This is a genomic window from Streptomyces sp. enrichment culture, from assembly GCF_964272895.1.
In the GTDB taxonomy this organism is placed as follows: Bacteria; Actinomycetota; Actinomycetes; order Streptomycetales; family Streptomycetaceae; genus Streptomyces.
Window position 1 is genome coordinate 3,967,800 of sequence record NZ_OZ186832.1, and the last position, 112,300, is coordinate 4,080,099.

Here is a 112,300-nt window from a genome sequence, read left to right on the forward strand (position 1 = left end):
GCTCGCCGCCGAGACCGGTGCGCCGGTCGTCGCCGCCGATCTGCGGGACGGGCCGGACGCCGCCCGCTGGCCGGTGTTCGCGCCGCTCGTGGCGGCCACCGGGGTGCGCGCCCTCTACGCGATGCCGCTCGGCTGCGAGCCGTGCTGCGTCGGCACCCTCGACCTGTACCGCGACACCCCGGGCGCGCTCGGCGCCCGTGATCTGCGCGCCGCCCGGCTGCTGGCCGAGGTCGTGACGGTCGCCCTGACCACCCTGCGGCCCGGCGAGGAGGACGAGGACCTCGCCGACCCCCGCTCCAGCTGGCTCGGCGAGCGGGCGGCCGGACAGGACAGCGTGTACCAGGCCGTCGGCATGATCATGGCCCGGCTGCGCATCGCCGCGGACGAGGCGCTGGCCCGGCTGCGGGCGTACGCCTTCGCGCGGGGCCGCAGTGTGCCGGAGGCGGCGCGGGACATCGTCGCCCGGCGGGTGCGGTTCGAGCCGGACCTGGCGCTGTGACCGGGCCGGGCCGCGCTCACACCTGCACGCGGCCCTGCCGGCGCACCTCCGCCAGACGGCGGGCGCCGAGGTCCACCGCCGCGTCCACGGCCTCGGGCGGTACGTCGCCCAGACCGCCGGTGGTGACGGTGAACGCGTCGTCCCCGACCCGGACGGCGGCGGCCAGCAGGGTGAGCACGACGGGTTCGTCGGGGTCACGGGTCGTCACCGTCACCAGCAGCCCCTGACGGGCGTCCCCCGCCTCCGGCAGTGCCAGGTCGTCGACCGTCACGTCCAGGGGGCCGGCGTGCGCGGACGCCGCCGTGAACCGGCCGCACCGGCCCGGCAGGGACGCCAGCCACGCCAGCGCCCGGTCCACCTCCGCGGGGGGCCGCGCGACGACCTGGTGGCGCAGCTGCGCCTGGTCCCAGATGTCGTCCAGGCCGACGACCGCGCGGGCCGGGGCGCCGAGCAGCCGGTCGGTGTACAGCGCGTCCAGCAGCCGCGCACACTCCGGCCGCGCCGTCGTCGCCTTCAGCAGACCGTCCCGCCAGGTCGCCGCGCCCTGTGTCGCCGCCCACGGCTCACCGAGGTCCGCCTCGCCGATCAGCGCCGCCTGCGCCTGGGCGTCGGTCAGCGCGGGCGCGGCGACGGGCGACGGGGGCGCGCTGGGCCGCGCGGACGGGGAGGGCCGGGCGGCGGCGGAGGCGTGGCCCGCGGACGGGGCCGGGGCGGGGGCCTTCTCCAGCACCAGCGCGGAGCACCCGCTCAGCCCCAGCAGCGCGCCCGCGCACACGCCGGAGACGAACAGGACGCGAGCGGATGCGCGGCGCGGACGGGGCGCGCCGGAAGCTGCGGGGCGGCGGGTCATCGGGGGTGCCTCCGAGGGGACTTCGGCGTACGTACGTAGCTCCACGGCACCACCGGGGCACGCCCGCCACCAGCTCTGCGGTCCGTCCGGGTGAGGGGGTGTCAGGGCGCGGCGAGACGGCCCACGTGCCGGGATGTCCGGGCGGCCGGGGTGCCCGGCTCGCTGGTTGCCCGCGGCGCGGGGTCGGGACGGCTCGCCGGGGCCCACGGCGGGTGTGCCTGCGGCCGGCACCCGCCGGAGGCATCGGCGCGCGGCTGACCGAAATCCGCGTAATGTCGCTGCCGTGGGAGCCCGGAGCGCCGCGCCCGCGGGGCGCCGGTGGCACGGGCCCGGCGAGAGGAGTCCGTCGTGAGCGGTCAGCCCATCCCGGTGATCATCGACTGCGACACCGGTGTCGACGACGCCCTGGCGCTGCTGTTCGCCGTGCGGCACCCCGGCCTCGATCTGCGGGCCGTCACCTGTGTCGCCGGGAACACCGACGTCGACGGCGTCGTACGCAACACCCTGACCGTGCTGGAGCTGGCCGGCGCGCCCGAGATCCCCGTCGCACGGGGTGCCGAGCGCCCGCTGCTGGAGGCGCCCCGCGCGGCCCGGCACGTGCACGGGGAGGACGGGATGGGCGACCTGCGGCTGCCCGCGCCCACCCGCACCCCGGTGGACGTGGACGCGGTGACGCTGCTGCGCCGCGAGATCCTCGCCTCCCCGCGCCCGGTCACCCTCGTCCCGACCGCGCCCCTGACGAACATCGCGCTGCTGCTGCGCACCCACCCCGAGGTCACCCGCAACATCGAGCGGATCGTGTTCATGGGCGGGGCGGTGGCCTGCGGAAACGCCACGCCCGTCGCCGAGTTCAACGTCTGGCACGACCCGGAGGCGGCCGCGATGCTGCTCACCGCCGACGTGCCGATCACCATGTACGGCCTCGACGTCTTCCAGCGGGTCCTGGTGCCGGGCCCGGACGTCCGCCGGCTGCGCGCGAGCGCCGAGGCGGGCGCCCGGCTCGCCGGCGACCTGCTCTCCCACCGCCCCGCCACCCCCGACGAGGACGGCGACGACCCCGCGGGCGGCATCGGCGACGCCGGCGCGGTCTGCGCGGTCGCCGACCCCGCCGGGCTCACCGTCCGCCACCTGCCCGTCGAGGTCTCGCTCGCCCCCGGCCCCACCCGCGGCCAGACCATCGTCGACCGCCGCCCCCGCCCCGGCGAGGCCGAGATCCACGGCGGCGGCCGGGAGCGGTCCCTGATCGACGTCGCCCTGGACGTCGACGTGGACCGCTACGTCAAGCTGTACGTCTCGACGGTCGAGGGCTGAGCCGCCCGGCCCGGCCGGCCCAGGAACCGAGCGGCCGGGGTGCCGGGTTCAACCGCAGCGGCCGTTTGATCGTCTTCCCTCCCGGCAACGCCGTTGCCGCCGGGGTCGCCAGGTGGGTCTCCCGGTTCCGTCCAGGGATACGGGGGCCTGGCAGTCGTGCGCACAACACCCTTCAGCGGCCGAGGCGCGAGAGGACCGGGAGGCCGTTTCGGTGGCCTGGGGGTGGGGCGGCCGGTCGCCGCGGCGCTCGCGTTCGCCACGGTCGCGGGGGCCGTGGTGGTCGGCTGGTCCAGCCTGGAGACGGTGGTCGGCTGCGGGGGCGGCAGCGAGCCCTGGCCGTCCCAGACGGCGCGGAACTGGGTGACGTACGCCGACCATGTGGTGGTGGCGACCCCGGTCCGCGAGGAGGAGTCGGACCGCCAGGAGTTCACCACGGGCGCGGTGCGCTACCAGACCGACCGCCTCGTGACCCTGCGCACCGACGGCGTCCTGTGGAGCGCGGACCGCCCGGCCGGCGCGATCGGCCGGGAGTTCACCCTGACCGCCCCCGGCTGGAACATCCACCGCGCCTCCGGCGACCGCACCGAGCGCACCACCGGCGACGCGCCCCGTCTGGAGACCGGCCACACCTACCTCCTCGGGGTGCGCCGCCACGACGGCGCGTGGGCCGTCCTCGGCGAGGGCGCCGCCGTGCCCTTCGACGACCGGGTCGCCGGCCGCGGCGAATGGTGCGGGCGGGTCCTCGGCGAGCAGGACGTGGCCCGCGGTGAACGCTTCTCCCGGCGCGACGACCAGAGCCTGGAGGAAGCCCTCCTCGGCCAGGGCGAGTCGGCGGTCAGCCGGGAACTGGCCCGCGCGGAGGGCCGCTGAGCCCGCGGGCGCCCGGTCAGCTCACCAGCGCCATCTCGCGGTCGGTGGTGTTCAGGCGGCGGCCGCCGTCCTGCGTGCACAGGACGATGTCCTCGATGCGGACGCCGAAGCGGCCCGGAAGGTAGATGCCGGGTTCGACGGAGAAGCACATGCCGGGGACGAGGGGCTGCTCCTCGCCCTCGACCATGTAGGGCGGCTCGTGGGTGGTGACGCCGATGCCGTGGCCGGTGCGGTGGATGAAGTGGTCGCCGTAGCCGGCCTTCTCGATGACCGCGCGGGCCACCCGGTCGATCACCTGGCAGGCCACGCCCGGCCGTACCGCCTCGTACGCGGCCTGCTGCGCCTCGCGGACGATGTCGTGGACGCGCGTCTCCTCGCGGGTGGGCTCGCCGACGTGGACGGTGCGGGTGGTGTCCGAGCCGTAGCCGTCCTTGAGGCCGCCGAAGTCGAGGACGATCATGTCGCCGTCCTCGATGACCCTCTCGCCCGCCTCGTGGTGCGGGTTCGCGCCGTTCGGGCCGGAGCCGACGACGGTGAAGTCGACCTGGCTGTGGCCCTGTTCCAGCAGGAGCCGGGTCAGGTCGGCCGCCACGTCCGTCTCGCGGCGCCCGGCGAAACGCACCGACAGGATCTGCTCGTACGTCGCGTCCGCGGCCGCCGCCGCCACCGTGAGGCGGGCCACCTCGTGCTCGTCCTTGACCGCGCGCAGCATCGGCAGCGCCGTGGTCAGCGCCCGGTACGAGGTCAGCGGCAGCGCCTCCTGCAGGCCCAGCAGATGCAGCGCCCACGCCGAGTCGGAGACGCCGTAGCGGCCGTGCGGGCGCAGCAGTCCGGCGGCGGCCGCGTACGGGTCCTGGCCGTCGCGCCAGTCGGTCGTGCGCAGCGCCCCGGCACCCGGCGCGGCCTCGGCGTCCGGCCGTTCCAGCGCGGGCACCAGCAGGCGCGGCTCGGAGTCGGGGGTGACGACCAGCAGGGTGAGCCGCTCGGTGAACGCGGTCGGCTGGTAGCCGCACAGCCACACCATGTCGGGGCCCGGCGTGACGAGCAGCCCGCTGAGCCCGACGGCGGCCGCCTCCCGGGCCGCACGGGCCATGCGCTCGGCGTAGTCCCGCTCGGTGAAGGGCACGGGTGTGTCGGTCATGGGCTCAGCGTCCTACGGCACCGGGCGGGCGGCATCTCGGGACACCGACGGCACCTCCCGGTGCCGCGCCCCCCGGTACCGCGCCGCCTAGTACCGCACCGCCCGGCCCACCTCGGCGCCGATCTCGCCGCCGAGGTCGCGGTTGCTGCGGGCGGTGCCCTTCCCGGACCCTCCGGCGGGCACGTCGGGCACGGTGACCACGACCGCGTCCAGGCGGTTGCCGCCCTTGTCGGTGAAGTCGACCTGGACGGCGAAGGTCTTCGCCGAGTCGCTGTCGTTGCGGACGGTCACCTCGACGGTGGCCCGGCCGTCACCGCCGGCGGACGGGGTGCCCAGCTTCACGGCGTCCTTGGCGTCCACGCCGCCCTTGATCTCGTCGAACCTGCGTCCGGCCTCCGCGGTCGCCGACGACCACGCCTCCGTGGCCCTCCCGGCGGCCGACGCGGCCTTGCGGACCGCGTCCGACGGGCTGTCGCCGTCCGAGCAGCCGGTCAGGACCGTCACGAGGAGCAGTGCCGGCACGGCGAGCGCCGCCCGGCGGAGGGGAGAACCCGACATGTCGCCTCCACAGATGCGCGAGTCCCCTCCAGTGAAGGCCCCCGCACCCCTGACCGCATGCGGGAGACACCCGGACGGCGCCCGCCCGCGGGTGCCCCGCCCCTCATGCCGGACTCCCGACGCCCGTCACCGCGCGGCGACAGGCCCTACCACCGTTCACCCGCGCGCGGGGTCCTTGGCGCCATTCACGCTCGGCAGTCGCCTGCCTACGCTGTGATGGTCGGATGGAACGCTACGGGGGTCGCATGGGATTCGGCTTCGGACAGCGGCGGGGTGGACAGCTTCCCGTGGAACTCACCAGCTTCGTCGGCCGCGGCGAGGAACTCGCCCTGATCGACGCGGCGCTGGCCCGGTCCCGGCTGGTGACGCTGGTGGGCCCCGGAGGGGTCGGCAAGAGCCGCACCGCGCTCCGGGCGGCCGCCGCCCGCGCCGGGCGGTACGCGGACGGGGTACGGCTGGTGGAGCTGTCCGCGCTGCACGACCCGGAGCTGATCCCGGCCACCCTCGCCGGGGTGCTGGAGCTGCCGGAGCAGTCGGGGATGAGCCCGCTGGACGCGGTCGTGGAGCATCTGCGCAGCCGCCGGGTGCTGCTGGTGCTGGACACCTGCGAGCATCTCGTGGACGCGTGCGCGATGCTCTCGGACATACTGCTGCGCGAGGCGGCCGGGCTGAGCGTGCTGGCCACCAGCAGACAGCCGCTGGACGTGCCCGGCGAGCACTGTGTGCCGATCGCCCCGCTGGCCCGGCAGGACGCGGTCGACCTGTTCGTGCAGCGGGCCGCCGCGGTCACCGGCGGGCTCGCCCCGACCGGCGCCGACCGCGAACGCACCCTCGCGCTCGTCGACCGCCTCGACGGCATCCCGCTCGCCCTGGAACTGGCCGCCGTACGGCTGCGCGCGGTGCCGCTGGCCGAGCTGGTCGCCCGGCTGGACCGCCGCTTCGAGGTGCTCACCGGCGGCCGCCGCACCTCCCTGACCCGCCACCAGACCCTGCGCACCGCCATCGACTGGTCCCACGACCTGTGCACGCCCCTGGAACGGCGGCTGTGGGCGCGGCTGTCGGTGTTCGCCGGGTCCTTCACCCTGGCCGCCGCCGAGCGGGTCTGCGCGGGCGGCGAGCTGGCCGGGCCGCGGGTGGTGGAGGCGCTGATCGGGCTGGTGGACAAGTCGGTCGTGCAGCGCATCGGCGAGGACGGCGACCGCTACCGCCTGCTGGACACCATCCGCGAGTACGGCGCCGGGCACCTGGCCCGCACCCCGCGGGAGGAGACCGCCGTACGGCAGCGGCACTTCGCCTACTACGAGGAGTTCGTCGGCCGCTGCTGGGACGAGCTGCTGACCCCGGCGCAGGTCAGCCTGCACCGCGCGGTCCGGCAGGAGATCCCGGACCTGCGGGCCGCCCTGGACTACGGCCTCGGCGACGGCGACCGTGCGCCGCAGGCGCTGTGGACGGCCGCCCGCCTCGCCCCGTACTGGCGGGCGGCGGGCACCCTGTCCGAGGGCCGCTACTGGATCGACAAGGGCCTCGCGCACACCGCCGAGGACGCGCCCGAGCGGGCCTGGGGGCTGCTGATGACCGGGATCGCCGCGGTGTGGACGGCGGACCTGGCGACCGCCCTGGAGTTCTTCCCGCGGGCCCACGAGGCGGCGCGGCGCTGCGGCGAGGGGCGCGTGGAGCTGTTCGCCGAGGCATACCTGGGGGCGATGACCGCGATCGGCGGTCGGGTGGAGGAGGGCCTGGCGGCGCTGGAGGACGCCCGGCTGCGGATCATGGCCAGCGGCGATCTGCTCGGCATAGGGGTCGTGCACTACGAGGGCGCCCTGTTGCGGGCCGTGTTCGGGGACACCGCGGGGGCGCTGGAGCTGTGCCGCACCGGACTTCAGCTCCTCGACGGCACGGGCGACCGGCAGCTGTACGCCTCCACGCTGACCGTGCAGGGCGTCATCCTGTGGCTGGCCGGGGAGCACGAGGCGAGTGAGGGCCCGCTGCGGCGCGGACTGGAGGCCGCGAGCGAGGTCGGGGAGGTGCTGGTGGCGGCGCTGGCCTGTCTGGGCCTGGCCTGGCAGGCGGCCCGGCGGGAGCGCTGGGCGCGGGCGGCGCGGCTGCTGGGGTACGCCGACAGCGCGCGGCGGCTGTCCGGCGACCCGGTGGCGATGCTGCCGCGGCTGCTGGAGGAGCAGGAGGCGGTGCTGAAGACGGTGCGCGCGGCGCTGGGCCCGGAGGAGTTCGAGCGCCGGCGGCGGGCCGGGGAGCGGATGTCCGGCCTGGAGGTGCTGGAGGCGGTCCGCGCCGACACCGACGACCCGGACGAGCCCGAGGAGGACCACCCCGCCCCGGTGGCCCGGCCCCCGGCCCCCCGCACCTCCCTCGACGCCCTCACCCGGCGCGAACGCGAGGTCGCCGCACTGGTCGCCCAGGGGCTGTCCAACCGGGAGATCGCCGAACGCCTGGTCATCTCCAAGCGCACGGTGGACGCCCACGTCGAGCACATCCTCGCCAAGCTCGGCATCACCTCGCGCACGGAGATCCCGGCGATGCACACCTAGGTACACCGACGTACTCCGTCCGGGGGGTGCCGGCGGCGGAGTAGGTGTACGGATCTTCCGCGATCACGGATGCGGCTGCCGCGGGCGGCGGGACACCCTGGATGCACCGCCCCGGGGGACGGGAGTGCCGGAGCCGGCAGTTGTATTTCCCCCACGGCTGTCATGGCAAGGCGTCCGGCCGGACACCTCCCCCGCGGCGGTACACGGACGGGGCTGCCCCTGGTCGGCGGGGCAGCCCCGACGCGCGCGAGGGCAACCTCCGGGCGCCTTCGAGAGTCCTGGGAGCATGTCCCAGATACTCAACGGCCGTGGGGTGACGGCCCGGTACGACGCGGAAGCCCTCCGTATCGAGGGCGGTGGCCGCCAAACGCGCATTCCGTTCGCCGCGGTCCAGGAGGTGCGCACCCCCGAGGCCCGTGTCCTGGAGATCGTGCTCACCGACGGTGCCGCGCACCGCGTCGAGGGCGGCAACCCGAGCGCCACCGCCGCCTTCGCCACCGCCCTGACCGGCGTACTGCCGCCGTCGCGGGACCCGGCGGGCAGTGCGCTGGTGACCACCGCGGAGACGGGCGAACTGTCGGTGTGGTGGCTGTTCGGTCCCCTGATCGCGCTGACGCTCGGGTACATCGGGTACGCCTGGTGGGTCGGTGCGCGGCACGGGGTGTGGGTCCTGGGGGCGATCGCGGCGCCGCTGCCGCTCCTGGTGGGCCTGGTCCTCTTCTTCGGCGGCGTCGAGGAGACCTGCCGGCGGATCACGCTCGCGCGGCGGGGCATCACCGTGGAGGCGTACGCGAGCACCCGGCGACTGATGAACGTCTCCTACCGGTACACCGACGCCGACGGCGGGGAGCACTTCTACAGCTGCGCGCGCACCGTCCAGCGCACCCATGTCGTCTACGACCCCCGCAACCCCGCCTCCGCCGCGCATGTGCAGTGGCTGCCGTTCCTGCTGGTGAAGCTGGCCTTCGTGCTCACCGTCGGGGCGCTGCTGCTGGCCTGCGGCGCCTTCCTGGCCCTCGGCTGGCTGTGGTGAGCCGCCGCGGCACTGGACTTGGAGAGCACTCCAGCACCTAGCGTGCGCCGCATGAGCATGCGCTACCGCCCGCTGGGGCGTACCGGGATCGAGGTCAGCAGCTACTGCCTGGGCACGATGATGTTCGGGGCGGTCGGGAACGGGGACCACGACGACTGCGTCCGGATCGTGCACGCCGCGCTGGACGCGGGGATCAACTTCGTGGACACCGCCGACATGTACTCGCAAGGGGAGTCGGAGACGATCGTCGGCAAGGCGCTGCGGGGGCGGCGCGACGACGTCGTGCTCGCGACCAAGGTGCACTTCCCGATGGGGGAGGGCCGCAACCGGGGCGGCAACTCGCGGCGGTGGATCATCCGGGCCGTCGAGGACAGCCTGCGGCGGCTCGGCACCGACTGGATCGACCTCTACCAGGTGCACCGGCCGGACCCGACGACCGACATCGAGGAGACCCTGGGCGTGCTGGGGGACCTGCAACGGCAGGGCAAGATACGGACGTTCGGCTGCTCCTCCTTCCCCGCCGAGGAGATCGCCGAGTCCCACCATGTCGCCGAGCGGCGCGCGCTGCCGCGGATGCGCACCGAGCAGCCGCCGTACTCGCTGCTGGCGCGCGGTGTGGAGCGCTCGGTGCTGCCGACCTGCTCCCGCTACGGGATGGGCGTGCTGACCTGGGGGCCGCTGGCCTCCGGGTTCCTCACCGGAAAGTACCGCGAGGGCCGGGCGATCGACCTGTCTTCGGGACGGCCCGCGATCACGCCGTGGCGGTTCGACCCGGAACTCCCGGAGAACGCGGCCAAGTTGGCGGCCGTCGAACGGCTCGTGCAGGTCGCCGACGACCTCGGGTGCACGCTGCCGCAACTCGCGGTGGCCTTCCCGCTGGTGCACCCGGCGGTGACCTCGGTGATCCTCGGGCCGCGCACGACGGAGCAGTTCGAGGGGCTGCTCAAGGGCGCGGAACTCACCCTGGACGACGCCGTACTGGACCGCATCGACGAGATCGTGCCGCCGGGTACGGACATGTACCGCACCGACAGCGCCTGGGTGCCGCCGTCCCTGACGGACCCGGCGCTGCGGCGCCGGCCGGTGGGGGAGCGGACCGCCGCGGCGTGACGCACCCGGTGTGCGCCCGTGCTCCGGGGGTGCGCCGGGGCGAGGGGTCCGGCCGGTGTCGGCCCGTGTCGGTCGGGGCATGGTGACCCGTGCGCGAGACCCGTCCGGCGTTCGCCGGGCGGAGGGGCGGGAGGCGCCCTCGAAGGGCGTGCCCGGAGCGAAGGGGGAGCGGATGACGCCCTTGCCACCGGACGCGGTGCGACCGGAGCCGCCGTCGGGGACGCGGTCGTCCGGGGGGACGCGGTCGTCGTCGGGGACGCGGTCGTCTTCGGGGGCGGTGCCGTCGCCGGCGGGCGTGCCGTCGGCCGAGGTGCGGCCGTCGTCACCCGAGACACGGCCGTCGTCGCCCGAGACACGGCCGTCGTCGCCCGAGGTGCCCTCCCCTTCCCCCGCTGCCTCCCCCGTCTCCTCCGCTCTTCCCGCGGCACGGCCCCAGCCCGTGCTGGCGGCGCCCTGCTCCGCCGCCGTGTTCCTCGTCCTCGGGGTGCAGCCGGGCGGCGAGACACGCGCCCGTGAGCTGCTGGGCGAACTGGAGGGGCTGGTGCGCGGGATCGGGTTCGGGTGGCCCGAGGGGCGGCTGTCCTGCGTGGCGGGCATCGGCGCGCAGGCGTGGGGGCGGCTGTTCCCCGGCCCTCGGCCGGCCCGGCTGCGGCCCTTCCAGGAGCTGGCCGGCCCCCGGCACCGGGCCGTCGCCACACCGGGCGACCTGCTGTTCCACGTCCGCGCCGACCGCCCCGACCTGTGCTTCGCGCTGACCGCCGAGATCGTCGGGCGGCTCGGCGACACGGCCGAGGTGAGGGACGAGGTGCAGGCGTTCGCGTACTTCGACTCCCGCAATCTGCTCGGCTTCGTCGACGGCACCGAGAACCCCGTGGGGCAGCTCGCGGCCGACACCGCGCTCGTCGGCGAGGAGGATCCCCTTTTCCGCGGCGGCAGTTACGCCGTCGTCCAGAAGTATCTGCACGAGGTCGACGCCTGGCAGAAGCTGTCCGTCGAGGAGCAGGAGCGCACGGTCGGCCGCACCAAGCTGACCAACCTGGAGATCCACGCCCCCGGCTCCCACGTCGACGTCAACACCGTCACCGGTGCCGACGGCGGCGAACGCCGCATCCTGCGCGGCGCGATGCCGTTCGGGCGGCCGGGCCACGGGGAGTTCGGGACGTACTTCATCGCCTACGCCCGTGATCCGGGCGTCACGGAGACGATGCTGCGCCGGATGTTCCTGGGCACCGAGGAGACCGGCCCGGATCCGCTGCTGGACTTCTCCCGGCCGGTCACCGGCACCGCGTTCTTCGTGCCGTCGGCGGACTTCCTGGAGGATCCGCCGGCGTGAGCCCCGTCAGCCGGCCTCCAGCCGCGGCAGCACCGTCACCCGGTGCAGATTGCAGCCGCACGCCCCCGAGCACGCGCCGTCCGCCTGCTGGGCCTTGAGGGCCATGCTCACCAGGCTCAGCAGCAGGTCGACGTCGGTGTCGCAGTCGAGGTGGACGGTCACCCAGCCGGAGCCGGGCACCAGCCGGATGGCGGAGGACGCCCCGAGGTCGGCGGACCAGCGCCGCAGGGCGGAGTCGGTCAGATGCAGGTCGACGTCGTGGCCGGAGTGGAAGTGGACGATCTCGCCGTGCGGGGAGCGAAGCGCCTGGCCCGTGCCGCAGCCGGCCGGGCCCGCCGTGAGGTCGGGCCAGTCGGTGAGGCGTTCCCGGGCGCGCTGGGCCGGAGTCATGGGTTCATGGTCGCCGGATCATCACGCGGACACCAGAGGTTGAGCGTTCCGTAACCTGGCCGTGAGGTCCGGTGCGCGGGCGCGGCTCAGTCCGCGAGCAGCACCAGGGCGAGCGTGATCAGCGCCGGCACCGTCTGCACGAACAGGATGCGGCGGCTCGCGGTCGCCGCCCCGTACACGCCCGCCACCGCCACGCAGATCAGGAAGAACACCGACGCCTGGAAGCCCACCGGGTCGGAGGCGATGGCGCCCCACACCAGGCCGGCGGCCAGGAACCCGTTGTAGAGGCCCTGGTTGGCGGCCAGCGCCCGCGTGGACTCGGCGAACTCGGGCGTCGTGCCGAAGGCGGCCCGCGTGCGCGGGGCGGTCCACAGGAACATCTCCAGCACCAGGATGTAGGCGTGGAGCGCGGCCATGGCCAGGACCGCGAGGGTGGCGACGATGTGCATGCGCCCAGCATGACACCCGGCGCCCTGACACGGCGTCAGAACATTTGGCGCGTTCCCGACTCAACGCCTTGCGCGTCTTCCCCCTCTTCCCCGGTGGCAACCGGGAACGAAAGGACGCGACAGGTGCGCAACAGACAAGCCGGACGAGTGATCCTCGCCCTCACCGCGGCGGGAGCGGTGCTGGCGCCGCCCGCCCTGGCCCAGGCCGCCGAGCCCCCGCGGATCGACCTGCGGGCCGACGTCGACCGCGACGGGACCGTCGATCTGACCGGCACCGCGGACGAGGCCGGTGAGGACACCTGGTCCGTGCGGCGCGGGGCGGTCTTCCTGCCCAACATCGACGACGACGGCCGGCGCTGCCGTGCCCTGCTCGGCCCCGGCGTCTCCGACACCACGCTGGCCCGCTGCAACGACGCCGCCGACACCCGGGTCAACGGCACGGCCGACGCCGGGGACCTGGCGCGGGTGCGCTCGGTGCCGGCCGCGGACCTGCCCGACGACGCGGTCGGCACGGTGAAGGTGACGACCGGTGCCGCGCAGGTGCGGGTGCACCTCAAGCGCGACGGCGCCTGGACGCCGGTCACCTCCCAGACCCGGCTGACGGCCGCCGAGCTGCGCGCGGGCGTGGAGTTCGGCGTCGAGGGCAGGGACGTGATCCGCGACAGCCGCGTCTGGGACGGGCGCGCGGTGATCCGGCTGACGGTGACCTCCGCCGCCGGTACCGCGAGCGACGACGTGACCCTGCGCGCCGCCCCGCTGCTGACCCACCACAACCTCCAGAACACCCAGCGCGTCCTGGTCACCGAGGTCAAGGGCACCGACCCCTGGGCCCGCCGCCAGCAGGGCTTCGTCAAGAGCCTGGAGCAGCGCGCCAAGGACGCCGGCATCACCGCGCCGGTGGTCAAGTTCACGGGGTACGGCGACATCTGGGCGCAGGACTTCGTGGAGCCCGCGTATGTGAGCATGACCCGGCCCGACGGCCGGCAGCAGGCGATACGGGTCATGCTGCGCTCGGCGCAGGACCGCCCCGCGGGCCGTGAGCTGTACGCCAAGCTGCGCGGCCCCGGCACCGGCGTGGTCCAGGCCAAGGGCCGGGACATGCAGGGCTGGGAGACGCTGAACTCCTACGGCAACCTGGAGACCGTCCCGCCGTACACCCACAACGGCCGCAGCTACCCCGCGGGCCGGATCATCATGGGCGAGCGCAAGGACGGCAGCGGCATCCGGCCGTCCGGCGAGATCCGTACGATGCTCAGGTCCCAGGGGCTGCAGAACCCGCTGCTCCTGGACACCTCCTGGCTGCACGTGGGCCATGTCGACGAGTTCGTGCAGTTCCTGCCCGCCGACACCCCGCGCGGCTGGCGGATCGGCGTCGCCGACCCCAAGGCGGGGCTCGACCTGCTGCGCAAGGCCAAGCAGGACGGCCACGGCGCCGCCAAGATGTTCTCGGTGAAGGGCTTCGACGGCATGCTGCCGCCGCAGGAGACCATCGCGCAGGCCCTCGCCGACCGGAAGCTGCTGGCCGACAACGACCTGGCCGCCGCCCGCATCCGGGCCAACCTCGACATCCTCAAGCGCGAGACCGGCATCACCGACGCCGAGATCGTGCGCGTGCCCGCCCTGTACACGCGCGGCATCACCGGTGACTCGGCCACCGGCACCCGCATGCCGCTGCTGCGGCGCATCGGCGGCACCGTCGACGCGGCCGAACGCCACGGCCAGCAGAGCCTGATCGCCCGTGGCGGAGCGGCCGCCGCCCCGACCATCGCGACCAGCGCCTACGTCCCCGGCGCGGTCAACGGCATCCTGCTCTCCCGCGACCGCTACCTCGCCCCGCGCCAGTGGGGTCCGGTCGTCGGCGGCAAGGACATCTTCACCGCGGCCGTGAGCAAGGCGTACAACGACGCCGGGATGAAGGTCTCCTACATCGACGACTGGTACACGTACCACCTCGGCATGGGTGAGGTGCACTGCGGCACCAACACCCTGCGGGACACCTCGGCCCCCTGGTGGGGCGGCCGGGCCTGACCGGCCGGCAGGGTCGATCGGCCGGGCAGGGTCGATCGGCCCTGCCCGCCCGCTCGGCCGACGGCTTTGCCGTCTCTTTACAACCGGCCGGTGCCGCGGTTCGTCTCTCCGCTCGATCCGTCACCGACGAAAGAGAGACGAGCCGTGCGACGAACCCTGCTGGGAGCCCTGGCCCTTGCCTGTGCCGCCGTGTGCGCGGGCGGCGGGACCGCGGTCGCGGACGGCGGCCGGCCGTCCCCGAGCGCCTCGCCGAGCCTGCCGCCGGCCACTCCCGTGCCCAGCGCGGAGCCGTCGGCCGAGCCGAGCCTGCCGCCCACCGCCACGCCGAGCGAGGCCCCGTCCGCCGTGCCCTCGCCCGTGCCGACCGAGGCGCCCGGCGGGCAGGTGTCCGTCGTGCCGAGCGGCGCGCCCGACACCGGTGAGGCGCAGGCGGGCGAGGCGTCGACGGCCGGGTGGACCGGGGCGGCCGGGGCGGCGGCCCTGCTGGCCGCGGGCGGCGCGGCGACGTTCGTCGTACGGCGCCGGAGGGCGACCGGCGCATGACCGCGCTGTCCGGGCGGGCGCTCGGGGTGGCGTGCGCGGCGGTGCTGCTCGCCGGGTGCGGGGGCGGGGGCGCGGACCGGGGCAGCGGCCCGGACGCGTCCCGCGACCCCGTCGCCCGGACCGGGTCGTCGCCGCTCGCGCGTTCCGCCCCGGTGCGGCTGCGGATCCCGGCGGCCGGGGTGGACACGCCGGTCATGGAGCTGGGCCTGGAGCCGGACGGCGAGGTGGAGGTGCCGCCGCTGACGGCCGACGACCGGGCGGGCTGGTACCGGCACTCGCCGACGCCGGGGCAGATCGGGCCCTCCGTCCTCCTCGGCCATGTCACCGTCGGCCGGCACGGCGACGGCGTCTTCCGCCACCTCGGGCGGCTGGAGCGGGGTGACCGGATCGAGGTCACGCTCCGGAGCGGCGCCACGGCGGCCTTCGAGGTCGGCGAGGTGCGCTCGGTCCCCAAGGCCGACTTCCCCGCCGACGACGTCTACGGTGACGTCGGCCGGCCGGAGCTGCGGCTGATCACCTGCGGCGGCCCGCGCACGGGCGACGAGTACCGGGACAACGTCATCGTGTTCGCCGGACCGGCGCCGACGGCCGGCTGACCCCCCACCATCCAGGAGAACGTTGAAACGGTCCCGCGACGAGGCGGCCTCCGAGCTGTTCGCCGCCCTGTACCCACGCCTCGCCGGCTGGTGCCGGCGGCTCGTCGACGACGACGAGACCGCCCACGAGATCGCCTCCGAGGCGTTCACCCGGTTGTGGGCGCGCTGGACGAAGGTGGACGAGCCGCGCGGCTTCCTCTACGTCACCGCGGCCAACCTCGTCCGGGACCACTGGCGCAAGCTGGAGCGGGAGCGCAACGCCGTGCGCCGGGCCACGACGGAGGCGGCGGTACGGGGGCCCGCCGAAGCGGCCGATCCCTCGGTGCGGCTGCTGGTGCAGTCGCTGCCGGACCGGCTGCGCATCCCGATCCTGCTCCACTACTACGCTGACATGCCGGTCCGGGAGGTGTCCGTGCTGACCGGACGCAAGGAGGGAACCGTCAAGGCCGACCTGCACGCGGCCCGCGAACTGCTCCGCGTCCATCTGAGGAGAAGCCATGACGCCGCGCTCTGAGCGAGACGGGACGGAGGAGGAGTCCGACCTCCGCCGCGGTGACGCGTACGGCCCCGATGACCACGACCCCCTCACGGTCCTCCTCGCCCCGCCCGCCGCCCACCTCCCCGCGCCCCCCGGCCGCTACCAGGCCGTCCGCCGGGCGGCCTCGCGCCGCCGTCTGCTGCGCACCGCGGCCGGTGCAGCGCTGACCTGCGCCGCGCTGGCCCTCGCCGCGCTGCCGCTGTATCTCGCGGGCCCGGACGGCCCCGCGCGCCCGGCACCCCCGCTGGCCCCGCCGCCGCCCGTGAGCGGCACGCCGACGCCGACGCCGGCGCCGAGCCCGTCCGCCCGTACGCCGGACGCGACCCCGAGCCCCGCGACCCCGGACACCTCTCTCCCGCCGAGCCCGGAGCCGTCCTGGTCCCCCACGGCCACGCCGAGCGAGGCTCCCGCGCCCACGAGGACGGTGCCCTCCGCTCCGGTCACCTGGAGACCCCCGGCGACGCCGACCCCGACCCCGACCTCGACCCCGACCTCGACCCCGACAACGGCGGCGACGGCGGCGGGCGTCGGCGCCTCACCCGCCACCCCCGGCTGACGGCCCCTCAGCCCTCGACGCCCGTCGCCGTGTGCGCCGCCCCCACCGGCTTGGACTCCGGGGAGCCGCGCTGGCGCAGGAACACCGAGAGGATGGCCATGGAGGCGACGGCGAGCAGTTCGGACTGCCAGTTCTGCAGGGTGCGGTTCCAGAAGTCGGCGGTGCCGAGGTACTGGCCCCAGGAGACCGGTGCCTGGAGCCCGCGCAGCTGCTCCTCGTTGTAGGCGGCCGCGCCGGCGACGGACTGGGCCAGCCAGGACCAGGTGAAGAGGAAGGCCATGACCAGGCCGAGGGAGCGCGCGTACACCCGCTGCCGCCAGCCGGTGTCGGCGGCCCAGCGGGGCGAGGAGCCGACGGCGTGCGCGCCGACCATCTGGTCCTTGTCGCTCTCCGGGCCGGCCTTGTGCAGCTCCTTGGACTCGGGGGAGCCGCGCTGGAGCAGCCAGACGGTGGCGAAGACGTAGAGGAAGAACTGCAGATACTCCGACTGCCAGTTCTCGGTGACGTCGACCGCGAAGTCGGAGCTGGTCAGATAGGCCGGCAGGCTCAGCGGGTGCATGCCGTCGGCGACGAGCCGGTTGTTGAAGTCGGCGTGCCCGGCGACGGCCTGTCCCACGAGCGTGAGCAGGAAGCCGGTGCCGAAGGCGAGGGTGAGGCCGTTGTGCTTCAGGAAGCGGACCGGGCGGTTCATCGGTGCATCAGCCCCAGCGCCGTGAAGTAGGCGAGCCCGCCGCAGACCATCACCAGCAGCAGCGTGAACAGGGTGCGCACGCCCGTCTCACCCGCCCTTGACCTGGCAGTCGTACGGCTCACCGGGACGCGGTTCGCAGCCCGCCGCGGTGACCTTCCAGCCCTGCGGGAAGGACGCCAGGAACAGGGTGTCGCCGTCCAGCACCACCCGCGCCTGCTGCCCGTAGACCTGCACCGAGCGCACCCGGCCCGCGGGGGACAGCTTCTCGTCGAGCAGGGCCTCGGGGCAGGGCGCCATGGCCGACTGCTCCAGCTCCTGCCGGGTTCCGGGGGCGAGCCCCGCACACGCCCGCGCCCCGTCCGCCTGCCGCACGCTCTCGCCGAACCGCACGGCGGCCCGTGACACGGCCGCCTCCCGTTCCCCGAGCGTGGCGCAGCCGGCCAGACAGCCCGCCGACGCCAGCAGCGCGACCCCTCTCCAGCGTGGCAACAGGACCTCCACTCGTCCGCCGGTACAGGAAGGCCCATGCTGACGCGGCGCGGCCGCCCGGAGGGGCAGCCGCGCCGAAGGAGGAGGTCCGTTACTTCGTCAGGTGAGCCTCGAGGTCGTCCAGGACCTCGCCGGCGGCCGTCACACCGAGGCCCAGGTACCAGGTCTCGTCCGGGACGTCGAAGGCGTGGCCGTTCTTGACCGCGTTCAGGTTCTTCCACAGCGGGTTGGACTGGGCCTTGGACTTGTCCGTGGCCTTGGGGTCGCCGTAGACGCCGGTGAAGATGTAGTCGGCGTCGGCCTGGTCGATGTTCTCGGCGCTGATCTCGGCGGCGAGGTCCTCGATGTCCTGGTTCTTCGGGCGCGGGACGCCGACGTCCTTGAGGATCGTGCCGATGAAAGAGGCGTTGGCGTACAGGCGGATGACGCCGTCGGGCAGGTAGCGGACCATCGAGACGGTCGGCTTCTTCGCACCGAGCTTGGCGCCGAGGGCCTTCGCCTTCTTCTCGTAGGCCGCGAGGTTCGCCCTGGCCTCGGCGGTCTTGTCCAGGGCGGCCGCGTTGAGGAGGTAGTTCTCCTTCCAGGTGAAGCCCGGACGCAGGGAGAACACCGTCGGCGCGATCTGGGAGAGCTCGTCGTACTTGTCGGCGGCGCGCAGCTGGCTGCCCAGGATCAGATCGGGCTTGAGCGCGGCGATGGCCTCCAGGTTGAGGTTGTTGATGGTGCCGACGTTCTTCGGGGAGCCGGCGTCCTTCTTCAGGTAGGACGGCAGCTCGGGGGAGCCCTCGGTGGGGGCGAGGCCGACCGGCTTGACGCCGAGGGAGACGACGTTGTCCAGCTCGCCGACGTCGAGCACGACCACGCGCTTGGGCTGGGCCTTCAGCTCGGTCTCGCCCATGGCGTGCTCGATGGTCCGGGGCCACTCGCCGGGCTTCGCGTCGGTGCCCATCGCGGCCGTCTGCTCGGCCGCCTCGGCGAAGTCCTCGCCGCCCTGCGCGACCGACTTCTTCCCGCCCGCGCCGGCGGACGGCTTCCCGGCGGTCGTCTCCTCGCTGCTGCCGGAGCCGCCGCACGCGGTCAGCGACAGCGCGGCGGTGAGCGCGAGGGCGACGGCGGCTGCGCCGCGGCGGCTTGCGGACATGGGAGGACTCCCGTTCGTACGTGGAACTTAGGCGAGCCTTACTTTATGGGATTCCTCTGGACGTGCCGCATCCGGAGCGTGTGGTTCCGATCACGCCGGATTCACGTTTCGTCGACGGCCTGTTCGGGCACCGCGACCGCTCGGGACCCCCTGTCCTCGCCCGGCGCGGAGGTGGTGCGCGGCGGACCCGGCACCACCAGCGGGTCCCCGGTCACCGGGTCCGGCACCACCACCGACGCCAGCCCGAACACCTCCCGCACCAGCTCGGCGGTCACCACCTCGGCGGGGGTGCCCTGCGCCACGATCCGGCCCGCCCGCATCGCCACGATGTGGTCGGCGTACCGGGCGGCCTGGTTGAGGTCGTGCAGCACGGCGACCACGGTCCGTCCGCGCTCCAGGTTCAACTGCCGTACCAGGTCCAGGACTTCCACCTGGTGGGCGATGTCCAGATAGGTCGTCGGCTCGTCGAGCAGCAGGATGTCGGTGTCCTGGGCGAGCGCCATCGCGATCCACACCCGCTGGCGCTGACCGCCCGACAGCTCGTCGACCGGCCGGGCGGCGAGCTCGGCGACCCCGGTGCGCTCCATCGCCTCCGCGACGGTCCGCTCGTCCGTCTCCGACCACTGCTGCCACCACTTCTGGTGCGGCTGGCGGCCGCGCGCGACCAGGTCCGCGACCGTGATGCCCTCCGGCGGCACCGGCGTCTGCGGCAGCAGGCCGATCACCTGGGCGATCCGCCGGGTCGGCAAGTCCGCCAGCTCGGTGCCGTCCAGCAGCACCGCCCCGCGCCGCGGCTTCAGCAGCCGGCCCAGCGCCCGCAGCAGCGTCGACTTGCCGCAGGCGTTGGGCCCGACGACGACAGTGACCTTCCCGTGCGGGATCTCCAGGTCCAGGTCCTCGACGACCGTGCGGTCCTCGTAGGCGAGGGTGAGCCCTCGGGCGGTCAGACGGTTGCCGGTCACGCGGTCCCTCCGGAACGGCTGCTACGGGTGCTGACGATCAGCCACATCAAGTACGGGGCGCCCACGAGGGCGGTGAACACACCGACCGGCAGCTCCACCGGCGACAGCAGCCGCCGGGCCAGCAGATCGGCGACGACCACGATCAGCGCGCCCGTCAGCGCCGAGGACAGCAGCGGGATGTGCGGGGTGCGGGTGAGCCGGCGGGCGATCTGCGGGGCGAGCAGGGCGACGAAGTCGACGGGCCCCGCGGCGCCGGTCGCCACCGACGCGAGGACCACGCCGAGCACCCCCATGCCCAGCCGGTCCCGGTCCAGACGGCTGCCCAGAGCGACGGCGGTGTCGTCGTCGAAGGCCGCCGCCCGCTGCGCCCGCGCCGCCCACAGCACGCACGGCACACACACCAGCAGCACGGTCGCCAGCGGCGCCGCCTGGTCCCAGCCGCGCCCGTTGAGCGAGCCGGTGAGCCACACCTTGGCCTGCTGGGCCACCAGATACTCGCCCTTGGTCACGAACAGCCGGGTCAGCGAGCCGAGCGCCACCGAGATGCCGATGCCGACCAGCACGAACCGGGCGGCGCTCAGCCCGCGCCGCCAGGCCAGCGCGTACACCAGGGCCGCCGCCGCGAGACCGCCGGCGACGGACACGTAGGGCATGAGGGTGTACGAGGTGACGCCGAACGTCATCGCGGCGACCGTCGCCGCGCCCGCCCCGTGGGTCACGCCGATCACGTCGGGGCTGGCCAGCGGATTGCGGGCGACGGTCTGGATCAGCGCCCCGGAGACGCCGAAGGCGGCACCGACCAGCAGCCCGGTCACCAGCCGCGGCAACCGCAGGGTGCCGACGACGAGTTCGTCGGGGCTGGGCAGGCCGAGGAGCACCCGCACGACCTCGCCGGGCGCGACGAAGGACTCGCCGACGCAGAGGGAGGCGACCACGGCGGTCGCGAGCAGCAGGGCGAGGGCGGTGCCCACGAGCAGGCTGCGGCGGTGCAGCAGGAAGCTGGCGCGTCCGGCGCGCAGCAGCGCGTGCCCGACGGGGGTGACGGGAGCGGGGGAGCGCCCCGCGGGAGCGGTGGGCGCGGTCATGCCGTCACCGCCTTGCGCCGCACCAGCACGACCAGGAACGGCACTCCGGCGAGCGCGGTCATCACCGCGACCGGCACCTCGGAGGGCATCACGATCACCCGGCCGAGGACGTCCGCGAGCAGCAGCATCACCGGGCCCAGCAGCGCGGCCATCGGCAGCAGCCTGCGGTGCTCGGGGCCGACCAGGGCGCGCGCGATGTGCGGAACGGCCAGGCCCACGAAGGCGATCGGGCCGGCCGCGGCCACCGCGGCACCGGTGAGCACGGTCGCGCCGAGCGCGCCGGTGGCCCGCAGCAGCGCCACGTTGCGGCCGAGGCCACGGGCGATGTCGTCGCCGAGGGCGAGCGCGTCCAGGCCCCGCGCCATCGCCAGCACCAGCACCAGACCGGCCAGCAGGAACGGCCACACCTGCCCGGCGATCGTCGCGTCCCGCCCGCTGATCGAGCCGACGTCCCAGAACCGGAACTCGTCCAGCGCCCGGGCGTCGGTGGTGAGGATCGCCGAGACCAGCGAGGCGAGGAACGCGTTCATCGCCGCGCCCGCGAGCGCCAGCTTCACCGGCGTCGCGCCGCCGCGTCCGCCGCCGGCCACGGCGTAGATGCACACCGCGGCGAGGGCGGCGCCGGCGAACGCGTACCAGACGTACCCGTTCAGCGAGTGCACCCCGAAGAAGGCGATCGCGCAGACCACGCCGAGGGAGGCGCCCTGGCTGATGCCGAGGATGCCGGGCTCGGCGATGGGGTTGCGGGTGATGCCCTGAAGGACCGTTCCGGCGAGGGCGAGCGCGACCCCGACGAGGACGCCGATGACGGTACGGGGCACGCGCAGCGCCCGGACCACCTGGGCGTCGGGGCTGTCGCCGCCGTGCACCAGCGCGTCCCACACCACCGACGGTGCGATGGGCCGGCTGCCGACCGCGAGGCTCAGCAGCACGGCCGCCAGCAGCAGCACAAGGGCGGCGGCGGTCCAGCCGACGCGTCGTCTGACGGCTCCTGACATGCGCCCTTCCCCTGTGAGTCAGCTAAGGCTTGCCTAGCCTACGGGGTGGGGGAAGGGCGGATTCCGCGGTGGGGGCGGACGCCGGACGCACCGCCGTCCGCCGGGCCGGGCCGCTGAAACCGGGCTGAAACCGCGCTGAACCCGCCCGGCCGCACCCTTCTCGGCATGACGACGACACACCACGAACCGGCGATCGCGGCCACAGGGCTGCGCAAGGCATACGGGGACAGGACGGTCCTCGACGGCATCGACCTCCAGGTGCCGGCCGGCACGGTCTTCTCCCTCCTCGGTCCCAACGGCGCCGGCAAGACCACCGCCGTGTCCCTCCTCACCACGCTGATCTCCGCCGACGCGGGACAGGCGAGGGTCGCCGGACACGACCTCGTGACCGAGGCCCAGGCGGTACGGGCCGCCATCGGGGTCACCGGACAGTTCTCCGCGGTCGACGGCCTGATCACCGGCGAGGAGAACATGCTGCTGATGGCCGACCTCCAGCACCTGTCCCGGCGCGAGGGCCGCCGGGTCACCGCCGAACTGCTGGAGCGCTTCGACCTCACCGAGGCCGCGAAGAAGCCCGCCTCCACCTACTCCGGCGGCATGAAGCGCCGCCTCGACATCGCCATGACCCTGGTCGGCGCCCCGCGGATCATCTTCCTCGACGAACCGACCACCGGCCTGGACCCGCGCTCCCGGCACACCATGTGGCAGATCATCCGCGAGCTGGTCTCCGACGGCGTCACCGTCTTCCTCACCACCCAGTACCTGGAGGAGGCCGACCAGCTCGCCGACCGCATCGCCGTCCTCGACGGCGGCAGGCTGGTCGCCGAGGGCAGCGCCGAGGAGCTCAAGCGGCTCGTCCCCGGCGGCCATGTGCGGCTGCGCTTCGCCGACCCGGTGGCCTACGAGAACGCCGCGACCGCCCTGCGCGAGACCACCCGCGACGACGAGGCCCTCACGCTCCAGATCCCCAGCGACGGCACCCAGCGCGAACTGCGCGCCATCCTCGACTGGCTGGACAGCGCCGGTGTGGAGGCCGACGAGCTGTCGGTGCACACCCCCGACCTCGACGACGTGTTCTTCGCCCTGACCGCCGACCCCGCCCGCACCCCCCGTACCGCCCAGAAGGAGACCGTCCGATGAGCGCCGCCACCTTTGCCGTCCGCGACACGACGACCATGCTGCGGCGCAACCTCCTGCACGCCCGCCGCTACCCCTCCCTCACCCTCAACCTGCTGCTCACGCCGATCATGCTGCTGCTGCTGTTCGTGTACGTCTTCGGCGACACGATGAGCGCGGGCATGGGCGGCGGGGACCGCTCCGACTACATCGCCTACGTCGTCCCCGGCCTGCTCCTGATGACGATCGGCTCCACGGTCGTCGGCACCGCGGTCTCCGTCTCCAACGACATGACCGAGGGCATCATGGCCCGCTTCCGCACGATGGCGATCCATCGCGGCTCCGTGATCACCGGTCATGTCATCGGCAGCGTGCTCCAGTCGGTGCTCAGCGTGGTCCTGGTCGGCGCCGTCGGCGTGGCCATCGGGTTCCGCTCCACCGACGCCGGCGTCCTTGAGTGGCTGGCCGCCCTCGGGCTCCTCGTCCTCTTCGCCACCGCGCTCACCTGGATCGCCGTCGGCATGGGCCTGGTCAGCCCGAACGCCGAGGCCGCCAGCAACAACGCCACCCCGCTGATCCTGCTGCCGCTGCTGTCCAGCGCGTTCGTGCCGCTGGAGGCGATGCCGGGCTGGTTCCGGCCGGTCGCCGAGTACCAGCCCTTCACCCCGGCCATCGAGACCCTGCGCGGTCTGCTGCTCGGCAGTGAGATCGGCACGCAGAACGCCGTCCTGGCCGTCGTCTGGTGCCTGGGCCTGACCGTCCTCGGCTACCGCTGGTCCCGGGCCACGTTCAACCGCGAGCCGCGCCGGTGAGCTCCCGCAGGGCCTCGGCCCGCAACTCCTCCCGCCCCAGGGCGGCGTACCGCGACCTCGCGTCCGAGTACGCCGCCCCGTCGGCGTGTTCGGCGGCCGCGCGCGAGGAGGCCGAGGACAGGGAGGGGAACTCCCGGATCACCGGCATGTGTTCGGTCAGCGCCACCAGGCGTACGCCCGCCGCCGCATCGCCGCAGGCCAGAACGTCGAGGCCGACGGCCAGCAGGACGGTCCCGTAGACGGGGAGTTCGACGGGGTTGCCGTCCACCGCGGGCGCGGAGGTGCCGTCCGCCGCAGCCGTCACGGAGCCGCCCTCCGTGGAGCCGTCTTTCAGGGAGCCGTCCGCCTTCAGCATCCCCAGCAGCCGCCCCCGCAGCCGCGCCGCGACCTCCTTCACCGGCTCCGGCCGCCCGCAGCGGGCATGGGCCGCCAGCGCGGCCGACTCCACCCGCAGCGTCCAGCTGTCCATGAACGGGTCACCGGCGTAACTCTCCCGGACCTGCCGCAACTGCTCCACCGCCTGCCGCCACAGCCCGAGCCCGAGCTCACTGAGCCCGCGGGCCAGCGCGATCTCCGCCCGCACCGGCAGATCCGGCGTGAACACATCGCCCCACTCCTCGTCGCGGTGCGGCACCGCCAGCTCCAGCCAGTGCTCCGCCTCGTCGACCTCCCCGCGCTGCAGACAGGCCAGCACCAGCCCCCAGCGCACCCCCACCATGTCCGACCACTCGGCGAGACCGCCGAGGTCACCGAGCTCGGCCAGCGCCGCCCGCAGCTGCTCGTACGCCTCCTCGCCGCGCTCCGACTGCAAGCACAGTTCGCTGATCCGCCCGCGGCCGACCAGCGTCATGGCCGGGTTCCCGACCGGGAGCAGCGCCCGGAGCATCCGGCGGGCGCACTCCAGCGCCCGCTCCTTCTCGTGCCGGGCCTCCCACACATAGCTGGCGACGCCCGACGCGACACCCGCCAGCACCGGCGCGTCCGCCTCGCACAGCTCCCGCAGCCGGTCGTAGTGCGGCGGATGCATCTCCGGTACGGCCGCCAGGACCGCGGCCAGCGCCCGCAGCACGGTGTCCGGCGGGGCGGGCGGCAGCCGCCGCAGGATGACGAGATGGCGCACCGCGTGCGGGCCGTGCCCCATGAACAGGCCGGCCGTGCACACCGTGGCCGCGCTGCGGACGGTCTCCACGTCCTGCGGTCCGGGCCGGAAGCGGGACAGCGGCCCTGCGGTGTCGGCGGCCAGCGAGGCCAGGCGGGTGTACTGGGAGTCGGTGGCCCACAGGGAGGCCAGTACGGCGGTGACGGCGGCGACGGCCGGTCCGTCCTCGCGGGCCAGCGCGTGCCGCAGCGCCAGCACCAGGTTGTCCCGCTCGGCGCGGATGCGCAGCCAGGAGGGCAGCGGGTCGCCGCCGAACAGCACATCGTGGTGGGCCCGCCCGAGGTCCCGCGCCCAGGCGACGAACCGCCCGGTCACCGCCTCGTCCTCACCGGCCTCGGCACGCCGGGCCGCGCTGAACTCCCGCAGCGTCTCCAGCATGTGGAAGCGCACCCCGGACGGGCTGTCGCCCACCTTGATCAGCGACTGCTCGGCCAGCTGCTCAAGGAGCAGCAGCGCGTCCCCGTCCTCGCCGAGCACATACGCGGCGGCGTCCTCGGTGAACCCGCCGGGGAACACCGACAGCGCCCGCAGCGCCGCCCGGCCGTCGGGCTCCAGCAGGTTCCAGCTCCACTCGACGACCGCCCGCAGCGTGCGGTGCCGTTCGGGGGCGTCCCGGGCGCCGCCGCGCAGCAGGGCGAAACGGTCCCGCAGCCGGCGGTTGATGTCCGCCACGGACAGCACCCGCACCCGCGCGGCGGCGAGTTCGACGGCCAGCGGCAGCCCGTCCAGGTGGCGGCAGATCTCCGCCACCGTCGCCGGGTCCAGCTCCACCCCCGGCCGGGCGGCGCGCGCCCGCTGCTCGAAGAGCTCGGCCGCGGTCGCCGGGGACAGCTCCGGCACCGTGTACACGGACTCCGAGCTCAGCCCCAGCGGGGCCCGGCTGGTGGCCAGCACCCGCAACTCCTTGGAGCGCGCCACCAGTTCCCGCACCAGGTCGGCCGCGCCGCGCACGACGTGCTCGCAGTTGTCCAGCACGAGCAGCGCGGGGCCCGGCCCGAGGGCGCCGGCGATGGCACCCGCCACCTGCCGTCCCTCCCCGGCGCCGACGGCCGCGGCCACCTCACCGGCCACGTCCTCGTCGGTGGTGACACCGGCCAGCGGCACGAAGTGCACCACCGGCTGCCCGGCCGCCCGGCTCACCGCGTGCGACAGCCGGGTCTTGCCGAGCCCACCGGGACCGACCAGGGTCACCACCCGCGCCTCGCGCAGCAGCCCGGTCACGGCGGCGATGTCCGCCTCCCGGCCCAGCAGCGGATTGGGCTCGTGCGGCACACCGTGCCGGACCGGCGCGGTCTCGGGGGCCAGCAACTCCTGCTGGACGGCGCGCAAGGGGCGCCCCGGATCGGCGCCCAGGTCGTCCCGCAGCGCGCGCCGGTAGTCCTCGTACCGGCTCAGTGCCGCCGCCCGCCCGGCCGTCACGGCCTCGCAGCGCAGCAGCTCCGCCAGCAGCTCCTCGTCCCGCGGCAGCTCCCGGACCAGCTCGGCGAGCACGGGTGCGGCCTCCTCCCGCCGCCCGGTGCGGGCCAGCGCGAGCGCCCGCCCCCTGGCCAGCGACCGGAAGGCCGGCAGCCGCGCGAGGCGCAGCGCCACCACGGGATCGTGCAGATCCTCACCGGCCGCCGCGCCCACACTCCCGTCCCACAGCGCCAGCCCCTCCTCGGCCCGCGCCAGGGCGCCCGCGTGATCCCCGTCCCGTGCCAGCCGCGCGCAGTCGGCCTCGTGCAGCAGCAGCGCGGAGCTGTCGACCCGCGTCTCCTCCAGCCCCAGCCGGTAGCCGCTCGGCGTGCTGACGATCACCTCGGCACCGAGCTGCGACCTGAGCCGCGACACCAGCACCTGCACGGCCTTCCCCGGCCGCTCCGGCAACTCGTCGTCGGTCCACAGGCCCTCCACCAGCCGCCCGGTGCTGCACCCGCCGCGCAGGTCCTGCGCCAGCAGCGCCAGCAGACCGCGCAGCCGCGGCGCGCTGACCTCCCGTCCGCGGAAGGCGACTCGGCTCAGCAACGTCAACTCGGTGGTCACACGGGCAGCCTAGTCAGCGCCGCCCGCCGCGAAGGCAGGGATGTCCGAGGGGAGTTGTGTCAGCCGACGCAGAGGACGAGCAGGCAGAGCCGCGCCGGATCGGACGGGTCGGACGGGTTCGAGGGGTCGGACGGTTCGGCGGAACCGGACGTGTCGGCCGGGGCCGACGGGGAGGCCGGCGCGGGCGCCGGGCTCGTGGGCTCGGCGGTCGCCGGGGGCGGGACCGCGGGCGCGGCCGGCTGCTCGGTGACGGTCGTGCCCGTCCGCTGCCGCGGGACGGTGGCGTCGGCGGGCGCGGTGTCGGACCGGTGCTGCGCGTCCGCCGCCCCGGTCGGCCGGGGTGCGTCGGGGGTGGCCGGGGCGAGGGTGACCGGGAGGGCGGTCGGGGTCGCCCGCGGCACCCGCTCGGTCGCCCTGCGAGGCGCCGGGGCCTCGGGCGCGCGGTGGGTGGCGGGCGGACTGGCGACCGGCTCGGGGTGCTCGTCGGCCCGGAGCTCCACCTCGCCCATGGGCCGGTTGTCGGGTGCCGCGGCCGCCTGGGTGCGACCGGACGGCTGGCGGTCCGTCGAGGCGAGCGCCAGGCCGCCGCCGACCAGGGCGAACGCGGTCGCCACGGTCGCCCGGCGCTTGTGCTTCTTCCAGCGCGCCAGCTGCCGCCGCCGGGCCGCACGCCCCGGCCGCACCTCGGGGGCCTGCGTCACGTCGGCGACGGGAGCCACGGGCGCGGGGGTGTCCTGCGCCGCCGCGGGCGAGGAGGCGCGGGTCACGGACGCGGCCGCGGCGGGCGGCGCTATGTCCGGCGCGTAGGCGCCGCACCCGGGGCACACCAGGGCGCCGTTGAGGTGCCGCCTGCAGGTGGTGCAGTAGTCCATGTCGCGCTCTCCGGTCGCACAGTGATCGGACGGCCAGTCACGCTAACGAGCCTTTCGTCCGTCTGTGTGCAGGCTGTGTGACGCTCCTGCGAGGATCCGGGCGTGCCCTCTCCACACGGCGCGAGCGCGGGGCCCGGCGGCCGCCGGGCCACCGCCTACCGCGAGATTCTCGGCCGCATCCGGCCGTCGTACACCGTCCGGTAGTCCGGTACGACGGTCCGCGTGCCCGGTGCGACCGAGGCGACCTCGGCGAGGAAGGCGTCCAGGCGCATCTCCGGGTCGGGGACCGGGGGGTCGGTCAGGGGCCGTTCGAAGTGGTCCCAGTGGACGGGGACGACCACGCCGGGGCGGCCGAGGGCGCCCAGCAGGCGGGGGACGTAGCGGTGGGTGGCGGTGCTGGAGGGGACGGCGACCATGGCGAGGTCGGGCCGCAGACCTCGTACCGCGCGCTCGTCGAAGTCGCTGGCGCCCATCAGGAACGCGGACGGGCCGCCGTCGCCGGCGGTGACCTGGAAGGCGAGGGTGTCGCCCTCGGGAAGGTCGCCGATGGTGCGCGGGACGGTCGCCGGCGGGGCGTGCAGGGTGCCGGGGGCGAAGTAGGCGCACTTCTTGTTGCGGCTGTGCAGGCTCGGGACGACCTCGACGACGATCCCGTCGCCGAAGTCCAGCACCTCGCCGCCCTTGACGACCGAGATCCGGCCCGCGTCGACACCGAGGGCGGTCAGCAGGTGGTACGTCGTCTCGGTGCCGACGACGCGGGCGCCGGTGCTCCGGGCGATGTACGGGACGTCGGCGAGGTGGTCCCAGTGGGAGTGGCTGACCAGGACGAGGTCGGGGCGGCCGATGTGCGCGTCCACGACCGCCGGGTCGGTGCGCAGCGGGGTGCGCGGGTCGAAGGTGCCGTCGTACAGGCCGGTGCGGAAGCGGGTGAGGTAGGGGTCGAACAGGACCGTGCGGCCGCCGGTGTCGATGCGCCAGCCGGTCGTGCCGAGCCAGCGGAACGCGGCGGCGCCCGCGTCGGGGCGGCCGGGCCGGCGGGGTGCGGCGGACGCGTCCGCGGCGGCCGCGACCAGGGGCGTGGCCGCCCCGAGGGCGGCTCCGCGCAGCACCGTACGACGGCCGAAGGCGTGTGTCTCCTGGGTCATGGCGTCAGCAGACCAGGGCGCCGAGTCCCCTGTCCAAGACCGGAATCGCTCCCTCGTGATACCCGATCGGCTATGCGGCGCGGTCACTCGCCCCGCAGACGGCCGACCGCCAGTGCCGCCGTCCGGCCGATCGCCGCGTCCACCGTGGCGAGCGAGGCGGTGAGGTCGCGGGTGCGGGCGAACACGGCGACGGCGTAGCAGCGGCCGTCGGGGTAGCGGGCGACACCGGCCTCCATGTGCAGGCCCGGCAGGGTGCCCGTCTTGGCGGCGACCGTGACACCGGCCGGGAACCCGGACGCCAGCCGGTGCCGGAACACCTGGCGGCCCATCAGATCCCGTACGAAGGCGCAGGCTTCCGGCGCCCCGGCGGTGTCGCTCCAGATGAGCCGCAGCAGCCGGGTGATCTCGCGGGGCGTGCTGGCCGTGGTGTGGCGGGGGTCCAGCACCGCGAGCCGCCGCTTGCGCTCGTCCGGCAGTCTCGGCCAGCGCTCGGCGAACTCCCGCTCGTCGCGCGCCCCGACCTCCCCGAGCAGCGCCTCCAGCAGATCCCGCGGCCCGCCCACGATCCGCGTCCGCTCCAGCCCGAGCTCCTTCGCGAGCAGCCGTACCGTGTCCAGGCCGACGCGGGACAGCAGCAGATCGGCGGCCGTGTTGTCGCTGACGGACATCGCGAAGTGGGCGAGGTCGCGCAGCGACAGCTCCACGTCGTCGAGGCAGCCCGCGGTGCCCCACCCTCCGAGCCGGTCCGGTGCCCGCACCAGCACCCGCTCGCGCGGGTCGAGCTGACCGGCCACCACCTGCCGGGCGAACTCCAGCACCAGCAGCACCTTGAAGATCGAGGCGATCACCACGGGCTCGTCCGCCCCGACACCCACCTCGCCCTCCCCGGTCACCGGGACGGCGTGCAGCTGCCCCGCACAGCCCGCCCCGGCGAAGACCTCCCGGATCTGCCCCTCGATCACTTGCCGTCCCCCTCGCCGTCTCCGTCACGTAAGGTCGATGACCGTGGATCTCCTACGCCACCTGCGACTTTTCGTCACCGTAGCCGACGAGCTGCACTTCAGCCGGGCCGCCGAGCGGCTCGGGATGGCCCAGCCGCCGCTCAGCCAGGCGATCCGGCGGCTGGAGAAGGAGCTCGGCACCGAGCTGTTCGACCGCTCGCAGCGCGGCGTGCGGCTGAGCGCCGCCGGGGCCGTGCTGCTGGAGGAGGCCCACGATCTGCTCGCCCGCGAGGAGCGGTTGCGCACAGTGGCCCGGCGCGCCGCCGACGGCGGCCTCGGCACGCTGCGCGCCGGAGTGCCGCCCGACACCACGGCCGCCGTGCTGTCCGCACTGCTCACCGCCTGCGCCGAGCACGCCCCCGGGCTCACCGTCGACCTCCACGAGGTCAGCACCGAGGAGCAGTTGCGGCTGCTGGCCGGCGGAGGGCTGGACGCCGGACTCGTCCAGCACCCCGTCGACGCCACCGACCTGCGGCTCGGGCCGGAGGTCCCGCTGGACCTCGGCGTCGTGCTCCCCCGCACCTCGCCGCTGGCCCGCCTGCCCGAGGTGCGGCTCGGCGAGCTCTCCGGCCACGACCTGGTGCTCTTCCCGCGCGCCCACGCCCCCGGCTGGTACGACACGGTCCTCGACGTGTGCCGCGCCGAGGGCTTCGTCCCCGGCCGGGTGCGGCACGCCGCCAACCCCGAGTTCCTGCTCGCCCTGGTGACCGCGGGCCACGGCGTGGCCTTCGACCAGGGGCCGGCGGCCCGCAAGGAGCCCCGCGTCGCCTGGCGCCCGCTCGTCCGGCGCCCCCTCACCCTGCGCATCAGCGGCGCCTGGCCCGCCGGCCGCGCCGCCCATCCGGCCGCCCCGCGCTTCGCCGAACTCGCCGCCGACGTCCTCGCCCGCCACCACACCGCGAGCCGGCACCGCGTGGGCACCCGCCCGGACGACGACTCCCCGCGGCCGTGGTCGGTGGTGTTCGGCTAGCCGGTCCGCCACCGCGTGACGGTCCGGCAGCAGCACCGTGCGTGCGCCGGGCCCCGCCCGTCCCCCCCGGACCTGCGGCCATATCCCGGCAAGAGGGCCACGAGACGCAGCCGGTCTCGGACACGCCCGACAGCCCGCTGACGGACCGGCTGCCTGCCCAACGCCACCACCGTCGGCGCCCGGCGGATCCGCGCCGGCCCACCCGAGGGCTGCGGGCCGCCGACAGGACGGGGCCCGGCAACTGGCCCGGGCCGCCGACATCGCCGTCATCCGGCCACCCGCACCGCCCGGCTCGTCATCCCCGTCCTCGCCGACCGCCCGATCGTCGTCCTGGCCGACCGCCGGATGGTTGTCCTCGCCGACCGCTCGGCTCGTGGTCGTCTTCACCGGCCGCGGGATCGCCGTCCTCACCGACCGCGGGATGGTTGTCCTCGCCGACCGCTCGGCTCGTGGTCGTCTTCACTGGCCGCGGGATCGTCGTCCTCGCCGACCGCCCGATCGTCGTCCTGGCCGACCGCCGGATGGTTGTCCTCGCCGACCGCTCGGCTCGTGGTCGTCTTCACCGGCCGCCGGATGGTTGTCCTCACCGACCGCCCCGCTCGTCGTCCCCGTCCTCACCGACCGCCCCGCCCGTGGCGCGGCCCCCGGCAACCCGCTCGTCGCCCGTACGGCGGCACGGACCGTCGTCGCCCGCGGGTGACGCGGACAGGCACCCGAGGGCCCGGTGCCCGCCGCGACGCGGCTCGTCGGTGCCCGCCGCGGGGGCCGGGGCCCGTCGTCCGGATCCGTTCTGCCGCCGGTCCGTCGGACGGCGGGAACGCGAGGAGAGGGCCTAGGATCCGGACATGGCCCTGATCATGAGCGACGTGGACCGGTTCGAGGCGTCCAGGCCCCGTCTGGAGGCCATCGCCTACCGCATGCTCGGTTCGGCGACCGAGGCCGAGGACGTCGTGCAGGAAACGTTCCTGCGCTGGCAGGCGGCCGACACCGGCCGGATCGAGGTCCCCGAGGCATGGCTGACCAAGGTGCTCACCAACCTGTGCCTCAACCAGCTCACCTCGGCCCGCGCCCGCCGCGAGACCTACGTCGGCGAGTGGCTGCCCGAGCCGCTGCTGACCGGGGACCCGATGCTCGGCCCGGAGGACACCGCGGAGCAGCGCGAGTCGGTCTCGTACGCCGTGCTGACCCTGCTGGAACGGCTCTCCCCGGGCGAGCGGGCGGTGTACGTGCTGCGGGAGGCGTTCGCGTACCCGCACCGGGAGATCGCCGAGATCCTCGACATCAGCGAGTCCGCCAGCCAGCAGATCTTCCACCGGGCCAAGAAGCACGTCGCGGACGGCAAGGCGCGCGCCGAGGTCGACGAGGCCGCCGCCCGCCGGATCGTGGACGAGTTCCTCGCGGCCGCCACCAGCGGGCGCACGGAGCCGCTGGTGCGGCTGCTCACGCAGGACGTGGTGGCGATCGGCGACGGCGGCGGCAAGGTCCCGGCGCGGGTGTACTCCAGCGCGCTCGGCGTCGCCCGGTTCGTGCGGGGGCTGTTCACGTCCAACAAGGCCAAGCGCAAGTACATCGGCGGCTCGCCCGGGATCTACCTCTCGACCGCCAACGGCGAGCCCGCCGTGGTGGGGGTGCTGGACGGCCGGGTCATCGCCGTCATGTGCCTGGAGATCACCGACGAGGGCATCGTCGCGCTGCGCAGTCAGGTCAATCCGGACAAGCTGGAGCGCATGAACCGGCAGTGGAAGGCCGGCGATCGCGGCGAGCCCCTGTTCTACGCGTTCTGAGGCGCCGCCGCACCGGTCCGGGGTGTTGTGACCTGGGTCACATCACCCTCCTGTCAGGAACCGGCGGGCTGCCCGGTTCAAGGGGCGGAACCACCGAAAGACAGGAGCACGGACATGCAGCACCGCATCGTCGTCCTCGGAGCCGGATACGCCGGAGCCCTCACCGCCGGGCGCCTCGCCAAGCGACTGCACCGTGACGACGTCTCCGTGACCGTCGTCAACGCCGAGCCGGATTTCGTCGAGCGCGTGCGGATGCACGAGCTGGCGAGCGGCCGGGACCTCACGCCCCGCCCCCTCCACGGGGTGTTCGCGGGCACCGGCGTCCGGCTGAGGGTCGCCCGCGTCACCGGCGTCGACGTCGACCGCAAGGCCGTCGCGGTCACCGGTGCGGACGGTGCCGAGGAACTGACGTACGACACCCTCGTCTACGCCCTCGGCAGCGGCTGGGACGACCGGGGTGTGCCCGGTGCCGCCGAGCACGCCCACCAGGTCGCGAGCCGCGCCGGGGCGCTGCGGCTGCGCGAGCGCCTCGCCGCCCTGGCCGCCGGGCAGACGGTGGTCGTGGTGGGCGGCGGCCTCACCGGCGTGGAGAGCGCGACCGAGATCGCCGAGGCGCGCCCCGACCTCGATGTCGCCCTCGTCGTCGAGGGCACCCTGGGCGCCTGGCTGTCCGCCAAGGGCCGTACCCACCTGCGCCGGGTGTGCGACGGGCTGGGCATCACCGTGCACGAGCACACCACCGTCGCCGCCGTCGGGGCCGATCACGTCACCACCGCCGACGACCGGCGGATCGCCGCCGCGGTCACCGTGTGGACCGCCGGGTTCGCCGTCCACCCGCTCGCCCGCGACACCGCCCTGAAGGTCGGCGACACCGGCCGCATCGTGGTCGACGGCACCATGCGCTCGGTGTCGCACCCGGACGTGTACGCCGTCGGCGACGCGGCCGAGGCGGCGGGCCCCGGTGACCGGCCGCTGCGGATGTCCTGCGCCACGGGTGTGCCCATGGCCTGGCAGGCCGCGGACGCCATCGTCGCCCGGCTCACCGGCGGCAAGCCGCCCGAGAAGCGCCTGCGTTACGTCCAGCAGTGCATCTCGCTCGGCCGCGGGGACGGCCTGATCCAGTTCGTCACCGCCGACGACCGCTCGGTCGACTCGGCGCTGACCGGCCGCCTCGCCGCCCGCTACAAGGAGCTGATCTGCCGAAGCGCGGCCTGGAGCGTCGCCCACCCGACGATGCCGCTGCCCGTCCGTCGCCGCCGCCGCGTCCTGCGCCGGCCCACCGACACGCCCCACCCGGCCGCCCCGGTCCCGGCGGATGCCTGAGCCGCCCCGCGGCGGACGTCCTTCCCCCCTGAGCCGCCCCCCGCGGCGGACGTCCTTCCCCCTGAGCCGCCCCCCGCGGCGGACGTCCTTCCCCCTGGACGACCGCCGCGCGGGGCTCGCCCGTCGGCCCGTGTCCAGCGCTCGGACCAACTGGTGCGCCCTCGCGGCGATATGGAACGATCAGCCCGTGCCGACGTCAGCCGACACCGGCCGACGCGGGTCCTCGCCGACCCGCCGAGGCCCGGGATCGTGACCCTGCTCGCCCGCGAGACCCTGTGCGCCACGCACCGGGTCGAGGAGACCGAGCGCAGCAGACGCACCTCTCCGGCCACCTCAAGGTTCTGCGCGAGGCAGGTGGCGTGGAGACGGTGCCGTGCGGTCGCTTCACCCGCCACCGGCTGAAGCCCGAGGTCGACGAGTCGCTGACCGGCCGGTTCGCCTCCCTCGCCCAGTTGGCGCGGCTGACCGCCGAGGCGGACCTCAGACGTTCCTGTCCCTGACATCTGAGGAATCCGAGAAGTGACCACGCTTGCGCAGACGGCGGTGGCACCCGCCGCGGCCACCCCGTCCCGCCCGTCCCTCGCCCGCCGCGCCACCGCCGAGTTCGTCGGTACGGCCGCCCTGGTCGCCGTCGTCGTCGGTACGGGCATCCAGGTCACCGGCCTGACCGGCGACCCGGCACTGCACCTGCTCGCCGGCTCCCTCGCCACCGTCTTCGGGCTCGGTGTGCTGATCCTGCTGCTCGGCCCGGTCTCCGGCGCGCACCTCAACCCGGCCGTCACGCTGGCCGAGTGGTGGAGCGCCCGCCGTGCGCCGGGCTCCGCGACGGCCCTGCGGGACGCGGCGGCGTACGTCCTCGCGCAGACCGCGGGCGCGATCGCGGGCACGGTCCTGGCGGACGCGATGTTCGGCGAGCCGCTGGTGCGGTGGTCCGCGCAGGACCGCTCGGACGGCCGGCTGCTGCTCGGCGAGGCGGTCGCCACGGCCGGTCTGATCCTGCTGGTCCTCGGGCTGGCCCGCACGGACCGGCTGCGCTTCGCGCCGGTCGCCGTCGCCTCGTACGTCGGCGCCGCGTACTGGTTCACGTCCTCCACGGGCTTCGCCAACCCCGCGGTGACCGTCGGCCGCGCCTTCACCGGCACCGGTCCGGGCATCGCCCCCGCCTCGGTGCCGGGCTTCGTCGCCGTGCAGCTCGTCGGCACGGCCGCCGGACTGGCGCTGGCGGCCCTGCTGTTCGCCCCGGAGCGGAAGCGGGCCGCCTGACGCGCGGGGGCGCTGTCAGCCCGCGCTGGGCGCGACGGCCAGGAGCCTGCCCATCGCCGCGAGCACCGACGGCTCCACGCGGTAGTACACCCAGGTCCCGCGGCGCTCGGAGGTCAGCAGCCCGGCCTCCTTGAGCTTCTTCAGGTGGTGGGAGACGGTCGGCTGGGAGACGCCGACGTCGGAGATGTCGCACACGCACGCCTCCCCGCCCTCGTGCGAGGCGACCGCGGTGAACAGCCGCAGCCGCACCGGGTCGCCGAGCGCCTTGAACATCCGCGCGGCCGTCTCGGCCTCCTCCGCGGTGAACGGGCGCTCGGTGACCGGCGGGCAGCAGGGCGCCACGGCGGCCGGTTCGGGGTCGATCAGCGGCAGCACGTTCGTGTTCGACATACGTCTATGTTGACACGCGTCGAAGTAGCGGGGAGGGCCGCCGGGTCGGATCCATGAATTCGATGAACGTCTATGTTGACGGCTGTCGAATCAGGTGGCAGGGTGAGCCCCACAAGCCATCGACAAACGTCGAAGCAAAGGGGATCCCCGTGAGCGCGCCCGCACCTGACCAGCTGCCCGTCGTCGTCATCGGCGCCGGTCCCGTCGGCCTCGCCGCCGCCGCCCACCTCCTCGAGCGCGGTCTCGATCCGCTGGTCCTGGAGGCCGGCCCCACCGCGGGCACCGCCGTCCGGGACTGGGCGCACGTCCGGCTGTTCTCCCCGTGGGCCGAGGTCACCGACGCCGCCGCCGAGAAGCTCCTCGCCCCCACCGGCTGGGTCCGCCCCGACGGCGCGAGCTGCCCCACCGGCGGCGACTGGGCCGAGCACTACCTCCAGCCGCTCGCCGACGCCCTCGGCGACAAGGTCCGCTACGGCGCCACGGTGACCGGCGTCGCCCGCGCCGGCCGTGACCGCATCGTCGACGCCGACCGGGCGGAGCAACCCTTCACGGTGCACGTCCGCCGGGCCGACGGCGGCGAGGAGCGCCTGCTCGCCCGCGCGGTCGTCGACGCCTCCGGCACCTGGTCCACGCCCGGCCCCCTGGGCGCCGACGGCCTCCCGGCCCTCGGCGAGCAGGCCGCCGCCGCCCATGTCTCCTACCGCGTCCCCGACCTCCACGACCCCGCCGTCCGCGCCCGCCACGCGGGCCGCCGCACCGCCGTCGTCGGCTCGGGAGCCTCCGCCTTCACCGCGCTCGCCCTGCTGGCCGACCTCGCCCGCGAGGAGCCCGGCACCCACGCGGTGTGGATCCTGCGCCGCGGCCTCACCGGATCGACGTACGGCGGCGGCGAGGCCGACCGGCTGCCCGCCCGCGGCGCCCTGGGACTGCGGGCCAGGGCGGCGGTGGAGGACGGCCACGCCGACGCGGTCACCGGCTTCCGTACCCGCGCCGTGGAGCGGGACGGCGACCGTCTGGTCCTGGTCGCCGAGGACGGGCGCCGGCTCGACCCGGTGGACGAGGTCGTCGTCCTCACCGGGCTGCGCCCCGACCTGTCCTTCCTCTCCGAGGTCCGCCTCGGCCTCGACGAACGCCTCCAGGCCCCGGCCGCGCTCGCCCCGCTCATCGACCCGAACGTCCACTCCTGCGGCACCGTCCAGCCGCACGGCGTGAGCGAGCTCGCCCACCCCGAGCAGGACCTCTACCTCGTCGGCATGAAGTCCTACGGCCGCGCCCCCACCTTCCTCGCCCTCACCGGCTACGAGCAGGTCCGCTCGGTCGCCGCCGTGCTCGCCGGCGACCGGGAGGCCGCCGAACGCGTCGAACTGACCCTCCCGGAGACGGGGGTGTGCGGCGGCGCGGGCTGGTACGACGAGCCCGAGGCGGCCCCGTCGGACGGCGGCTGCTGCTCGGCCCCGGCCGTCGTGCGGATCGGCACCGGCGCCCCGGCGGGGGCCGACGGCTGCTGAAGCGTGCGCGGGGCGGCGGCTGGTGAAGGGCACGCGGGGCGGCGGTCGCCGAAGGGCGCGCGGGCCGGTGCTCAGGCGCGGGCGTTCACTCCCGGAACCCGGCCTGGGATGCTGTCGTCTTGCCCCGTGACCAACACCTAGCAAAGCGGCCCGGACATTGAGACGAACAGCACCGCGGGTCCTCCCGCGGACCGACAGCAGCAGTGCCCCCTCCGCGTGGCGTACGCCACGGGCGGGACTGTGGGCCGCGGCCGCCGCCGTGGCCCTGGGCTTCCTGGTGGCGCTGGAACTCACCGCACGTCACCTCGGCATTCCGGGCCCGCTGACCACCCAGGCCAAGGAGTGGGTGCTGCCGCCCAAGTCGGGGCCGCTGCTGTACGCCGGCCTGGCGCTGATGACGGTGGTGCTCACCTGGCGGCAGCGCCTCGTCGCACTGGCCGCCGCGATCGGCGTCGACCTCGCCCTCGGGGCGGTCCGCTGGGCGGCCGGCGTCGAGTCGTCCGGCGGCCATCCCTTCGGCAGCGGCGCCCTGTGGGTGCTGCTCGGCTGCGCGGTCGTGGCCCTCACCCGCCGCACCGGGGCCGAGCGCGTCCTGCTGCTGAAGGGCGTCGGCCTCGGCATGCTGCTGGTGGCCGGCCGCAAGACCGGTGACACCTGGCTGCTGATCACCTCGGAGACCCGTCCGCTGGTGCTCGACCAGTACATAGCCACCGCCGACCAGGCCCTGGGCAACCCGTCCTGGCTGGTCGGCCGGATCGTCGAGGCCACCGGCTCGGTCGGCTTCAACACCCTCGACGTGGTCTACGGACAGCTCGCCGTCGCCGCGGTCCTCGTCGCGCTGTACCAGCTGCGCAACGTGGCGGCCGAACGCCGCTTCCCCCGCCACCACCTGGTGCGCAGCTTCCTGGTGATCGGCCTCCTCGGCCCCGGCATCTACATGGTCTACCCGGTCGTCGGCCCGCTCTTCGCCTACGGCACCGGCACCGAGCACTGGGCGTCGGTCAGCCTGTGGGCCCCGCAGACGGCCCCCAGCGTGCAGTGGGCGGTCGCCGACCTGTGGCCGGGGACGATGCCCGCGCTCACCACCCCGCAGCTCATGCCGTTCGACGGGATCACCCCCCGCAACTGCATGCCCAGCCTGCACACGGCCTGGGCCACCGCGATCTTCATCCACACCCGCCAGGCCCCCCGCCTCCTGCGGCACGCCGGCACCTTCTGGCTGGTCGCGACCCTCTGCGCGACCCTGGGCTTCGGCTACCACTACGGTGTGGACCTCGTCGCCGGCGTCGTCTTCGTGCTCACCATCGAGGCCGCCCTGCGCTGCCACGACCGCGGCTGGGACCGCGCCGGTGTCCGGCTGGTCGCCCACGGCACCGCCGTCTTCGCCGCACTGCTGCTGTCGTACCGCTATCTGCCCTACGAGATGGCCGAGCACCGCTGGATCGCCGGACCGCTGCTCCTGCTGGCGATGGCCTCGGTGATCCACGGCTATGTCCGCACGGCCGGGCTCCCGGCCCCGGAGCCCGCCCCCGCACGGCGGCCGGAGCCCCAGCCCGAGCCGACCTGAGCCGCCGCCGTCAGGACTCCAGATAGCGCAGCACGGCCAGGATGCGCCGGTTGTACCCGGCGGCATGGGCCAGGTCCAGCTTGTCGAACACCGAGTTGAGGTGCTTCTCCACCGAGCTCAGCGACAGGTGCAGCCGCTCGGCGATGGCCGTGTTGGTGCACCCCTCCGCCAGCACCTCCAGCACCGCGCGCTCGCGCGGGGTCAGCCGGGCCAGCGGGTCGCCGTGCGTGGTCCGCACCAGCAACTGCCGTACGACCTCCGGGTCGATCACCGCCCCGCCCGCGTGGATCCGCTCCAGCGCGTCCAGGAACTCCTCCACCTGCGCCACCCGGTCCTTGAGCAGATAGCCGACCCGCTCGGCGCTGAAGGCCAGCAACTGGGCGGCGTAGTGGCGTTCGATGTGCTGCGAGAGCACCAGCACCCCGACCTCCGGCCGGCGCTCCCGGATCTCCACCGCGGCCCGCAGCCCCTCGTCGGTGTGGGTCGGCGGCATCCGGATGTCGACGACGACGATGTCCGGCCGGTGCTCCTCCACGGCGTCGAGCAGCGTCTGCGCGTCCCCCAGCGCCGCCACGACCTCATGGCCCTCGTCGGCGAGCAGCCGCACCAGGCCCTCTCTCAGCAGGGTCGAGTCCTCGGCGAGGATCAGGCGCATGGCAGCTCCGCGGTCACGATGGTGGGTCCCCCGAGGGGGCTGTCGATGTGCAGCACGCCGTCGAGCGCGGCCACCCGCCCGCGCAGCCCGGCCAGCCCGCCGCCCGCCGGGTCCGCACCGCCCGTGCCGTCGTCCTCGACCCGTACGACGAGACGCCCGCCGCCGAGCCGCACGGACACCTCGAGGGCGGTGGCCGAGGAGTGCTTGGCGGCGTTGGTGACGGCCTCGGACACCACGAAGTAGGCGGCCGTCTCGACGGCCTCGGGCAGCGGCGCGCCGACCTCGTAGCGGATGCGCAGCGGAATCCCGCACCGCTCCGCCACGCCGTTCAGCGCCTCCTCCAGACCCAGGCTGTCCAGCGCCGACGGATAGACCCGCCAGGCCACCTCCCGCAGCTCGGTCAGGACGCCGCGGGACTCCTCGTGCGCCTGGAGCAGCAGCGCGTCCGCCCGCTCGGGGTCCCGGCTGCGGCGGGCCCGGCCCAGCAGCATCGCCAGCGCGACCAGGCGCTGCTGCACCCCGTCGTGCAGATCCCGCTCGATGCGCCGGCGCTCGGCGTCCACCGCCCGCACCACCGCCGCCCGGCTCGCGGCGAGTTCGTCGATCCGCCGCCGCAGCAGCTCCTGCTCGGACGGCCCGAAGCACTCCCGCGCGGTCCGGGCGTCGAGCGCGGCCAGCGAGTACAGCCCCTGGACGTCGAGGAACAGCAGGACGCCGCCCAGCACCACCTGGGTCGCCAGCTCCTGCCCGCCGATGCTCCCGCGCACCACCCCCGCGACGAGCAGCCCGGCCAGCACGGCGCCGAGACCGAGCAGCGCGATCACGACCGTGCTCAGCAGCCCGGTGCAGCACCGCACGGCGAGATAGCGCAGGACCTTGCGGTCGGGCGCCTGGTAGCGCTCGGGGAAGCGGTCGCCGAAGAACGCCGAGCGGCGGGCCCGTTCGACGGCGGCGAGGCGGCGGGCGCCGGCCGTCAGGACGCGCAGGGCGTCCGGTCGGGTGCGGGGCCACAGGAGGAAGGGGCCGAGGGGGCCGCCGGCCGACAGGAACCACAGGGCGCCGAGGAGGGCGGTGAGACAGCCGAGCAGAACGCCGAGGGCGCGGCGGGGCCACGGGGGCGGGGCGGTTCGCCCCAGCCGGGCGCCGAGGGCTTCCGCGGGACCGGGGGAGCGGCCGCCGGTGGGGTCCTCGTGCACGGGGTCCGAGCGTAGTGGGGGCGTGCGGAGCGGGACAAGATCGCCGGGGGTGGGGGTGGGAGTGGGAGTGGGGGCGGGGACGGAGATCTGAGGCGGGACGGGGCCGTGAGTCGGGGCGGGGTCGTGAGTCGGGGCGGGGGCCTGACGCGGGACCGGGGCCTCGTAGGACCGCATCACACGCGGCGGTGCCGGGCGGCGGCGGCCTTGCCGCGCCCCCGCAGCCGGACCACGAGCCAGCCGGCGAAGGCGACGGCCACGACCACCAGCACCGCCTTGCTCAGCAGGCCGACGTACACCTCCACGGCGTCCCACCGGTCGCCCAGCCAGTAACCGGCCATCACCAGAGCGCTGTTCCAGACGAGGCTGCCGAGCGTGGTGAGCACGATGAACAGCGGCATCGGCATCCGCTCGAGCCCGGCGGGCACCGAGACCAGACTCCGGAAGACCGGCACCATCCGGCCGAGGAGGACGGCCTTGGTGCCGTGCCGGGCGAACCACGCCTCCGTACGCTCCAGATCCGAGACCTTCACCAGCGGCAGCCGCGCCCACAGCGCGTACATCCGCTCCCGACCGAAGCTCCCGCCGATCCAGTAGAGGACGACCGCCCCGGCCACCGACCCGAGCGTCGTCCAGAACAGCGCCGAGACGAGACTCAACGCGCCCTGCGCGGCGGCGAATCCGGTCAGCGGCAGGACGACCTCGCTGGGCAGCGGAGGGAAGAGGTTCTCCAGCGCGATGGCCAGCCCGGCCCCGGGCCCGCCCAGCGCGTCCACGAGGTCCGCGGCCCACCCCGCGACACCCCCCGCGGGCTCCTGGGGCAGCGCGAGCGTCATGTCCTGCATGCGGGTCTCCAAGGGTGAGGGGCCGATGGCGGGGGCCGTCCGTCCCGCCTGCCCTCCACCCTAGGAACCGCAGTTCAGCCCAGGTACGAGGCTTCCCGCCCGGCCGTGTACGGCTCCCCGCGTCCCCACCCTGTGGAAAACCTCGGGGTGGCTGTCGGTGCCTGCCGCTAACGTGCGGCGGGCAATCCCCTGACGAGATCACGTACTTGGAGCGAGCCCCCATGCGGATACCGGAGTACGCGGCCCTGGCCCGCGCCACGACCCTCCTCAACCCGGAGCCCGGCACCCCCGGCCCGCGGGACAGCTCGCTGGGCGGCGACCTCCTGTGGCCCGCGGACGAGCCATGGCCGTACTGCGCCCAGGAGGGCCACTGGACCTTCGGCCTCGACGGGACCACCTTCACGGAGGTCAGACCGGGCGAGGTCCCGATGGTGCCCGTCCTCCAGCTGTTCGCCCGTGACGTACCGGGTCTGGACTTCCCGGAGGGCAAGGACGTGCTCCAACTGCTGTGGTGCGCCCTGGTCCACGACGAGGACCCCGGCCCCGTGGTGCCCCGCCTCCACTGGCGCAACGAGGCGGAGACGCTGGCCGGCGGCGTCCTGCGGGAGATCCCGAGGCCGAAGGAGGGGGAGTACGACGAGGACAACGTCCCGGTGCCGTCCACCCTGAGCCCGACGCCCGCACAGGACCACCCGAGGTCGTGGCTGCACCTCCCCGAGGACCTGCGCGAGACCTGGGAGCCCCGCCTGCGCTCGGCCTCGGGCGGCAGCCTCGTCCCCCCGGACGCCCACCACGTCGCCACGAAGGCCGGCGGCTGGCCCGCCTGGACCCAGCCCGCCGACTGGCCGTACTGCGAGGGCGGCCACCTCATGGAACACCTGCTGACCGTCACCGGCGACATCCAGCTGGGCGACTGCGGCGGGGTGTACGTCTTCGAGTGCCGGGCCTGCCCCGGCCGCCCGTGGGACTGGCGCTACGACTGCCACTGACGTCGGCCGGGGGGGGGGGGGCCGTGGGGGCTGCTGAGGGGGGAAGGGGCTTCAGCGGACGGGAAGCGGCGAGGGACGACGCGGCCTCAGGACGGGAGGCGGCGAGGGATGACGCGGCCTCAGCGGACGGGGAAGCCGAACGAGTACCCCTGCTCCTTCAGCCAGGGAAGGATCCGGCGCAGGGCTTCGACGGTCTGGGAGCGGTCGCCACCGGCGTCGTGGAAGAGGAGCGTCGGCCCGTTCGGCAGCTCCCGCTGGACGGTGGCGACGATGGCGTCCGCGCCCGGCTGCTCGAAGTCCTTGGTGTCCACGTTCCAGCCCAGCGGCCGCATGCCCCGGGAGGCGGCGACCTCGCGGCTGTAGGGGGTGAAGGCGCCGCCCGGCGCCCGGTAGTACATCGGCCGTACGCCGCCCGACGCCTTAGTGATCATGCGCTCGGCGGCGAGGATCTCCTGCTTCTGGAAGGCCCGTGACTTGCGGTCCATGCCGGTGTCGTGCGCGACGGAGTGGTCGCACAGCCGGTGCCCCGCCGCGACGACGTCCTTCACCAGGTCCGGGTGCGCCTGCGCCTGCGTCCCCACCATGCAGAAGGTGGCCTTCACGCCGTTCTCCCGCAGCACGTCGAGCATCTGGGGCGTCCACACCGGGTCCGGCCCGTCGTCGATGGTGATGTTGACACCGCGCGGCCCCTTGTCCGAGGCGTGCACGATGCTCTTGTCGACCGGCGTGACACGAGTCTTCGGCGCGGCGGGCGCCCCGGCCCCGCGCGACGCACCCGCGTCGGAACCGGCCTGCGCGGTCCACACCGACGCCCCGGCCACCATCACCGTCACTCCGAGCGCCGCACCCAGCAGCTTCCCGTACCAGCCCCGCCCACCACCGTGCCGTGCCATGCCGCCCCACCTCGTCTAGTTCCCCGCCGGTCACCGGTCGCCGTGCGACCACCTGACAGGACGAGGAACGGCACACGGAGGCTCCCTCCGTTACCAAGCACGGACAATTCCGGGGAAGCACAGCGACACCGCACCGCCCGCAGCCCACGGCCGCACGAGACGGACCACGCACAGCACCCCCCGCCCGAGACGAAATCGCCCCCGACGAGCGGTCCGGGAGGCCCGCGCCGCATAGGCTCTGCCGTATGTCGAACCCTGATGAGCTGCTCGTCGCCATCTCCGCCGCGGTGGAGTCCGAGCGAAGCAATCAGATGGCGCTGACCGTGGTCGTCAGCGGCGCCGTCATCACCGGCCGGCTCGCCCCCGAGGCCGTATGGCGTGAACGGGTGGCCGAAGTCCTCAAGGACTCGGACCACCTCGGCCCCTTCGCAGACGTCTTCGCCGGCCCACGAGAGAGCCGCCCGGACCGCGCCGACCCCCCCTCCCGCGGCGAGACCCCCACCCACCTCCACTTCCACCTAGCCCGCATCCTCCAGGGCACCCTCGGCCTCCCCGAGACGGGCGGCATGTACCGCGTGGCGATCAAGGACGTCAGCGCCTGGACGGTAGGCGACCTCAGCTACATCGACCACTGACCCCCGGCCCACCGATCCCACCCGCCCCTGGCCCGCACGGCCGCCGCACCCCATCCCGCGGCCGCCGTGCAGGCCGGCGCCCCAGCACGGCGAAGACGCCCTCTGCGCCTGGGTTTCCGGCGGGACCGCCCCAGCCCGTGCCCCTCTGGTACTAAAGTTCCGATGTGCATTGAGTGTGCAGCACGTCACATGGCGTCAGGCGGCAGATGGCGAGGGGGGCCACTCACGCATGACGTGCGCTACCGGGGTGGGGGTTATGTACGAGTTAATCAAGGGCGCCAACGTGGGTCTGGCGGCCCTCAGCGAGAGCGTCGACTCCGTGATCGTGAGTCTGGACTGGACCAGCTCGACGGGTGAGGGCGACGCGGATGTCTCCGTCCTGCTGCTGAACGCCGACGGCAAGGTGCGCAGCGACGCCGACTTCTACTTCTACAACAATCCGGTCGCCTCGGACGGCAGCGTGCAGCTCCTGGGCAAGACGCCCACGGGGAGCGGCAGCAAGGACCGCATCAGCTTCGACCTGACCGCCATCCCGGACGCCATCGATCGGATCGTGGTCGCTGCGAGCAGGTACGACGGAGCCCGCTTCGGAGAACTCGACGATCTCCAACTGACGCTGGCCGACGGCTCCGGCGAGAACCTGCTGCGGTTCGCGATCGAGGATGCCGGCCCGGTCAGCGCGTTCATCTTCGGCGAGCTCTACCGCCGGGGCGGAGAGTGGAAGATACGGGCCGTCGGACAGGGTTACGACGCCGGCTTGGCGGGCCTGGCGACGGACTTCGGCGTGGACATCGATGACGATGCGACTGCCGAGGAGCAGCAGGACGGCGCCACAGGGCAGGAACAGGCAGAGGCGCCGGCCCCCGCTCCCGCCGCCGACCCGGAACCGCAATCAACCCTGGAGGCCATCCCGGCCCCTCGGCGGTCCGGCGAAGGCGGCGAACCGAGGAAGACGCCCGCGCGGCCCCGCACCGCCAAGAAGAAAGTCACCCTGCCCAGGGCGGTCAAGAAGTCCTTGGCGGAGAACGAGTCCTGGAAGGAGGCCAGGCTCTTTCCGGTCTCAGCGCTCAAGAGCGACCGGGACCGTGAGATGCGGGCCACCTCGGTGCTGTTGTCGGTCATGTCGCAGATCCCGGAGTTCGGCCGGAGACTCACCGCCGCGTTCGGGGCACCCGCGGGCCGCATGGAGACGTTCACCGAGGTCTCGCTGCCGCACGGCGACAGCCCGCGCCGCCCCGACGGGGTGATCCGCGTCGAGCGCGCCGGCAAACTGTGGACGGCACTGGTCGAGACCAAGACCAACGGGAACCCGCTCAAGGCCGAACAGGTGCAGGCGTACATGGACATCGCCGCCCGCCGCGGCTACGAGGCTGTCATCACCCTGTCGAACGACGTGGCGCTGGAAGGCAGCCCGCTGGTCGACGTCAGGATCGACGGCCGACGCAAGCACAAGGTGGCTCTCCGGCACCTGTCCTGGGCCGAAGTGGCCCACCAGGCCCAGATGTTGATCCGGCATGAGGGCGTGGGCAACGCGGCACACGCCTGGCTGCTCCAGGAGCTGCTGCATTACCTCCAGCACGAGAACTCCGGCTGCCACGGCTTCCAGAACATGGGCGCTGCCTGGGTCCCCGTACGCAAGGGAATCGACGACGAGACCCTGTGCCAGGGAGACCCACGGGCTCTTGAGGTGGTGGAGAGCTGGGAGCGGCTCATCCGTCAGGTCTGTCTCAGTCTCGGCGGCGAACTCGGGCAGAGGGTGCTGCCCGTCCAGCGCTCGAAGCGTGGGACCGATCCCGGCGCCCGTCGAACCCGCCTGGCCGACCAGCTCTGTCTCGAGGGGCGACTGCAGGCCGAGCTGCGCATCGACGGCACGCCCGGCGTTCTCGGCATCACGGCGGACCTCCGGACCGGCAAGCTCCGCACCTCCATCGAGATTCCGGTGCCCGACGAGGGCTACCCCCTGACGCGGGTGAAACGGCTCGTCCGACGCCTCGGGGAAGCTCCCGCCGACCTTCACATCGAGACCCTGGTCGAGGGCGAGACAGGAGGGCCACGCGGCACACTGGAACGGCTGCGCCCCGAGCCGGCGGACCTGCTGCCGAAGAACGGCACGCAGATCACCGGTTTCCGGCTGTCCCTCTTCAAGGGCATGGGCAGCACCCGCGGCAACGCCGAGTCCGGCTTCATCCGCAGTGTCGACGACGCCGTGCACCGGTTCTACGCCACGGTGGTGGCCCACCTGGACCGTCCGGCACCTCGAAGGGCCCAGTCCGCAGAACGACCTGTCACGGCTTGAGCCGACGGCGAGCGCCGGCACGAAAAGCGGCCCGCCCACCGAGACGCTGCACGGCCGACGGCCGCAGGCTCCTGGTGCGGGCCGCTGCTCGCCCGCGGTTCAGGGAAGGCGGCCGAGCGGCGCATCGCCACCGTCGCCCAGGTCGATGCGCTTGCCGAAGCCGTCGGGATGCGGTGGCGGCTCATGATCTACCTCGGCGCCTATGGTCCGCTGCGGCCGGAAGAGCTGGCCGGCCTTCGTCGCCGAGACGTCGACCTCGACACCCTCCGGATCCGCGTTCGCCTCGCCGAGCCCGAGCGGATGAACGGGCGACGGGTCCGGGGCGACACCAAGTCGGAGGCGGGAACCCGGACTGTGATCCTTCCCGCGTTTCTCCGCCGGGAGTTCCGCTGGCACTGGAGTCGTACGCCGAGCCGGGGCCGGACGGGCTGGAAGGCCAGAGCGGCGGCAGTTAAGAAGGTGTCCGACGAGCCTTCTGGCACGGATCTGGCACGCGGCAACTGAACAACCGGCACAGCAAAAAGGCCCGGGTCGATGACCTGGGCCTTCTTCATGGAGCGGGTGACGAAAATCGAACTCGCGCTCTCAGCTTGGGAAGCTGCGATCTTTTGATGCTGCCTCGGGCGCTGACCTGGGGAGGAACGCCGGATGGCGCCTCGTCGACTCCGGCGGCTTTCACCGTGATTCCCCGCTGTTCCCCGCTCGATCTGGTGCGGTTGTGGTGCGAGTCTTGGTCCGTCTGCGCCTCGTCGGGCTAGCGGGCGTAGGCGTACAGCAGGACGATGACCACCGCGACGCCCAGCCAGACCGGCATGCCGGTCTTGGTGAATCGGCCGCGGCTGTCCCTGGGCTGCGGCCTTCGACGCTTGGCCATACCTCCCCCTACGGTCGTGACGCTCCTCTATGGCTCAGAGTGCGGTTGGACGGAGCATGTAGGTAGAGCGCGAATTGGACACGGAGCATGGCAAGGTCCCGCGCGCACTGGTGCTTGCTGCACTGCGCTGGCGGATGCGGTCATGCGTGGGACAACTTGCCGGGTCCGCCACGCAGCCCAACCTGAGATGTCTTCTTGCCCCGGGTCTTGTCGGGGATCTTGGTGAGCTGGGTTTTTGCTGGTCAGGGGCGGTGGGCTCGTGCGCCTGGTGGTCATCCTTGGCCGCTGTCGAGCGACCTCGGACGGCCCAGGGACGGCCCAGCTTCACCCGGTGCAGGAGCTCGCTCGACTGACGGCCGGCGCCCTCGGTGGCCCGGTCTGAACCTCAGCCGACGACAGTCAGCCACGACGGCGGGTGCGCCGACCGCCCACGCACGCGTGTGCCTCGCTACACCCCCACACGCCTCAGCCACGCTGCCATTGGCGTCGACCACAGCAAGCCACGACGGCCGGCCCGTGACCACGATGCCGAAGCCCTCACAGCTTGGGAAGTTCGGGTTCGCGAGGGCCAGTCGCTGGGTGCCCTGCGCCCGAAGGTGCGTTGGTGCGTAGCTGGCTGCCGATTTGGTGTCCAGTGGTCCCCGTAGTTCCCCGCGCGATCTGGCATGTATCTGGCACCCCGTCACCTTCGGCAGCTAGCCAACGGGGGTCCTTGGCCGCGGTCGTGGTGGTTGCTGTATCTCGCTACCTGCCAGTTGACGGTTGCCCCATCATCGTCTGAGCAGAGAGGATAGTCTGGCTCCTGCATCGCCAGAAAAGTAAATGTAAAGGATAGCCTGTGGGGATTCTTGAGGAAGTAGAGACTAGCCGTCAAAATATCCGATCTGACGGATACACTATGTCGATCGGAGAGGTGGTGAATCTCTACCGAGACAAGGAAATCCAAATCAGGCCAGAGTATCAGCGCCTGTTCCGCTGGCCTATCGAGAAGCAATCGCGACTGATCGAGTCCATTCTGCTTGACATCCCGCTTCCCACCATTTTCGTCGCCCAGCGCGAGGATGGTGTTTGGGAAGTTGTTGATGGTCTGCAGCGACTTTCCACGATCCTGTCATTTATGGGAGAATTGCGCGATGAGGCAACAGGCGCGATCCTTCCGCCGAGCAAACTCACCCGGACCAAGTATTTGCCTTCACTGGAGGGGATGAGCTACTCAGGAGAGGAACCTAGGTTCTCTCCCGAGCTTAAGATCCATTTCAAGCGGGCTCGCCTGGATTTCCGGATTCTGCTGCGCGAATCCGACGAACGAGTAAAGTACGAATTGTTCGACAGGTTGAATAGTGGCGGCGTTCCGACTTCACCGCAGGAAGTTCGAACTGCTCAGCTACTGATGACTAACGCCGAATTCTATGTTTGGCTAGATCGACTCCGTACCGAGGGGCCGTTTGCCGATTGTGTACCTTTGACGGATAGGCAGATTTCTGAGCAGTATGATCTAGAGCTTGCGACGCGCTTCTTCGTCCTAAAGAATGCAACATCATCCGAGCTGAACAGATTTTCCGACATGGATACATTCCTGTCAGATCAAATTTTGGACATGGCTACATCCGGCGACTTCGACACGGCGCAGCAACAAGTGATCTTCGAGGGCGTGTTCGGCGTTCTTTCGTCACTGGGGCCGGACGTCTTCCGGCGGTACGACGTTCGTCGAGAGAAGCCGTCTGGCGCTTTCAGCGTATCGGCCTTCGAGGCTATTACCCTCGGAGTGGCGGGTCACCTCGATGACTGGAAGAATCTTCGAGTCGACGAACAGGCGGATCGCCTGAGGAGTAAAGTATCTGAACTCTGGAAGGACGATGAGTTCAGAAAATACTCGGGGGCAGGAGTTCGCGCCACTTCTCGCGTACCAATGATGCCACTCGTAGGTAATCGCATTTTCAGTGTGGATTAGCGATGGCCTCGATTCGGACGATCGAGAACCTTGAGTCCGTTCTGACGGAAGACTTGAAATGGCGCACACATGAGATGCAACTCTGGGAGCAAGTTGCCTCCTCGTGTCGATCGCATCAACTACCAGGGGTCCTCCGCGGCGGCGTAGCGCTTGTTTATGCGCATTGGGAAGGATACGTAAAAGAGGGTGCTCGTGCGTATCTCGAGTACGTGAGCAGGAAAGGCCTAAAGGTTGGCCAATTGAGGTCTGAAATAGCCGCGGTTGCCCTTAGGTCAAAACTAGGTCGCGGCGAGGCTTCAAAGAGTTCCTTGGCGCATACTGAGATTGTCGAGCTTCTCAGGAGCGCCGATGCCCTACCCGCTAATATTCCGTACAACTCGGCAACGATTAGAACGAGGTCGAACCTATATTTCGACGTCTTTGCCGACATTATGCATTCCATTGGCTGCGACGCGAGTCGACATGAGATCTACAGATCCATTATCGACAAACGATTGCTGCGCCATCGCAATGATATTGCTCACGGAAGGGAGGAATATGTCTCGCTCGCGGATTGGGTGGATATCAGAGACCGCGTGTTGGTCATCCTGAAAGATGTGCGCACTCAGATTTCTAATGCGGCGGCCAATGAAGGATACAAGCGGAAGTGAGGACGCTTGAGGTCGGCACCGAGCGGCTTTGGAGTGACGCTGCTTTTGCGCGAGTGATCGTAGGCCTGTAGACAGCCTCAGCCACGACGTACCCCTTCTACGGTAAGCGGCTGATTGCTCTGCGCGGCACGGGGGCCGGCCGGGCTGGAGCGGGGCGGAGACAGGAGCGCAGGCCCGGACGGGGGCCGGGCCGCGCGGCGAGCGGAGCGAGCCGCCTTGAATCCGTGAAGAAGGTTGTAACTCAGTCTTCGGACGGGATGCGCCACAAGGGAGCTGCGTACTGCTCCGGACGGCTGCTGATGAGCAGCTGGCGTAGGGCGTCCCTGTGAGAGCCGTTGAGGTTCAGGGCCTCGGTGAGGTGGCGGAACGTCGTGTAAGTGACTCCGCGGATTCGGGCCTCGCTCTGGAACTGGTCGAGCCGAGACAGCACGTCGTCGGGATCCAGCTTCGTCGGTAGCCGCTCAGTGAGCCATGCTGCCTTGTTGCGTTCGTAGTCGATTTCCGAGAAGCCGCAGATCTCGCGGCTGTGTGCCTCGGCCTCGTCCAGGGTGGCGGTCGTCATGATGGCGCGGGCCAGGCTGTTGCGACTGACCGCGTCGTCCAGGTCGACTTCGTGGACCGTGGGTCCCTCGTCGGTGAGGGGGACGGGGAGGCCGGCGTCGCGCACCTCGCAGATGCCGCGGGCTCCTCGGGCTGTTGCGGCGAGCATGGCGGTGGCCTCTGAGGGATGCCACTCCAGAATGCTGCCGATCGCTTCCACGTCCTCGGCGGTGAAGGTGTGGACGAGGGTGCCGAGCAGGGGGCGCAGGTCGTCGGGGGAGATCTCGCCGTCCAGCCCGGGACCTGCCACCAGAAGTCGGATCGGAGCGTTGACCTGGCAGCAGGCGGCGAGGGTGAGGGCGTCGGCGAGCGGACTCTTGAGGGTCGGTTCGTCGCCCTGGGCGAGGATGTCGCCGCCGACGTCGAGCAGATCGATCGATGCCGGCGCCAGGTGGGACACCAGCTCTTCGAGCTGGCGGGTGATGCCTTCGGCGCCGTGGTGCGGGTCGAGCAGGGCCAGTGTGTGCGGGAGCTCTGCCGTGAGGCGGGGGAGGGTGGAGCCTGCTGGGGCGATCGGCTGGGCTTCGGCTGGCACTGACCGGACGGACTGAGTGAGGGGTTCGAGTCCCGTGAAGCTGTCGGTTCCTCGTGGTCCCGGGAGCGGGTCGATCAGGAGGTTCGCGACCAAGAAGGACGCCGAGATCTGGCTGTCCCAGGTCGAGGCGGACCTCAGCCGCGGGGACTGGCGCGCTCCCGACGCCGGGCCGTCAACTTCGGCGTCTATGCCGAGAAGTGGGTCGAGGAGCGGGAGTTGGCCCTTCGGACCGAGGACCTGTACCGGCACCTGCTGCGCCTGCACATCCTCCCGGCGTTCGGCGGGCTCGACCTGGACGAGATCACGGCTCCGCACGTGCGTGAGTGGCGCGCCGAACGGCTCCGCACCACCCAGGCCAAGACCACCGTCGCCAAGGCGTACCGCCTCCTCAAAGGCATCCTTGAGACGGCCGTCGACGACGACCTGATCACGCGCAACCCGTGTCGGATCAAAGGGGCGGGCAAGGAGTCGGCGGCGGAACGGCGCATCGCCACCGTCGCCCAGGTCGACGCGCTCGCCGACGCGATCGGCATCCGCTGGCGGCTCATGGTCTATCTCGGGGCCTACGGTCCGATGCGGCCGGAGGAACTGGCCGGCCTGCGTCGTCGGACGTCGACGTCGACAACCTCGTGATCCGCGTACGGGTCGCCGAGCCGGAGCGGACCAACGGCAAGCGGGCGCCCGGGCCGACCAAGTCCGATGCGGGTGCTCGCGTGGTCGTCCTCCCGGCCTTCCTCCGGAAGGAGGTGAGGCGCCACCTCGACTGGTTCGCCGAGAAGGGCCCGGACGGGCTGGTCTTCGTGGGGGAGAAGGGCGCGGCCTTCCGACGCACGACGTTCGGGCGGAAGTGGCGGCGGGCTCGTGAGATCGCCGGTCTCCCGGACGGCTTCCGCTTCTACGACCTCCGCCACACCGGGCACACCCTGTCGACCCGCTCGGGCACCACCCTCCGGGACACGATGGTGCGCGCCGGCCAGTCCTCCGAGAAGGCGGCGCTGATCTACCAGCACTCCGACGAGGAGCGGCAACGGGAGGTCGCCGCCGGGCTGGACGACCTCGTACGTGCCGAACGTGCGAAGCACCACACCGACGACCGTGCGCACCACAAGGAGGAGCCGTCGGCGAGCTAATGGTGCGGTTGTGGTGCGGCACCCGCTCACCGGTCTGGACAACAAAGAACCCCCAGGTCGATGACCTGGGGGTTTCAAGTGGAGCGGGTGACGAGAATCGAACTCGCGCTCTCAGCTTGGGAAGCTGATGTTCTACCATTAAACTACACCCGCGTAAGACGCCGGTAGGACCGGTGTCGTGATGCTCGCCCACTGTACCTCATTGCAGACCCCCGGTGTTGAGGCCGAGGGGTCTGAGTGTGTTTCAGGGGGGTGATGCGGCTGCGGTGGGCGGGAGTTGGGGCGTACGGTGGGGGCCGCGGTGAGGGTCGGAGTGCCGCCTGGAGGGTCGTCCCTTTCATCCCGTAATGTGGCTTTCGCCGTCACGGGATTCCAGTCAGGTGTGGCGGCGGCTCTTGGGGAAGGGACTTAAGGGACTTGATGGAACGTACCGTCGTCCGCTGTGCCGATGGGCACGTGTTCAGCACCGCTTCGTTCCCGATGCAGCAGGCCGAGAGGCTCGGCCCCGGTCGGCTCGTCCGGTGTCCTCGGTGTGCGCGGCTGCGCAGCGTCGTGCCGGTGGCTCTGCAGAAGCGGTAGCCGTGGCTCTTCAGAGGCGGTAGCCGGGAGCCGGCGGCCGTAGGCCGAGCCGTGGCGCGGAAGCCGTGGCCGTAGCGGTCACCCTCCGTGATCGGCCGTGGTCATGCGTGAGCGGAACCTCAGCGCGCGGAGTCGTCACGATTGTGGCGGGTCCGCGCGCCTTGCGTATCCTCGGGGCGTGCTTCTCTCTGACAAGGACATCCGGGCCGAGATCGACGCCGGACGGGTGCGTATCGATCCCTACGACGACGACATGGTGCAGCCGTCGAGCATCGACGTGCGCCTCGACCGCTTCTTCCGGGTGTTCGAGAATCACCGCTACCCCCACATCGACCCCGCCATCGAGCAGGCGGACCTGACCCGGCTGGTGGAGCCGGAGGGGGACGAGCCGTTCATCCTGCACCCGGGCGAGTTCGTGCTGGCGAGCACGTACGAGGTCATCACCCTGCCCGACGACATCGCCTCCCGGCTGGAGGGCAAGTCCTCGCTCGGGCGCCTCGGGCTGGTCACCCACTCCACCGCCGGCTTCATCGACCCCGGCTTCAGCGGGCACGTGACGCTGGAGCTGTCCAACCTCGCCACGCTCCCGATCAAGCTGTGGCCCGGTATGAAGATCGGCCAGCTGTGCATGTTCCGGCTCAGCTCGCCGGCCGAGTTCCCGTACGGCAGTGAGCGGTACGGGTCCCGTTACCAGGGGCAGCGCGGTCCCACCGCGTCCCGGTCCTTCATCAATTTCCATCGGACGCAGGTGTGAGCGAGACCATGAGCGAAGTACGGGAGAACCTGACCTACGAGGGCTTCGGCGTCGCGATCCGCGAACTCGCCCAGACCATCGCCGACGACGGCTACGAGCCCGACATCGTGCTCTCCATCGCCCGTGGCGGTGTCTTCGTGGCGGGCGGTCTCGCGTACGCCCTGGACTGCAAGAACATCCACCTGGTGAACGTCGAGTTCTACACCGGTGTGGGGACCACCCTGGAGATGCCGGTCATGCTGGCGCCCGTCCCCAACGCCATCGACTTCTCCGACAAGAAGGTCCTGATCACCGACGACGTCGCCGACACCGGCAAGACGCTCAAGCTGGTCCACGACTTCTGCCTCGACCACGTCGCCGAGGTCCGCTCCGCCGTCATCTACGAGAAGTCGCACTCGCTCGTGAAGTGCGAGTACGTGTGGAAGCGCACCGACGAGTGGATCAACTTCCCCTGGTCCGTCGAGCCGCCCGTCGTCCGGCGGGCCGGTCAGGTTCTCGACGCCTGAGCGGAGAAACGAGCAGAGAAAAGGGGCTCTTCGCGCAGTGCGGAGAGCCCCTTCTGTGTGCCGTCCCTCAGGACGGGCCCGTCTGCGTGCCGTCCCTCGGGACGGGCCCGGCTGTGTGCCGTCCCTCAGAACGTGCCCAGCTTCACGATCGACAGCAGGGCGATCAGCTGGATCGCGGAGGCGCCGAGGGCCTTGGGCCACGGCAGGTCGTGGGAGCGGCTGACCATGAGGGTGAGGAGGGCGCCGGCGGCGATCCAGGTGGCCCAGCCGAGGATCTGGACGAAGGGGGCGTCGCCGCCGGCGAACATGGCGACCAGCAGCCGGGGGGTGTCCGTGATGGACATGATCAGCATGGAGAGGCCGACCGTGGGCTGCCAGGCGCCGTCGCCGCCGAGCTGGCGGGCGAGGGTGTGGGTGACCACGCCGAGGACGAGGGCGCTGATCACCATGGCGACGCCCGTGGTCAGGACGATCGGCACGGCGTTGGAGATCGTGGCGTTGATCGCGTCGTTGCGGGTGTCGTCGAAACCGAAGACCGCGATCAGGCCGTAGAGGAAGGTGACGACGAGGGCCGGGCCCCAGACCGCGTAGTCCCGCATCACCAGGAACGTCTGGTTCGGCGCGGTCACGATGCCGCGCAGCAGCGCCTTCCAGGGCAGCCGCGGCCCGATCGGGCCGGGCGGGGCCGTGGCGCCCGCGTGATACGTCTCACCCTGGCTGTACTGCGCGTGGTCGTCGATCGAGAACGCCTGGGTGTGGCCCGGGTTGTTCGCCGCGTAGGGGTCGTGCCCCTGCGGCGCGTACGGGTCGGCGCCGCCGAAGTACTCCGGCTCGCCGTGGTTCCCCCAGCCCCCGCCCGAGCCCACGGGAGGGCCCTGGGGCGCGGAGGGGTAGCCGTACGAGGGCCCGCCCTGCGGGGCACCTCCGTACGACGGTCCCCGGGGCGCCTGCTGACCGTACGGGGGGTGTTGCGGTCGCGCTTGCGGGGTCCGGCCGTCCCGGCCGCCGCGTCCGATCCTGAATCCAGCCACGCCTTCGAACGTACCTGGTCCCGGAGGGTGACGTGCCGGGCCCGGCCGTCCGGGCCCGGCTTTGCGGCCGAGCTGTGACATCCCTTACGGGCCTGCCCGTACGGGACTTGGCGCTCGCCCCCGAGACACCCCCTAGGGGCCACCGGCCGCCGAGGGGATCAGTCCGCCATGTTCGCGCCGAACATCGGCGTTCCCGCCAGCGAGAGCCCCGCCGCGGACGGCGTGACGAGGCGGGCCCCCGAGGTGGTGATCCGGCTGCCGCCGGAGCGGAGGTAGGTGACCGAGCCGTCGCCGGCGTTCTCGGCGGAGCCGACGATCAGGTCGGCGCGGCCGTCGCCGGTGACGTCGTCGAGCTTGACGTCGTAGCCGAAGTAGTCCTCGTCCTCGTTCTCGCCGGGCACGCCCGCGGTGTTCTGGGTGAACAGCTGGGCGCCGCTGGTGCGCAGGCCGGACTGGGAGCCGTACAGGACGGTGACCGCGCCGGTGTCGCTGTCGTCGCCGGCGTTCTCGCCCGCCGAGGCGATGGCCAGGTCCTGGAAGCCGTCGTGGTTGATGTCGCCGAGGTCGAGTTCGCTGCCGAACCAGTCCTCGGTCTCGGCGGCGTCCGGGACACCCGCGCTGTCCTGGGTGATCCCGGTGGCCGTGCCCGGCCCGGAGGCCGTGCCGTAGGTGATCCAGACCTTGCCGCCCTTGCCGGAGTACGGGACCGGCGTGCCGTCCGACAGGCGCGTCTCGTACTCCCAGCCGCTGACGATGTCGCCGTAGCCGTCGCCGTTGATGTCGCCGATGCCGGTGATGACGCCGGGCCGCAGGGGCTTGGCGGCGGACGCGTTCAGGCCGGTCGAGGTGCCGGGGATGTAGTAGTTGCGGTTCCAGCCGTACTCGGACGTGGTCTCGAAGCCGTCGACGATCAGGTCCGTGCGCCGGTCGCCGTTGACGTCGCCGGCACTGAGGTTCTTCGGGCCGGCCGCCGAGCCGCCGGACTGGATCGGGGCCTTGAAGGAGTTGCGGGCGCGGCCGGGGGTGCCGGAGGCGGTGATGCCGCCCCGGTAGACCTGGATGACGTTGGAGGAGTTGCCGATGGCGAGGTCCGCCTTGCCGTCGCCGTCGAAGTCGCCGGCGGCGAGGTTCTTGCCCCAGCGGTCGTGGGCCGAGGGCGCCGGGTTGGGGATGAGCACGCCCCGGCCGGTGAGGCCGGCGCGGGAGCCCCACAGCACGGTCACGGTGCCGCTGTCCGCCTGGCCGTAGACGTCCTCCCAGGGGGCGGAGACGGCCACGTCGTCGTAGCCGTCGTGGTTGAAGTCCGCGTAGGCGTGCTCGGCGCCGAAGAAGTCGCCGGGCTCGGCGGCGTCCGGGGTGCCCGTGGTGTTCTGGCTGATCACCGAGCGCTTCGCGGAGGAGATGCCGCTGGTGGTGCCGTAGAGCACCACGAACTGGCCGGCGCGGGCCTTGCCGCTCACATAGGCGCCCCACGCCGAGAAGCCGATGTCCCCGATGCCGTCGCCGTTGAAGTCGGCCTGCGGGACGTGCGTGGAGTCGGCGGCCGTGGCCGGCGTCGCCGCGAGGGTGAGCAGCCCACCCGTCAGCGCGGCGGCGGCCGCGGTCGCGAGGGTGGTGCGCAGGTGCTGGTGCATGCGTGGGCCTCCTGAAGTCTGCTCAGGAGACATCTGTGAACGGCAAAGGGTTGTACGTGAGTTCGAGGGATTTTCGTGCCCCCTGGGACAGGTGTGGCTCAGGGTCCCCGGGCGGCCCAGCCCCCGGCGGCCCAGCCCCATCAGCTCACCCCTCCCGCACGCCGCTCACCCTTCCAGGAAGTCCCCCGTCGAGAAGCTGACCACCGGCTTCCCGGCCACCAGCCCCCGTTTCGCGCCCGGATACACGGCCACCGTGTCCTCGGTCTCGCCGACATACGTCCGCACCACCAGGTCGGCCAGGTCGTCGCCGTCGAAGTCCGCGGCGGCGAGGACCCGCGCGGTGCCGCGTGCCGCGGGCCGCACGGTGACCGGCTCCTCGGCGTCCGGCCCGGTCGTACGGCCGTGCAGGACGCGGATGCCCGAGCCGCTGGAGACGAGTTCGCTCAGCCCGTCGCCGTCGAGGTCGGCGGCGTCCAGCAGGGAGCCCCCGAGGTCCAGGGTGGCGGGGTCGGCGTCCGGCAGGTCGTAGCGCAGGGACGTCTGCGCGACGCCGCCGACCGCCGCGTCCAGGGCCGCGCCGCGCCCGAAGCGGCCGAGGGCCACGTCGAGGCCCTCGGGCAGGGCGGTGCCGGTGCCGGCGGGGCCGTCCGGGCCGCCCAGGACGAGCGTGGCGGTCGCGGGGCCCTCGGCGCTGCGGACGACCAGGTCGTCGTCGCCGTCGCGGTCGACGTCGGCCACCGGGCCGGTGGGCAGGTTGCCGGGGGCGGGCAGGGGCGCGCCGGCCGCGCGGGGGGCGCCCTCGCGGGTGAAGGGGCCGCGCAGGAAGCTCAGCTGCCGGTCGGAGGCGTGCACCACGAGGTCGTGGGCGCCGTCGCCGTCGAAGTCGCCGCAGGCGGGCTGGTCGGGCCAGTCGTTGCCGGCGCGGGCCACCGCCGGGATGACCAGGGGGACGGCCCGTCCGGCCGGGCCCTGCGGCGAGCCGAAGAGGATCTGCAGCGGCACCGGGGGCCGCCCCTGTCCGTCGAAGGGCGGGTCGGTGGAGACGACCAGGTCGGTGAACCCGTCCGCGTCGAGGTCGCAGGTCGCCTCCGCGTCGAACACGGCGGGCAGCTGCCCGTCCGTCGGGGCCGCGTTGCGTGCCGGGCTCAGCAGCTGCCGGGCGCCGGGGGCGAGCCCGCCGGGGCCGCCGTAGACGATGCCGATCCCGGCGTCGTCGCTGTGCGCCTGCTCCTTGACCAGGTCGTTGAGGACGAGGTCGCGGTGTCCGTCACCGTTGAAGTCGTCGGCGAGGTCGCTGCCCTCGCCGCGCGGCACGGGCAGCTGCGCGGGCGCCTGGGCGGCCTTCACGGACGGGCTCTGCCGCACGGGCCGCGCACCGCCGTCCTCCGTGGGTCCGCAGGCGGCCAGCAGAACGAGACAGCCGACGGCCGCCGCACCCGCTCCGAGCGTTCGCATGGGCACCGTCCACCTCGTCAGCACCGTAGACAACGACTCAGTAGTGAAGCATGTGTTCGACCGTGGCGGACAGGGCCCGACGTCTTACGGATCTCTGACCGCCGCCGGGAGACGCCGACGCCCCCCACCCGATGCGGGCAGGGGGCGCCGAGCGGTGCCGCGGGCGTTACTTCACCGGCTCGGGCTCCGGCTCGCTCTCGGTCTCCGCGTCGTCCACGGGGTCGGCGGGCGTCTTCACCGACTCCAGCAGCAGCTGGGCGACGTCGACGACCTGGATGGACTCCTTGGCCTTGCCGTCGTTCTTCTTGCCGTTGACCGAGTCGGTCAGCATGACGAGGCAGAACGGGCAGGCGGTGGAGACGATGTCCGGGTTGAGGGACAGCGCCTCGTCGACGCGCTCGTTGTTGATGCGCTTGCCGATGCGCTCTTCCATCCACATCCGGGCGCCGCCGGCGCCGCAGCAGAAGCCGCGCTCCTTGTGGCGGTGCATCTCCTCGTTGCGCAGGCCCGGCACCTTGCCGATGATCTCGCGCGGGGGCGTGTAGATCTTGTTGTGGCGGCCCAGGTAGCAGGGGTCGTGGTAGGTGATGATGCCCTCGACCGGGGTCACCGGGATCAGCTTGCCCTCGTCCACCAGGTGCTGGAGCAGCTGGGTGTGGTGGATGACCTCGTAGTCGCCGCCGAGCTGCGGGTACTCGTTGCCGAGGGTGTTCAGGCAGTGCGGGCAGGTCGCGACGATCTTCTTCGCCGACTTCGGCTTGGCCGACTCCGGGACCACCTTGCCCTCGTCGTCCATCTCCTCGCCGAAGGCGGCGTTGAGGGCCATGACGTTCTCCATGCCGAGCTCCTGGAACAGGGGCTCGTTGCCGAGGCGGCGGGCGGAGTCACCGGTGCACTTCTCGTCGCCGCCCATGATCGCGAACTTGACGCCCGCGATGTGCAGCAGCTCGGCGAACGCCTTGGTGGTCTTCTTCGCCCGGTCCTCCAGGGCGCCGGCGCAGCCGACCCAGTACAGGTACTCGACCTCGGACAGGTCCTCGATGTCCTTGCCGACCACCGGCACCTCGAAGTCGACTTCCTTCGTCCACTCCAGGCGCTGCTTCTTGGCCAGGCCCCAGGGGTTGCCCTTCTTCTCCAGGTTCTTGAGCATCGTGCCCGCCTCGGACGGGAACGCCGACTCGATCATCACCTGGTAGCGGCGCATGTCGACGATGTGGTCGATGTGCTCGATGTCCACCGGGCACTGCTCGACACAGGCGCCGCAGGTCGTGCAGGACCACAGCACGTCCGGGTCGATGACGCCGTTCTCCTCGGCCGTGCCGATCAGCGGCCGCTCGGCCTCGGCCAGCGCCGCCGCGGGCACCTTGGCGAGCTGCTCCTCGGACGCCTTCTCCTCGCCCTCCATGGTCTTGCCGCCGCCCGCGAGCAGGTACGGCGCCTTGGCGTGGGCGTGGTCCCGCAGGGACATGATCAGCAGCTTGGGGGAGAGGGGCTTGCCCGTGTTCCAGGCGGGGCACTGCGACTGGCAGCGGCCGCACTCGGTGCAGGTGGAGAAGTCCAGCAGGCCCTTCCAGGAGAACTGCTCGACCTGGGAGACACCGAAGACGTCGTCCTCACCGGGGTCGGAGAAGTCGATGGGCTTGCCGCCGGACGTCATCGGCAGCAGCGCGCCCAGCGAGCTCTCACCGTTGGCGTTGCGCTTGAACCAGATGTTCGGGAAGCCCAGGAAGCGGTGCCAGGCGACACCCATGTCGGTCTTCAGGGCGACCGTGATCATCCAGATGAAGGACGCGGCGATCTTCAGACCGGCGAAGAAGTAGACCAGGTTCTGCAGCGTGGAGGTCTCGAAGCCCTCCAGCCACGACACCAGCGGGTAGGAGATGAAGAACGACGCCTCGTAGCTGTCCACGTGGTGCAGCGCGCCCTCAAGCGCGTGCAGCGTGAAGATGCAGACGCCGACGATGACGATGATCGTCTCGACGAAGTACGCCTGACCGGTGTTGGAGCCGGCGAAGCGCGACTTGCGGCCCGGCCGGTCCGGCCGCGACAGCTGCCGGATGACGATCAGCATCAGGATGCCGACGATCGTCATCGTGCCGATGAACTCGACGAAGACGTTGTACGGCGTCCACTCGCCGAGCACCGGGAGCAGCCAGTCGGCCTTGAACAGCTGGCCGATGGCGTTCACGAGCGTCAGCAGCAGCGTGTAGAAGCCGATCGCCACGAACCAGTGGGCGAAGCCCACGACGCCCCAGCGGTTCATCCGCGTGTGGCCGAGGAACTCCTTGACCAGCGTGATGGTGCGCAGCACGGGGTCGTTGGTCCGCGCGCCGGCGGGCAGCGGTTGGCCGAGCATCACGAAGCGGAAGATCTGCAGAACGGCACGCCCGAAAAGGGCGCTGCCCACTGCGATCAGGACCATCGACACGATGATCGCGGCGAGTTGCATGTCGGGCTCCTCGGGCCTGCGAGGCTGATGCTGGGAGATTACTAAGCGGTAACTTATGCAGTCCTTCGAGACTACCCGTATCCCTTGCCGCACTGTAGTCAGGCGATCGGTGACCTGCGTCGCTGAGGCTTCCCTCAGTCGGCCGTGCGACGGCGCGCCGATCCGATGCGCCATTCGTATCAAATCATGACATCCGCCTTAATTTAGAACCGTGCTCTACGGGATCGCCGCCGCCTCCGCCGCCCTGCTGCTCGCCGCCTGTCTGGCGGCCCTGCTGCGTGTCCCCGCGCTGAGGTGCGGTGTGGTCGACCGCCGGCGCCGCACCCGTCCCGTGCCGCTGCTCGGCGGGGTGGCGGTGGCGCTGGCCACCGGGCTGGTCGCGGGGCTCGGCGAGCTGACCGGCGTGGCCCGGATGGGCTCCGAGCCCGGCGCCCTGCTCCTCGCCGGCTCGGCGGTGGCCCTGCTCGGGCTCGCCGTCGACCTCTGGCGGCTGCGCACCCGCTTCCTGCTGGCCGGTACGGCGGTGGCGGCGGCCTGGGTCGTGCCGTACGAGGTGACCGGGGCCGTGGGCGGGGCGGGCGCGGTGCTGTGGATCGTCCTCGGCACGGTCGCCTTCCGCTCGCTGGACCACGCCGACGGGCTGGCCGCGGCCGTCGGGGTGGTCACCGCCCTGGGGGTGGGGGTGTGCGCGGCGGCGGAGGTGATGGACGGGCTCGCGGTGCTGCTGAGCGTGCTGGCGGCGGCGCTGGCCGGGTTCCTGATGCAGGGCCGCCGTCCGGCGCGGATCGCGCTCGGGGCCTGCGGTTCGCTGTTCGGCGGGTTCCTGCTGGCGGGCGCGGCCGTGCTGGTGCGCGCGGGGCACGAGCCGGCCGGCTCCGCGGGGGTGCTGTTCGCGTGCGCCGCGGTGGCCGTCGCCGACCTGGTGCTGGTGGTGGCCGCGCGGCGGCTGGCCGGGCGGGCGCTGCTGCGCGGGGGGCCCGACCATCTCGCCCACCGGCTGCGCCGGCTCGGGCTCGCCCCGCGCGGGGTGCGGGCCGTACTGGTCGGCGGGGCCGGGGCCGGGGTGCTGGTCGGGGTGCTGGTGCACCTCGGGTCCCTCGGCGCGAGCGCCGTGCTCTGGGTGGCGGGTGGGGCCCTGATCGTCGTACTCGTCCTGCTTCGGTTGACGTCTTCTCCGGCGCCGCGCATGGCGTCTGCACAGGTCAGAGGCCAGTTGCGTGTAAGGAACGGATAAGAGTTGAGTCGGTCTGGCTCAGGTCTGTTGACCCGGCGCGGGGCGTCGTGCACACTTGAGTCCGTTCCACTCAAGTCAGCTGGAGGAATCAACCATGGCACGTGCGGTCGGCATCGACCTGGGCACGACTAACTCCGTCGTCAGCGTTCTGGAGGGCGGCGAGCCCACCGTCATCACCAACGCCGAGGGCGCCAGGACCACGCCGTCCGTCGTCGCCTTCGCCAAGAACGGCGAGGTGCTGGTCGGTGAGGTCGCCAAGCGCCAGGCGGTGACCAACGTGGACCGGACCATCCGTTCCGTGAAGCGTCACATGGGCACCGACTGGAAGATCGAGCTGGACGGGAAGCCGTTCAACCCGCAGCAGATCTCCGCCTTCATCCTCCAGAAGCTGAAGCGGGACGCCGAGGCATACCTGGGCGAGAAGGTGACCGACGCGGTCATCACCGTCCCGGCCTACTTCAACGACTCCGAGCGCCAGGCCACCAAGGAGGCCGGTGAGATCGCGGGCCTGAACGTCCTGCGCATCGTCAACGAGCCCACCGCGGCCGCGCTCGCCTACGGCCTCGACAAGGACGACCAGACGATCCTCGTCTTCGACCTCGGCGGCGGTACGTTCGACGTCTCGCTGCTGGAGATCGGCGACGGTGTCGTCGAGGTGAAGGCCACCAACGGCGACAACCACCTCGGTGGTGACGACTGGGACCAGCGTGTCGTCGACTACCTGGTCAAGCAGTTCCAGTCCGGCCACGGCGTGGACCTGAGCAAGGACAAGATGGCTCTGCAGCGTCTGCGTGAGGCTGCGGAGAAGGCGAAGATCGAGCTGTCCTCCTCCACCGAGACCTCGATCAACCTGCCCTACATCACCGCCTCCGCCGAGGGCCCCCTGCACCTCGACGAGAAGCTCACCCGCGCCCAGTTCCAGCAGCTGACCGCGGACCTGCTGGAGCGCTGCAAGACGCCGTTCCACAACGTCATCAAGGACGCCGGCATCTCCATCAACGAGATCGACCACGTCGTCCTCGTCGGTGGCTCCACCCGTATGCCTGCCGTCGCCGAGCTCGTCAAGGAGCTGACCGGCGGCAAGGAGGCCAACAAGGGTGTGAACCCGGACGAGGTCGTCGCCATCGGCGCCTCGCTCCAGGCCGGTGTCCTCAAGGGCGAGGTCAAGGACGTCCTGCTGCTCGACGTCACCCCGCTGTCCCTCGGCATCGAGACCAAGGGCGGCATCATGACCAAGCTCATCGAGCGCAACACCACGATCCCGACCAAGCGCTCCGAGATCTTCACCACGGCCGAGGACAACCAGCCGTCCGTGCAGATCCAGGTCTACCAGGGCGAGCGCGAGATCGCGGCCTACAACAAGAAGCTCGGCATGTTCGAGCTGACCGGCCTCCCGCCGGCCCCGCGCGGCGTCCCGCAGATCGAGGTCTCCTTCGACATCGACGCCAACGGCATCATGCACGTGACCGCGAAGGACCTGGGCACGGGCAAGGAGCAGAAGATGACCGTCACCGGCGGCTCCTCGCTGCCGAAGGACGAGGTCGACCGCATGCGCGAGGAGGCCGAGCGCTACGCGGAGGAGGACCACAAGCGCCGCGAGGCCGCCGAGACCCGCAACCAGGGCGAGCAGCTCGTCTACCAGACCGAGAAGTTCCTCAAGGACAACGAGGACAAGGTCCCGGCCGAGGTCAGGACCGAGGTCGAGGAGGCCGTCGCCGAGCTGAAGGAGAAGCTCAAGGGCGAGGACACCGCCGAGATCCGCACGGCCACGGAGAAGGTCGCCGCCGTCTCCCAGAAGCTGGGCCAGGCCATGTACGCCGACGCCCAGGCCGCGCAGGCCGCGGGCGGTGCCACCGCCGGTGAGCAGCCCAAGGCCGACGACGACGTGGTGGACGCCGAGATCATCGACGACGAGCGCAAGGACGGTGCCGCGTAATGACGGAGGAGACCCCGGGTTTCGAGGAGAAGCCCGACGTCCCCTCCGGCGCCACCCCTGACGACGCCGAGCCGCAGGCCGCCGCCTCCTCTCCGGAGGAGCCGGCGGCCCCGGCCGGGGACGCAAGCGCAGACGCCGGTCTGCTGGCCCAGCTGGACCAGGTGCGCACCGCGCTCGGCGAGCGCACCGCGGACCTCCAGCGGCTGCAGGCCGAGTACCAGAACTACCGCCGCCGGGTCGAGCGCGACCGGATCGCGGTCAAGGAGATCGCCATCGCGAACCTCCTGACCGAACTCCTGCCGGTGCTCGACGACATCGGGCGCGCGCGGGAGCACGGCGAGCTGGTCGGCGGCTTCAAGTCCGTCGCGGAGTCGCTGGAGACCGTCGCCGCCAAGATGGGGCTCCAGCAGTTCGGCAAGGAGGGCGAGCCCTTCGACCCGACGATCCACGAGGCCCTGATGCACTCCTACGCACCGGACGTCACCGAGACGACCTGCGTCGCGATCCTCCAGCCGGGGTATCGCATCGGGGAGCGCACCATCCGCCCCGCGCGGGTGGCGGTCGCCGAGCCGCAGCCGGGCGCGCAGACGGTGAAGGCGGAAGGGGACGGCGAGAAGCCGGCCGGCGAGGAGAAGGACAGCGGCTCTGAAGAGGGCTGACGTGTCGTACGTGAGCGTTTCGCACGCGAGCGTTTCGTATGTGAGCGGAAAGGAGGGACGTCGGGGATGAGCACCAAGGACTTCATCGAGAAGGACTACTACAAGGTCCTCGGCGTCCCCAAGGACGCCACCGAGGCCGAGATCAAGAAGGCGTACCGGAAGCTCGCCCGCGAGTTCCACCCGGACGCCAACAAGGGCAACGCCAGGGCCGAGGAGCGTTTCAAGGAGATCTCCGAGGCGAACGACGTGCTCGGCGACCCCAAGAAGCGCAAGGAGTACGACGAGGCGCGCGCCCTGTTCGGCAACGGCGGGTTCCGGCCGGGGCCGGGCGCGGGCGGCGGCTCGTTCAACTTCGACCTGGGCGACCTCTTCGGAGGCGGCGCCCAGGGCGGGGGAGCCGGCGGTTTCGGCGGCGGTTTCGGCGACGTCCTCGGGGGACTGTTCAACCGGGGCGGTGCCACCGGCACCCGCACCCAGCCCAAGCGCGGCCAGGACATCGAGTCCGAGGTGACCCTCAGCTTCGTCGAGGCCATCGAGGGCGCGACGGTCCCGCTGCGGATGTCCTCGCAGGCCCCCTGCAAGGCATGTTCCGGCACCGGCGACAAGAACGGCACACCGCGCGTGTGCCCGACCTGTGTCGGCACCGGCCAGGTGGCGCGGGGCTCCGGCGGCGGCTTCTCGCTGACCGACCCCTGCCCGGACTGCAAGGGCCGCGGCCTGATCGCCGAGAACCCCTGCGACGTCTGCAAGGGCAGCGGCCGGGCCAAGTCCTCGCGCACCATGCAGGTCCGCATCCCCGCCGGGGTCTCCGACGGCCAGCGGATCCGGCTGCGCGGCAAGGGTGCGCCCGGTGAGCGCGGCGGCCCGGCCGGCGACCTGTACGTCGTCGTCCACGTCGGCGAGCACCCGGTGTTCGGCCGCAAGGGCGACAACCTGACCGTGACCGTGCCGGTGACGTTCGCCGAGGCGACCCTCGGCGGCGAGGTCCGGGTGCCCACCCTGGGCGGCCCGGCCGTCACCCTGAAACTGCCGCCCGGCACCCCCAACGGCCGCACCATGCGGGCGCGGGGCAAGGGCGCGGTCCGCAAGGACGGCACCCGCGGCGATCTGCTGATCACCGTCGAGGTGAGCGTCCCGGCGGAGCTGTCGGACAAGGCGCGTGACGCGCTGGAGGCGTATCGCGAGGCGACCGCGGGTGAGGACCCGCGGGCGGAGCTGTTCGAGGCCGCGAAGGGAGCATGAGTCTGATGGACGGCCGTCGTCCCCGCCCCCGCGGGGGTTTCTCACCCTACGAGCTGACCGACGAGACCCCGGTCTACGTCATCTCGGTGGCGGCCCAGCTCTCCGGCCTGCACCCGCAGACGCTGCGCCAGTACGACCGCCTCGGCCTGGTCTCCCCGGACCGCACCGCCGGGCGCGGCCGCCGCTACTCGGCCCGCGACATCGAACTGCTCCGCCAGGTGCAGCAGTTGTCGCAGGACGAGGGCATCAACCTGGCCGGCATCAAGCGCATCATCGAGCTGGAGAACCAGGTGGCCGCCCTGCAGTCCCGGGTGGCCGAGCTCGAAGCCGCGCTGGACGGCGCGGCTGCGGCGATGCAGCAGCGCGAGGCCGCCGTGCACGCCTCCTACCGGCGCGACCTGGTGCCGTACCAGGAGGTGCAGCAGACCAGCGCGCTGGTCGTCTGGCGGCCGAAGAAGGCCAAGGACTAGGCACACGCCTGCGCCGAAGGGGCCCCGAGCAGAAGCTCGGGGCCCCTTCGCCGTGCGCGCGGGGACGGATCAGCTGGGCCAGTAGTCGCTCAGCACACAACCGTCGACCAGTGCCTTCTCCGTGCGGTAGCCGCTCGGCGGGGCGAAGTCGTCCTCGCAGGTCAGGAAGACCAGTTCGGAGTGCGACAGCGCCTGGATCTGCTCGTCGCCCACCGGGACGACGGCGATGTTCTCCCCGATCGCGAACCGGTCGCCGCTCGCCTTCGCCGCCGTCTGGAACTTCGCCATGTCGGCCACGGTCAGCAGGGCGATGGGGTAGGTGAAGTCCCTGCAGACTGCCCGCTCCGCGATGCCCCAGGACGGGTCGGCGGCCTCCTCGGCGCCCCACGCCGCGTCGGAGCCGTCGTCGGTGGCGTCGTACGACTCGCCCGGCACGACCTCCTTGCAGGAGGTGAACAGGTCGACGTAGCGGGCGAGCGTGGCGGTGTCGGCGGCCTCGGGGAGGGCGCCGCCGAAGCCCTGCTCGGTGGTGCCGGACGGCGGGCTCGGCGGGGCCGAACTCGCCACGGTGACCGGGCCCTTGGGGTTCGGGGCCGCCTTGTCCGCACCGTCCTCGCAGCCCGCCGTCGCCGTCAGGACGACGACGGCGGCGGCGCCCGCCGTGAGTGCTCGCTTGATGCGCATGGTGTCCGTTCTGTGGGGGGTCAGGCGGTGGTGCGGCGGCGCTTGCCGAGGGCGGCGACGGCGAAGCCGGCGGCGAGCAGGACGCCCGCGGCGGTGGCGTACAGGCCGGCGCCGGAGCCGGTGGAGGCGAGGGAGCCGGTCGTGGTCATGCCGCCGGTGGTGCTGCCCGTGGTGCCGGCCGCGGCGGTGGTGCTCTGGGACGCGGTGGGCGTGGCGGTGGCGGTGTCCGAGGCGGTCGGGGTCGCGGTCGGCGTGGCCGACGGCTGCGTGGACGGGGTGGTGGACGGGGAGGCGGAGGGAGCCTTGGCCGGGAGGATCTTCGCGTCGGCCAGGGAGTCGACGAAGGGCGCCTCGCCGTTCATGGAGTACAGGGCGTGCAGGCGGACCGAGGTCTCCTTCTCGACGGCGGAGTCCTTGTCGAGGGAGAGCTTCAGCTTCAGCAGGTCCTGGCCGGCGCCGAAGTCCTTGGGCAGGGCGGGCAGTTCGAAGTGGTTCGGGGTGGGCTCGGCGAGCTTCACGGTCCTGCCGTCGACGTCGGCCTCCAGACCGAAGTCCAGGTCCTCGCCGGCGTCGATCACCAGCGTGCGGTCGATGTCGGCGGGGAACTCACCGGGGCCGGTGGTGCGGGTGGACAGCGCCATGTCGGCACGCTCGCCCGGACGCAGGACGACACCGGCGGTCGGGTCCAGGCGGACCTCCAGCTTGCCGGGCTGCACGGCCGGCTCGGTCTTGAAGACGACGGTGTTGCGGGCCGGGTCGGCGGTGACCTTGCCCTGGAGCGGGGCCGCCTTGAGGGTGAAGTCACCGTTGTTGGTGGCGTAGTTGGCGCCGAGGCCGACGGTCACCTTCCAGGTGAACTCCGACTTCGCCGGGACGGAGAAGGCGGAGGAGGCGTTGCCGGAGGCCGGGTAGAACAGGCCCTGCCACTGGTTGTCCTGGCGGCCCACCGAGGACTTGGTGGCGGGGGCGTTCAGGGGGGTGACGTCGAAGACGACCGAGTCGTTCAGCAGCGGGCTCGGGCCGTCCGCCGCACCGTTCAGCCATGCCTGGAAGTCCTGGGCGGTGTCGGAGGAGTTGGTGACCGTGAGGGTCATCGACCGGGTCTCGCCGTCCCGCTTCAGCGTGCTGTCGGGGGTCGGGGCGCCCAGCGTCATGGTCAGCGGATTGCCGCTCGTCCCCTCGGCGGCGGTCGCGGTCGCCGGCAGGGCGGCGGTACCGGCGATGGCGGCGACGAGGGCGGCCGCGGCCACGGTGCGGAAGCGGGCGGCGGCGAGACGAGCGGACATGGTGGACTCCCCCCAAGGAATCGCTAGTTGAGACAGAGCAGAAGAGCAGAAGTGCCGAAGCGGAGATGAGAGAGATGAGAGAAAGGTGCCCCGCCTGCGTCCGGACCTCGGTCTCCCGAGCCCCCCGGCGCCCTGCGGTGCACCTATCTTCACTCTTTTTTCATCCTTGATCCATCGGCACTTCGTCACCGCTTCGCAACAGCGCCGGAGGCATCAATTCCGCTGGTCACAGCGGGGTTTGGGGTCAGCTGCCACCCGGCGGGGTCACGGCGTCCGCCACCTCGGTGTAGTCCGCCTCGCCCGCCGCGCCGGTGAACGAGACCACGTAGTACACCGTGGTCCCGGCGGGTGCCGAGGTGTCGAACCAGGCGTCCGCCGTCACGGGGACGTCGGTCAGCCGGACCCAGGTGTTCGCCGCGCGGTCCCAGCGGTGGACGTGGTAGCCGTCGGCCTCGGTGAAGCGGGCGCCGTAGCAGTACGGGTCGACCTCGACGCGGCCGGAGTCGTCCGGGAAGGCGCCCAGGTCGCAGTTGCCGCCGTCGGTGGCCGGGGACGTCGTGGGGCGCAGATCCAGCTCGGTGACGCGGGTCGTGGCCACCGGCCCGGTCCAGTACGTCCCGTCGCCCTCTGGGTCGCCGATGTACTCCAGCTCGTTGCCGTAGCGGTCCACGGCGGTGACGACGTAGCGGTGCTGCTCACCGTCCGCCGGCATCCTCACCACGACCTCCGAGGCGGGGGCGTCCACCGTGGTGACGTACTCGGGGTCGTAGTGGTCCGAGACCTGCGTGTAGATCCGGTACTCGGCCACCTCCTCCGCCGCCGGGCTCGGGTCCCAGTCGAGCTCGACGCCGTACTCCAGGGCCTCGGCGGTCAGGTTGGTCACCGCCGGCGGGGCGATCTCGTCGCCGGGGCGGGTGACGAGAATCTCCGGTGACCCCGCCGACCAGCGGCCGGAGGTGTCCTTGCGCCGCACCACATAGGCGTACGTCGCCCCCTGGTCGCCGTCGTAGTCGGTGCAGGTGTACACCGTGGCGCCCGACGCGTCGGTGCCCGTCTTGCGGTCCCGGCAGCCGGCCTCCGACCAGGTGCGGGTGCCGTCCGCGGCGGCCGGGGAGCGCAGGACGATGTACTGCGCGGTGCCGCCCTCCGCGGGCTCGGTCCAGCTGATCACCGCGCCCCACGGCGGGGTGGTGGCCGTGACGTTCCGCGGCGGGGCGATGGTGGGGCGGCCGCTGACGACGGCGGAGTAGGTGCGGTTCCCGGCCGCGTCATGGGCGAGGACCTTGTAGTCGTACGACACGAGGTACTGCGCCGAGGTGTCCGACCAGCTGGTGGCGGTGGTCTCGGGGTGCTCGGTCCAGGCGGTCTCCGAGGTCTTCTTGCTGAAGACCGAGTAGGCGACGGCGTCCGAGGGGCCGGTCCAGGAGAGGTGGTTGGCGTCCGCGGTGCTCGTGACCGTCAGCACCGGTGCGGCGGGCGCGGTCCTGTCCGCCGTGGTCACTCCGAGGTCGGCGCTGCCGGTGGAGGTGTTGCCGGCCCTGTCGTAGGCGCGGATCTCGTAGTAGTAGACGCCGCCGTTCTCCGGCAGGGTGGTGTCGGTGTACGTCGTGGAGGTGGTCGTGGCCAGCGGGGTGCTGCCGAAGGAGGTGCCCTTCAGCCGCCGGTGGATCCGGTATCCCGCGAGGTCCATCTCCTTGTTCCGCGCCCAGGTCAGCCGGGCGTTGCCGGTGGCCTGGTCGTACGTGACGGAGGCGCCGGCCGGCATCAGCGGTCTGACCTTGTCGACGGTGGCCGAGGTGCGCGGGGTGTAGGCGAACCTGACGTTCGCGGTGCCCGTCCAGTTGACGTAGTCGACGCGGAGGCTGTGCCTGCCGCTGGGGACGGTGAGGTTGACCGTCTTCGTGACGTTGGACGAGACGTTCTTCCACAGGTCGATCTTGCGGACGCCGTCCAGGTAGACGCGTATGCCGTCCTGGGTGGAGGCGGTGAGGGCGAACGGGCCGCCGGAGCCGAAGTCGCGGGTGACGCTCCAGCGGACGCCGAAGGAGTTCGACGGCAGGCCGGCCGCGGGGGAGCCGGTGCCCCAGTTCTCGGCGACCGTGCTGTCGCAGTCGGTCTTCTTCGGGGTGCCGGAGAAGGTGGTGTTCGCGAAGAACTGGCGCTTGAAGACGGGGGAGGCGCAGGTGACGGCCGCCGAGGCGGGCGTGGCGGCGGCCGTGAGGAGGCCGCCGGCCGCGGCGAGGACGGCGGTGGTGGCCGTGGCTCGCCGCAGGCCGGTGGTGCGGGATGTCATGTCGGGTCAGGCTCCGGTCGGGGCGGTCGCGACGGAGGTGTGCGGAGCGCCGAGCTCCGTACCGTTCGCGGCGACGGCCGTGATGGCGTAGTGGCTGGTGGTGCCGCTCGGGGTGGCGGCGTCAGTGTAGGTCCGGGTGTCGCCCGGCAGGGGCTGCTCGGTCAGCCGGTCCCAGGTCTCCGTGACACGGTTCCAGCGGTAGACGTGGAAGCCGGCGGCCGTGCACGAGCCGGTGGTGCAGGTCCAGGACAGCCGGGCCCGGTTCGCCTCGGTGGCCGCGGTCAGCGACCAGTCGTAGGTGAAGGGGATGTTGTAGCCGGGGGCGAGGTGGTACTCGTTGACCTCGACGCGGGCGACCTCCGCCGGGGAGCCGTCGGCGTGGAGGGAGTGGCCGAGCACGTCGACCGCGTCGACGTAGTAGACCCAGGACTCGTCGTCGGCCACCTGCACATCGGCGTACCGGGTGGTGCCCGGCTCCAGGGTGGCGATCCGGGTGAGGGTGGCCGGGTCGTCGGCCGGGGCCCGGTGGACCACGTACGAACCGAGGTCGGGGGCGGGGCTCTCGTCCCAGCGCAGTTCCGTGCCGTACTCGGTGCTGGTGTGGGCGAGGCCGGTGACGGCGGGCGGCGCGAAACGGTCGGCGCGCGTGACGCCGGCCGGCTGCGAGGGCTCCGACTCACGGCCGAGGGCGTCGACGGTGTGCACCCGGTACCCGTACGACCTGCCCAGCTCGGCGGTGAGGTCGTCGCACGCGTACTGCGGCCGCGGGTCCCCGAGGTCGCCGGTGCGGTAGGGCGCGCAGGCGATGGGCTCGGGCACGGACGTCTCGTCGGAGCGGTCCCAGCGGTAGACGCGGAACTCGGAGGGGCCCGCCGCGGGCGAGGTCCAGGACAGCTGGATGCCCGTGTCCTCGGTGTTGTTGACCGCGCCGGACAGGGAGGGCACCGCCGCCGGGCGGTGGAACTCCAGCACCGGCGAGGTGGTGGTGTTGCCGGCGGCGTCGGTGGCGGTGACGCGGTAGTACGAGGTCTCGCCGTAGGGCGCCGTCTCGTCCCGGTGGGCGGGCGTGCTCACCGTCGCCAGCCTGCTGAACTCGCCGGCCGGGTCGGAGGCGCGGTACACGTCGAACGTCAGGCCCTGCTCGTCGGCCGTCCACTCCAGGCTCACGCCCAGCCAGTTGTCGTGGCTGCCGGTCGGCGCGGTGAGCGTCGGGGCGAGGCGGTCGGGGGTGCGCAGGAACTGGTCGGCGCTGCCGCGGGACTCGTTGCCGGCCCGGTCCACGGCGCGCACCTCGTAGAGGTACCCGGCGCCCGTCGGGCTGAGCGGCTGGGCCCAGGAGGTCCCCGTCACCAGGGCGTGCGGGTCGCTCGCCAGGAGGAACTCGGCGCTGTGCTCGTCGGCCCGGTACACGCGGTACCCGGCGACGTCCATCTCCTTGTTGCGCGCCCAGGCCACCTTCGCCCGGCCGGTGGCCTCGTCGTAGGTCGCGGTGACGCCCGTGGGCGCGAGCGGCGCGACCTTGTCGACGCTCGGCGCGGTGCGCGGGGCGTAGGCGAACTTGACGTTGGCGGTGCCGGTGAAGTTGACGTAGTCGACGCGCAGGGTGTGCTTGCCGCGCGGGATGGTGAGGTTGAGCGTCTTGGTGGCGTTGGAGGAGACGTTCTTCCACAGGTCGATCTTGCGGACGCCGTCGAGGTAGACGCGTATGCCGTCCTGGGTGGAGGCGCTGAAGGCGAAGGGGCCGCCGGAGCCGAAGTCGCGGGTCAGCGTCCAGCGGACGCCGAAGTTGTTCGACGGCACCCCGGTGGCGGGGGAGCCGCTGCCCCAGTTCTCGGCGACGGCCTTGTCGCAGTCGGTCTTCTTCGGGGTGCCGGAGAAGGTGGTGTTCGCGTAGATCTGCCGGGTGAAGGTGTTCGTGGCGCAGCCCCCGGCCGCGGCGGCGGGTGCGGTGAGCGCGGTCAGAAGCCCGCCGGTGGCGGCGAGCACCACCGCGGTGGCGGTGGCGGCTGTGGTGCGTCCGGTTCGGTACATGGGTCCTCTCTCAGAGCGGTACAGCGGTCGGGGCCGCGGCCCGAGGGGGCCGTGACCGAAGGTGCGTCAGGGCCGGCTCGGGGTCTCCAGGACGGTGACGTACGAGAACGGCTCGCCGCTGGTGAAGCGGGAGTTGCCGGCGTGGTCGACGGCGACGACGGCCCAGCGGGCCTCCTCGCCCTGGGGCTCGTGGAAGTCGGTGACGTAGGAGAGCCGCGGCTCGTCCCCGTGCCGGACCTCGGTCTGCTTCTCGTACCGCCAGACGTCGTCGGTCCGGACGGCGCGGTAGACGTCGTAGTGGTGGACGTCGTCCTCGGTGTTGGGCTGCCACTCCAGTGCGACGTCGGTGCCGTACATCCACCCGCGCAGCCCGGCGACGGGCGCGGGGGCGAGGCCGGTGGCCGGGGCGGTGGCCGTGGCCGGCGCCGACGGGGCGGACTCCTGGCCCTGGTGGTCGACGGCGGTGACCGTGTAGGTGTACGCGGTGCCGTGCCCCACCCACTCGTCGAGGTAGGTGAGCCGGCTCGCCGTCACCTCGTCGACGAGCTCGCCGTCGGCGTAGATCCGGTAGCGGCCGATGTCGTACACCGGCGGCGAGAGCGGTGCCTTCCAGGTCAGCCGGATGCCGCTGCCGGCCACCGGGGCCGCCGTCAGGCCGGTGGGGGCCGAGGGCGCCCAGTCGCCGTGGTACACGGACCGCGGGGCCGACTTCGCGGACCGGTTGCCCGCCGCGTCCACGGCGGTCACCCAGTAGCTGTAGTACAGGCCCTCCTTGACCGTGGCGTCCCGCCAGGAGGCCGCCGTCACCTTGGCGACCTGGGTGACGGGGTTGTCCCCGCCGTCGTCGTCCCAGCGCCGGTGCACCAGATAGGCGGTCGCGCCCGGTACGGCGGTCCAGGCCACGGTGACGCCGGGCTGGCCGTCGGTGGCGGTGACCGCGGAGGGGACGGCGGGCGCGGTGCGGTCCGCGGTGGTGACGGCGCGGTCGGCGCCGCCCGCCGACCGGTTGCCGGCCTTGTCGTGGGCGCGGACCTCGTAGACGTAGGTGTCCCCGGTCGCGGGCGGGGCATCGGTGAAGGAGGTCGCCGTCGTGCCGGTCAGCCACGTCCAGCTGCCGCTGCCGGACAGCCGCCGGTAGACGCGGTAGCCGGCGAGGTCCATCTCCTTGTTGCGCGCCCAGGTGACCTTCGCCCTGCCGGTGGCCGGGTCGTAGGTGACGGCCGTGCCGGTGGGGGCGAGGGGGCGGACGGTGTCGACGGTCGCCGAAGTGCGGGGCGAATAGGCGAACTTGACGTTCGCGTGGCCCGTCCAATTCACGAAATCGACGCGGAGAGTGTGCTTTCCGGAGGGAATGGTGACATTCACCGTTTTCGACGCCGTGGACGAGATGTTTTTCCACAGGTCGATCCGGCGGACGCCGTCCAGATGGACGCGTATGCCGTCCTGGGCGGAGGCGGTGAAGGTGAAGGGGCCGCCGGAGCCGAAGTCGCGGGTCACCGTCCAGCGGACGCCGAATCGGTCCGACGGCAGGCCCGAGGCGGGCGCCGCCGCACCCCACGACTCGTCCACCGCGCGGTCGCAGTCCGTTTTCTTCGGGATTCCGGAGAACGTCGTGTTCGCGAAGAACTGCCGGGTGAAGACGGGGGAGCCGCACGCCGTGGCGGCGGAGGCCGGGCCGGAGACGGCCGTGAGCAGCCCGCCGGCGGTGGTCAGCGCGACGGCGGTCGCGACGGCGGAGGTCGTGCGTCTGGCTGGCTTCATTCGGTCCTCGAGTCGGGATCGTGGCGGCGGGCGGAGATTCCGTGAACCCGTCGTGATCACGACCAGCGAGGAAACGCATTGGTTGTACGGGGATTCCCCTGCGTCTTCACATACCGAGCGGAACGTGATGTTGTCATCTCGTTAAGTGATAACCCTTGACGCTGGCAGTCGCCGCCGCGTTGGCTTTTCAGTCACCTGGGCGTGATGTTGCGCCCATGTCCGCAACGCACTGAAGTGAGCCCCCGAATGCGTCGTATCGCCATATCCGTGGTCGCGTCCACGCTGACCCTCTCGCTCGCCGGCTGCGGCGTACTCGACGAGACCGGGGACAGCAGCGACGCGAGCCCCACGAAGGGCAACGACATCACCGTGGGCCTGCTGCTGCCGGAGAAGGTGAACTCCCGCTACGAGAAGTTCGACCACCCCATCATCAAGAACAAGGTCGCCTCGCTCACCGGGGGCAAGGGCAAGGTCGAGTACGCCAACGCCGAGTCGGACGCGGACAAGCAGGAGAACCAGCTGGAGAAGATGATCGCCGACAGCGTCGACGTCATCCTCCTCGACGCCGTCGACGCGCACGCCATCGCGGACGCGGTGCAGCGCGCCAAGGACGCCGGCATCCCCGTCATCGCCTACGACCGCCTGGCCGAGGGCCCCATCGACGCGTACGTCTCCTTCGACAACGAGCTGGTCGGCGAGGTGCAGGGCCGCACCCTGCTGGAGGCCATGGGCCCCCAGGTCGACTCCTCCGACAAGATCGTCATGATGAACGGCTCGCCCACCGACCCCAACGCCGCCCAGTTCAAGGACGGCGCGCTGTCGGAGCTCAACGGCAAGGTGACGATCGCCAAGACCTACGACACCAAGGACTGGGACCCCAAGAACGCCCAGGCCAACATGGCCGAGGCGATCGGCGCGATCGGTGCGGACAACATCGTCGGCGTCTACTCCGCCAACGACGCCATGGCGGGCGGCATCATCAAGGCCCTGGAGGCTGCCGGGGTCACCGAGCTGCCGCCCATCACCGGCCAGGACGCGGAACTGGACGCCGTGCAGCGGGTCGTCTCCGGCGAGCAGTACATGAGCGTCTACAAGTCCTACCCCGCCGAGGCCGAGGCCGCCGCCGAGATGGCCGTCGCCCGGGTCCAGGGCCGCGACATCCAGTTCGACGCCCTCACCCGCGACAAGGTCGACAGCCCCACCCACCAGGACATCCCCGCCCAGCTCGTCGGCGTGGTGGCCCTCACGCGGGAGAACATCGCCGAGACGGTCGTCGCCGACGGCATCTACAAGCTGTCCGAGATCTGCACGGCCAAGCTCAAGGACGACTGCGACGAGATCGGCCTCACGTAGTCCCGCCGCTCCCACCCTCACCCTCACCCTCCCGGCATCCGCAACCGCCTGGGTACGGCCCGCCCGCAGCGCACCGGACGCCTCCTCGGGCGGCTGTGCCCGGCGCCGGGCGCGTCCGGGGCGTCGCTGCCTTCAGCTTGTTGCACGCGGATGTTCCGGGGGCCCGGACAAACCCGGGCGAGGGCGTGCATCACCGCCGTCGAACCGGGAAGAGCCGTGTTGCGGGAGCCGGTCCGGGCCGCGCATAGTTGCGCTGCGAGAGGCGGGAGTCGGGGGTGGGATGGGCGATGGCCGGGCACGGGACCGAGGAGCACCCGCACGGTGCCGACCGGCTGTGCGAGCTCGGGGACCGGCTGTACACCCGGGCCGTACGCCGTGGCCGGGTGCCCCGGGCGGAGGCCGAGCAGGCGACCTGCCTCCTCGACCTGGCCCTGCTGCACCCCGACCCCGACGACATGGACTGGCTGGTGCCCACCGCGCCCCAGGAGGTCATGACCCGGCTGCTGCGCGGGGTCTACGACGAGGTCAGCGCCAGCCAGCGACGGGTGGGCGCGGCGGTGGCCGCCGTCGAGCGGTACGCCGGTCTGGGCGGCGCCGCGCACAGCGCCTCCGGCGGTGAGGGCAGCGCGCTCCGTGTCCTGGACGGCCCCGCCCGGATCCAGGCCGCCCTCGACGAGGCGACCGACGCCTGCGTCTCCGAGGTGCTCACCGTGCAGCCCGGCGGCATCCGGCGCGAGCACGAGCTCACCGAGGGCCTGCACCGGGCGCTGGCGCTGCGCTCCCGCGGGGTACGGATGCGCGACCTGTACAACCATGTGGCCCGGCACGGGCAGGGACTGCTGCACTACCTGGAACTGATGGGCGACGCCGTCGAGGCACGCACCCTCGACGAGGTCATCGACCGCCTCATCCTCTTCGACCGCACGGTCGCCTTCATCCCCGCCAACGCCGACCGCACGGTGGCCCTCGAACTGCGCCACCCCGGCCTGGTCGAATACCTGGCGACGGTCTTCGAGCGCCTGTGGCGAGCGGCGATCCCGTTGACGACGGCCATCCCCGAACCCGCCATCGACGGCATCTCCCACCGCGAGCAGTCCATCGCCGCGCTGCTCGCCGAGGGCCACCAGGACGCGGTCATCGCCGAACGCCTCGGCATCAGCGTGCGCACCTGCCGGGCCCATATCGCCCGCCTCTCCGAGACCCTCGGCGCGGCCAGCCGCACCCAGCTGGGCGTCCGCATCGCCCAGGTCGGCCTGGACGGCCCGGCGCCCGACGCCGCGCCCGCCGGCGTCACCCTTCCCGATCCAGGATCCCCGACCGTGCGATGAGGTAGCCGAGCTGCGCCCGGCTGTCGCTGCCGAGGGTGGCGGCGAGTTTGGCGATGTGGACGCGGGCGGTACGGATGTTCATGCCGAGGCGGTCGGCGATGACGGCGTCGGTGTGCCCCTCCACCAGCAGCGCGGCGATGGCCCGTTGCCGGGGGGTGATCCCGTCGAGGGTCGGCTGCTCCACGGCCTGCGGGTACATCGGCGTCGCCAGCCGCCACAGCCGGTCGAAGGCGGTGGCGAGGTACTCGACCAGCGCCGGGACCCGTACCTCCAGCGCGAGGCTGCCGTCCTTGTCGCCGGGGATGAAGGCGACGCTGCGGTCCACGACGATCAGCCGGTCGGTGATCTCGTCGAGGGTGCGCGCCTCCGCGGCCCCCCTGAGCTGCTCGTACCGCGCGGCGACGAGGGGCATGTGCCGCTGGGTGTGCTGGTAGAGGGTGCGGATCCGCAGCCCGCGATCGAGCAGTTCCTGGTCCCTGGCGAGCGCGACGGCCTGCGCCCGTTCCCCGCGGGGGTTGGCGTAGTTGCTGTTGGGCTGGACGCACAGCACCTCGCCGGTCGCCTGCGCCATGGCCTCGGTGATGGCCCGGTTGATGCGCTCCGTGCCGCTGAGCACGGTCACGGCGGGGATGTCGGCCGGCGAGGTCGGCCGCCCGTCGATGCGCATCAGCGGCTCGAACACCTCCGCCAGCCGTGCCTCGCGCCGCCGCTGTTCGGCGATGGCCTGCGCGGAGGACTGCAGCAGGCGGTGCAGGGCGAGGGCCGGTGCGACCGGTTCCAGCCGGTGCGGCGCGGTGACGGCCGGGTGCAGCAGTCCGTGGTCGAGCAGACAGGGCGCCGCCTCCGTGTCCGAGCGGTGCACATGCCCTTCGCGGAGCGCTTTCTCATAGACCTGCGTGCCGACGGGGCACAGCTCGTCGGCCCCGTGGTCCGGGTGCGGCGCTGGGGTCACGGATGTGCTCCCTCCCGTTCGAGGATGCCCGAGTGGGCGATCAGGCAGCCGATGCGGCCGGCATTCAGTGGTCCCGGTCCAGAATCCCCGACTGGGCGATGAGGAAGCCGAGTTGGGCACGGCTTCCGCTGCCCAGGGCGGTGGCCAGCTTGGCGATGTGCGCCCGGCAGGTGCGCACGTTCATCCCGAGGCGGCGGGCGATGGCCTCGTCCACATGGCCCTCGACCAGCAGCTTGGCGATGGAGTACTGGATGTCCGTGATGCCGTCGGGGTCGGTTTCGTAGGGGTGCCGATCTTGAGCGGGACCGCGCGGGTCCACATGAACTCGAAGACCTTGATGAGGTAGCGGACCAGTCCGGGGTGGCGCAGCTCCAGGGCGACCTGACGGTCCTCCTGGATGGGGATGAAGGCCACGGTCTCGTCGCAGATGATGAGGCGCTCGACGAGTTCGTCGATGGTGCGGATCTCGACCTTGCCGTCTGCGATCTGCTCGACGTACGCGAGGGTTTCGGGACTGTGCCGCGCGGTGTGCTGGTAGAGCGTGCGCAGGCGGACCCCGCGGTCGAGCAGTGGGCGGTCGCGCTCCAGCCCCTTCAGGAGGTTGCTCTCCAGGCGCCGCTTGCCGGGCTGCACGGTGAGCATCTCGGTGTGGCACTCGGAAGTGGCGATGTTGAGGGCCGCGTTGATGCGGTCGCGGCCCTCCAGGACCGTGATCGAGTGCGTGCCGCCGGCCTCCGGAGCGCTGGCGGCCATGAACGGCTCGAATACGTCGGCGAGTTGCAGAGACAAACGGCGACGCTCGGTGATCTCGCGCTCGATAGGGTGCAGATGTTGCGCCAGAGCGATCGAGGGCGGCACGGGGCGCAGCCAGTTGATGTCGTCGGGATCCGGCAGGAGAAGGGCGAACTCCGTCAAACAGGGCGCCGACGCCACCTCCGCACGTGCGACGCGGCCGGTACGCAGAGCGGTGGTGTACAGGCGACTACCCTCCGCGCACAGATCGGTTATGGCGTGGGGATGTGTCCCTTTTGCGTCCGTATTCCCCAATTCTCCACCCCCCAGGGTCCTGAACATGCAGGAACATGATGCACCGATTGTGTGGCCATGACGTGCCTGAATGAGCCATCGTCTTACCCGACGGGGGAAGAGGGGACCATCGAGTGAGGACGAAGCCGACTATGCGTAAGAGAATGCTTCGCTCGGTACTTGCCGCTGCTCTTTCCGCCGTTGTGGTCCTGGGGGCCGTGAGCGGCCTCACCGGCAAGTCGAGTGATGTTCGGGCCGCCGACATCGGTTCGGTCATGGTGCCTGTCGGTGGTGGCGCCACCGATGACTCTTCCTGGGACTGATTGCCATGACTACTCCTCCTGACGACCGCTCGTTCCGCCGTGAAATGGCCACCGCCTACCGCTCCGGCTGGCACTTCATCGACCTGGTCACCGCCCTCCCCCACAACGGTGACTCCCTGATGGTGACCGTCTTCGGCGAGCCCGTCGTCGTCACCCGCGACGAGGACGGCGATGTCCGGGCGTTCCGGTGTCTGCGGCGGCCGCGCGGGGCGCCGCAGCCGGTGCGCTGTGCCATCCGGTACGGAATGATCTTCGTGAACCTCGACCAGCGAGACCACCGGCTGGCGGAACCGACGGGCACCCCCGGCCCACGGACCATCTCGGCCACCCCCCGCAGCGCCTGACGCGATTCCCCCGTCGCAACAGATCGCCTCAGGTGCTTCCCCCCGCAGCGGCGTCACCGTGACCTGAACACGGTGACGCCGCTGCAGTTTTACGGGACATCTCACGACATCGCCCGCTCCCCGGCATGGCCGGATTCAGCCCCGTCCCAGCGCCCGCGTCAACTCGATCTCGATCACTACGCGGGACGGGTTCGGCGACGGCGTCCGCTCGTAGCGCTCGGCGTAGCGGCGCACCGCCTCGGCCACCCGGTCCGGCTCCGTCCGGACGTACGCCCGCCCCTCCAGCGTCGCCCAGCGCCGCCCGTCCACCTGGCACACGGCCACCCGCGCGCCCTCCGCTCCGGCGGCCAGCACATGCCGGGCCTTGCTGCTGGAGCCGCTGGTGATGACGCGGGCGAGGCGGGCCTCGGGGTCGTAGGTCACGCCGACCGGCACCACATGGGGGCTGCCGTCCGGGCGCAGGGTCGTCAGCGTGCACAGGTGCCGTTCCCGCCAGAAGGCCAGATAGGCCGGATCGGGATCGCCCGGGTCCAGGGAGTAGGTGCCCCGCCGCGGGCTCTCGGTCGTCGTCGTCATGCCCGGAACCTAACCCGCCGACGCCCCTCCCGGCGCCGCCTTGAGTGGAATAGACTCAACTTTGTGTACGTTGGATGAGTCAGCACGGGGAAGACGTGGCACCCGACGGCTGACGCACAGGAGGAGAACGGATACGTGGACGCCGAGCTGACCAACCGGAGCCGGGACGCGATCAACGCGGCCAGCAACCGCGCCGTGACCGAGGGGCACCCGGACCTGACGCCTGCCCACCTGCTCCTGGCTCTGCTCCAGGGACAGGACAACGAGAACATCGTCGATCTGCTCGCCGCCGTCGACGCCGACCAGGCCGCGGTCCGGGCCGGCGCCGAGAAGGCGCTCGCCGCGCTGCCCAGCGTGACCGGGTCCACCGTCGCGCCGCCGCAGCCCAACCGCGAGCTGCTGGCCGTCATCGCCGACGCCCAGGCGCGGGCCAAGGACCTCGGGGACGAGTACCTGTCCACCGAGCACCTGCTCATCGGCATCGCCGCCAAGGGCGGGGCCGCCGGCGAGGTCCTCGCCCGGCAGGGCGCCACCGCCGAGAAGCTGCTGGACGCCTTCCGGAAGGCCCGCGGCGGGCGGCGCGTCACCACCGCCGACCCCGAGGGCTCGTACAAGGCGCTGGAGAAGTTCGGCACCGACTTCACCGCCGCCGCCCGTGAGGGCAAGCTCGACCCCGTCATCGGTCGGGACACCGAGATCCGGCGCGTGGTGCAGGTGCTGTCCCGCCGCACCAAGAACAACCCCGTCCTCATCGGCGAGCCCGGCGTCGGCAAGACCGCCGTCGTCGAGGGACTCGCCCAGCGGATCGTCAAGGGCGATGTGCCCGAGTCGCTGAAGAACAAGCGGCTCGTCGCGCTGGACCTCGGCGCGATGGTGGCGGGCGCCAAGTACCGCGGCGAGTTCGAGGAGCGGCTGAAGACCGTCCTCGCCGAGATCAAGGCGTCCGACGGGCAGATCATCACCTTCATCGACGAGCTGCACACCGTCGTCGGCGCGGGCGCCGGCGGCGACTCCGCGATGGACGCCGGCAACATGCTCAAGCCCATGCTGGCCCGCGGTGAGCTGCGCATGGTCGGCGCGACCACGCTCGACGAGTACCGGGAGCGGATCGAGAAGGACCCCGCCCTGGAACGCCGCTTCCAGCAGGTGCTGGTCGCCGAGCCGTCCGTCGAGGACACCATCGCCATCCTGCGCGGACTCAAGGGCCGCTACGAGGCCCACCACAAGGTGCAGATCGCGGACGCGGCCCTGGTCGCCGCCGCCACCCTCTCCGACCGGTACATCACCTCCCGCTTCCTGCCCGACAAGGCCATCGACCTCGTCGACGAGGCCGCCTCCCGCCTCCGTATGGAGATCGACTCGTCCCCCGTCGAGATCGACGAGCTCCAGCGCGCCGTCGACCGGCTGAAGATGGAGGAGCTGGCCCTCAGCAAGGAGACCGACCAGGCATCCAAGGAGCGCCTGGAGAAGCTGCGCCGCGACCTCGCCGACAAGGAGGAGGAGCTGCGGGGCCTGACCGCCCGCTGGGAGAAGGAGAAGCAGTCCCTGAACCGGGTCGGTGAGCTGAAGGAGAAGCTCGACGACCTGCGCGGCCAGGCCGAGCGCGCCCAGCGCGACGGCGACTTCGACACCGCCTCCAAGCTGCTGTACGGCGAGATCCCGGCCGTCGAGCGCGATCTGGCGGCCGCCTCGCAGGCCGAGGAGCAGGCCGCCAAGGACACCATGGTCAAGGAGGAGGTCGGCTCCGACGACATCGCCGACGTCGTCGCCTCCTGGACCGGCATCCCGGCCGGCCGGCTCCTGGAGGGCGAGACGCAGAAGCTGCTGCGCATGGAGGAGGAGCTGGGCAAGCGGCTGATCGGCCAGAGCGAGGCGGTGCGCGCGGTGTCGGACGCCGTACGCCGCTCCCGCGCCGGCATCGCCGACCCGGACCGGCCCACCGGCTCCTTCCTCTTCCTCGGCCCGACCGGTGTCGGCAAGACCGAGCTGGCCAAGGCGCTCGCCGACTTCCTCTTCGACGACGAGCGGGCCATGGTCCGCATCGACATGTCGGAGTACAGCGAGAAGCACAGCGTCGCCCGCCTGGTCGGCGCGCCCCCCGGCTACGTCGGCTACGAGGAGGGCGGCCAGCTGACGGAGGCGGTCCGCCGCCGCCCGTACTCCGTGGTCCTGCTGGACGAGGTGGAGAAGGCCCACCCCGAGGTCTTCGACATCCTGCTCCAGGTCCTCGACGACGGCCGGCTCACCGACGGCCAGGGCCGCACGGTCGACTTCCGCAACACCATCCTGATCCTGACCTCCAACCTGGGCAGCCAGTTCCTGATGGACCCGCTGACCACCGAGGAGCAGAAGAAGGAGCAGGTCCTGGAGGTGGTCCGGGCGTCCTTCAAGCCGGAGTTCCTCAACCGCCTGGACGACCTGGTGGTCTTCTCCGCGCTGACCAAGGACGAGCTGGGCCGCATCGCCCGCCTCCAGATCGACCGCCTGGCCCGCCGCCTCGCCGAGCGCCGTCTCACCCTGGAGGTCACCGACGCGGCCCTGGCCTGGCTCGCCGACGAGGGCAACGACCCGGCCTACGGCGCCCGCCCGCTGCGCCGGCTCGTCCAGACCGCCATCGGCGACCGCCTCGCCAAGGAGATCCTGGCCGGCGAGATCAAGGACGGCGACACCGTCCGCGTCGACACCTTCGGCGACGGCCTCCTGGTCGGCCCGGCCACCGGGAAGACCCTGTAGGCACCCTCCCGCGGCCCTGTGGGCGCCCTCCCGCGGCCCCGCGGGCACCCTCGGGCACCCTTGTGCGGCCCGCCCTCGTCCGGGGGCGGGCCCCCGTGTGCTGCGATCGGCCGGATCATGTCCGCCGACGGCTTACTCGGCCCGCCGGGGGTTGCCACGCCCCTCCCCGCATGGGGGAGGATGACGGAATCCGTACGAAGGGAAATTCACGGTGAGCATCGACCCGTCCTCGATTCCGAACTTCGGGGGCCAGCCCCAGCCGCAGCCCCAAGGACCGGCGGGCCCCGTCGTCCCGGACCAGGACCTTGTGAAGCAGCTCCTCGACCAGATGGAGCTGAAGTACGTCGTCGACGAGGAGGGAGACCTCGCGGCGCCGTGGGAGCAGTTCCGTACGTACTTCATGTTCCGCGGCGAGGGCGAGCAGCAGATCTTCTCGGTGCGGACGTTCTACGACCGGCCGCACGAGATCGAGCAGAAGCCGCAGCTCCTGGAGTCGATCGACGACTGGAACCGCCGCACCCTGTGGCCGAAGGTGTACACCCACACCCACGACGACGGCACGGTCCGCCTGATCGGCGAGGCGCAGATGCTGATCGGCACGGGGGTGAGCATCGAGCACTTCGTGTCCTCGACGGTGAGCTGGGTCCGCGCGGCCATCGAGTTCGACCGCTGGCTGGTCGAGCAGCTCGGCCTGGAGGGCGAGGTCAACGACGCCGACAAGCCGGAGGACGGCGAGGCGGGGGAGTAGGTCCACCGACAAGAGCCCGGCCGGGGCACCCCCCCTCGTGAGGGTGTGCCCCGGCCGGGCTCTCGACGTGCGGACCGCACTGCGGGCAGCCTCGCGCGGCCGTCGTCCCCCGCGTCAGCGCGGGGAGGCGGCGCAGGTGCCATCAGGCCAGTGATCAGGAGCCTCGCCGCATTGGATTCGCGGGTGTGCGTTGCGTCGTATCGGCTGAGCACATCACGCAACAAGGGGCCAGCGCGGAGCGGCCGGCGAAGTTCGGTCACCCGGGCGGGGCTCCGCGCTGTCAGAGGTGTTTCCGCAGGTCAGACAGCCTCTCGATTGCTTCGCGCAACTTACCCGTGCGCTTGCAGAAGGCGAACCGTACGAACGGGGCTCCCGCCTCCCGGTGGTCGTAGAAGACGGCGTTGGGGATGGCGACCACACCGGCGCGTTCCGGCAGGGCCCGGCAGAAGGCGAAGCCGTCCTCGAAGCCGAGGGGCCTGATGTCGGTGGTGATGAAGTACGTGCCGGCCGGCGTGAACACCTCGAAGCCCGCTTGCCTCAGCCCCGCCGCCAGCAGGTCCCGCTTGGCCAGCATGTCCTCGCGGAAGGCGGAGAAGTAGCCGTCGGGCAGCGCGAGGGCCTCGGCGACCGCGTACTGGAAGGGGCCCGAGCAGACGTACGTCAGGAACTGCTTCGCGGCGCGCACCGCCGACACCAGCGCGGGCGCGGCGGTGATCCAGCCGACCTTCCAGCCGGTGAACGAGAACGTCTTGCCCGCCGAGCCGATCGTCACCGTGCGCTCGCGCATTCCGGGCAGGGACGCCAGCGGTACGTGCTCGGCCCCGTCGAACACCAGGTGCTCGTACACCTCGTCCGTCACCACCAGCAGGTCCCGCTCCACCGCGAGCTCCGCGATCGCGGTCAGCTCCGCGCGGGTGAGGACCGTGCCGGTCGGGTTGTGCGGGGTGTTGACCAGCAGCAGCCGGGTGCGGTCGGTGACCGCGCCCCGCAGCTCGTCCAGGTCCAGCCGGAAGGCGCCGTCGTACGGGCGCAGCGTCACCGGTACCCGGGTGCCGCCCGCCATCGCGATGCAGGCCGCGTAGGAGTCGTAGTACGGCTCCAGCGCGACGACCTCGTCGCCGGGCTCCAGCAGCGCCAGCAGGGCCGCGGCGATCGCCTCGGTGGCGCCCGCCGTGACCAGCACCTCGGCGTCCGGGTCGTACGTCAGCCCGTACCACCGCTCCTGGTGCGCGGCGATCGCGGTGCGCAGCTCGGGGACGCCGGGCCCCGGCGGGTACTGGTTGCCGCGGCCGTCGCGCAGCGCCCGCACCGCCGCCTCCCTGACCTCCTTTGGGCCGTCGGTGTCCGGGAAGCCCTGGCCGAGGTTGATCGAGCCGGTGCGCAGGGCCAGCGCCGACATCTCGGCGAAGATCGTCGTCCCGAACGCGGCGAGCCGGCGGTTGAGGAGAGGGCGCGCGGTGGAGGTCATGGCGGCCATCCTGCGCCGAAGCTCTGGACTTCCTCAACTCTGCTTTGGGGCGTCCGCGGTGCGGGCATCCCCGAGTCACGCAGGAACGAGGCGCCCACGGGGGGCCGCTTCGGGGGAACCGGAAGGAGGGTGACGCCATGTTCGTCGGCTTCATCCTGGCGGCGGTCGCCGTCGTCGTGGTGGTGGCGGTCCTCGCCTCGGTGAGCGAGACCGGGCGCAACCGCCGTCGCCATGCGGGGCACTACACGGTCGCGAGCCACCGCCGGCACCACGGGGCCGCTGACGGCGGCTGGTGGGCCGGCGGGGGAGACAGCGGCAGCTCGTGCGGCGGAGGATCCTCCTCGTGCGGCGGATCCTCGTCATCGTGCGGCGGTGGCGGCGGTGGATGCGGCGGAGGCAGCTGACACGGGGCAGCCGAGCTCCGAACGGGGGATCGCATCCACGACCAGCGCCCGCCGGGCCCCGCCCGGCGGGCGCCTCGCGTTCCCGGGCGCCCCGGCGTACGCCGTCATCGTTCAGGCGTACGCCCTGGTTGAACAGTTGAGCAGTGAAGCCCTCTGAGGGATGGAAACCCTACGAAGTTGGGTAAAAGCGCTGTGGTGACGCCACAGTTCATGATTCCCTCTAAATCACCTACGCAGCCCCACGGACGTCCCTCGGACACCGTCCGCCGACCGGGCTGACCGGGCCGAACACCCGGTGCCTTCCGGGATGCACCGGACCCACACCGCCTTCTTTTGCGTGCTAGCGGAGCCGATCCATGCTCACGACCCTGAAGACCTCCTACACCGACACGCGCGCGGCCGACCTCGCCTGGTGCCTCGGGCGCGAGCCGCTCCCGGCACTGGCCACCCTCGACCTCCGACTCGCCGGAGCGAGACTGCAGTTGAGACTCCTGGGCGCCTCGCACCAGGTACTGCTGGAGGAGAACGAGGTCAACTGCTCCGAGACGGTGGCGTGCATCCCCGGCAGCAGCACCCCGCTGCCGCTCGGCGTCGCCAAGCGGGTGGGCGACTGGGAGTACGAGTTCGCCGCCCGCGTGGAGGTGCTCTCCCCGGGCTCCTTCGCGGGCCGCGCCCAGGAGTTGCTGGCCCTGGTCTCCGACCACCCCAACGGCCTCGCGGGCGTCTTCCCCGGCAGTCCGCACGCCTTCACCGCCCTGCTCGCCCAGCGCCACGAGGGCCAGGTCCACTGGCGCACCTGGCACGCCTACCCGCAGGACGGCCAACTGGTCGCCACCCGCACCCGCGTGGGCGTCCGGGAGCCGGTCCCGGCCGGGTGACGGGGCCGGGACGAAACGTCCCTCGGCCGCCGCGCCGCCACTTCCACACGTGTGGGTGACGAAGCGTGCCCGAGGCGTGACGTAACGTCGCAGTCGTGATCGATCCGCACGCCCCGGCCCCGCCCGGCGCCCCGCTCTCGTGGCGCGGGTCCGCGCGGCTGCCCGTCCGGCCGGGCACCGGGCGCTTCCTGGTCCTGGCGTGCGTCTTCGTCTGCGCGGCCTGCGGGCTGGTCTACGAGCTCCAACTCGTCGCGTTCGCCTCGTATCTGATGGGTGATTCGGTCACCCAGGCGTCCGTCGTGCTGTCCGTCATGGTCTTCGCGATGGGCATCGGCTCCCTCGCCGCCAAACGCCTGCGCCCGCGCGCCGCCGCCGGGTTCGGGGCGATCGAGGCGGTCCTCGCGCTCGTCGGCGGATGCAGCGCAATGGCGCTGTACGCGGTGTTCGCCTGGACCGGCGCCTGGGGCGGACTGTGGGCGGGCGGCCCGCGCGCCCTGCTGGTCGCCTTCTCGCTGGCCACCGGCATCCTCATCGGCGCCGAAGTCCCCCTCCTGATGGAGCTGATACAGCGCATCCGCCGCCAGGACGCGGGCGGCGCCGTCGCCGACCTGTTCGCCGCCGACTACGTGGGCGCCCTCGTCGGCGGCCTCGCCTTCCCGTTCCTGCTGCTGCCCGCGCTGGGCCAGTTGACCAGCGCGATGCTCACCGGCGCGGTCAACGTCGTCGTCGGCGGCGCCCTCGTCCTCGGCCTGTTCCACCGCGACCTCACCCGCCGCGGCCGCTGGCTGCTGATCGCCGCCAACCTGACCGTGCTCGGCGTGCTCGCCGCCGCCGCCGTCCTCGTCGACGACTTCGAACGCGCCGCCCGCCAGGCGGTCTACGGACCCGATGTGCGCGTGGCCCTCCAGACGGGCGTCCAGGAGATCGTGCTCACCGGAGGCACCGGGGGACGGCCCCTGGACCTCTTCCTGGACGGCCGCCTGCGGGTCAGCGGCCATGACGAACGCCGCTACCACGAGGCGCTGGTCCACCCCGCGATGAACGGCCCGCACGCACGCGTCGTCGTCCTCGGCGGCGGTGACGGCCTCGCCGCCCGCGAGGTGCTGCGCCACCCCGGCGTGGTCCGCCTGGACATCGTCGAGATCGACGCCGGCCTGATCCGCCTCGCCCGCAACGACCCGGCCCTCGCCGCCCTCAACGGCCGGGTGTACGCCGACCCGCGCGTCCACGTCAGCACCGCCGACGCCTTCGGCTGGCTGCGCGCGGCGCCCCCGGCCGCGTACGACGTGGTCGTCGCCGATCTGCCCGACCCCGGCATCACGGCCAGCACCAAGCTGTACTCGCAGGAGTTCTACGGCCTGGCCCGCCGCGCCCTCGACGACGGCGGCCGGCTCGTCGTGCACGCCGGACCGGTCACCACCCGCCCCCGCGCCTACTGGACGGTGGAGGCCACCCTGCGCGCCGCGGGCCTGGCCACCTCCCCCTATCTGGTCGACGGACGCGCCGCCGGTTTCGCCGCCGGCCCCGACCGCACCGCCGAGTCCGCCCGCCCCCCGCACGACTGGGGCTTCCTCCTCGCCGCCCCCGGCGAACCGCCCGCCCTGCGCGTCACCGGCACCCCCCGCACCCTCACCGCCGCCGACCTCGCCGAGGGCGCCCTGGCCGCCGAGCGCACCCGCGTTGCCGACGCCCCGGTGTCCACCCTGGTGCACCCGCGGTACTGAGCGCACGACGGCGGCCCGCCCCCGCCCCGAGGGGCAGGAGGCGGGCCGCCGGGTCCCCCACCGGCGATGGCTCAGACCACGTTGAGGGTGGTGTAGGACGCCACCTTCCAGCCGCGGGTGTTGTTGACCTTGAGCTGGTACTTGCCGCTGACGCGCTTGAAGTTCAGCACGTGCTGCTCGCCGATGTAGGCGACCTTGCCGGAGCCCTCGTCCACCAGGAAGTTCTTGCTGGCGAACCCGAGCGTCTTCTTGCCCGCCTTGCCGTCCACGGTCAGACCGGCGCCGTAGCGGTTGAACAGCTTCTGCAGCTGCTTGACGGCGTAGGTGGTGTTCGGGCCGTACTTGCCGTCGATGTCGGCGTAGTCGAACGCGGTGCCGTTCGACTCCTTCACGCCCTCGGCCCACAGGATCTGCTGGAGCATCGCCGTCGCGTTGCTCTTGCTGTAGCTGGTCTGCGACAGCGTGCCCTCGTCGGTCCAGTCGTCCTGCACCGCGCCGGTCCCGGAGACGAAGCCCTGGGAGGTGCTGGCGGCGGCGGGCACGGCGGTCAGCCCGATCCCGCCGGCCAGAGCGGCGGCGACGGTGAGCGCGGCGGCCTTCGTACGCAGAGACATGTGCGTGATTCCCCTCTTCGGTCGGCCGCGAGCCGGGGTCCCCCGTCGGTTCCCCGTGTCGCTCGCGGCCTCGGCGGCTGCGGTCCGTCCCCCACGGTCCGTCCCCCGTGCCGCCGTCGTGCCACCGACGCTACGGCCGCCGCCGCGCCTCGCTCATCCCGCACCGGGTGGATTCCGCCGCCAACCCGTGCGGTAGCCGCGCGGTTCCTACAACTTTCGCGGTACGGCCACCAGTTGACGCCCGCGTCCCGACACCGGCGTTACGCTGCGGCGATGCGGACCCACCCCCTCGCCGCCGACGTCGTGATCGCGCTGGCGCTCACCACCGTCGCCCTGCTGCTCGGCACGGAGTCCGCCGCCCAGGGCTGGCCGGCGCTCGACCCGCTCGGCTGGACCCTCGTCGCCCTGGTCAACCTCCCCCTCGCCCTGCGCACCAAGGCCCCGGTGGCCGTCTGCCTGTTCTGCTTCGCCGCCAGCACCTGGTACACCACCGCCGGGTACTGGCCGGTGGTCAGCTCCCTCGGCCCCATGCTCGCCCTCTACACCGTCGCCTCCCTGCGGCCGCTGCGCGTCGCCCTCGCCTGCGCCGCCCTGCTCGCCGCGAACTGGATCTACGCCGGGCTGATCACCGACGGCTCGAACATGGCGTCCGTCGTCGCCCAGGCCGCCGGGTTCCCGCTGGTGCTGTGCCGGTTCGGCTGGAGCGCCCGGCGCACCGCCGAGCTCAACCGCCAACTCCGCGCCGAACAGGCCGAACGGGCCCGGCGCGAGGTCGCCGACGAACGCGTCCGCATCGCCCGCGAACTGCACGACGTCGTCGCCCACCACATGGCCGTCATCAACGTCCAGGCCGGCCTCGCCCGCTTCGTCTTCGACACCGACGCCGGCACCGCCCGCGAGGCCCTCGGCACCATCGCCGCCACCAGCGGCGAGGCCCTGGCCGAACTGCGCCGCATGCTCGGCCTGTTGCGCGCCGACGACACCCCCGCCGACAGCGCCGCCCCCGCCCCCGGCCTCGGCCAGCTCGCCGACATGGTCGCCCGCGTACGCTCCGGCGGCCTGGCCGTCACCCTCACCGTCACCGGCGAGCCCCGCCCCCTGCCGCCCGGCGTCCAGCTGTGCGCCTACCGGGTCGTCCAGGAAGCCCTCACCAACGTCATCAAACACGCCCCCGGCGCCCGCGCCGCCGTCGAACTCACCTACCGCCCCGGCACGCTGACCGTCTCGGTCGTCGACGACGGCCCCGGCGTCACCCTCCCCAGGGACACCGAGGGAAGAGGGCTCAGGCTCACCGGGAAAGGGGTGGATCCGGCCAGAATCCGGCCACAGGGCGGCCATGGCTTGATCGGCATGCGCGAGCGGGCCAAGCTCTACGGCGGGACGATCGTCGTCGGCCCGCGCCGCGAGGGTGGTTTTGGCGTGCTGCTGACCCTGCCGACGTCATCACAGGCCGCACGCCGGGGAGACGCCGACCGACAGTGATCAGAGTGCTCGTGGTGGACGACCAGTTCCTCGTCCGCAGCGGACTGGTCGCGCTGCTGCGCGCCGCCCCCGGCATGGAGGTCGTCGGCGAGGCCGCCGACGGCGCCGAGGCCGTCTCCCTGGCGGCCGCCACCCGCCCCGACGTCATCCTGATGGACATCCGGCTGCCCGGCATGACCGGCATCGAGGCGACGGAACGCATCCTCGCCGACGCCACCGACCCGGCCCCGCGTGTCCTGATCCTCACCACCTTCGACCTCGACGAGTACGTCTACGACGCCCTGCGCGCCGGCGCCTGCGGCTTCCTGCTCAAGGACGCGGGCCCCGAACGCCTGCTCGCCGCCGTCACCGCCGTCCACGGCGGCGACGCCCTGTTCGCGCCCGCCGTCACCCGGCGCCTGGTGGAGGCGTACACCGGCCGCGCCACCCTGCGCTCCGGCACCGAACCGCCGCCCGGCCTGGAGGCGTTGACCGGCCGCGAGGCCGAGGTGCTCCGCCTGGTCGCCCGGGGCCTGACCAACGCCGAGGCCGCCGAGCGCCTGTTCATCAGCGAGGCCACCGTCAAGACCCACCTCAACCGCACCATGACCAAGCTGGGCCTCACCAGCCGGGCCCAGGCGGTGGTCGTCGCCTACGAGACGGGGCTCGTCACTCCGGGCGAGGCGGGCGAGTGATCCGGCCGTGCCGGGGGTGATCCGGGCCCGCAGGGGAGGGTGTTTTCGGCCCGCATCTGGGTATTCTCCGACCTCATGGAGCATGAGGTGCACGTCCCGGTTTCCTCGCAGCGGGTGCGGGCTGCGCTGGCCGACCCCGCAACGGTCGCCCGAGCGGTGCCCGGGCTCCAGCAGGAGGAGGGCGCCGACCCGATCGCGGGCCGCCTGAAGGTCCGGATCGGCAACACGACGATCACCTACCGGGGCACGGCCGTCCTCACACCCCGCGAGGACGGCACCTGCACCGTCGAGGGCGACGGGGCCGAGGCCCGCGGCACGGGCTCCGTTAAGTTCGCGCTCACCCTCCGCCTCCGGGACACCGAGGAAGGCTGCACCCTCGCCTTCGAGGGCACGGCGACGGCGGACGGCCGCGTGACGGACTTCCCGCCCGACACGGTGACGGCGGCGATCACCCGCCTGCTGAACCGTTTCGCGGAGAACCTGGCGACGGAGGAGCCGGCCGAGGGGAAGCCGGCTGGGCAGGAGCCCGCCGAGGAAAAGCTGGCCGAGCAGGAGCCCGCCGAGGGGAAGCCGGCCGAGCAGGAGCCCGTAGAGGAGAAGCCGGCCGAGGAGGCGCCGGCGTCCGTCTTCGAGACGGAGGTCCCGCCCCCCGCCCTGGACCCCCTCGCCGACGACGTGGACGAGACCCCCTCCGAACCCCTCTCCGAAGCGGCCCACGCCCGCCGCACGATGATCGGCCGCAGCGCGGAGGAAGTGGACCACGCCCCGCCGCGTGGGCGTTACGCCCCGGTCCCGGCCCCGCAGACGACGAGCCCGGCCACGACACTGCGCTGGGCGGCACCGGCGGCGGCCCTGGTGGTGGCGTCCGTGATCGTCGCGGGACGGGCACTGCGCAGACGCCGGTAAGGGCTCGGACCGCCCGCAGCCGCCGTGATTCAGCCACCGCCCCCCACCCTCGCGATGCCCCCAGTAGGGTCACCCCGTGAGTAACGAAGACATCACGCTGACCGCAGGCGACGCGCGACTGACGGTGACCCCCCGCAACGGCGGCCGCCTGAGCAGCCTCGAAGTCGCCGGCGGAGAACTGCTCCGCCAAGGGGACCGCTACGGCTGCTTCCCGATGGTCCCCTGGTGCGGCCGCACCCGAGACGGCCGCTTCCTGAACGGAGGCGTCGAGCACCGCCTGCCCCTCAACGCCCCGCCGAACGCCATCCACGGCACGGCCCGCGACGGCGTCTGGCAGGTCGCCCGCGTCACCGGCGACGAGGCGGTGATCACGTACGACCTGGTGGACCCCTGGCCCTACCCCGGCCGCGTCACCCAGGCCGTCACCCTCACCCCGCACTCGGTGACCCTCACCATGTCCGTCGAGACGTACGACGACTCCTATCCGGCCCAGATCGGCTGGCACCCCTGGTTCAACCGGACCCTGGACAGCACCGGCGTGACGCTGTCCTTCGACCCGGCGTGGCAGGAGGAGCGCGGCGCGGACCACCTGCCCACCGGCCACCGCGTCGACCCCAAGCCGGGCCCCTGGGACGACTGCTTCGGCATGCCCGGCGGCGTCGACGTCACCCTCACCTGGCCCGGACTCCTGGAACTGAAGATCACCAGTCCCGAGCAGTGGGTGGTGATCTACGACGAGCAGCAGGAAGCGGTCTGCGTCGAACCCCAGACCGGCCCGCCCGACGGCCTGAACACCGCCCCGCGCCTGGTCACGCCCCTGGAGCCGCTGGAGGCCACGACGACCTGGAGCTGGACCCGGCTCTAAGCTGTCAGGCATGACGGAAGTACGTGCGGCGCTGCTGCAGCAGATCAAGGACAAGGCCGTGGTGCACGGCAAGGTGACCCTCTCCTCGGGTCTGGAGGCCGACTACTACGTCGACCTGCGCCGCATCACCCTGGACGGCGAGGCCGCCCCGCTGGTCGGCCAGGTGCTCCTCGACCTGACCGCCGACCTGGACTTCGACGCCGTCGGCGGTCTCACCATGGGCGCCGACCCGGTCGCCGCCGCGATGCTGCACGCGGCCGCCGCCCGCGGCAGGCGCCTGGACGCGTTCGTCGTCCGCAAGGCCGCCAAGGCGCACGGCCTCCAGCGCCGCGTCGAGGGCCCGGACATCAAGGGCCGCCGCGTGCTGGTCGTCGAGGACACCTCCACCACCGGCGGCTCCCCGCTGACCGCCGTCGAGGCCGTGCGCGAGGCCGGAGCCGAGGTCGTGGCCGTCGCCACGATCGTCGACCGCGCGACCGGAGCCGCGGAGAAGATCGAGGCCGGCGCGGGGGTGCCGTACCGCTTCGCGTACTCCAAGGACGAGCTCGGTCTGGACTGACCGTTCCTACTCGCCGGTACCGACCGCCCTGCGGACCACACCTGGACCTCCGGGCCAAGTCTGGAAAGATGGGGCCGACGACGGCGTCGAACCCAGGTTCCAGGTCAGGGACGTAAGCACCAACAACGCCCACCCGCACATACAAGGAGCGGACAGATGCCCATCGCAACCCCCGAGGTCTACAACGAGATGCTCGACCGGGCGAAGGCAGGCAAGTTCGCCTACCCGGCCATCAACGTCACCTCGTCGCAGACGCTGCACGCGGCCCTGCGCGGCTTCGCCGAGGCCGAGAGCGACGGCATCATCCAGATCTCCACGGGCGGCGCGGAGTTCCTGGGCGGCCAGCACAACAAGGACATGGTCACCGGCGCGGTCGCGCTGGCCGAGTTCGCGCACATCGTCGCCAAGAAGTACGACGTGACGGTCGCCCTGCACACCGACCACTGCCCGAAGGACAAGCTCGACGGCTACGTCCGTCCGCTGCTCGCCATCTCCGAGGAGCGCGTGGCCCGCGGCGAGAACCCGCTGTTCCAGTCCCACATGTGGGACGGCTCCGCGGAGACCCTCGCCGACAACCTGTCCATCGCGCAGGAGCTGCTGGAGCGCGCCCGCGCCGCCAAGATCATCCTTGAGGTCGAGATCACCCCGACCGGCGGCGAGGAGGACGGCGTCACCCACGAGATCAACGACGAGCTGTACACCACCGTCGACGACGCGATCCGCACCGCCGAGGCCCTGGGCCTGGGCGAGAAGGGCCGCTACCTGCTCGCCGCGTCCTTCGGCAACGTCCACGGCGTGTACAAGCCGGGCAACGTCGTGCTCCGCCCCGAGCTGCTGAAGGAGCTGAACGACGGCGTCGCCGCCAAGTTCGGCAAGGCGTCCCCGTTCGACTTCGTCTTCCACGGCGGCTCCGGCTCCACCGAGCAGGAGATCGCCACCGCGCTGGAGAACGGCGTGGTGAAGATGAACATCGACACCGACACCCAGTACGCCTTCACCCGTCCGGTCGCCGGCCACATGTTCGCCAACTACGACGGCGTCCTGAAGGTCGACGGCGAGGTCGGCAACAAGAAGGCATACGACCCGCGCACCTGGGGCAAGCTGGCCGAGGCGTCGATGGCCGCCCGCGTCGTCGAGGCATGCGCGAACCTGCGCTCCACGGGTACGAAGATCAAGTAACCCGCGCAGTGCCCTGCGAGCCCGGTGCCTCGGCGCCGGGCTCGCTGTTTACTGGGCCCATGAGCGATGTCCGGCTGGCCTCGCCGCAGGGCCGGGGGATCCTGCTGACCACGATCCTGGGCTCCAGCATGGCCCTGCTGGACTCGACGGTCGTCAATGTGGCGCTGCCCGCCATGGGCCGTGACCTCGACGCCGGTCTCGCCGCCCTCCAGTGGACGGTCAACGCCTACCTGCTCACGCTGGCCGGGCTGATCCTGCTCGGGGGCTCCCTGGGCGACCGGTACGGCCGCCGCAGGGTGTTCCTGATCGGCGTCGTCTGGTTCGCCGCGGCCTCGCTGCTGTGCGGGCTCGCGCCGAACGCGGGGGTGCTGATCGCCGCGCGGGCGTTGCAGGGCGTGGGCGGCGCGCTTCTGACGCCGGGGTCGCTGGCCCTGATCCAGGCATCGTTCCATCCCGACGACCGGGGCCGCGCGGTGGGCCTGTGGTCGGGGTTCGGCGGCATCGGCGCGGCCGTCGGGCCGTTCCTGGGCGGCTGGCTGGTGGACGGCCCCGGCTGGCGGTGGGTGTTCCTGCTGAACGTGCCGCTGGCCCTGCTGTGCGTGCCGGTCGCCCTGCGGCATGTGCCCGAGTCCGGCGACGGCGGCGAGCACGGCCGCTTCGACGTGCTGGGCGCCCTGCTGGGGGCGGCCTCCCTGGCCCTGGTGACGTACGCGCTGATCGAGGCCGACTGGATCACGGCGGCGCTCGGCGTGGCCCTCGGCGTCGCCTTCGTCCTGGTCGAGAAGCGCCGGCCCGACCCGATGATGCCGCTCGGGATCTTCGCCTCCCGCCAGTTCACGGCGGTCAATCTGGTCACGCTGTGCGTGTACGCGGCCTTCGGCGGGTTCTTCTTCCTCTCGGTCATCCAGCTCCAGGTGGTGGTGGGCTGGTCGGCCCTCCAGGCCGGTACGGCACTGCTGCCGACGACCGTGCTGATGCTGCTGCTCTCCGCGCGCTCCGGTGAGCTGGGGGAGCGGATCGGGCCGCGGATCCCGCTCACCGTGGGGCCGCTGCTGTGCGCGGCGGGGATGCTGCTGATGCTGCGGGTGGACAGGGGCGCCTCCTATGTCGCCGACGTCCTGCCCGCCATGCTGGTCCTCGGCCTCGGCATGGTCACCCTCGTCGCCCCGCTCACCGCGACCGTCCTGGCCTCCGTGGACGTCAGCCGGGCGGGGCTGGCCAGCGGCATCAACAACGCCGCCGCCCGTGCGGCCGGCCTGGTCGCGGTGGCCGCGTTGCCGCTGCTCGCGGGGATGGGGGAGGAGGCGTACCGGTCGCCGGGGGCGTTCGACGGGGCGTTCGGGCGGTCGATGTGGATCTGTGCGGGGACGCTCGCGCTGGGGGCGGGCGTTGCCTTCGCGACCGTACGGACGCTGCCGCCGGGGTGCCGCAGGCCGGAGTGCCGCAGCCATGGGTCCGTCGCGGTGCCGCCGCTGGAGGGGGAGCCGGTGAAGGGGCGGATCGCCTAGGGACGGGGGTGCCGGGGCGCGTGCGCGGCTGCGGGCTGTCGTGGGCTCGTCGCGCAGTTCCCCGCGCCGCTTGAGGGACGTGCCGTCCCCGTCGGCCGTTGCGCGCCCCACGCCCCACCACCCCTCCCCCTCCCGGATGTACCAGACTGGCCCCATGACGATTCACGAGAACCTTCTCGGGGGACCGCCCCCGACCCACCTCCCCGACGACCCGGAGCCCCGCGAGCTGCTGGCGGGCGGCACCCCGGCCGCGGACGTCGCCGCGAAGTACCCGACGTCGTCGCTGGCCTGGGCGCGGCTGGCCGACGAGGCGTTCGAGCGGGGCAGCGTCGTGGAGTCGTACGCCTACGCCCGTACCGGCTACCACCGCGGGCTGGACGCGCTGCGCCGCAACGGGTGGAAGGGCCACGGGCCGGTGCCGTGGGAGCACGAGCCCAACCGCGGGTTCCTGCGGGCGCTGCACGCTCTGGCCCGCGCGGCCGGGGCGATCGGGGAGCAGGAGGAGTACGAGCGCTGCTCGCAGTTCCTGAAGGACTCCTCGCCGACGGCGGCCCAGACCCTCGGCTGACCTGGGAAGACACGTGAGGCCCGGCCGAATGTTCGGGCGGGCCTTGCGAGGTCCGGGTGGGATTGCGGAGGATGCGGGTGGGGACCGGGGCCCCCGTGCCGGCATCGGCAGGGGCGGACCGCTACCCGGAGTACATTTCAGGAGACAGCGATGTCCCATGAGGCTCACGACATGCAGGAGCCCGAGACCCCGCATCTCGACTTCGAAGGCACGACGCCGTACGAGGACTACGTCAAGGCGGACGTGCTCACCCACCTCCAGCACACCCTCTCCGACGATCCCGGAGAGATGGTCTTCCTGGTCACGACCCAGGTGATGGAGCTGTGGTTCACCGTCATCGTGCACGAGTGGGAGACCGCCGCCCGCGCCCTGCGCCGCGACGACGTGCCGACCGCGCTGGACGCGCTGAAACGTTCCGTGCGGGAGCTGGAGGCCCTCAACGCCTCCTGGAAGCCGCTCGCGCACCTCACGCCGGCCCAGTTCAACTCCTACCGCGGCGCCCTCGGCGAGGGTTCCGGCTTCCAGTCGGCCATGTACCGGCGGATGGAGTTCCTGCTCGGCGAGAAGTCGGCGTCCATGCTCGTCCCGCACCGCGGCGCACCCCGCGTCCACGCCGAGCTGGAGAAGGCGCTGCACGAGCCCAGCCTGTACGACGAGGTGCTGCGGTTCCTCGCCAGGCGCGGCCACGCCGTGCCGTCCTCCGTGCTCTCCCGTGACGTCTCCCGGCGCTACGAGCCCTCCGACGAGGTCGAGGCCGTGTGGACGGCCGTCTACGGCGGCGACCCGGGCGACGAGACGGCCCGGCTCGGCGAGGCCCTGACCGACGTCGCCGAGCTGGTCTGGCGCTGGCGCAACGACCACCTGGTGGCCACCCGGCGCGCGATGGGCGCCAAGCAGGGCACCGGCGGTTCGGCCGGGGTGGCCTGGCTGGAGAAGCGCGCCCGCAAGAACGTCTTCCCGGAGCTGTGGACGGCGAGGTCCCATGTCTGAGCTGAGGACGCGCGCGCAGAAGCTGGACTCCGTCGACGAACTCGCCGGCAAGCGCGGCGAGTTCGTGCTCGACGAGGTGGTCTACCTGGACGGCAACTCGCTGGGCGCGCTGCCCGCCGCCGTCCCCGGCCGGGTCGCGGACGTGGTGCGGCGGCAGTGGGGCGAGCTGCGCATCCGCTCCTGGGAGGAGAGCGGCTGGTGGACCGCGCCGGAGCGGATCGGCGACCGGATCGCCCCGCTGGTCGGTGCGGCGGCCGGGCAGATCGTGGTCGGCGACTCCACCAGTGTCAACGTCTTCAAGGCACTGGTGGCGGCCGTGCGGATGGCGGGCGAGGACCGGGACGAGATCCTGGTCGACGCCACCACCTTCCCCACCGACGGCTACATAGCCGAGTCGGCCGCCCGGCTGACGGGCCGCACCCTGCGCCCGGTCGCCCCGGCCGAGGTCCCGTCGGCGCTGGGCGCGCGCACGGCCGCGGTGCTGCTCAACCACGTCGACTACCGCACCGGCCGCCTCCACGACCTGCCGTCCCTCACGGCGGCGATCCGTGACGCGGGCGCGGTGTCGGTCTGGGACCTGTGCCACAGCGCGGGCGCGCTGCCGGTCGGCCTGGACGAGCACGGTGTGGACCTGGCCGTCGGCTGCACCTACAAGTACCTCAACGGCGGCCCGGGTTCACCGGCGTACCTGTACGTCCGCCGCGACCTCCAGGACCGCTTCGACTCCCCGCTGCCCGGCTGGAACTCGCACGCCGAGCCGTTCGGGATGCGGCCGTCCTACGAGGCGGCGCCGGGCGCCCTGCGGGGGCGCGTCGGCACGCCGGACATCCTCTCCATGCTCGCCCTGGAGGCGGCCCTGGAGGTGTGGGACGGGGTGTCGGTGGACGCCGTGCGCGCCAAGTCCCTCGCCCTGACGGACTTCTTCCTGGAGTGCGTGCGGGAGTACGTGCCCGCGGGCCGCGTCGAGTCCCTGACGCCGGCCGCCCACGCCGAGCGCGGCAGCCAGGTCGCGCTGCGCTGCGACGACGCGGGCGAGGTGATGCGCCGGCTCATCGGGCGGGGCGTGGTCGGCGACTTCCGCGCACCCGATGTGCTGCGCTTCGGCTTCACGCCGCTGTACGTGGGGTTCGCGGACGTGGAGCGGGCGGCGCGGGTGCTGGGCGAGGTGCTCAGCCCCCGGTGACGTACACCCCCGCCGCGGCCGCCTCGTACGCCGCCCGTGCGGCGCGGTCCGCGGCGGGGGCGTCCGGGGCGGTGCCGGTGGTCAGCAGCTGGTAGTACAGCGGCGCCGACACGGCCCGCACGACCGCCCCCGCGTCCGTGCCCGGCGGCACCTCGCCGCGGGCCACGCCCTGTTCGACGCACGGCGCCCACTCCGCGACCCGCACCTCGTAGAAGCGGGCGAGGGCCTGGGCCGTGCGGGCGTCGCAGGTGGCCGCCGCGATGACCGCGCGGAACAGGGCGCCCTGCCGGGCGTCGGCCAGGGTGCGCCGCACCAGGGCCGCGTTGGCCCGCAGGTCGCCGAGCAGGGAGCCGGTCTCCTCGCGGGGCAGCGACTGCTCGGCCATGTCGGCGAGGAGATCGGCGACCAGCCCGGTCACCGAGCCCCAGCGCCGGTACACGGTCGTCTTGCCGACCTCGGCCCGCCGGGCGACGTCCGCCAGGTCGAGGTGCGCGAAGCCGTGCTCGGCCAGGACGTCACCGGCCGCGCGCAGCACGGCCGACCGCACACGCGCGGTACGCCCTCCGGGACGCACGGTGCCGGGTTCGGCGGACATGGGCGACCTCCTCGTACGGCTCCCATACAGGAGCGATGCTGCTGTGCAGCGTAACGAAACAGCAGAACCGTTTAACCCTCACCGTGCGTGACATCCCCGTGTCCGCGCACGTCACCGGCCTGATACCGTCCCCGCCAACGGCCGGTAATTCCCACCTGGTCCTTTCTCACCCGGTCCGCCAAATCCGTATCAGCGCTGAGAGGTTGGAGCATGCCGGACGACGCCGCAGCAGCACGGGCCGCCGCCGAGGAGGAGTCGGCGTTCTCGCACCCGCCCGTCGACCCCGACGTCACCGCCGCGTACGGCGACCACCCCGACCAGGTGATCGACTTCTACGCCCCGCGCGCCGAGGGCGGCCCCGGCGGCGGCCTCGCCCCGCTGGTCGTCGTCCTGCACGGCGGCGCCTGGCGGGCACCGTACGACCGCGCGCACATCAGCCCCTTCGCGGACTTCCTGGCCCGCCGCGGCTTCGCGGTGGCGAGCGTGGAGTACCGGCGCGGGTCCGAGGGGGAGGGCGCGCCCGTCGCCGGCCGCTGGCCGGACACCTTCGACGACGTCGCCGCCGCGCTGGACGCGCTGCCGGGCCTCGTCGCCGGGGCGCTGCCGCAGGCCGACCCGCGCCGCACGGTGGTCACCGGGCACTCCGCGGGCGGCCACCTCGCCCTGTGGTCGGCCGCCCGGCACCTGCTGCCCGCCGACGCCCCCTGGCGCACCGACCGTCCCGCACCCCTGCGCGGTGTCGTCGCCCTCGCGCCCATCGCCGACTTCGCGGTCGCCGACAAGCTCGACGTCTGCGGCGGCGCGGCCCGTGAACTGCTGGGCGGGTACGAGACGTTCGCGCAGCGCCGGCCCTACGCCGACCCCGCCCTGCTGCTGCCCACGGGCATCGCCACCACCCTCGTCCAGGGCCGCGAGGACGTGGACGTGCCGCAGGCCGTCGCCGAGTCGTACGCCGACGCGGCGGCGAAGGCGGGCGAGGTGGTCGGGCTGACGCTCCTCGAGGACGTCGGCCACTTCCCGCTCATCGACCCGGCGGCGGACGCCTGCGCGGTGGTGGCGGAGGAGATCGCGCAGCTGGCGTGGTGAGGGGCCGTAGTACTTCAGACGGACCCGGCAGGACCCTTCTCGCTGGGGACGACGGCGACCGGCGTGCGGGCCTACCGTTCGCTGTGTGACCGAGACGACCACCCACACCAGCGGCGGCGGGACCCGGGGGACCGCGCCGGAGACCTCGTACGAGCCCTACACCCCGCGCAGCCCCGAGGCGCGGGCGGCGATGGACGCCCTGCGGGGCATGCGGCAGGACCTGATCCACGACGCCTTCGCCTACCGGCCGCTGGCCCCCATGCCGGTGGACGGCCCCCTCACCGGGCGGCTGAGCGGGCGGCTGCGGGAGTACGCGGTGTGGACGCGGCACGCGCTGGTGGCGGGCACCGGCCTGCTGGCCATGCTGGCGTCCTGGGCGGACGACGGCGGCGAGATGACGGGCCTGGTCTTCGGGCTGCTGGCCCTGGCCCCGGTGCTGGTGACGCTGGTCCGGCCGGTCGGCGCGTTCTGGCTGTCGCTGGCCTGCTCGTCGGTGGTCGCCGCCGTGGGCAGCTCCTGGGAGCTGTGGCCGTGGACCGTGGGCGGCTTCCTCTCCCACCTGACCGTGCTGACGGTCGTCGCGATACGCACCCGTCCGCGCACCGCGGCGTGGATGTGGCTGCTGACGGCCGCCTTCGGCTTCGCCGCCGAGACCTCCCTGGGCGGGTTCCACTACGGCACCAACGTCGGCCCGATGCTGATGGTCTCCGCGTTCGTGCTGCTCGCCGTCACCGTCTGGCACATCCGGCGGGACGCCGCCCAGGAGGTCACCGCCCAGCAGACGGTGACCGAGCAGGAGCGGTCCCGGCGCACCCTGCTGGAGGAGCGCACCACCATCGCGCGCGAACTGCACGACGTGGTCGCCCACCACATGTCGGTCGTCGCCATCCAGGCCGAGGCCGCCCCCTACCGCGTGGAGAACCCGCCGCCGGAGCTGGAGCGGGCCTTCGCGACCATCCGCGAGAACGCCGTCGCCGCCCTCACCGAACTGCGCCGCGTCCTGGGCGTCGTACGGGCCGAGGACTACGAGGCACCGGACGCCCCGCAGCCGACCCTCGCCGACCTGGACGCGCTGCTCGCCAATGTGCGCGACGCGGGCCTGGAGGTGGACAAGGCGGTCACCGGCGCGGCCCGTGAACTCCCGCAGGGCGTCGAGCTGTCGGCGTACCGGATCGTGCAGGAGGCGCTGAGCAACGTCCTGCGCCACGCGCCGGGCGCCTCGGCCCGCGTGGAGATCGGCCATGTCATCGGCGGCCTGGGCCTGCGCGTGGTGAACGGGGCGCCGCCGCGGCCGCGGCTGGTGAAACCCTCGCCCGGCGCCGGGCACGGCATCACCGGCATGCGCGAGCGGGTCACCATGCTGGGCGGCGAGATGACGACGGGCGCGACCGCCGAGGGCGGCTACGAGGTGACGGTGTTCCTGCCGGTCGCCGCCGCACCGGCCGGTGAGGGCGGGCCGGGGGCATGACCATCCGTGTGCTGATCGCCGACGACCAGATGATGGTGCGCGAGGGCTTCTCCGTCCTCCTGGGCGCGATGCCCGGCATCGAGGTCGTCGGCGAGGCGGTCAACGGCCGTGACGCCGTGACCAAGGTCCGTGAACTGGCCCCCGACGTCGTCCTGATGGACATCCGCATGCCCGAGCTGAACGGCATCGAGGCCACCCGCGAGATCGTGGCGGCGGACGCCATGGCGAAGGTCCTGGTCCTGACCACCTTCGACCTGGACGAGTACGTGTACCAGGCGCTGCGCGCCGGAGCGTCGGGCTTCCTGCTCAAGGACGCCTCCGCCCGCCAACTGGCCGACGGCGTACGGGTGGTGGCCTCGGGCGAGGCCCTGCTGGCCCCCTCCGTCACCAAGCGTCTGATCAGCGAGTTCGCCAAGCTGTCGCAGACCCCGCGCCCCACGGTGGGCGTACCGGCGGCCTACGGTGACCTCACCGAGCGCGAGACGGAGGTGCTGGTCCTGATCGCCCAGGGCCTGTCGAACGCCGAGATCGCGCAGCGCCTGGTGGTCGCCGAGTCCACGATCAAGACCCACGTCAGCCGCGTCCTGGTGAAGCTGGGCCTGCGCGACCGCACCCAGGCGGCGGTGTTCGCGTACGAGGCCCGCCTGGTGACGCCGGGCTGAGCGGCGACGCGGCACCACCCCCTGGTCAGACGCCCTCCCCGCGCGTTAGCGTCCGTGCATGTCAGGCACCAGCGACCTCGCCTTCGACCCGTGGGACACCGCGTTCCTCGGGGACCCGTACCCCGCCTACGCCGAGCTGCGGGAGAGGGGCCGGGTGCTGTACTACGCGCCCACGAACCAGTGGCTGGTGCCGCACCACGCCGATGTGTCGGCGCTGCTGCGGGACCGGCGGCTGGGGCGCACGTACCAGCACCGCTTCACCCACGAGGACTTCGGACGGACCGCGCCCCCGCCGGAGCACGAGCCGTTCCACACCCTCAACGACCACGGGATGCTGGACCTGGAGCCGCCGGACCACACCCGGATCCGGCGGCTGGTGTCGAAGGCGTTCACCCCGCGCACGGTGGAGCGGCTGAAGCCGTACGTCGACCAGCTGGCCGCCGACCTGGTGGAGCGGCTGGTCCAGCGGGGCGGCGGCGACCTGCTCGCCGACGTCGCCGAACCGCTGCCCGTCGCCGTCATCGCCGAGATGCTCGGCATCCCGGAGGCGGACCGGGCGCCGCTGCGGCCCTGGTCGGCGGACATCTGCGGGATGTACGAGCTCAACCCGTCCGAGGAGGCCGCGCGCAGGGCCGTACGGGCGTCCGTCGAGTTCTCCGACTACCTGCGCGAGCTGATCGCCGCCCGCCGGAAGGAACCCGGCGAGGACCTGATCTCCGGGCTCATCGCGGCGCACGACGAGGGCGACCGGCTCACCGAGCAGGAGATGATCTCCACCTGCGTCCTGCTCCTGAACGCCGGGCACGAGGCCACGGTGAACGCCACCGTGAACGGCTGGTACGCCCTGTTCCGCAACCCCGCCCAGCTCGCCGCCCTCCGCGCCGACCACTCCCTGGTCCCCGGCGCGATCGAGGAGCTGATGCGCTACGACACCCCGCTCCAGCTCTTCGAGCGCTGGGTGCTGGACGACATCGAGATCGACGGCACCGTCGTCCCCCGCGGCGCCGAGCTCGCCCTCCTCTTCGGCTCCGCCAACCACGACCCGGCCGTCTTCACCGACCCCGGCCGCCTCGACCTCACCCGCAAGGACAACCCCCACATCTCCTTCAGCGCCGGCATCCACTACTGCATCGGCGCCCCCCTGGCCCGCCTCGAACTGGCCGCGTCCATGCGCGTCCTCCTCGAACGCGCCCCCACCCTGCGCCTGACCACCGAACCCCACCGCAAGCCGAACTTCGTCATCCGGGGCCTGGAGGGCCTGGACGTCGAACTGGCCTGATCACCACGACGGCGGGAGAGCCGCCCACCGGCGGGAGCGGGGCGTGGGGGGCGCGGCGCAGCCCGGCGCTTACGCGGTCACCAGCAGACAGCAAGGCACCAACCTGCCGAGCCCCGGACCCGCGCCGGGCTCGCCGCGCCCCCCACGCCCCCGACCCACCCCCGGCCTGGGCGCACCCCCGGCCTGAGCGCACCCCGCCCCAGCGCACCGCCCGCCCCAGGCGCACCCCCCGAAAACGTCACCCAGGCAGCACCAGCCCCAGCGCCCCCACCCGCACCGTCCACGTCCGCCGCCGCACCGGCCCCCACACCCCCGCATCGGCCCGGTACCGAAAGTCCGCCCCGGTCACCGTCACCCGCCCCCCCACCGCCCGCAGCGGAGCGACCTCCGCCCCCACGGACAGCGGCCGCACCTCCACCGCCGCACACCCCGAGCCCGGCGTCACGGACACCTCCCGCACCGGCTGGTCCAGATCCACCAGCGTCGCCCCGTCGACCTCCACGCGCAGCCGCGAGGGCCCGGCCGGCGGCACCGAGACCGACGGCACCCGGACCGGCCGAGCGGCACCCAGCGTCCGCACCAGCGTCCGCGCCGACCGCAGCCAGGGCACCCGGCCCCCCGTACGGTCCCCGACCCCCGTCGCCCCGTTCACCGCCGCCGGCACCCCCACCGACAGCACCGGAGGAATCCGCAACGCCCCCAGCACCACCCCGTCGCTGTCGTCGACGAGCAGATCCAGCCGCCGCTCCACCCCGTCCAGCACCGCCCGCGCCGCCGCCACCGCCCCCGTGGGCACCCCCAGCGACCCCGCCAGCGACAGCATCGCCCCCACCGGCACCACCGACAGCGCACACTCACCGAGCGCCCGCTGCCGGTGCAGCAGCGACACCGCCCGCACCAGCGCCCGGTCGTCGCCGACCACCACCGGCCGCCGCGACCCGCGACGCGCCAGCGCGCGAGCGAATTCGTCCGGGCCGTCCGGCAGGCACACCTTGGTCGCCGCACCCGCGCTGAGCACGTCTTTCGCGATCCGTACGGCCTCTCCGTCCATCCTCCGAGCGGCTGGATCGATCACCACGAGCAGCTGATCGGATGTCGCGAAAGTCGCCACCTCGGCCATGCCTCGCTTCCTCGGGTAGCATCTTTGTGCAAGAGCCCCTTGCGCTATTGCGCCAGGGGCTTCGTCTATTCCGGGGCATCCGGTCCGACGGGTTGCGGCCGACGAAGGTCGCCGGTGTACGACGCACAAGCCGTGCCGCGTACGCCTCTGACCTTGGACATGCCCCGCCCGGAAGGGGTGTACGCGCGTGCCCGCACTTGTGCTGCTCGGTGCTCAGTGGGGTGACGAGGGTAAAGGAAAGGCCACCGACCTGCTCGGTGGATCGGTCGACTACGTGGTCCGATACCAGGGCGGCAACAACGCCGGCCACACGGTCGTCGTAGGAGACCAGAAGTACGCCCTCCACCTTCTTCCCTCCGGCATCCTCTCCCCCGGATGCACCCCGGTCATCGGCAACGGCGTCGTCGTCGACCCCTCGGTCCTGCTCTCCGAGCTGAGCGGGCTGAACGAGCGCGGCGTCGACACGTCCAAGCTCCTCATCAGCGGCAACGCGCACATCATCACGCCGTACAACGTCACCGTCGACAAGGTGACGGAACGCTTCCTCGGAAAGCGCAAGATCGGCACCACCGGCCGCGGCATCGGCCCGACGTACGCGGACAAGATCAACCGTGTCGGCATCCGCGTGCAGGACCTGTACGACGAGTCGATCCTCCAGCAGAAGGTCGAGGCGGCGCTCGACGTCAAGAACCAGCTGCTGACCAAGCTGTACAACCGCCGCGCGATCGCGGTGGACCAGGTGGTCGAGGAGCTGCTGGGCTACGCCGAGCAGATCAAGCCGTACGTCGCGGACACGGTGCTGATCCTGAACCAGGCGCTGGAGGACGACAAGGTCGTGCTCTTCGAGGGCGGCCAGGGCACGCTGCTGGACATCGACCACGGCACGTACCCGTTCGTCACGTCCAGCAACCCGACCGCGGGCGGCGCCTGCACGGGCGCCGGCGTGGGCCCGACGAAGATCAGCCGGGTGATCGGCATCCTCAAGGCGTACACCACCCGCGTGGGCGCCGGCCCGTTCCCGACGGAGCTGTTCGACGAGGACGGCGAGGCGCTGCGCCGCATCGGCGGCGAGCGGGGCGTCACCACCGGCCGTGACCGCCGCTGCGGCTGGTTCGACGCGGTGATCGCCCGGTACGCCACCCGCGTCAACGGCCTCACCGACTTCTTCCTGACCAAGCTCGACGTCCTCACCGGCTGGGAGCAGATCCCGGTCTGTGTGGCGTACGAGATCGACGGCAAGCGGGTCGAGGAACTGCCGTACTCGCAGAGCGACTTCCACCACGCGAAGCCGATCTACGAGACGCTGCCGGGCTGGTCCGAGGACATCACCAAGGCGAAGTCCTTCTCCGACCTGCCGAAGAACGCGCAGAACTACGTCAAGGCGCTGGAGGAGATGTCCGGCGCCCCGATCTCCGCGATCGGCGTGGGTCCGGGCCGGGACGAGACGATCGAGATCAACTCGTTCATCTAGCGCCGGTCCGGCCGCAGCACAGACGGGCGCCCCCGGCAAGCGGGGGCGCCCGTTTCGTGGTCCAATCGGGCTATGCCGCTCCGTGAGGCGCCGTGCCTGGGCCCGTACGGCGGAGAGGTAGAGGGCACCGACTGCGGCGAGCGGGCCCGTTTCGAGGTCACCCGCTACCGCCGCCCCGCGCTGCATGTGTGCCCGGTCCATCTGGGCCCGGCGCTGCTCCTCGCCGACGGTGTGCTGTGGCCGCCGCAGATCCGGCTCATCGGATGATCCACGGCCCTGGGACGAGCGCGGGCGAACCTCGCGAACCGGGCATAGGGTGAGGTGCGTGGGGGCTCGCAGCGACCACGGAGAAGGTGACGGCGATGCGTCTGCTCGTGAAGGCGAACGTGGACACGGAGCGCAGCAACGAGTTGATCCACAACGGCAGGATGCCGGAGCTGATCAAGTCGACCCTGGAGCGGGTGAAGCCGGAAGCGGTCTACTTCGCGCCGCTGGACGGGCACCGGACGATGCTGATGGTCGTCGATCTGCCGGACAGCTCGAAGATCCCGCCGACCCTGGACGCGCTGTTCACCGACCTCAACGCCTACGTCGAGGTCACTCCGGTCATGAACCTGGAGGAGCTGCAGCGGGGCCTGGCCGAGCTGGCCGGCTGACGGCTCAGCTGAACACGATCATCGAGCCCTGCGCGAGGCTCCGCGTCGCCGCCGCGTGCAGCCCCAGCCAGACATGCCGTTCGCGGGCGAACGGACTGGGGTCGTACGGAGCGGGAACGGCCGGTTCCTCCAAGTCGGTGGGGCCGAGCGGAGGTTGGGGCGCGGCCGGGGGATTGGCCGGGTCGATGCCGATCGCCGGGGCGATCGACTCCAGCTCGCGCAGCAGCGCGTGGGAGGAGCCGAGCGGGCCGCCGCCGGCCAGCATCTCGTCGTCGGAGAGCGGGTGGGGGAAGTCGACGGGGACGTACGCGCCCGCGTGGTCGTAGTGCCACACCAGGTGCGACTGCTGGGCCGTCGTCTCGAACATCTCCAGCAACTGCTCGTAGTCGCCGCCGAGTTCGTCCACCGGCGTCACCGGGAGCCCGCACATCTGGAGCAGATAGACGCGCCGCAGGAAGTGCAGCGCGTCGTAGTCGAAGCCGGCCACCGGGGCGACGTCGCCGGACAGCCCGGGCATGTACTGGTACACCGGCACCGGAGGGAGCCCGGCCTGGGTGAGCACGCGGTCGTATTGCGCGAGTTCCTCGGCGAAGGGGTTGTCCGGGGTGTGGCACAACACGTCGACGAGAGGTACCAGCCACAGGTCACAGGCCAAAGAAGGCTCCTCGGATAGCACGGCGCGGCGGTGCGGTCAGGGCAGCGTAATCGGTGCGGTGCACGGATGGTTCCCCGCCTGCGCGGGCTCAGTCCCCGGTCAGTTGCTCGATCAGCGCGAGCGAGTGCGCGTTGTACGCGGCGACCACCGCGCGCGCGGTGTCGGTGTCGCGCCGGGAGAGCGCGTCGACCAGGTCGGTGTGCCCGTCCCACAGCCGCCCGCGCAGGTCGGGCAGCAGCCGCAGCCGCTGCACCGCGCAGACCCAGGACTGCACACGCAGCCGGTGCAGGAAGTCGGCGAGGTAGACATTGCCGTACAGGCCGCTCAGCTCGCGCCAGAAGCGCAGGTCGTAGCCGATCAGCACGGTCAGGTCACCGGCGCGCGCGGCCCGCTGCGCCTCCTCGCCGCGCCGCCGCACCCCGGCCAGCGCGGTGGCCGTGCGCGGGTCGTCGGGGTCCCGGAAGCCGCGGTGGCCCTTGCCGAGGGCGTGGAACATGCCGTCCGTGACGAGGGTGCGGGCCTCGACGAGCCCGCGGAAGTCGGCGACCGAGTACTCCCGTACCCGGAACCCGCGGTGCTGGTCGGCCTCCAGCAGCCCCTGCGCGCTCAGGTCGACCAGCGCCTCGCGCACCGGGGTGGCCGAGACGCCGTACTGGTCGGCGATCTCCTTGACGGTGAACGCCTGCCCCGGCTGCAGCCGCCCCGCCAGCACCTCGTCCCGCAGCGCGTCCGCGATCTGCTGCCGCAGGGTGCTGCGCGTCACGGCCCCGTTGCCGCTGCTGCCGGGCATGGCTTCGCCTGTCTCCCTCGTCGCCTGGAGTCCGCGTGAAAGCGGCGTGCTCGTACACGTCTACGAACACGCCACCTTACGCGTTCGCGCCGAGGGCGGCGCCGGGTCAGCTCTCCGTGTGCTCGTCGGCCACGCTCAGCGCGGCGTCCAGCACGGCCAGGCCCTCCTTCAGCTCGGCCTCGGTCACGTTGCAGGGCGGCACGACATGGGTGCGGTTCATGTTCACGAACGGCCACACCCCGCCCGCCTTCATGGCGGCCGTGAACGCGGCCATCGGGGCGTTCGCCTCACCGCTCGCGTTGTACGGCACCAGCGGCTCGCGCGTCTCCTTGCTGCGCACCAGCTCGATCGCCCAGAACATGCCGAGCCCGCGGACCTCGCCCACGCTCGGGTGCCGCTCGGCCAGCTCGCGCAGCGCCGGCTCCAGGACCGTCGTACCGAGCCGGCCGGCCTGCTCGACGACGCCCTCCTCGGCCATGACCTGGATGGTGGCGACGGCGGCGGCGCAGGCCAGCGGGTGCCCGGAGTAGGTGAGGCCGCCGGGGTAGGGCCGCCTGCCGAAGGTGTCGGCGATCTCGGCGGAGATGGCGACACCGCCGAGCGGCACATAGCCGCTGTTCACGCCCTTGGCGAAGGTCATCAGGTCCGGTACGACGCCGAAGTGGTCGGCGGCGAACCATGCGCCGGTGCGGCCGAAGCCCGCCATGACCTCGTCCAGGACGAAGACGATCCCGTGCCGGTCGCAGATCTCCCGCACCCCGGCGAGATAGCCGGGCGGCGGCACCATGATCCCGGCGGTGCCGGGCACGGTCTCCAGGACGATCGCGGCGATGGTCGCGGGCCCCTCGAAGGCGATCGTCGTCTCCAGGTGCTCAAGGGCGCGGGCGCACTCCTGCTCCTCGGTCTCGGCGTAGAAGCGGGAGCGGTAGAGGAAGGGCGCCCAGAAGTGCACGACCCCGGCCGAGCCGCTGTCGCTGGCCCAGCGGCGCGGGTCGCCGGTGATGTTGATCGCCTGCTGGGTGCCGCCGTGGTACGAGCGGTACGCCGAGAGCACCTTGGGGCGGCCCGTGTGCAGCCGGGCCATGCGCACCGCGTGCTCGACGGCGTCCGCGCCGCCGTTGGTGAAGAAGATCTTGTCCAGGTCGCCGGGGGTGCGCTCGGCGATCAGCCGGGCCGCCTCGGACCGTGCCTCGATCGCGAAGGCGGGCGCGAAGGTGGTCATCTTCGCGGCCTGCTCCTGTATCGCCGCGACGACCTTCGGGTGCTGGTAGCCGATGTTGGTGTAGACGAGCCCGCTGGTGAAGTCCAGGTAGCGCTTGCCGTCGTAGTCCCAGAAGTACGACCCCTCCGCGCCGGCGACGGCGAGCGGGTCGATGAGTTCCTGCGCGGACCAGGAGTGGAACACATGCGCGCGGTCCGCTGCCTTCACTGCGGCGCCGGCTTCGGGATGGGGCTGAGGGGTCATGCGGGCGAGCGTAAATGTCCGCGATGCGGAATCGGTATCGGCGTCCTGTCTGTGGACACGGGCTTTCCGCGACAGGTTGTCGAGACAGGGAACGGCCGGGCGGAGCGGGCCCATGAGCGCCATTGACAGCAAGCTGTCAAGGTGACAGTCTTCTGTCATCAGAGGTACGGCCCGGAGGAGGAACCATGAGCACCACCGTCCGCAAGCCCGTGCACCACGCCGTCTACGACACCTACGCCGACTGGGAGACCGGGTACGCCACCGCCTGCCTCGCCCGCGCCGGCCACGAGATCCGCACGGTCGGCCCGGGCACCGAGCCGGTCCGCAGCATCGGCGGGCTGCGCGTCACCCCCGACCTCGCCCTGGACGCCGTACGCCCCGAGGAGAGCGCGCTGCTGATCCTGCCGGGCGCCGACCTGTGGGAGAGCGGCGACGACCTGGCCCCCTTCGCCCGCAAGGCGCGCGAGTTCCTCGACGCGGGCGTCCCCGTGGCGGCGATCTGCGGCGCGACGGCCGGACTGGCCCGCGAGGGCCTGCTCGACGACCGCGCCCACACCAGCGCGGTGTCCTTCTACCTGGCGGCGACGGGATACGGCGGCGGCGAGCGGTACGTCGAGACGGACGCCGTCACCGACGGGGGACTGATCACCGCCGGGCCCACCGAGCCGGTCGCCTTCGCCCGCGAGGTCCTGGGGCTCCTCGGGGTGTACCAGGGGGAGGTGCTGGACGCCTGGTACCGGCTGTTCCACGACTCCGACGTCGAGGCGTACGCCGTGCTGGAGAAGGCGGGGGCGCGGTGAGCCGGGAGCGGCAGGACCTGTTCAGCCGGAGCGCGCTCGGCGTGTTCCGGCTCAACGGCCAATTCCTGTCCGTCGCGGAGGAGTTGGCGAGCCCCGCCGGGCTCACCGCCGCCTGGTGGCAGGTGCTCGGCGCGGTGCTGCGCGAGCCGCTGCCGGTGTCCGGGATCGCCCGTGCCATGGGCATCACCCGGCAGAGCGTCCAGCGCATCGCGGACCTCCTGGTCGGCAAGGGCCTCGCCGAGTACCGCCCCAACCCCGCCCACCGCCGCGCCAAGCTGCTCGCGCCGACGGAGGCGGGACGGGCGGCCGTGGGCCGGATCGACCCCGGTCACGCGGCCTTCGCCGACCGGCTGGCGGAGGCGTTCGGCGAGGAGGAACTGGCCCTGGCCGTCGAGGCGTTGGAGCGGCTGTCGCGGGTGCTGGAAGAGCTGGCGGCGACGGCCGGCCGGCCGCCGGCAGCCGTTACGGAACCGTAGGCGCGAGCCCTCTCACCTGTCCGTTCGCCGCACTATCGTGGAGGCGTCGCACAGGCGGTACTGGGGGAGGGCCTGCGATGCGCGAGCTCGGTGCGGAGGATCCGCCGGGGGTGCCCCCGGCGGCAGGCCGCGGGAGGGTCGGCGCCTACCGGTTGCTGGCGCGGCTGGGTACCGGCGGGATGGGGCAGGTGTATCTCGCCCGGTCCGACCGCGGGCGCATGGTCGCCGTGAAGCTGATCAGGCGGGAGCTGGCGGCGCGGGAGGAGTTCCGGGCGCGGTTCCGGCAGGAGGTGCGGGCCGCGCAGCGGGTCGGCGGGTACTGGACGGCACCCGTGCTGGACGCCGACACCGAGGCCGAGGTGCCGTGGGTGGCCACCGGGTACGTCGCCGGGCCCAGCCTCCAGCAGGTCGTGGGCGTCGACCACGGGCCACTGCCCGAGCGGTCGGTGCGCATCCTCGCGGCCGGTCTGGCGCACGCGCTGAAGGACATCCACGCGGCCGGCATCGTCCACCGCGACCTCAAGCCGTCCAACGTGCTGGTGACCATCGACGGTCCCCGGGTCATCGACTTCGGGATCGCGCGGGCGCTGGACGCGGGGGGCGCCGGCGCCACGGGCGGTGCGTGGGACGGGACCGGGACCGGCAGGGACGCCGGGGCCGGGAGCGGTGCCGGGGCCGACGGGCTGACCCGCACCGGTGTGCTCGTCGGCTCCCCCGGCTTCATGGCTCCCGAGCAGGTCCGCGGGGAGCGCCTGACCCCGGCCTGCGACGTCTTCTGCCTCGGGTCCGTCCTGGCCTACGCCGCGACGGGCGCGCTGCCCTTCGGTGACGCCGGCAGCGGCGTGCACGCCCTCATGTTCCGTATCGCCCAGGAGGAACCCGACCTCGCACGGGTCCCCGAGGGCCTCGCCGACCTCGTCCGCGACTGCCTGCGCAAGGACCCCGGCGCCCGTCCCACCCTCGACCGCATCCTCGAACGCACCGGCGCGGAGGACACCGTCGCCGACGGCCGCTCCCGCGACCCCTGGCTGCCGAGCGCACTGGTCGCCCAGCTCGGCCGGCACGCGGTCCAGCTGCTGGAGACGGAGGATCCGGCGGGGGCGGCCGCGGAGGACGGCGCCGACCGGGCCGGGCTGGTGGAGCCGCCGTGGGCGCGGACGGCGCGGGACGGGGCGCAGGCGCCGGGGGCGCCCGCCGTACGCCCCTCCCCGGAGCACGCCCCCGTCGCCGACGGTCCCGGCGCCCCGGCGCACCCCGCCTACGGTCCGCCCCCGGTCCAGGGCTCCCCGCGGCCCGCCCCACCCGTCCACGCCTACGGCTATCCGCAGCCACCCGTGCAGCCGCCCGCGTACGGCTCCCCGCAGCCGCCCGCCCAGCCTCCCGTCTACGGCTCCCCGCACCCGATCGCCCAGCCGCCCGCCTACGGCCACCCCCCGGCCCCCGCCCTCCACACCGCCCCCGGCCCCTTCGAGCCCCCCGAGCCCCCGCGCCGC

Annotated in this window: 102 protein-coding genes, 1 tRNA gene and 3 pseudogenes (2 of these 106 only partly in view); 64 read left to right on the forward strand and 42 right to left on the reverse strand. The window is 72.6% G+C overall.

Translation table 11 applies throughout. The annotated features are described in order from the left end of the window. Positions 1-499, forward strand: the 3' portion of a protein-coding gene (locus ACSU6M_RS17925; protein WP_437070753.1) for a GAF and ANTAR domain-containing protein. Its footprint begins 242 nt before the window's first position; only the last 499 of its 741 coding nucleotides appear in the window; the start codon falls outside the window, past its left edge; the stop codon is at positions 497-499. Between the two features lie 16 nt (positions 500-515). Here ACSU6M_RS17925 and ACSU6M_RS17930 read toward each other — a convergent pair whose 3' ends face one another. Then, a complete protein-coding gene (locus ACSU6M_RS17930; protein WP_437070754.1) occupies positions 516-1,394 on the reverse strand; it encodes a hypothetical protein in 879 nt (292 codons plus the stop codon). Positions 1,395-1,697: 303 nt separating this feature from the next. Here ACSU6M_RS17930 and ACSU6M_RS17935 point away from each other — a divergent pair, with 303 nt between their 5' ends. Continuing rightward, complete coding sequence (locus ACSU6M_RS17935) at positions 1,698-2,660, forward strand: nucleoside hydrolase (protein WP_437070755.1); 963 nt, start codon at positions 1,698-1,700, stop codon at positions 2,658-2,660. A gap of 222 nt (positions 2,661-2,882) precedes the next feature. Continuing rightward, the gene (locus tag ACSU6M_RS17940; RefSeq protein WP_437070756.1) at positions 2,883-3,530 is read left to right on the forward strand and encodes a hypothetical protein; all 648 of its coding nucleotides are present in this window, start codon (positions 2,883-2,885) and stop codon (positions 3,528-3,530) included. A gap of 16 nt (positions 3,531-3,546) precedes the next feature. Here ACSU6M_RS17940 and ACSU6M_RS17945 read toward each other — a convergent pair whose 3' ends face one another. Next, positions 3,547-4,671: an aminopeptidase P family protein gene (locus tag ACSU6M_RS17945; protein ID WP_437070757.1), complete on the reverse strand. Its 1,125-nt coding sequence runs from the start codon at positions 4,669-4,671 to the stop codon at positions 3,547-3,549. Between the two features lie 87 nt (positions 4,672-4,758). Continuing rightward, positions 4,759-5,229, reverse strand: coding sequence for an FxLYD domain-containing protein (locus tag ACSU6M_RS17950; protein ID WP_437070758.1), 471 nt, complete (start codon positions 5,227-5,229; stop codon positions 4,759-4,761). Between the two features lie 245 nt (positions 5,230-5,474). On the opposite strand from ACSU6M_RS17950, the gene ACSU6M_RS17955 reads away from it, so the two are divergent. From ACSU6M_RS17955 to ACSU6M_RS17970, 4 genes are all read left to right on the forward strand, one after another. Beyond that, complete coding sequence (locus tag ACSU6M_RS17955) at positions 5,475-7,775, forward strand: ATP-binding protein (protein WP_437070759.1); 2,301 nt, start codon at positions 5,475-5,477, stop codon at positions 7,773-7,775. A 286-nt stretch (positions 7,776-8,061) separates the two neighbouring features. After that, positions 8,062-8,808: a PH domain-containing protein gene (locus ACSU6M_RS17960; protein WP_437070760.1), complete on the forward strand. Its 747-nt coding sequence runs from the start codon at positions 8,062-8,064 to the stop codon at positions 8,806-8,808. A gap of 57 nt (positions 8,809-8,865) precedes the next feature. Further along, complete coding sequence (locus ACSU6M_RS17965) at positions 8,866-9,918, forward strand: aldo/keto reductase (RefSeq protein WP_437075200.1); 1,053 nt, start codon at positions 8,866-8,868, stop codon at positions 9,916-9,918. Between the two features lie 439 nt (positions 9,919-10,357). Continuing rightward, a complete protein-coding gene (locus tag ACSU6M_RS17970; RefSeq protein ID WP_437070761.1) occupies positions 10,358-11,251 on the forward strand; it encodes a Dyp-type peroxidase in 894 nt (297 codons plus the stop codon). Positions 11,252-11,257: 6 nt separating this feature from the next. On the opposite strand, the gene ACSU6M_RS17975 is transcribed toward ACSU6M_RS17970, so the two are convergent. Both ACSU6M_RS17975 and ACSU6M_RS17980 read right to left on the reverse strand, forming a co-directional pair. Beyond that, positions 11,258-11,641 carry a luciferase domain-containing protein gene (locus tag ACSU6M_RS17975; RefSeq protein ID WP_437070762.1) on the reverse strand — a complete coding sequence of 128 codons (384 nt, stop codon included), beginning with the start codon at positions 11,639-11,641 and terminating at the stop codon, positions 11,258-11,260. Between the two features lie 86 nt (positions 11,642-11,727). Continuing rightward, on the reverse strand, positions 11,728-12,090 hold the full coding sequence (locus ACSU6M_RS17980; RefSeq protein ID WP_437070763.1) for a DUF1304 domain-containing protein: 363 nt from the start codon (positions 12,088-12,090) through the stop codon (positions 11,728-11,730). 123 nt (positions 12,091-12,213) lie between these two features. Here ACSU6M_RS17980 and ACSU6M_RS17985 point away from each other — a divergent pair, with 123 nt between their 5' ends. From ACSU6M_RS17985 to ACSU6M_RS18005, 5 genes are all read left to right on the forward strand, one after another. Next, positions 12,214-14,118, forward strand: coding sequence for a protein-arginine deiminase domain-containing protein (locus ACSU6M_RS17985; protein WP_437070764.1), 1,905 nt, complete (start codon positions 12,214-12,216; stop codon positions 14,116-14,118). A gap of 144 nt (positions 14,119-14,262) precedes the next feature. Further along, positions 14,263-14,661 carry a sortase-dependent protein gene (locus tag ACSU6M_RS17990; protein ID WP_437070765.1) on the forward strand — a complete coding sequence of 133 codons (399 nt, stop codon included), beginning with the start codon at positions 14,263-14,265 and terminating at the stop codon, positions 14,659-14,661. Beyond that, on the forward strand, positions 14,658-15,257 hold the full coding sequence (locus tag ACSU6M_RS17995; protein ID WP_437070766.1) for a class F sortase: 600 nt from the start codon (positions 14,658-14,660) through the stop codon (positions 15,255-15,257). Before ACSU6M_RS17990 ends, ACSU6M_RS17995 begins: the two co-directional genes overlap by 4 nt. A 22-nt stretch (positions 15,258-15,279) precedes the next feature. Continuing rightward, positions 15,280-15,771, forward strand: coding sequence for an RNA polymerase sigma factor (locus tag ACSU6M_RS18000; protein WP_437070767.1), 492 nt, complete (start codon positions 15,280-15,282; stop codon positions 15,769-15,771). Further along, positions 15,755-16,351 carry a hypothetical protein gene (locus ACSU6M_RS18005; protein ID WP_437070768.1) on the forward strand — a complete coding sequence of 199 codons (597 nt, stop codon included), beginning with the start codon at positions 15,755-15,757 and terminating at the stop codon, positions 16,349-16,351. Before ACSU6M_RS18000 ends, ACSU6M_RS18005 begins: the two co-directional genes overlap by 17 nt. A 7-nt stretch (positions 16,352-16,358) precedes the next feature. Here the strand turns inward: ACSU6M_RS18005 and ACSU6M_RS18010 are convergent, their stop codons facing one another. From ACSU6M_RS18010 to ACSU6M_RS18040, 7 genes are all read right to left on the reverse strand, one after another. Then, a complete protein-coding gene (locus ACSU6M_RS18010) occupies positions 16,359-17,042 on the reverse strand; it encodes a DUF6766 family protein (RefSeq protein ID WP_437070769.1) in 684 nt (227 codons plus the stop codon). After that, positions 17,039-17,164, reverse strand: a complete 126-nt coding sequence (locus ACSU6M_RS18015) for a hypothetical protein (RefSeq protein WP_437070770.1) — start codon at positions 17,162-17,164, stop codon at positions 17,039-17,041. The genes ACSU6M_RS18010 and ACSU6M_RS18015 overlap by 4 nt, the downstream gene beginning before the upstream one ends. After that, positions 17,130-17,531, reverse strand: a complete 402-nt coding sequence (locus tag ACSU6M_RS18020; RefSeq protein WP_437070771.1) for a hypothetical protein — start codon at positions 17,529-17,531, stop codon at positions 17,130-17,132. Before ACSU6M_RS18020 ends, ACSU6M_RS18015 begins: the two co-directional genes overlap by 35 nt. A 91-nt stretch (positions 17,532-17,622) precedes the next feature. Further along, entirely contained in the window at positions 17,623-18,672 is a 1,050-nt protein-coding gene (locus tag ACSU6M_RS18025; RefSeq protein ID WP_437070772.1) for an ABC transporter substrate-binding protein, read from the reverse strand. 101 nt (positions 18,673-18,773) lie between these two features. Beyond that, entirely contained in the window at positions 18,774-19,634 is an 861-nt protein-coding gene (locus tag ACSU6M_RS18030) for an ABC transporter ATP-binding protein (RefSeq protein ID WP_437070773.1), read from the reverse strand. Beyond that, on the reverse strand, positions 19,631-20,719 hold the full coding sequence (locus ACSU6M_RS18035; RefSeq protein WP_437070774.1) for a FecCD family ABC transporter permease: 1,089 nt from the start codon (positions 20,717-20,719) through the stop codon (positions 19,631-19,633). Before ACSU6M_RS18035 ends, ACSU6M_RS18030 begins: the two co-directional genes overlap by 4 nt. After that, positions 20,716-21,717, reverse strand: a complete 1,002-nt coding sequence (locus ACSU6M_RS18040; protein WP_437070775.1) for a FecCD family ABC transporter permease — start codon at positions 21,715-21,717, stop codon at positions 20,716-20,718. The genes ACSU6M_RS18035 and ACSU6M_RS18040 overlap by 4 nt, the downstream gene beginning before the upstream one ends. A 165-nt stretch (positions 21,718-21,882) precedes the next feature. Between ACSU6M_RS18040 and ACSU6M_RS18045 the strand changes: the two genes are divergently transcribed. Together ACSU6M_RS18045 and ACSU6M_RS18050 are read left to right on the forward strand one after the other, a co-directional pair. Next, positions 21,883-22,857, forward strand: coding sequence for an ATP-binding cassette domain-containing protein (locus ACSU6M_RS18045; RefSeq protein ID WP_437070776.1), 975 nt, complete (start codon positions 21,883-21,885; stop codon positions 22,855-22,857). Then, complete coding sequence (locus ACSU6M_RS18050) at positions 22,854-23,645, forward strand: ABC transporter permease (protein WP_437070777.1); 792 nt, start codon at positions 22,854-22,856, stop codon at positions 23,643-23,645. The genes ACSU6M_RS18045 and ACSU6M_RS18050 overlap by 4 nt, the downstream gene beginning before the upstream one ends. On the opposite strand, the gene ACSU6M_RS18055 is transcribed toward ACSU6M_RS18050, so the two are convergent. From ACSU6M_RS18055 to ACSU6M_RS18070, 4 genes are all read right to left on the reverse strand, one after another. After that, on the reverse strand, positions 23,623-26,826 hold the full coding sequence (locus tag ACSU6M_RS18055; protein WP_437070778.1) for an ATP-binding protein: 3,204 nt from the start codon (positions 26,824-26,826) through the stop codon (positions 23,623-23,625). The genes ACSU6M_RS18050 and ACSU6M_RS18055 overlap by 23 nt on opposite strands. Before the next feature lie 59 nt (positions 26,827-26,885). Next, positions 26,886-27,698, reverse strand: coding sequence for an SCO2400 family protein (locus ACSU6M_RS18060; protein WP_437070779.1), 813 nt, complete (start codon positions 27,696-27,698; stop codon positions 26,886-26,888). A gap of 155 nt (positions 27,699-27,853) precedes the next feature. Continuing rightward, a complete protein-coding gene (locus tag ACSU6M_RS18065; protein WP_437070780.1) occupies positions 27,854-28,843 on the reverse strand; it encodes an MBL fold metallo-hydrolase in 990 nt (329 codons plus the stop codon). An 83-nt stretch (positions 28,844-28,926) separates the two neighbouring features. Then, complete coding sequence (locus ACSU6M_RS18070) at positions 28,927-29,805, reverse strand: serine hydrolase (RefSeq protein WP_437070781.1); 879 nt, start codon at positions 29,803-29,805, stop codon at positions 28,927-28,929. 37 nt (positions 29,806-29,842) lie between these two features. On the opposite strand from ACSU6M_RS18070, the gene ACSU6M_RS18075 reads away from it, so the two are divergent. From ACSU6M_RS18075 to ACSU6M_RS18100, 6 genes and pseudogenes are all read left to right on the forward strand, one after another. After that, positions 29,843-30,814: a LysR family transcriptional regulator gene (locus tag ACSU6M_RS18075; protein WP_437070782.1), complete on the forward strand. Its 972-nt coding sequence runs from the start codon at positions 29,843-29,845 to the stop codon at positions 30,812-30,814. Positions 30,815-31,391: 577 nt separating this feature from the next. Beyond that, positions 31,392-31,514: a hypothetical protein gene (locus ACSU6M_RS18080; protein WP_437070783.1), complete on the forward strand. Its 123-nt coding sequence runs from the start codon at positions 31,392-31,394 to the stop codon at positions 31,512-31,514. Between the two features lie 145 nt (positions 31,515-31,659). Beyond that, positions 31,660-32,598, forward strand: coding sequence for an RNA polymerase sigma-70 factor (locus ACSU6M_RS18085; protein ID WP_437070784.1), 939 nt, complete (start codon positions 31,660-31,662; stop codon positions 32,596-32,598). Between the two features lie 114 nt (positions 32,599-32,712). Next, complete coding sequence (locus ACSU6M_RS18090) at positions 32,713-33,921, forward strand: NAD(P)/FAD-dependent oxidoreductase (protein WP_437070785.1); 1,209 nt, start codon at positions 32,713-32,715, stop codon at positions 33,919-33,921. Positions 33,922-34,092: 171 nt separating this feature from the next. Next, positions 34,093-34,421 (forward strand): annotated as a pseudogene (locus ACSU6M_RS18095) (ArsR/SmtB family transcription factor). 19 nt (positions 34,422-34,440) lie between these two features. Continuing rightward, positions 34,441-35,184: an aquaporin gene (locus ACSU6M_RS18100; protein WP_437070786.1), complete on the forward strand. Its 744-nt coding sequence runs from the start codon at positions 34,441-34,443 to the stop codon at positions 35,182-35,184. Positions 35,185-35,199: 15 nt separating this feature from the next. On the opposite strand, the gene ACSU6M_RS18105 is transcribed toward ACSU6M_RS18100, so the two are convergent. After that, a complete protein-coding gene (locus ACSU6M_RS18105) occupies positions 35,200-35,574 on the reverse strand; it encodes an ArsR/SmtB family transcription factor (protein WP_437070787.1) in 375 nt (124 codons plus the stop codon). 149 nt (positions 35,575-35,723) lie between these two features. Between ACSU6M_RS18105 and ACSU6M_RS18110 the strand changes: the two genes are divergently transcribed. Next, complete coding sequence (locus ACSU6M_RS18110) at positions 35,724-37,082, forward strand: FAD-dependent oxidoreductase (protein ID WP_437070788.1); 1,359 nt, start codon at positions 35,724-35,726, stop codon at positions 37,080-37,082. Between the two features lie 157 nt (positions 37,083-37,239). Continuing rightward, on the forward strand, positions 37,240-38,649 hold the full coding sequence (locus tag ACSU6M_RS18115) for a DUF5933 domain-containing protein (protein WP_437070789.1): 1,410 nt from the start codon (positions 37,240-37,242) through the stop codon (positions 38,647-38,649). Positions 38,650-38,659: 10 nt separating this feature from the next. On the opposite strand, the gene ACSU6M_RS18120 is transcribed toward ACSU6M_RS18115, so the two are convergent. From ACSU6M_RS18120 to ACSU6M_RS18130, 3 genes are all read right to left on the reverse strand, one after another. Continuing rightward, the gene (locus ACSU6M_RS18120; protein ID WP_437070790.1) at positions 38,660-39,304 is read right to left on the reverse strand and encodes a response regulator; all 645 of its coding nucleotides are present in this window, start codon (positions 39,302-39,304) and stop codon (positions 38,660-38,662) included. After that, entirely contained in the window at positions 39,295-40,440 is a 1,146-nt protein-coding gene (locus tag ACSU6M_RS18125) for a sensor histidine kinase (protein ID WP_437075202.1), read from the reverse strand. Before ACSU6M_RS18125 ends, ACSU6M_RS18120 begins: the two co-directional genes overlap by 10 nt. A 233-nt stretch (positions 40,441-40,673) precedes the next feature. Continuing rightward, positions 40,674-41,342 carry a DedA family protein gene (locus ACSU6M_RS18130; RefSeq protein WP_437070791.1) on the reverse strand — a complete coding sequence of 223 codons (669 nt, stop codon included), beginning with the start codon at positions 41,340-41,342 and terminating at the stop codon, positions 40,674-40,676. Positions 41,343-41,563: 221 nt separating this feature from the next. Here ACSU6M_RS18130 and ACSU6M_RS18135 point away from each other — a divergent pair, with 221 nt between their 5' ends. Then, entirely contained in the window at positions 41,564-42,331 is a 768-nt protein-coding gene (locus ACSU6M_RS18135; protein WP_437070792.1) for a DUF1963 domain-containing protein, read from the forward strand. Positions 42,332-42,450: 119 nt separating this feature from the next. Here ACSU6M_RS18135 and ACSU6M_RS18140 read toward each other — a convergent pair whose 3' ends face one another. Next, positions 42,451-43,224 carry a polysaccharide deacetylase family protein gene (locus ACSU6M_RS18140; protein ID WP_437070793.1) on the reverse strand — a complete coding sequence of 258 codons (774 nt, stop codon included), beginning with the start codon at positions 43,222-43,224 and terminating at the stop codon, positions 42,451-42,453. A 245-nt stretch (positions 43,225-43,469) separates the two neighbouring features. Here ACSU6M_RS18140 and ACSU6M_RS18145 point away from each other — a divergent pair, with 245 nt between their 5' ends. The 5 genes from ACSU6M_RS18145 (at position 43,470) to ACSU6M_RS18165 (ending at position 49,630) form a co-directional block, all read left to right on the forward strand. Beyond that, positions 43,470-43,859 carry a hypothetical protein gene (locus ACSU6M_RS18145; protein ID WP_437070794.1) on the forward strand — a complete coding sequence of 130 codons (390 nt, stop codon included), beginning with the start codon at positions 43,470-43,472 and terminating at the stop codon, positions 43,857-43,859. 256 nt (positions 43,860-44,115) lie between these two features. Beyond that, positions 44,116-46,155, forward strand: a complete 2,040-nt coding sequence (locus ACSU6M_RS18150; protein ID WP_437075204.1) for a TerD family protein — start codon at positions 44,116-44,118, stop codon at positions 46,153-46,155. Between the two features lie 183 nt (positions 46,156-46,338). Next, positions 46,339-46,659, forward strand: a complete 321-nt coding sequence (locus ACSU6M_RS18155) for a hypothetical protein (RefSeq protein WP_437070795.1) — start codon at positions 46,339-46,341, stop codon at positions 46,657-46,659. 1,268 nt (positions 46,660-47,927) lie between these two features. Next, positions 47,928-48,980: a DUF262 domain-containing protein gene (locus tag ACSU6M_RS18160; RefSeq protein WP_437070796.1), complete on the forward strand. Its 1,053-nt coding sequence runs from the start codon at positions 47,928-47,930 to the stop codon at positions 48,978-48,980. Between the two features lie 2 nt (positions 48,981-48,982). Further along, a complete protein-coding gene (locus tag ACSU6M_RS18165; protein WP_437070797.1) occupies positions 48,983-49,630 on the forward strand; it encodes an MAE_28990/MAE_18760 family HEPN-like nuclease in 648 nt (215 codons plus the stop codon). A 241-nt stretch (positions 49,631-49,871) separates the two neighbouring features. Here the strand turns inward: ACSU6M_RS18165 and ACSU6M_RS18170 are convergent, their stop codons facing one another. Then, positions 49,872-50,858, reverse strand: a complete 987-nt coding sequence (locus ACSU6M_RS18170) for a DUF1152 domain-containing protein (RefSeq protein WP_437070798.1) — start codon at positions 50,856-50,858, stop codon at positions 49,872-49,874. Between ACSU6M_RS18170 and ACSU6M_RS18175 the strand changes: the two are divergent. Continuing rightward, positions 50,848-51,895 (forward strand): annotated as a pseudogene (locus tag ACSU6M_RS18175) (tyrosine-type recombinase/integrase); the annotation flags it as partial. The gene ACSU6M_RS18170 and the pseudogene ACSU6M_RS18175 sit on opposite strands and share 11 nt — an antisense overlap. A gap of 79 nt (positions 51,896-51,974) precedes the next feature. Here ACSU6M_RS18175 and ACSU6M_RS18180 read toward each other — a convergent pair. After that, positions 51,975-52,048: transfer RNA gene (locus tag ACSU6M_RS18180), tRNA-Gly, on the reverse strand. 604 nt (positions 52,049-52,652) lie between these two features. Between ACSU6M_RS18180 and dcd the strand changes: the two genes are divergently transcribed. Further along, positions 52,653-53,228, forward strand: a complete 576-nt coding sequence (gene dcd / locus ACSU6M_RS18185; RefSeq protein ID WP_437070799.1) for a dCTP deaminase — start codon at positions 52,653-52,655, stop codon at positions 53,226-53,228. A gap of 8 nt (positions 53,229-53,236) precedes the next feature. Continuing rightward, positions 53,237-53,734, forward strand: a complete 498-nt coding sequence (locus tag ACSU6M_RS18190) for a phosphoribosyltransferase (RefSeq protein ID WP_437070800.1) — start codon at positions 53,237-53,239, stop codon at positions 53,732-53,734. 125 nt (positions 53,735-53,859) lie between these two features. Here ACSU6M_RS18190 and ACSU6M_RS18195 read toward each other — a convergent pair whose 3' ends face one another. The 4 genes from ACSU6M_RS18195 to ACSU6M_RS18210 form a co-directional block, all read right to left on the reverse strand. After that, on the reverse strand, positions 53,860-54,846 hold the full coding sequence (locus ACSU6M_RS18195; RefSeq protein ID WP_437070801.1) for a Yip1 family protein: 987 nt from the start codon (positions 54,844-54,846) through the stop codon (positions 53,860-53,862). A 77-nt stretch (positions 54,847-54,923) separates the two neighbouring features. After that, positions 54,924-56,399 (reverse strand): VCBS repeat-containing protein, encoded by a 1,476-nt coding sequence (locus ACSU6M_RS18200; protein WP_437070802.1) that lies wholly within the window; start codon positions 56,397-56,399, stop codon positions 54,924-54,926. 165 nt (positions 56,400-56,564) lie between these two features. Beyond that, on the reverse strand, positions 56,565-57,854 hold the full coding sequence (locus ACSU6M_RS18205) for an FG-GAP repeat domain-containing protein (RefSeq protein WP_437070803.1): 1,290 nt from the start codon (positions 57,852-57,854) through the stop codon (positions 56,565-56,567). A 166-nt stretch (positions 57,855-58,020) separates the two neighbouring features. Further along, positions 58,021-60,303: a (Fe-S)-binding protein gene (locus tag ACSU6M_RS18210; protein WP_437070804.1), complete on the reverse strand. Its 2,283-nt coding sequence runs from the start codon at positions 60,301-60,303 to the stop codon at positions 58,021-58,023. Between the two features lie 211 nt (positions 60,304-60,514). Between ACSU6M_RS18210 and ACSU6M_RS18215 the strand changes: the two genes are divergently transcribed. The 5 genes from ACSU6M_RS18215 to ACSU6M_RS18235 all read left to right on the forward strand — a co-directional run bounded on the left by ACSU6M_RS18215 (position 60,515) and on the right by ACSU6M_RS18235 (position 65,844). Further along, a complete protein-coding gene (locus ACSU6M_RS18215) occupies positions 60,515-61,537 on the forward strand; it encodes an MraY family glycosyltransferase (protein WP_437070805.1) in 1,023 nt (340 codons plus the stop codon). Positions 61,538-61,631: 94 nt separating this feature from the next. Then, positions 61,632-63,473 (forward strand): molecular chaperone DnaK, encoded by a 1,842-nt coding sequence (gene dnaK, locus ACSU6M_RS18220; protein ID WP_437070806.1) that lies wholly within the window; start codon positions 61,632-61,634, stop codon positions 63,471-63,473. Beyond that, entirely contained in the window at positions 63,473-64,132 is a 660-nt protein-coding gene (gene grpE, locus ACSU6M_RS18225; RefSeq protein WP_437070807.1) for a nucleotide exchange factor GrpE, read from the forward strand. Before dnaK ends, grpE begins: the two co-directional genes overlap by 1 nt. Positions 64,133-64,198: 66 nt before the next feature. Continuing rightward, positions 64,199-65,374 (forward strand): molecular chaperone DnaJ, encoded by a 1,176-nt coding sequence (dnaJ, locus tag ACSU6M_RS18230; RefSeq protein ID WP_437070808.1) that lies wholly within the window; start codon positions 64,199-64,201, stop codon positions 65,372-65,374. 5 nt (positions 65,375-65,379) lie between these two features. Continuing rightward, positions 65,380-65,844 (forward strand): heat shock protein transcriptional repressor HspR, encoded by a 465-nt coding sequence (locus tag ACSU6M_RS18235; RefSeq protein WP_437070809.1) that lies wholly within the window; start codon positions 65,380-65,382, stop codon positions 65,842-65,844. A gap of 69 nt (positions 65,845-65,913) precedes the next feature. Here the strand turns inward: ACSU6M_RS18235 and ACSU6M_RS18240 are convergent, their stop codons facing one another. The 5 genes from ACSU6M_RS18240 to ACSU6M_RS18260 all read right to left on the reverse strand — a co-directional run bounded on the left by ACSU6M_RS18240 (position 65,914) and on the right by ACSU6M_RS18260 (position 73,899). Continuing rightward, positions 65,914-66,528, reverse strand: coding sequence for a hypothetical protein (locus tag ACSU6M_RS18240; protein ID WP_437070810.1), 615 nt, complete (start codon positions 66,526-66,528; stop codon positions 65,914-65,916). 20 nt (positions 66,529-66,548) lie between these two features. Next, a complete protein-coding gene (locus tag ACSU6M_RS18245) occupies positions 66,549-67,814 on the reverse strand; it encodes a hypothetical protein (protein ID WP_437070811.1) in 1,266 nt (421 codons plus the stop codon). A 244-nt stretch (positions 67,815-68,058) separates the two neighbouring features. Then, on the reverse strand, positions 68,059-70,107 hold the full coding sequence (locus tag ACSU6M_RS18250; protein ID WP_437070812.1) for a PA14 domain-containing protein: 2,049 nt from the start codon (positions 70,105-70,107) through the stop codon (positions 68,059-68,061). 6 nt (positions 70,108-70,113) lie between these two features. Continuing rightward, complete coding sequence (locus ACSU6M_RS18255; protein WP_437070813.1) at positions 70,114-72,138, reverse strand: PA14 domain-containing protein; 2,025 nt, start codon at positions 72,136-72,138, stop codon at positions 70,114-70,116. A gap of 66 nt (positions 72,139-72,204) precedes the next feature. Continuing rightward, positions 72,205-73,899: a fibronectin type III domain-containing protein gene (locus tag ACSU6M_RS18260; protein WP_437070814.1), complete on the reverse strand. Its 1,695-nt coding sequence runs from the start codon at positions 73,897-73,899 to the stop codon at positions 72,205-72,207. A gap of 246 nt (positions 73,900-74,145) precedes the next feature. Here ACSU6M_RS18260 and ACSU6M_RS18265 point away from each other — a divergent pair, with 246 nt between their 5' ends. Both ACSU6M_RS18265 and ACSU6M_RS18270 read left to right on the forward strand, forming a co-directional pair. Beyond that, positions 74,146-75,252, forward strand: coding sequence for a sugar ABC transporter substrate-binding protein (locus tag ACSU6M_RS18265; protein ID WP_437070815.1), 1,107 nt, complete (start codon positions 74,146-74,148; stop codon positions 75,250-75,252). A 287-nt stretch (positions 75,253-75,539) separates the two neighbouring features. Continuing rightward, entirely contained in the window at positions 75,540-76,580 is a 1,041-nt protein-coding gene (locus tag ACSU6M_RS18270) for a helix-turn-helix transcriptional regulator (RefSeq protein WP_437070816.1), read from the forward strand. On the opposite strand, the gene ACSU6M_RS18275 is transcribed toward ACSU6M_RS18270, so the two are convergent. Together ACSU6M_RS18275 and ACSU6M_RS18280 are read right to left on the reverse strand one after the other, a co-directional pair. Beyond that, positions 76,543-77,532, reverse strand: a complete 990-nt coding sequence (locus tag ACSU6M_RS18275; RefSeq protein ID WP_437070817.1) for a LuxR C-terminal-related transcriptional regulator — start codon at positions 77,530-77,532, stop codon at positions 76,543-76,545. The two genes, ACSU6M_RS18270 and ACSU6M_RS18275, sit on opposite strands and share 38 nt — an antisense overlap. 64 nt (positions 77,533-77,596) lie before the next feature. Next, a pseudogene (locus ACSU6M_RS18280) lies at positions 77,597-78,606 on the reverse strand (helix-turn-helix transcriptional regulator). Between the two features lie 280 nt (positions 78,607-78,886). On the opposite strand from ACSU6M_RS18280, the gene ACSU6M_RS18285 reads away from it, so the two are divergent. Beyond that, on the forward strand, positions 78,887-79,225 hold the full coding sequence (locus ACSU6M_RS18285; protein WP_437070818.1) for a hypothetical protein: 339 nt from the start codon (positions 78,887-78,889) through the stop codon (positions 79,223-79,225). 135 nt (positions 79,226-79,360) lie between these two features. Here the strand turns inward: ACSU6M_RS18285 and ACSU6M_RS18290 are convergent, their stop codons facing one another. Next, positions 79,361-79,801, reverse strand: coding sequence for a pyridoxamine 5'-phosphate oxidase family protein (locus tag ACSU6M_RS18290; protein WP_437070819.1), 441 nt, complete (start codon positions 79,799-79,801; stop codon positions 79,361-79,363). Positions 79,802-79,936: 135 nt separating this feature from the next. On the opposite strand from ACSU6M_RS18290, the gene clpB reads away from it, so the two are divergent. Both clpB and ACSU6M_RS18300 read left to right on the forward strand, forming a co-directional pair. Continuing rightward, positions 79,937-82,534 carry an ATP-dependent chaperone ClpB gene (gene clpB, locus ACSU6M_RS18295; RefSeq protein WP_437070820.1) on the forward strand — a complete coding sequence of 866 codons (2,598 nt, stop codon included), beginning with the start codon at positions 79,937-79,939 and terminating at the stop codon, positions 82,532-82,534. Positions 82,535-82,745: 211 nt separating this feature from the next. Further along, entirely contained in the window at positions 82,746-83,282 is a 537-nt protein-coding gene (locus ACSU6M_RS18300) for a YbjN domain-containing protein (protein WP_437070821.1), read from the forward strand. A 280-nt stretch (positions 83,283-83,562) separates the two neighbouring features. Here the strand turns inward: ACSU6M_RS18300 and ACSU6M_RS18305 are convergent, their stop codons facing one another. Next, positions 83,563-84,759, reverse strand: a complete 1,197-nt coding sequence (locus tag ACSU6M_RS18305; protein ID WP_437070822.1) for a pyridoxal phosphate-dependent aminotransferase — start codon at positions 84,757-84,759, stop codon at positions 83,563-83,565. A 128-nt stretch (positions 84,760-84,887) separates the two neighbouring features. Here ACSU6M_RS18305 and ACSU6M_RS18310 point away from each other — a divergent pair, with 128 nt between their 5' ends. The 3 genes from ACSU6M_RS18310 to ACSU6M_RS18320 all read left to right on the forward strand — a co-directional run bounded on the left by ACSU6M_RS18310 (position 84,888) and on the right by ACSU6M_RS18320 (position 87,756). Further along, entirely contained in the window at positions 84,888-85,154 is a 267-nt protein-coding gene (locus ACSU6M_RS18310; RefSeq protein WP_437070823.1) for a hypothetical protein, read from the forward strand. Positions 85,155-85,510: 356 nt separating this feature from the next. After that, on the forward strand, positions 85,511-86,032 hold the full coding sequence (locus ACSU6M_RS18315; RefSeq protein WP_437070824.1) for a DUF2617 family protein: 522 nt from the start codon (positions 85,511-85,513) through the stop codon (positions 86,030-86,032). A gap of 95 nt (positions 86,033-86,127) precedes the next feature. Continuing rightward, positions 86,128-87,756, forward strand: a complete 1,629-nt coding sequence (locus tag ACSU6M_RS18320; protein WP_437070825.1) for a polyamine aminopropyltransferase — start codon at positions 86,128-86,130, stop codon at positions 87,754-87,756. Between the two features lie 71 nt (positions 87,757-87,827). On the opposite strand, the gene ACSU6M_RS18325 is transcribed toward ACSU6M_RS18320, so the two are convergent. Further along, positions 87,828-88,370 carry a peptidoglycan-binding domain-containing protein gene (locus ACSU6M_RS18325; protein WP_437070826.1) on the reverse strand — a complete coding sequence of 181 codons (543 nt, stop codon included), beginning with the start codon at positions 88,368-88,370 and terminating at the stop codon, positions 87,828-87,830. A gap of 273 nt (positions 88,371-88,643) precedes the next feature. Between ACSU6M_RS18325 and ACSU6M_RS18330 the strand changes: the two genes are divergently transcribed. The 10 genes from ACSU6M_RS18330 (at position 88,644) to kynU (ending at position 98,284) form a co-directional block, all read left to right on the forward strand. Further along, complete coding sequence (locus ACSU6M_RS18330) at positions 88,644-89,852, forward strand: sensor histidine kinase (RefSeq protein WP_437070827.1); 1,209 nt, start codon at positions 88,644-88,646, stop codon at positions 89,850-89,852. Next, positions 89,849-90,526: a response regulator gene (locus tag ACSU6M_RS18335; protein ID WP_437070828.1), complete on the forward strand. Its 678-nt coding sequence runs from the start codon at positions 89,849-89,851 to the stop codon at positions 90,524-90,526. The genes ACSU6M_RS18330 and ACSU6M_RS18335 overlap by 4 nt, the downstream gene beginning before the upstream one ends. 75 nt (positions 90,527-90,601) lie before the next feature. Next, positions 90,602-91,432 (forward strand): SRPBCC domain-containing protein, encoded by an 831-nt coding sequence (locus tag ACSU6M_RS18340; RefSeq protein WP_437070829.1) that lies wholly within the window; start codon positions 90,602-90,604, stop codon positions 91,430-91,432. Positions 91,433-91,508: 76 nt separating this feature from the next. Beyond that, positions 91,509-92,297, forward strand: a complete 789-nt coding sequence (locus tag ACSU6M_RS18345) for an aldose 1-epimerase (RefSeq protein WP_437070830.1) — start codon at positions 91,509-91,511, stop codon at positions 92,295-92,297. Between the two features lie 10 nt (positions 92,298-92,307). Continuing rightward, the gene (gene pyrE, locus ACSU6M_RS18350) at positions 92,308-92,856 is read left to right on the forward strand and encodes an orotate phosphoribosyltransferase (RefSeq protein ID WP_437070831.1); all 549 of its coding nucleotides are present in this window, start codon (positions 92,308-92,310) and stop codon (positions 92,854-92,856) included. Positions 92,857-93,012: 156 nt separating this feature from the next. After that, the gene (gene fbaA, locus ACSU6M_RS18355; protein ID WP_437070832.1) at positions 93,013-94,035 is read left to right on the forward strand and encodes a class II fructose-bisphosphate aldolase; all 1,023 of its coding nucleotides are present in this window, start codon (positions 93,013-93,015) and stop codon (positions 94,033-94,035) included. 59 nt (positions 94,036-94,094) lie between these two features. Next, complete coding sequence (locus tag ACSU6M_RS18360; protein ID WP_437070833.1) at positions 94,095-95,543, forward strand: MFS transporter; 1,449 nt, start codon at positions 94,095-94,097, stop codon at positions 95,541-95,543. Positions 95,544-95,697: 154 nt separating this feature from the next. After that, positions 95,698-96,111 (forward strand): DUF3151 domain-containing protein, encoded by a 414-nt coding sequence (locus ACSU6M_RS18365; protein ID WP_437070834.1) that lies wholly within the window; start codon positions 95,698-95,700, stop codon positions 96,109-96,111. Between the two features lie 150 nt (positions 96,112-96,261). Next, entirely contained in the window at positions 96,262-97,101 is an 840-nt protein-coding gene (locus ACSU6M_RS18370; protein ID WP_437070835.1) for a tryptophan 2,3-dioxygenase family protein, read from the forward strand. After that, positions 97,094-98,284, forward strand: coding sequence for a kynureninase (kynU, locus tag ACSU6M_RS18375; RefSeq protein WP_437070836.1), 1,191 nt, complete (start codon positions 97,094-97,096; stop codon positions 98,282-98,284). Before ACSU6M_RS18370 ends, kynU begins: the two co-directional genes overlap by 8 nt. Here the strand turns inward: kynU and ACSU6M_RS18380 are convergent. Further along, positions 98,271-98,879 (reverse strand): TetR/AcrR family transcriptional regulator, encoded by a 609-nt coding sequence (locus ACSU6M_RS18380; protein WP_437070837.1) that lies wholly within the window; start codon positions 98,877-98,879, stop codon positions 98,271-98,273. The two genes, kynU and ACSU6M_RS18380, sit on opposite strands and share 14 nt — an antisense overlap. Before the next feature lie 210 nt (positions 98,880-99,089). Here ACSU6M_RS18380 and ACSU6M_RS18385 point away from each other — a divergent pair, with 210 nt between their 5' ends. The 4 genes from ACSU6M_RS18385 (at position 99,090) to ACSU6M_RS18400 (ending at position 103,374) form a co-directional block, all read left to right on the forward strand. Continuing rightward, positions 99,090-99,965 carry an alpha/beta hydrolase family protein gene (locus tag ACSU6M_RS18385; protein WP_437070838.1) on the forward strand — a complete coding sequence of 292 codons (876 nt, stop codon included), beginning with the start codon at positions 99,090-99,092 and terminating at the stop codon, positions 99,963-99,965. 85 nt (positions 99,966-100,050) lie between these two features. Next, on the forward strand, positions 100,051-101,433 hold the full coding sequence (locus ACSU6M_RS18390; protein ID WP_437070839.1) for a sensor histidine kinase: 1,383 nt from the start codon (positions 100,051-100,053) through the stop codon (positions 101,431-101,433). Further along, entirely contained in the window at positions 101,430-102,095 is a 666-nt protein-coding gene (locus ACSU6M_RS18395; RefSeq protein ID WP_437070840.1) for a response regulator, read from the forward strand. The genes ACSU6M_RS18390 and ACSU6M_RS18395 overlap by 4 nt, the downstream gene beginning before the upstream one ends. A gap of 58 nt (positions 102,096-102,153) precedes the next feature. Then, a complete protein-coding gene (locus ACSU6M_RS18400) occupies positions 102,154-103,374 on the forward strand; it encodes a cytochrome P450 (protein WP_437070841.1) in 1,221 nt (406 codons plus the stop codon). Between the two features lie 238 nt (positions 103,375-103,612). On the opposite strand, the gene ACSU6M_RS18405 is transcribed toward ACSU6M_RS18400, so the two are convergent. Further along, entirely contained in the window at positions 103,613-104,494 is an 882-nt protein-coding gene (locus ACSU6M_RS18405; protein ID WP_437070842.1) for a diacylglycerol kinase, read from the reverse strand. 187 nt (positions 104,495-104,681) lie between these two features. Between ACSU6M_RS18405 and ACSU6M_RS18410 the strand changes: the two genes are divergently transcribed. The 3 genes from ACSU6M_RS18410 (at position 104,682) to ACSU6M_RS18420 (ending at position 106,621) form a co-directional block, all read left to right on the forward strand. After that, positions 104,682-105,965, forward strand: coding sequence for an adenylosuccinate synthase (locus ACSU6M_RS18410; RefSeq protein WP_437070843.1), 1,284 nt, complete (start codon positions 104,682-104,684; stop codon positions 105,963-105,965). A gap of 72 nt (positions 105,966-106,037) precedes the next feature. Beyond that, on the forward strand, positions 106,038-106,232 hold the full coding sequence (locus ACSU6M_RS18415) for a hypothetical protein (RefSeq protein WP_437070844.1): 195 nt from the start codon (positions 106,038-106,040) through the stop codon (positions 106,230-106,232). A gap of 95 nt (positions 106,233-106,327) precedes the next feature. Next, the gene (locus ACSU6M_RS18420) at positions 106,328-106,621 is read left to right on the forward strand and encodes a hypothetical protein (RefSeq protein ID WP_437070845.1); all 294 of its coding nucleotides are present in this window, start codon (positions 106,328-106,330) and stop codon (positions 106,619-106,621) included. Positions 106,622-106,625: 4 nt separating this feature from the next. Here the strand turns inward: ACSU6M_RS18420 and ACSU6M_RS18425 are convergent, their stop codons facing one another. From ACSU6M_RS18425 to ACSU6M_RS18435, 3 genes are all read right to left on the reverse strand, one after another. Then, complete coding sequence (locus tag ACSU6M_RS18425; protein WP_437070846.1) at positions 106,626-107,276, reverse strand: hypothetical protein; 651 nt, start codon at positions 107,274-107,276, stop codon at positions 106,626-106,628. Between the two features lie 88 nt (positions 107,277-107,364). Then, positions 107,365-108,066, reverse strand: a complete 702-nt coding sequence (locus tag ACSU6M_RS18430; RefSeq protein ID WP_437070847.1) for a GntR family transcriptional regulator — start codon at positions 108,064-108,066, stop codon at positions 107,365-107,367. A gap of 106 nt (positions 108,067-108,172) precedes the next feature. Beyond that, positions 108,173-109,531 (reverse strand): aspartate aminotransferase family protein, encoded by a 1,359-nt coding sequence (locus ACSU6M_RS18435; RefSeq protein WP_437070848.1) that lies wholly within the window; start codon positions 109,529-109,531, stop codon positions 108,173-108,175. A 185-nt stretch (positions 109,532-109,716) separates the two neighbouring features. Here ACSU6M_RS18435 and ACSU6M_RS18440 point away from each other — a divergent pair, with 185 nt between their 5' ends. The 3 genes from ACSU6M_RS18440 to ACSU6M_RS18450 form a co-directional block, all read left to right on the forward strand. Next, positions 109,717-110,331 carry a type 1 glutamine amidotransferase family protein gene (locus ACSU6M_RS18440; protein ID WP_437070849.1) on the forward strand — a complete coding sequence of 205 codons (615 nt, stop codon included), beginning with the start codon at positions 109,717-109,719 and terminating at the stop codon, positions 110,329-110,331. After that, entirely contained in the window at positions 110,328-110,807 is a 480-nt protein-coding gene (locus ACSU6M_RS18445; RefSeq protein WP_437070850.1) for a MarR family winged helix-turn-helix transcriptional regulator, read from the forward strand. The genes ACSU6M_RS18440 and ACSU6M_RS18445 overlap by 4 nt, the downstream gene beginning before the upstream one ends. 77 nt (positions 110,808-110,884) lie before the next feature. Further along, positions 110,885-112,300: the 5' portion of a protein kinase domain-containing protein gene (locus ACSU6M_RS18450; protein WP_437070851.1), read on the forward strand. Its footprint extends 558 nt past the window's final position; only the first 1,416 of its 1,974 coding nucleotides appear in the window; its start codon is at positions 110,885-110,887; its stop codon lies beyond the right edge, outside the window.

What these genes read in the sequence shown, in the direction of transcription:
- ACSU6M_RS18270 (WP_437070816.1), top strand. Translation starts at nt 75,540, where the DNA reads ATGGCCGGGCACGGGACCGAGGAGCACCCGCACGGTGCCGACCGGCTG.
- ACSU6M_RS18140 (WP_437070793.1), bottom strand. Translation starts at nt 43,224, where the DNA reads ATGGCACGGCACGGTGGTGGGCGGGGCTGGTACGGGAAGCTGCTGGGT.
- ACSU6M_RS18245 (WP_437070811.1), bottom strand. Translation starts at nt 67,814, where the DNA reads ATGTCCGCTCGTCTCGCCGCCGCCCGCTTCCGCACCGTGGCCGCGGCC.
- ACSU6M_RS18405 (WP_437070842.1), bottom strand. Translation starts at nt 104,494, where the DNA reads ATGGCCGAGGTGGCGACTTTCGCGACATCCGATCAGCTGCTCGTGGTG.
- ACSU6M_RS18130 (WP_437070791.1), bottom strand. Translation starts at nt 41,342, where the DNA reads ATGCAGGACATGACGCTCGCGCTGCCCCAGGAGCCCGCGGGGGGTGTC.
- ACSU6M_RS17950 (WP_437070758.1), bottom strand. Translation starts at nt 5,229, where the DNA reads ATGTCGGGTTCTCCCCTCCGCCGGGCGGCGCTCGCCGTGCCGGCACTG.
- ACSU6M_RS18330 (WP_437070827.1), top strand. Translation starts at nt 88,644, where the DNA reads ATGCGGACCCACCCCCTCGCCGCCGACGTCGTGATCGCGCTGGCGCTC.
- ACSU6M_RS18285 (WP_437070818.1), top strand. Translation starts at nt 78,887, where the DNA reads ATGACTACTCCTCCTGACGACCGCTCGTTCCGCCGTGAAATGGCCACC.
- ACSU6M_RS18090 (WP_437070785.1), top strand. Translation starts at nt 32,713, where the DNA reads ATGCAGCACCGCATCGTCGTCCTCGGAGCCGGATACGCCGGAGCCCTC.
- ACSU6M_RS18075 (WP_437070782.1), top strand. Translation starts at nt 29,843, where the DNA reads ATGACCGTGGATCTCCTACGCCACCTGCGACTTTTCGTCACCGTAGCC.
- ACSU6M_RS18440 (WP_437070849.1), top strand. Translation starts at nt 109,717, where the DNA reads ATGAGCACCACCGTCCGCAAGCCCGTGCACCACGCCGTCTACGACACC.
- ACSU6M_RS17945 (WP_437070757.1), bottom strand. Translation starts at nt 4,671, where the DNA reads ATGACCGACACACCCGTGCCCTTCACCGAGCGGGACTACGCCGAGCGC.
- ACSU6M_RS18235 (WP_437070809.1), top strand. Translation starts at nt 65,380, where the DNA reads ATGGACGGCCGTCGTCCCCGCCCCCGCGGGGGTTTCTCACCCTACGAG.
- ACSU6M_RS18200 (WP_437070802.1), bottom strand. Translation starts at nt 56,399, where the DNA reads ATGCACCAGCACCTGCGCACCACCCTCGCGACCGCGGCCGCCGCCGCG.
- ACSU6M_RS18260 (WP_437070814.1), bottom strand. Translation starts at nt 73,899, where the DNA reads ATGAAGCCAGCCAGACGCACGACCTCCGCCGTCGCGACCGCCGTCGCG.
- ACSU6M_RS18040 (WP_437070775.1), bottom strand. Translation starts at nt 21,717, where the DNA reads ATGTCAGGAGCCGTCAGACGACGCGTCGGCTGGACCGCCGCCGCCCTT.
- ACSU6M_RS18120 (WP_437070790.1), bottom strand. Translation starts at nt 39,304, where the DNA reads ATGCGCCTGATCCTCGCCGAGGACTCGACCCTGCTGAGAGAGGGCCTG.
- ACSU6M_RS18205 (WP_437070803.1), bottom strand. Translation starts at nt 57,854, where the DNA reads ATGCGAACGCTCGGAGCGGGTGCGGCGGCCGTCGGCTGTCTCGTTCTG.
- ACSU6M_RS18400 (WP_437070841.1), top strand. Translation starts at nt 102,154, where the DNA reads ATGTCAGGCACCAGCGACCTCGCCTTCGACCCGTGGGACACCGCGTTC.
- ACSU6M_RS18010 (WP_437070769.1), bottom strand. Translation starts at nt 17,042, where the DNA reads ATGAACCGCCCGGTCCGCTTCCTGAAGCACAACGGCCTCACCCTCGCC.
- ACSU6M_RS18085 (WP_437070784.1), top strand. Translation starts at nt 31,660, where the DNA reads ATGGCCCTGATCATGAGCGACGTGGACCGGTTCGAGGCGTCCAGGCCC.
- ACSU6M_RS17955 (WP_437070759.1), top strand. Translation starts at nt 5,475, where the DNA reads ATGGGATTCGGCTTCGGACAGCGGCGGGGTGGACAGCTTCCCGTGGAA.
- ACSU6M_RS18190 (WP_437070800.1), top strand. Translation starts at nt 53,237, where the DNA reads ATGAGCGAAGTACGGGAGAACCTGACCTACGAGGGCTTCGGCGTCGCG.
- ACSU6M_RS18430 (WP_437070847.1), bottom strand. Translation starts at nt 108,066, where the DNA reads ATGCCCGGCAGCAGCGGCAACGGGGCCGTGACGCGCAGCACCCTGCGG.
- ACSU6M_RS18305 (WP_437070822.1), bottom strand. Translation starts at nt 84,759, where the DNA reads ATGGCCGCCATGACCTCCACCGCGCGCCCTCTCCTCAACCGCCGGCTC.
- grpE (WP_437070807.1), top strand. Translation starts at nt 63,473, where the DNA reads ATGACGGAGGAGACCCCGGGTTTCGAGGAGAAGCCCGACGTCCCCTCC.
- ACSU6M_RS18385 (WP_437070838.1), top strand. Translation starts at nt 99,090, where the DNA reads ATGCCGGACGACGCCGCAGCAGCACGGGCCGCCGCCGAGGAGGAGTCG.
- pyrE (WP_437070831.1), top strand. Translation starts at nt 92,308, where the DNA reads ATGACGGAAGTACGTGCGGCGCTGCTGCAGCAGATCAAGGACAAGGCC.
- kynU (WP_437070836.1), top strand. Translation starts at nt 97,094, where the DNA reads ATGTCTGAGCTGAGGACGCGCGCGCAGAAGCTGGACTCCGTCGACGAA.
- fbaA (WP_437070832.1), top strand. Translation starts at nt 93,013, where the DNA reads ATGCCCATCGCAACCCCCGAGGTCTACAACGAGATGCTCGACCGGGCG.
- ACSU6M_RS17965 (WP_437075200.1), top strand. Translation starts at nt 8,866, where the DNA reads ATGCGCTACCGCCCGCTGGGGCGTACCGGGATCGAGGTCAGCAGCTAC.
- dnaJ (WP_437070808.1), top strand. Translation starts at nt 64,199, where the DNA reads ATGAGCACCAAGGACTTCATCGAGAAGGACTACTACAAGGTCCTCGGC.
- ACSU6M_RS17975 (WP_437070762.1), bottom strand. Translation starts at nt 11,641, where the DNA reads ATGACTCCGGCCCAGCGCGCCCGGGAACGCCTCACCGACTGGCCCGAC.
- ACSU6M_RS17995 (WP_437070766.1), top strand. Translation starts at nt 14,658, where the DNA reads ATGACCGCGCTGTCCGGGCGGGCGCTCGGGGTGGCGTGCGCGGCGGTG.
- ACSU6M_RS18290 (WP_437070819.1), bottom strand. Translation starts at nt 79,801, where the DNA reads ATGACGACGACGACCGAGAGCCCGCGGCGGGGCACCTACTCCCTGGAC.
- ACSU6M_RS18240 (WP_437070810.1), bottom strand. Translation starts at nt 66,528, where the DNA reads ATGCGCATCAAGCGAGCACTCACGGCGGGCGCCGCCGCCGTCGTCGTC.
- ACSU6M_RS18340 (WP_437070829.1), top strand. Translation starts at nt 90,602, where the DNA reads ATGGAGCATGAGGTGCACGTCCCGGTTTCCTCGCAGCGGGTGCGGGCT.
- ACSU6M_RS18005 (WP_437070768.1), top strand. Translation starts at nt 15,755, where the DNA reads ATGACGCCGCGCTCTGAGCGAGACGGGACGGAGGAGGAGTCCGACCTC.
- ACSU6M_RS18325 (WP_437070826.1), bottom strand. Translation starts at nt 88,370, where the DNA reads ATGTCTCTGCGTACGAAGGCCGCCGCGCTCACCGTCGCCGCCGCTCTG.
- ACSU6M_RS18255 (WP_437070813.1), bottom strand. Translation starts at nt 72,138, where the DNA reads ATGTACCGAACCGGACGCACCACAGCCGCCACCGCCACCGCGGTGGTG.
- ACSU6M_RS18150 (WP_437075204.1), top strand. Translation starts at nt 44,116, where the DNA reads ATGTACGAGTTAATCAAGGGCGCCAACGTGGGTCTGGCGGCCCTCAGC.
- ACSU6M_RS18395 (WP_437070840.1), top strand. Translation starts at nt 101,430, where the DNA reads ATGACCATCCGTGTGCTGATCGCCGACGACCAGATGATGGTGCGCGAG.
- ACSU6M_RS18310 (WP_437070823.1), top strand. Translation starts at nt 84,888, where the DNA reads ATGTTCGTCGGCTTCATCCTGGCGGCGGTCGCCGTCGTCGTGGTGGTG.
- ACSU6M_RS18050 (WP_437070777.1), top strand. Translation starts at nt 22,854, where the DNA reads ATGAGCGCCGCCACCTTTGCCGTCCGCGACACGACGACCATGCTGCGG.
- ACSU6M_RS17980 (WP_437070763.1), bottom strand. Translation starts at nt 12,090, where the DNA reads ATGCACATCGTCGCCACCCTCGCGGTCCTGGCCATGGCCGCGCTCCAC.
- ACSU6M_RS18380 (WP_437070837.1), bottom strand. Translation starts at nt 98,879, where the DNA reads ATGTCCGCCGAACCCGGCACCGTGCGTCCCGGAGGGCGTACCGCGCGT.
- ACSU6M_RS18265 (WP_437070815.1), top strand. Translation starts at nt 74,146, where the DNA reads ATGCGTCGTATCGCCATATCCGTGGTCGCGTCCACGCTGACCCTCTCG.
- ACSU6M_RS18035 (WP_437070774.1), bottom strand. Translation starts at nt 20,719, where the DNA reads ATGACCGCGCCCACCGCTCCCGCGGGGCGCTCCCCCGCTCCCGTCACC.
- ACSU6M_RS18315 (WP_437070824.1), top strand. Translation starts at nt 85,511, where the DNA reads ATGCTCACGACCCTGAAGACCTCCTACACCGACACGCGCGCGGCCGAC.
- ACSU6M_RS18365 (WP_437070834.1), top strand. Translation starts at nt 95,698, where the DNA reads ATGACGATTCACGAGAACCTTCTCGGGGGACCGCCCCCGACCCACCTC.
- ACSU6M_RS18195 (WP_437070801.1), bottom strand. Translation starts at nt 54,846, where the DNA reads ATGTCACAGCTCGGCCGCAAAGCCGGGCCCGGACGGCCGGGCCCGGCA.
- ACSU6M_RS18370 (WP_437070835.1), top strand. Translation starts at nt 96,262, where the DNA reads ATGTCCCATGAGGCTCACGACATGCAGGAGCCCGAGACCCCGCATCTC.
- ACSU6M_RS18435 (WP_437070848.1), bottom strand. Translation starts at nt 109,531, where the DNA reads ATGACCCCTCAGCCCCATCCCGAAGCCGGCGCCGCAGTGAAGGCAGCG.
- ACSU6M_RS18105 (WP_437070787.1), bottom strand. Translation starts at nt 35,574, where the DNA reads ATGTCGAACACGAACGTGCTGCCGCTGATCGACCCCGAACCGGCCGCC.
- ACSU6M_RS18025 (WP_437070772.1), bottom strand. Translation starts at nt 18,672, where the DNA reads ATGTCCGCAAGCCGCCGCGGCGCAGCCGCCGTCGCCCTCGCGCTCACC.
- ACSU6M_RS18250 (WP_437070812.1), bottom strand. Translation starts at nt 70,107, where the DNA reads ATGACATCCCGCACCACCGGCCTGCGGCGAGCCACGGCCACCACCGCC.
- ACSU6M_RS18210 (WP_437070804.1), bottom strand. Translation starts at nt 60,303, where the DNA reads ATGCAACTCGCCGCGATCATCGTGTCGATGGTCCTGATCGCAGTGGGC.
- ACSU6M_RS18420 (WP_437070845.1), top strand. Translation starts at nt 106,328, where the DNA reads ATGCGTCTGCTCGTGAAGGCGAACGTGGACACGGAGCGCAGCAACGAG.
- ACSU6M_RS18060 (WP_437070779.1), bottom strand. Translation starts at nt 27,698, where the DNA reads ATGGACTACTGCACCACCTGCAGGCGGCACCTCAACGGCGCCCTGGTG.
- ACSU6M_RS18160 (WP_437070796.1), top strand. Translation starts at nt 47,928, where the DNA reads ATGTCGATCGGAGAGGTGGTGAATCTCTACCGAGACAAGGAAATCCAA.
- ACSU6M_RS17960 (WP_437070760.1), top strand. Translation starts at nt 8,062, where the DNA reads ATGTCCCAGATACTCAACGGCCGTGGGGTGACGGCCCGGTACGACGCG.
- ACSU6M_RS18045 (WP_437070776.1), top strand. Translation starts at nt 21,883, where the DNA reads ATGACGACGACACACCACGAACCGGCGATCGCGGCCACAGGGCTGCGC.
- ACSU6M_RS18415 (WP_437070844.1), top strand. Translation starts at nt 106,038, where the DNA reads ATGCCGCTCCGTGAGGCGCCGTGCCTGGGCCCGTACGGCGGAGAGGTA.
- dnaK (WP_437070806.1), top strand. Translation starts at nt 61,632, where the DNA reads ATGGCACGTGCGGTCGGCATCGACCTGGGCACGACTAACTCCGTCGTC.
- ACSU6M_RS18155 (WP_437070795.1), top strand. Translation starts at nt 46,339, where the DNA reads ATGATCTACCTCGGCGCCTATGGTCCGCTGCGGCCGGAAGAGCTGGCC.
- ACSU6M_RS18065 (WP_437070780.1), bottom strand. Translation starts at nt 28,843, where the DNA reads ATGACCCAGGAGACACACGCCTTCGGCCGTCGTACGGTGCTGCGCGGA.
- ACSU6M_RS18360 (WP_437070833.1), top strand. Translation starts at nt 94,095, where the DNA reads ATGAGCGATGTCCGGCTGGCCTCGCCGCAGGGCCGGGGGATCCTGCTG.
- ACSU6M_RS18145 (WP_437070794.1), top strand. Translation starts at nt 43,470, where the DNA reads ATGTCGAACCCTGATGAGCTGCTCGTCGCCATCTCCGCCGCGGTGGAG.
- ACSU6M_RS18135 (WP_437070792.1), top strand. Translation starts at nt 41,564, where the DNA reads ATGCGGATACCGGAGTACGCGGCCCTGGCCCGCGCCACGACCCTCCTC.
- ACSU6M_RS18165 (WP_437070797.1), top strand. Translation starts at nt 48,983, where the DNA reads ATGGCCTCGATTCGGACGATCGAGAACCTTGAGTCCGTTCTGACGGAA.